Origin of the sequence: Pseudoalteromonas sp. Z1A8 (genome assembly GCF_011378855.1) — a bacterium.
In the GTDB taxonomy this organism is placed as follows: domain Bacteria; phylum Pseudomonadota; class Gammaproteobacteria; order Enterobacterales; family Alteromonadaceae; genus Pseudoalteromonas.
Genome location: NZ_WTLB01000011.1, coordinates 1 through 99,984, shown reverse-complemented (window position 1 = coordinate 99,984; position 99,984 = coordinate 1). Strand labels below are relative to the sequence as shown.

The window sequence follows — 99,984 nt, the reverse complement described above, 5'->3', positions numbered from 1 at the left end:
CCCAAAAGTAGGACCGTTCGAATTTCAAAAACTCGGTACACCATTAAGTCAAAACATGCTTAACTGAATGGTGTTAGCTATTTAGCGGCTTTAAAAGATGTTTTCAACATTTTGTCTTAGGTCAAAACGGGATATCGTCGTCAAAATCAATGGTTGGTTCCATTGGGTTTGATGCGCCACCTTGCGGAGCATTTTGTGGTTTAGGAGCGAAACCACCTTGCTGCTGCGGTGCACTGTTTTGCTGTGGTGCAAAGCCGCTTTGCGGTTGTTGGTATTGATTATTTTGCTGTGGCGCAGGCGCTGATTGAGGCTGCGCTGCAGGTGCTGCTTGCTGCTGTGGAGTATAACCACCTTGCTGTTGGTTATTTTGGCCTTGATTATTTTGACCGTAACCACCACTTTGCTGGCCACCTTGTGATTGATTATTTTGATAACCACCACTTTGTTGTCCACCTTGTGATTGATTACCTTGGTAACCACCACTTTGTTGATCGCCACCACGTGCGCCTAACATTTGCATTTGACCTGTAAAGCCATCTACAACTATTTCTGTAGTGTATTTTTCTTGGCCTTGTTGATCTGTCCACTTACGTGTTTGAAGTTTACCTTCAACATAAATTTGTGAACCTTTACGACAATATTCACCAACAATTTCAGCTAATTTGCCAAAAAACACAACACGGTGCCACTCAGTTTTATCAACCATTTGGCCAGTGTTTTTATCTTTATAGCTATCCGAAGTTGCTAAGGTAATATTTGCTACACCATTGCCGTTAGGCATGTAACGAACTTCAGGATCTTGCCCTAAATTACCAACCAAAATTACTTTGTTCACACCGCGTGCCATGGAACCATCTCCTATAAATGTTAGATTAAACCAGCTACTTTACGTGCTTGGTCTAGGTCAAATTCTTTATCATTAATCTTTAAATAGCTGCGACTTTCATCGCGAACCACTGTTGCTTCTATTACGCCTGGTAAAGCAACTAACTGAGAAGCAAGCACTTGAGCATGCTCTTCAGAATCTAATTTGGTCATTAAACTAATAACTTTACTTTTGGGTGGGACTTGCATTTTCCACGCAATAATAAGCCATATTAACCCAACAAGTGCTGCTGCCGCAAACACAGCTTGTGTCGTTGTTGTTTGTGCTACATAGCCACCTAACATACCGCCTAAAAAGGCGCCTAAAAACTGGCTAGATGAGTAGCCGCCCATTGCTGAACCTTTTTGACTTGCTGGTGCTATACGCGATACAAGTGCTGGCATTGTGGCTTCTAAAAAGTTAAATGCCACAAAATAAAGCAGCATACACACAGCAATACCAACTACGCTATTAACCCATAACGACATCGCTAACATACTAATAGTTAACAGAGCTACAGAGCCAATAAACGCTTGTTTTTCTTTCTCTTTTTTAATGGCCACAATCATTATTGGTACCATTAATAAAAATGCTAAAAATAGCACTGGAATATATAAATACCAGTGATGGTCGGCAACTAAGCCATCTTTAATTAGCTGGCTCGGCAGTACAACAAAAATAGTGGTTAGCGTTAAATGAAGTAACAATACACCGGCATTTAATCGCGCTAACTGCGGATGCTTAATTAGTTTTTTAATGTCGCTAAAGCTTGCTAATGTATCGCCTTTAGGCGCTTTATTAACTGCTTTAGGAACCAATAACGTAACAATAAATATGCCTACAACAGCTAAAACAGCCGTTAACCAAAATACGCCTGCAATACCCCATGAGGCTGCAACAATTGGCCCAAGTAACATAGCAAAGGCAAAGCTCATTCCTATACTCATGCCAATAACGGCCATTACTTTTGGTCGCTGTTCATCACGACTTAAATCTGAAGCAAACGCTAACAATGCGCTGGCTATTGCGCCCATACCTTGTAGAGCACGCCCTACAGTAACCATTTGAATAGAGTCAGCTAATGCAGCCACTACAGAGCCAATGGCAAATACAACTAAGCCACCCACAATAACTTTTTTACGACCAATTTTATCTGATAATCGGCCCATAGGTATTTGCAGTACTGCTTGCGTTAAACCATACGCACCAATGGCAAAACCAATCCAAATAGGCGAAAAACCTTCAAGCGATTGTCCATAAATAGCCAATACAGGCATCAGCATAAACAAGCCGAGCATTCTAAATGCAAACACACTCGCCAGCGATACTGCGGCGCGTTTTTCTCGTGAATTAAGTGAAGATGCAGTCATTATCTATGTGATCTTACAGTATGAAAAATTGAGGTTGGGATTCTACCATAAGCTTAGCAATAATTAATCGCCTATAAGTAAGGATTTTTCATTGATCAAGGATTAATATTGCTTCGTATTATGCGATACTGAGTAAATAATTTTGGTAATAAACGAGATAGCATGGAAAACATTGAAGTCCGAGGCGCCCGCACGCACAATTTAAAAGACATCAGCCTAACCATTCCACGTGATAAATTAATAGTTATTACTGGTCTATCTGGTTCGGGGAAGTCATCACTTGCATTTGATACACTTTATGCAGAAGGGCAACGCCGGTATGTTGAATCACTCTCTGCGTATGCAAGACAATTTTTATCGCTCATGGAAAAGCCTGATGTAGATCACATCGAAGGCCTCTCTCCTGCCATTTCGATTGAGCAAAAATCAACGTCTCATAACCCACGATCAACTGTGGGTACTATTACCGAAATTTACGATTATTTACGACTTATGTTTGCCCGCGTTGGCGAACCACGATGTCCTACACATGATTTACCACTTGCTGCGCAAACAGTGAGCCAAATGGTAGACACCGTTTTAGCACTGCCTGAAGGCAGTAAGTTAATGCTGCTTGCGCCAATAGTAAAAGAGCGTAAAGGTGAGCATGTTAAGTTATTAGAGCAGCTATCGAGCCAAGGTTATATTCGAGCCCGTATAGACGGTGAAGTATGTGACTTGTCTGATCCACCAACGCTTGAGCTTCATAAAAAACATACAATAGAAGTTGTTGTAGACCGCTTTAAAGTAAAAGATGGCTTACAACAACGCTTAGCAGAGTCGTTCGAAACCGCACTTGAAATGTCTAATGGCGTTGCACATGTTGCATATATGGACGATAGCAGCGCTGAAGAAATTCTCTTCTCAGCAAACTTTGCCTGCCCTACTTGTGGCTATGCAATGACTGAACTTGAGCCGCGTTTGTTTTCGTTTAATAACCCTGCGGGTGCGTGTCAAACGTGTGATGGATTAGGCATACGCCAATATTTTGATCCTAACCGTGTGGTGCATAATCCTGAGTTAAGCCTTGCCGGCGGTGCAATTAAGGGCTGGGATAAACGCAGCTTTTATTACTATCAAATGCTACAAGCCGTTGCTGAGCATTATAGTTTTGATTTAAATGTGCCTTATCAAGATTTAGACAACGACTCGAAAAAAATTATTTTAGATGGCTCTGGTAGCACTAAAATTGCGTTTAATTACCGCAACGACCGTGGCGATTTAATTACACGTAATCATGAGTTTGAAGGCGTGTTAAACAACATGAATCGCCGCTACCGCGAAACTGAGTCAAACTCAGTACGTGAAGAGCTTGCTAAATACCAAACAAGCCAAGCATGTCCTAGCTGTAATGGCTCACGTTTGCGTGAAGAATCTCGAAATGTATTTATAGGCAAAACCAACTTACCTGCAATCACGTGCATGAGTATTGGTGAAGCTATGGAGTTTTTTGAAGGGTTAACGCTCACCGGACAAAAAGGCCAAATAGCTGAAAAAATACTAAAAGAAATTCGCGACCGTTTATCGTTTTTAATTAACGTTGGCCTAAATTACTTATCACTTGAGCGCAGCGCCGACACACTATCAGGTGGTGAAGCTCAGCGTATTCGCTTAGCGAGCCAAATTGGTGCAGGCCTTGTAGGTGTAATGTACGTACTAGATGAGCCATCTATTGGATTACATCAACGCGATAACGACCGCTTACTACAAACACTTGTCCATTTGCGCGACTTAGGTAACACCGTTATTGTGGTTGAGCATGACGAAGATGCTATTCGTGCCGCTGACCATATTATTGATATTGGCCCTGGTGCAGGTGTTCATGGTGGGCATATTATTGCTCAAGGTACGCGCGACGATATTTTAGCAAGCAAAGAGTCGGTTACAGGCCAGTTTTTATCAGGTGTGCGTAGAATAGAAATACCAAAAGAACGTCACCCAACTAACGACAAATGGCTAGAGCTATTTGGCGCAACGGGTAATAACCTTAAAAATGTGGATTTAAAAATTCCATTTGGCTTAATGACCTGTGTGACAGGTGTATCGGGCTCAGGTAAATCAACGTTAATAAACGACACATTATTTAAACTTGCTCATACAGAGCTAAATGGCGCAACAACTGCCGAAGCAGCACCGTATAAATCAATTAGCGGTTTAGATCATTTCGATAAAGTAATCGATATTGATCAAAGCCCGATTGGTCGTACTCCGCGTTCAAATCCGGCAACCTACACAGGAATATTTACCGGTATTCGTGAGTTATTTGCAGGCACCCAAGAAGCGCGCTCTCGTGGCTACAAAGTGGGTCGCTTTAGCTTTAACGTTAAAGGCGGACGCTGTGAGGCGTGCCAAGGTGACGGCTTAATTAAAGTTGAAATGCACTTTTTACCAGACGTTTATGTACCGTGTGATGTATGTAAGAGCAAACGCTATAACCGCGAAACGCTCGAAGTGCAATACAAAGGTAAAAACATACACCAAGTGCTCGAAATGACCGTTGAAGACGCTCATGATTACTTTGATAAAATACCAGCTATTGCCCGTAAGCTTAAAACATTGATGGATGTTGGTTTATCGTATGTGCGTTTAGGTCAAGCGGCTACTACTCTCTCTGGTGGTGAGGCGCAACGTGTAAAACTAGCGCGCGAGCTGTCAAAGCGCGATACAGGTAAAACACTTTACATATTAGATGAGCCAACAACAGGCTTACACTTTGCTGATATTGAACAGCTGCTTGTAGTGCTTCATCGTTTGCGCGATCACGGCAATACTATTGTTGTTATTGAGCATAACCTCGATGTGATTAAAACAGCAGACTGGGTTATCGATTTAGGTCCTGAAGGCGGGGCTGGCGGTGGTGAAATACTGATTGCTGGTACGCCAGAAGAAGTTGCTGAATGTGAGCGTTCACATACTGGGCATTACCTAAAACCTCTATTAAGTAAATAGAGGTCTAGCTATAGCAAATCAATCGGCATTAAAGTTATTTAACTGCCGAGATTACATTTGATTAAAAATAGCGAGAAGAATCACTTCTCGCTATTTTTTGTTCTAACTTTTCTTTTATCAACATAACAATCGAAAATGCTATTAGAGAAAAACAACGTAAACTTAATCTAAAAAGATAGACACGCCCTAGTCGTTCCAACTTATCTGTATTATTTGCATATCTTTATATTTTGATTCTGTAAAGAAAATCTGATTGTTATCACTAATAAAAAATGCGATGGGTTTAAAATCTACATGTACATCTTGTACTGTTTTATCTTCTAAATTAAGCCGAGCAACTCTTGAAATAGCATCTGAGTAATAAAGGTAATTACCATTAATGGCAAAAAGTTGTGCTTGTCGCGCGTCTTTAGGCAATTCCCAATTCTGTTTATTTGATAATTTAATTAACTGATTATTAGTAATTGCATAATTAGTACCGTCAGCGCCTGAAATTAATTTGTTGGCTTTAATATCCTCTAATATAGTTGTGTCTCGCGTTAATAAATTAAACTGAGCAAATAGATTTTCTGAACCACTTCGCTCTAAATAAATTATACTTTCATTATTTTTAGACCATACATAGTTTAGTATTTTTCGCCCTTTAAACTCAGCTATGGTATAGAGCTTGCTCGACAGAACGTCAAAAAATGCAATATCACTATTAACTCTTAATAAAACACGATCTTGCTTACTCGATACTCTTAGCCCGCCAATAGCAAAGTTAGATTTCCCTTCATAAGTAAAGTTACTAAGTTGCTTTGTAAGCCCGTTTTGAGATAACCACAACTGACTGCTGCCAGAGCGCTCGGATACAAAAATATGCGCTGGCCCTTTCTCATTAATGACTTCTACAATGTTGTAGTCGTCTTCATCACTTTTGTAGAGTGCTTCATACTCAGGAACATCGCTAAAAAGATTAATCGCTTTAATTAACGAAAATGCTTGTGTTTTATTTGCTGAGTAAAAAAGGCTATTAGCAGATTGAACTGCAATATAATAAGGTGAAATTGCTGGGGTAACCGTTAGTGTGCGTTTAATGATATTATTTTCATCGAACACAATGGTTGAAAGCTCAGAGTCTTCAAAAACAATCACGCCTTTATCGTCTGCAAGCCAGTCAAACGCGAAGCTAATTATGCTTTTCTTTGCTTTAAATAATCGCTTGGTTTCATGGGTCTCAAAATTGTAGCTAAATACAGAAAAAGGCTTACCCTTTTGACTAAGTACATATGCTATTTTACTACCAGAATGAGATAAACGAGGCATGATTACGCCATACATGACGCCTGGTGGTGGAATCACTATGAATTCTTTCTTAAGTTCTAAATCATATTTATATAAACCTGAACCCTCATGCTCATTTTTATATTCGGTGTAATAAATATGCTCACCACTTTCGTCTACTTGCGCATAACCAGTGTATCTAAGGTCACACTTTTTAATTAAAGTAGCCTCTCCTATAACAGGAAACTGGCTTAAATCAACGAGTACCATTTCACACTTTTGCTGCTTTAAGTTGGTAGCTTGTAACAACACAGAGCGCTGATTTAACTGCCACGATAAAATGGATACTTGAAAGCCAGGATAGGTAATTTCAACTTCCCTTTGATCAGATAGTCGCTTTACAAATGCATGCATTACGTCATTTTCAGGTTCAACATTTGTATAAGCTAAATATTGTTTATCTGAGGACATCTCAGGGTGAACCTCACTGCCTATATTCCACGTGCTTGCTACCTTATTAACCGTGATCTGTTTAATCTTTTCACTAGAAGGTGTATTAATAAAAAACAACCCAAACCATACTAAAAAGCAGAGGCAGATAATGACGAGTAAAGAATAAATCAAAAACTTTTTACTATTCTTTTTTTGAACTGGTTTCGAAATAGTTGCACTAGCTATTTCTTCATTTTTGGCAGAAATACCCGGTGAGTCAGGCAAAATATTTGCAGGCTCTTTCGAAACGTTTGCTTGCGTTAAACGCTCAGGTATTACTGTTAGGCTATATCCTTTACGGTAATGCGTTTTTAAAAGCGGCGCTTTTTCAATTGGGTGGGCAAGCTGCTTTCTTAACTCTGAGATTGCACGGTTAATCGCATTATCATCAACAAAGCTCTGTTGCCACACACTCTCAATAAGCTCTTGGCGGGAAACGATTTGTTGAGGCTTATCTATAAAGTGGAGTAATAACTTTACTAAAAGAGGATCTAATTCCCTTTCTAAATGGTTTGAAGTAATCACACAGCGATTACTAATAAATTGCCAAGGTCCGATTTGATAATTCATAGTCTTTAATTATTTTTCATTTTAACTAACCCTATCACAGGTACATTTTTTTGTGTAGTAACTGCAACCACAAACCTTATATCATCAAATAAGGTTTTAAACTAAATTACTAATTTCAAACAATTAAAGTTATTAAAAACCTTACTTATTAATTGCTCATAACTAGATAAGCGACTCAATGCAAATTCAGCGATATTCTTTAAACCGTCATCAACAAGCAGCTTAGTAAAAATCATTTGTCATTCTAAATTGGCTGCATTTAAAAAATATAAAAGGTTTAATTATGAACAACACAATGAAAAAAGTACTACCAGCTTTACTACTAGCAACGGCTTTTAATACTACTTCAGTTATTGCAGCTGACGCTAAACAAGACACCGTTCAAAATAATTTTGAGAAATGCATGATTAGTGAAAGCATAGAGGCAATTAACCCTGTTAATCAAGAGCTACAAAACACAATCAAAATACACGCTTCTAAGCCTTTAAAAAGTAATGTTGATAAGCAAACATTACTCTCTTCAATAGATGAAAAAATATCAGCTGAGCTTGACTCTTCAATGAGCAAAATAAACTCGCAAATTGATAAAAATCTTTCAAAGGTAACATCGTCAATAACTGCATATTTCATCAATATGTTATCGAACTAAAAAATCAAATTAAAAGCTATATTAAGGAATGATCATGAAAAAATTCACAAAAAAATTAGTGTCTGCTAGCGTATTACTTAGTTGTAGCCTTTTAGCAAATACAGCACAGGCTCAAAGCTCTGTATGGCAAGTAAGTAATGGCAATGACTCACTATTTATTGGCGGTACAGTTCACATACTACCTAAAGCTGAAATGCCACTACCCGCCGAGTTTAACCATGCTTATGAACAAGCAGATACAATTATTTTAGAAGCACCGTTACCTGACCCAGCCGACACCAATGCACAAATGCAAATGTTAGGTGCGCTATCGTATACAAATAACGAAACGTTGAGTCAAAAGCTAGAACCCCAGGTTAAAGCTTCACTTGAAAATAAGCTTAGCGAGTTTGGCGCTAACCTAGCTAAGTTAGATGGTTTTCGCCCTGCTATGGTTAGTATTGTTTTAATGTCGATGGAACTTCAAAAGCAAAACTTAATGGGTGAAGGGGTTGATGCTTACTTTACTAAAAAAGCGACTGAAGATAACAAAACAAAAAATTACTTAGAAACAATGGAATTTCAGTTAGAGCTTTATAAAACAATGGGTCAAGGCAACGAAAACGATTTCATTAAACGTAACTTAGCTGAGCTTCACAACTATGGCGATATGTTTAAAGGACTTTTAGCTGCCTGGCGCAAAGGTGATACAGGCACACTGAATAAAGTGGCACTTGAAGGTATGCAGAAAAATGATCCGAATAGCTATAAACAACTCATTACAGATAGAAATAATGATTGGTTACCAAAAGTAGAAGCCATGTTTAACAACGACAAAAATGAGTTTGTACTTGTTGGAGTTGGCCACCTTGCAGGACAAGATAGTTTACTTACCTTACTTGAAAACAAGGGCTATAAAGTTTCTCTAGTTGATGTTGAAGAGAGCGTTAAAATAACAACTAAAGACGCTGAATAATGGACAAGACAGACAAACAAGCAATGTCGTTATTATTTATATTTGGTTTTTTAATGTTAATTAGTATTATATAAAAAATGCCGCTTATTTGAAGTAAGCGGCATTTTTACATAAGTGGTAAAGCTACCTTATGGACGTGGAATAAATCCAACCGCATCATAAGCCGCTTTTAATGTAACCTCAGCTCGAGCACTCGCTTTTTCAGCGCCCTTTTTCATAATGTTGTTAAGAAGCGTTTGATCTTCTCTAATCTCTTTAAAGCGAGCCTGAATAGGTTCAATCATACTTACAACAGCATCAGCGGTATCTTTCTTCAAATGGCCATACATTTTATCTTCGTATTCTGGCACTAGCTCTTCAATTGAGCGCTTAGTTGCAACGCTTAATAAAGTAAGCAAGTTTGATACACCCGGCTTTTCTTTGCGATCAAAGTAGATACGCGCTTGTTCGTCTGAGTCTGTTACTGCTTTTTTAAGTTTTTTCTCAATCTTTTTAGGCTCGTCTAGCATCATGATAAAACCATTTGGGTTTTCATCTGACTTTGACATCTTTTTAAGTGGATCTTGTAGGCTCATTACGCGAGCACCAAATTCAGGAATATACGGTTCTGGTAGCGTAAAAATATCGCCATATACATTATTAAATCGTGTAGCAATATCGCGAGTCAGCTCTAAATGCTGCTTTTGATCATCTCCTACAGGTACTTTATCTGCTTGATACAATAAAATATCCGCCGCTTGCAGAGCTGGATAAGCAAATAAACCCACGTTAATATTATTAGCGTGCGTTGCTGACTTATCTTTAAACTGCGTCATACGATTTAATTCACCCATTTGTGCATAACAGTTTAAAACCCAACCTAGTTGTGCATGTTCAGGCACTTGAGATTGTACAAATAGCGCTGCTTTTTCTGGATTAATACCACATGCTGTATATAGTGCAACTCCATCCAATACGCGAGCGCGAAGTAATTCTGGGTCTTGGCGTACCGTAATCGCATGCAAATCTGCAAGCATAAAGTAGCTATCATATTCTTCCTGTAGCTTAACCCACTGGTTAATAGCGCCAACATAGTTGCCTATTGTCATACCACCGGTTGGCTGCATGCCACTTAATACTACTGGTTTACTCATGATTTTCCTTTATTTAGCTTAATTAATAATATTTAACGCTGCGTTAGAACAGGTATTATATCTAAGAAGTTATCGCATAGGTACTGCGGATTATAATCTGCAAGGTTTTCACCTTGGTTATAGCCGTAATTAAGTGCAATTACGTCTATGTTAGCGGCTTTAGCTGCAAGTATATCGCTTTTAGAATCACCTATCATTATTCCTTTATTCGGTTCAACATTTAGCTTTTTACAGGCAAATAGCAATGGCTCTGGAGATGGTTTTTTTGCCATATCGTCACCACATACAATCACATCAAAATGGCTCGCTAGTGCTAGTTTATCAAGCAACTTCTCTGTAAACACACGAGACTTATTAGTGACTAATGCTTTGGGCATACCGCGAAGTGCTGCAAGCCCAGTTTCTACATGTTGGTACAACACACTATATTCACCCACATGTTGCTCATAATGTTTATAAAACTGCGTAATAGCTTTGCTGCTGAGTGATTCATCTAAATGTTCACTCACTTGCATATCGCCACTCAAGGCGCGTTTAACGAGGACTTCAACACCATTACCTACCCAGCTTTCAACCAAACGCTGACTTACTATCGGAAATGCTAAGTCAGTTAATGTGAGATTTATGGCTATGTATAAATCGTAAACGCTATCAACCAAGGTACCATCTAAATCAAATAAGGCGATATCGTACTTCATTATTTTACACTTCCAAGCTGCTCACGCATTTGATCAATCACAACTTTGTAATCTGGTTGGTTAAAAATAGCAGAACCTGCAACAAACATATCTGCACCCGCTTGAGCTGCTGCTGCAATGTTATCGACTTTAATACCACCATCAACCTCTAAGCGAATATCTCGACCTGATTCAATAATACGCTGTTTTGTTTGGCGTAATTTTTCAAGCGTATGAGGGATAAAACTTTGCCCGCCAAAACCTGGGTTTACCGACATAAGTAAAATGGTATCGAGCTTATCAATAACATGATCTAAATAACTTAGACTTGTTGCAGGGTTAAACACTAAGCCTGCTTTACAGCCGTGATCTTTAATCAGCTGTATTGTACGATCAACGTGCTCGCTAGCTTCTGGATGAAAAGTAATAATTGATGCACCTGCCTCTGCAAACAGTGGAATAAGGCTATCTACAGGCTTAACCATTAAATGCACGTCGATAGGCGCTGTTACGCCGTAATCTCTAAGTGCTTTACACACCATTGGGCCAATTGTTAGATTAGGTACATAGTGATTATCCATTACATCAAAATGAACCACATCTGCACCTGCAGCGAGTACTTTATCAACATCTTCGCCTAGCTTTGCAAAGTCAGCAGACAAAATAGAAGGGGCAATTAAATATTTTTGCTCTGGGTTAAACATGATTAACTCCATCAATAAATAGTGTATTGCGTTAATGTAACTTAATTGAAGATGTTACCCAAGTAATATGGCGTAATAGCCCCTTTATCAGGTAACTTTAAGTTTGATATTTAATCAATATTTGCTATGATTAAAAAAGTAACAAATTATTGGATTTTACCATGCGTGCATTTAAAACTGGGATATTAATTGCGTCGGCATTACTGCTTATCGGGGCGTTTAGCTTTGGTTCAAGCTCTGAGCAAGAATTAAGCTCGGTTAATAATTGCCATAATACACAAACTGTAAGTGCTAACAGCACATTATCTACGTGTATTAAAATTGAAGAAGAGTCATCGTGGTTTTCGTGGTTAACTGGCGATAGCCGTAGTGCTCAGTTTCATTACCTCGATTTGCTAGAACTACTTACTAGTTCTGATGATTCTAAAAATACTCCTTCTTTAAAACCCTTATTTTAAATAATGCTGCAATTTATTAGTGCGTTGCAAAGTGTGCTAGCAGCATTTTTTGGTGTTCAGTCTGAAAATAAACGCCAAGCTGATTTTAAACAACACTCTCCTACGTCTATTATTTTAATTGCGATTACACTATTTATTGCTTTTGTTATCGCAATTTATGCAGTGGTTGCTTGGGTGCTAAATACATAGCCATTAACTCGTCTACTTTATTACGAGAGCCACCTTTGGGGCTGATAGTGCGCTTTACTTGTATTTGATCAAGTGACGCTTGGCTATAAATTTTTCGAGTCCATACAGTATCGTGATTAGATATAAGCACTGGCGTGTTGTTTTCAAACGCCGCCTTCTCAGCCAAATTAGCCAGATTAGCCTGATCATCTAAATTAAACCCGCCCTTAGCGTAAGAGGTAAACGAAGCCGTTTTACTTAATGGTACATAAGGTGGGTCGCAATAAATAACAGCATTGTTAGGTACTAACTTAAAAACGTCATCGTAATCTAAACAGGTGAACGTCGCTTTTTGTGCTTTTTCAGCAAAAAAATACATTTCTTTTTCAGGAAAGTAAGGCTTTTTATACTTACCAAAAGGCACGTTAAAAATGCCTTTTAAATTATACCTACAGAGTCCATTGTAGCCATGACGGTTCATGTATAAAAACAATATTGAACGTTCATATACATCACGACTTTGATTAAACTGCACACGATATTCGTAATAAGCATCTGCATGATTATTCAGATCAACAAATAGTTTTTTAGCGTCACTAATCAGCTCATCTGGAGAGCTTTTAAGCTCTTTGTATAAGTTAATTAAGTCTGCATTTATATCGTTAAGAATATAGTGTTTAAAGTCACTATTTAAAAACACAGAACCTGCACCAACAAAAGGTTCAACCAACGTATCTGCATGCTTGCTAGCTTGGTTTAATCGCGCATTAATGTTCTCAACTAGGCTGTATTTTCCGCCGGCCCATTTAAGGAAGGCTCTACTCTTTTGCTGCATTGGCTCTTTACTTCAATCTGGTGTTGCGCGATTTTACACTAAAGCAGTGTGTTTTACTGATCAACGAGTGCTATTTCTTGCTTTATTTTACTAATTTTTTTATAGAAAGGTTTATTTTTTCTAACCCCAGCAGATAAAGTATCCATTGCTGATTTTGCTTCTTTTATACTTTCAAAACTGCCAAATGTGACAACCCACCACATTTTATTATTTCGTTTGGTTCGATACGTATGAGTTTGCTGCTGTAGATTAAATTGAGCAATAAAATTATCACTCACTTCCTGCTGAGTTACAGCTAATAATTGAATAACGCTATTTGTATCTGGCTGCTGCATATACCATATATTATCCTGATTAACCTGAGTTTGCTCTGCGGTATCTACTTTCTTTATTTTAAGAATTTTAGATTTAACGTCACTTACTATACTGCTTTTGTTTTTAGCACTGTCATCAACATCATGGTCTAATACATTAACAGTGTTGGTAGGCTCAGTAAGGCTTTGCATTATAGCGGGCACATCATTGGTATGTACACGTTCTGACTTAATAGGTGACTCAACTACCTTTGATTCATTTAAGCTAACTATTGAGTCATTTTTCTTTATAACCGGCTCACTTACTTGCTCTATTGGTATTGCTGTATTAATTACCTGCGTCTCTTCTTGCTGATAGTACTGTTGCCACCACTGTGTCATATCAGATTTATAAAGTAGCCCAATAATTAATAGCATAATCAGCAACATCAAAATCAATAAATGCAACCGCCAAGACACTTTGTCTTTAACGATAATATCGGCTATGTGCTCACTAGGTTGCCAAGCAAGCAATAAACTAGGATTGCCGTGAGCCTCAGCTAAAAAAGTACTGAATACAGGGTCTTCATCATAAGGTAAATCAGTAAAATACCACTGCAATAACATCTTGCTTTCTTGAAGCGTTAGCCGTTCTAAGTAAATTTCAACAGCATTATTTAAAGCTAATTTGGACTGTGAAGCTATTATGATATATAGCGTATTTGGACTATTTTTTGAAAGTAACTCAAGTTCAATCAACATCTCTTCAGATAACTGTCTACCGCCATCAAGTACCCATAAACATGGCCCACATGGTTGCTGCTGCAGTAATTGGTAATAGTTTTCAGGTAAACTTAAGTTATGATCAATCAGGGGGGAGTTAAAGCTTTGCTCTAATAGCTCACTCATTAGCTGAGCGTCAGTCATTTGTGCGCTTACTTGCACAAAGGCTTTATTAAAGTCGTTATATTTATCTGTAATGAAGGTTTCGAGCATATAGCTTTTACCTAGCCCAGAAGTGCCAAGTAAAACAATTAAATTTTGCCCGTACTCAAATTGCAGTGCGATTCTATCCACCAAAGCCGCACGGCTTGGTAAAATTTGTGACTGCATTTACTGCTCGATTAAGTCTCTAACTTGATCATCAGATACATTATCAACTAATGCACACTGGCCAAATTGGGTAGGTAGAATAAAGCGGATAGTGCCTTTTTTATTCTTTTTGTCTTTACGCATATGCGTTAAAAACTGCTCGCTAGTCATTTGCTTTGGAATTTCTGTTGGTAAATTATATAGCTCAAGCAGCTTAATAATTCGCTCAACTTCATCTGCGCTTAAATCTTGGCGTGTCTGCGCAAGTTTAGCTGCCAATACCATTCCCGTTGCAACAGCTTCACCATGTAACCAAACGCCATAACCCATTTCTGCCTCAATTGCATGGGCAAATGTATGACCTAAGTTTAACAAAGCTCGCAGGCCATGTTCTTTTTCATCTTGAGCAACTATAAGTGCTTTTATTTCACAACATCTAAAAATAATATGCTGTAAACATGCTTCATCGAGTTGCTGTAAATTAGCTACATTTTTCTCTAAATAAGCAAATAGTTCGGTATCGTAAATCAGACCATACTTAATTACTTCAGCCATACCTGCTGCAAACTCTCGTTCAGGTAAGGTGTGTAATGTCTGCGTATCAATAAATACAGCTTGAGGTTGATAAAATGCCCCTATCATATTTTTACCCAAAGGATGATTTACTGCCGTTTTACCACCTACCGATGAATCAACCTGTGAAAGCACTGTCGTTGGTATTTGAATAAACGGTACGCCGCGCTGATAACAAGCCGCAACAAAACCAGTTAGATCACCTACAACACCGCCACCTAATGCAATTAAGCATGTATCTCGGCCACAGTTATTTTGTAGTAAAAATGCTGACATTTTTTCAAACCATTCAAGTGATTTATATTGCTCACCGTCAGGAATAATAAAAGATAGCGGATTTAGATCAGCTAATGAATCAAGTAACCTTTGTAAATATAAAGGCGCTATTGTGTCATTAGTAATGATGATAGGCCGACAATCACCAATGTGGTGAACCAGGCGGCCATTATCTTGAAGTGCAGATTCCCCAATATAAATAGGATAACTTCGCTCGTCCAAATTAACAGTTAATTTAAGCATGCTTGGTTATTCCCTTATTATTGGTTTTTAAAAATCTAATTTCTCGATGATTTGGTTAGCAACAACTTTAGCGCTTTGCTCATCGGTACGTACAACAAAATCAGCAACTTCTTTGTATAGTGGCTCGCGTTCTTCTGCTAAGCGCTCTAATACGTTACGAGGTGCTTCTTCAGATTGCAGTAATGGACGACGCTTGTCGCGTTGCGTGCGTGCAACTTGCTTTTCTATAGGTGTCTCTAGGTATACAACGATACCTCGAGCCGAAAGCTTGTTTCGAACTTCTTTGCTCATTACTGAACCACCACCGGTAGCAAGTACAATACCTTGCATCTCGGTTAAATCGCCAATAACAGACTCTTCTCGAAGTCTAAAGCCTTCTTCACCTTCAAGATCGAATACCCATGCAATATCTGCACCTGTGCGGCGTTCGATTTCTTGATCAGAATCAACAAATTCAAGGTGTAATTGGTCAGCGATGTGACGACCAATCGTGCTTTTGCCAGCCCCCATGGGGCCAACTAGAAATATATTACGTTTCTCAGCCATATCTTTTAGTACAAACAAACTCTAAAATTTGAAATAAAACCCCGCCTAACGACCTGGCCCCAAAATTAAGGAGGGGATTATCTCAGTAATTGCAGGGGTATTTCAAGTCAATTAGGATAAAAAGCCATATAACGAGCAATTAATCTAAATAATCACCCGTTGGTTAACATAAAACCACTGTATTTTAATCAATTTGTATTTTTGGTGTCACGAAAATAAGCAATTCACGCTTTTCATTAAACTCACTTGTGCTTTTAAATAGTCTTCCTACATAAGGAATATCACCTAAAATTGGTACTTTACTTGTAGTATTAATGATTTGCTGCTGGAAAATACCACCGAGTACGACGGTTTGGCCATTTTCAACTAATACTTGTGTTTGGATCTCTTGGGTATCAATAGACACAGCTTCACCTGTACCCGTTTGTACGGTATCACCACGTGTATCTTGAGTAATCACTAAGTCTAGTATTACTTTATTATCCGGGGTTATATGAGGCGTTACTTCTAAACTCAGTACCGCTTTTTTAAAGCTTACGGTAGTAGCACCACTTGAAGCTGACTCAGTGTAAGGAATTTCAGTACCTTGCTCTATTCGCGCTTTTTGCTGGTTTGCTGCAATAATGCGCGGGCTTGCAATGATCTCACCTTTGTTCTCTTTTTCAAGCGCACTTAGCTCTAAATCAATTAACGTACCATTAGCCAGTTTTGCTATGTGTAAGCCAATACTTGCTGCAGGGTTTGATGTAGGTAAATTTACATTTAATCGATCTGAAATACTTGGCGCATTTGAAGTTGATGTCGCGTTATAAATGCCTTCTGCGCCTTCAAGTGAGCCTGAAATACCAACACTACTACCTTGGTCACTAAAGCCCCAGCGTACGCCTAAGTCCTCAGTAACATTATCACGCACAGTTACCATACGAGATTCTATTACAACCTGCTGTACTGGAATATCGAGTGTTTCAATCATGCGGCGGATATTTTCTATACTCTTTACCGTATCTTTTACTAATAAGGTATTTGTACGCTGATCAACCGATACACTACCACGGGCTGTTATAATGCTGTTTCTATCTGTTTTTAATAAATCAGCAAAATCTTCGGCCTTAGCATAGTTTAATCGAATGTATTCACTGTACAGAGGCTCTAAGTCTTCAACTTGCTGTTTAGCTTTTAAATCTTTAGCTTCACGTGCAGCTAGTTCTTCTGCAGGTGCTACCATTAAAATAGAGCCATCCATGCGCTTATCTAGCCCTTTAATACGCAGTACTACATCAAGCGCTTGATCCCACGGTACGCCATCTAAGCGTAGTGTTATATTGCCCGTGACTGAATCACTAGTTACTAAGTTAAAGTCGTTGTAGCCCGCAATAATTTGTAGTGCTGCGCGTACAGAAATATCTTGAAAATTTAAGGTCATAGGTCGACCTTGATACTCCACACCACCATCTAAATAGGCATTTTGCGTTTCATCTTTTTCTACTGTCAGCGTTAAAATATTATCTATTTGCTGGTACGTAAACGTGAACTGAGCGTTTGGCTCAATAACGACACGACTTAATCCATCTTCTTTAAATGTCTCGATATTACTTACAACAGTACCAAAATCTAATACATCTAATTCATAAAGTAGGTCATCTAAAATATCGGTATGGTGAAAGTCTGCATAAATTTTCCCGCCACTTTCGTGCACTTCAATTGCAGCTTGAGTATCTTGTAAGAATACGAGTACTTTAGCTTCGCCCTTTTCACCACGTCTAAAATCAATTGACTGAATACGATTAATATAATTTCCGCTTACATCACCTGAATCCATCACTACATCTTCGTTTTCAGATTCTGTAAGTGGATTGTCAGATACGCGTATTGATACTAAATTATTATTAACCTCAGTTTCATAAATTTTTAATCTATCTAGGTTTACCGTTACTTTTAAACCATTATCAGTTAAAACATTGGTGACACTGCTAATCCCAGCTTGGTTAACTGCAACATCATTTAAACCAACCTCTAACTCTGCAGTATCAAAAAACATTTCGATTCGAGCCGGTCTATTAAACACCTGAACTTTTGGCTCAAACGTTAACTCTTCATCAAAAACAAGCTGTAACTCAGTTTCGCCTTTAAGTAATGGGTTATAGCGAACATCATAAAGTAATGGCCCTGCAATGGCTGTATTTACAGTGACTAAAGCAACAGCAGCCAGTAATGTTCGTGAAATACGATGAAGCCAAAGTACATCCTTATGCATGCTATTTTTACCTTTTTTATTATTAATTTGCGCCATCTGTTGCCGCCTCTAACATTTCTAATTTAGTCAAGCGCTCTTTCCAACAGCCAGACCCATCAGGGATTAATTCCACTAACTCTATATAGTCGTTACTTACTGTTTTTACTTTTCCATCATAACTACCAAGGTAATTCCCTACTGTTACGCGGTGTAAAGTGTCATCTGCTGCTGTTATTAATGCCCATATTTGTTCACTAGAACCAATTGTGCCTTTCATTGCTAAGTTATCTAGTGGATATTTTTCTAACGGTTCACGGCGACGCTCTTGATCAGGGTGCAAACAGTTTTTTACTTGCGTTAATTTGTTTTGAATTATTTCAGGTTGAGGCGCTACAAATGGACTACGTAGCTGGCCTGCACTGTATTCAAATATTTCAAACTTTGTCAGTTCAGGGATTGACTCAACCCTTGGCGTTGTACTTGCTTTTACCTGATCAATGAATTCTTTTTGCTCAGAAGTGTCATCATTACAACCAGCTAAAACAAAGGCTATCGCTAAAGGTACTACGCGAAGGAGTTTCATTTTTTAACCCCTTCTTCATAACGATATGTTTTTGCAACAACACTGAATGTTAACTGTTTATCGCCCGATGATAAAATAGAAAAGTCATGCAAGCTCACAATTCGTGGTAACTGGGCCACTTTACCTACAAACTCACCAAACTCATGATAGGTGCCTATCACTTCAATTTTAATCGGCAGCTCGGTATAAAATTCTTTTTCAACCTCTGGCAACCAACCTATTTTTAAAAAAGTCAGGCCACTCGTTGTCCCAACATACGACAAATCATCGAGTAAGCCAGGAGTTTCGTTCGAAGTAGGTAGACGTTTTAATAGCTGTGAAAATTTACCTTCCATGTCAATCATTTGCTGACGATAAACATCGATCCGACTCGCTACTGCATATTTAGTACGATAAGTAGTACGTAATTCAACTTCTTTAGCAACCGCACTATGGTAGCTATCAATTTCATCAGAAACTAATAGGCTGTAACTAAAAAACAATACAAGCCCAGCAACAAACGCACAACAAATTGCTTTAACGGCAATAGGCCAATCGCCAATGTTATCAAGCTCTATTTCATTCCAATCAATTTCACTCAGTGCTTTAAAATCAAGGTTCATCGCTAACCTCACCAATTTTATCAAATGGTTTTACATAAAATTCCATATTAAAATCACTTAGTAAACGCGACGATTGATCGCCTGCAACAATGCCCTGCATTGAAGGATTCTCTAGTAAATATGAACTTTGTACTTCGCGCAGCATTGTCGATAAACGGTTATTAGACTCACTACGTCCTAACACATGTATTTGGCTGCCTCTGCGCTCTAGTTTTGTTAAATAAACGCCACCGGGCACTATTTTGGCAACTTCATCCATTATTTGCGTACCCAGGTTACGACTACTTTGTAATTCTTCAATAAGCCTCATACGCTGCTGTAAGTTTTCTTTTCTTTTATCTAAGCTTCTTATTTCACTTATTTTTTTATCTAACATGCTAATTTCTGAGCTTAAATAGTTATTCTTTAAGTTTTGCCCATCTTTTAAAGCACCATAAAAAGAGCTCAATAAATACATACTCGCAAAACAAATTATAACGACACCAACAAGTATAGTTACAAATTTCTTTTTCGATTCTTCGCGTTGTAATTCGCGCCAAGGCAGTAGATTTATATATGGCATGTTGAAAAACTCCTTAATGCCAACCCAGTCGCAATTGCAAACTGTGTTTTGTGACGCTGCATCACATTACGATCTACTTTAGGGGAAATTTCCATATTCTCAAAAGGCTTAGCAACGACAGAGTGAATACCGAGTTCTTCAATAAGTAATCGGTCAATTCCTTTTATCATCGATGTGCCACCCGTCAAGACAATATAATCTATTTGATCTTTGCCACTGGTTGTTAAAAACATTTGAACTGCACGTCGCACTTGTTGAAGTAATGAGGTTTGAAAAGGGGCTAGTACTTCAAAGGTATAGTTTGGCGGTAAATCACCTGATGTTTTACCAATTTCAGCTTCATCAAAGCCTTTATTATAATAAGCCACAATACTATTTGTATATTGATCGCCACCAAAAACCTGGTCTCGGGTATAAATTGTCTCACCTGCTTGAACAACGCTCACAAGCATTAAAACTGCACCAATATCAACCACAGCCACACATTTATTAAATGCGTCGCTAGGTAGCTGTTGGTAGTAAACATCCATTGCACGACTTAACGCATAGCTTTCTACATCAACTATTTTGGCTTCTAAGTTTGCCGCTTCTAAAGCGCCAACACGCGCTTCTACACTTTCAGTACGAGCTGCAGAAAGCAAAACATTCATTTTACTAGGATCTGCCTCATTCGTTGAAAGCTTCTCAAAATCGAGACTCACTTCATCAAGAGGATATGGAATTAAGCTATCGGCTTCAATTTCAATTTGCGATTCAAGTTCAGCATCAGTTAACGATACATCCATGAAGATCACTTTTGTGATGACTGTTTGGCCTGAAACAGCTACTGCTGCAGATTTTAATGATTTTGGTAATTTTTTTCTTAATTTTGAAATTACGTTACCAATCGCTTCGATATCTTGAATTGTGCGCTCACTCATTGCACCTTTTGGCATTGGCTCAATTGCAAGTGCTTCTAGTCGAAATCCCGTTTCAATTTCACGTAAAAGCACAGCCTTAATAGAGTGTGATCCAATATCAATTCCTACCATCATCGGGGACGGTTTTTGAAATAGTTGACTTAGCATGTTTCAACTTGGCCTTTGTTTTAATAATAAACAAGTTATAATTTTTATATGAAAAAATATTATTCATTTTTTAATCAATATATACTAGCAGTCAAAACTCGCAATTGGGAGTCCATTTAGGGAAATATAAGTGATTTTATTAAAACGAACTTTACAATTTTTTATCATTTGTGTGTTAATTGGTCTGATCACTTTGGTCAGCCTTTATTACTACGTTAAACCTGATATCCCCAGTGTGCAAGTTTTAAAAGACGTGCAATTACAAACCCCTATGCAAGTTTTCACTAAAGATGGGCTTTTAATCAATCAATTTGGTGAAAAACGTCGTATTCCAGTGACTATTGATGAAATTCCTCAAACGTTAATTAATGCGTTCTTAGCAACAGAAGATAATCGATTTTACGATCATATTGGCATAGATCCTATAGGTATTGTACGCTCAGCCCTTGTTCTTATATCTACCGGCGAGAAAAAACAAGGCGCAAGTACTATTACCATGCAGCTTGCTCGTAATTTCTTTTTGACACGCGAAAAAGCCTATATTCGTAAAGTTAAAGAAATATTTATAGCACTGCATATCGAAGATGTATTAACAAAAGACGAAATATTAGAGCTTTATCTTAATAAAATAGAATTAGGTAATCGTGCTTTTGGTATTGGTGCGGCAGCGCAAGTATATTACGGCAAAGAGTTAAAAGATTTAACACTTGCCCAAATGGCGATGATTGCTGGTTTGCCTAAGGCACCTTCTGCCTTAAATCCAATTCGTAACCCGACTCGTGCAAAAGCACGCCGAAATGTTGTTTTAGGCCGCTTACTAACCGAAGACTACATAACACAAGAACAATATAACGAAGCAACAAGCCAACCTATAACCGCTTATTTTCATGGTGCAGAAATAAACTTATACGCACCGTATATTTCTGAAATGGTACGCGCCGAAATGGTCTCTCGTTATGGAATTGATAAAGCATATAACTCAGGTTTTAAAATATTCACCTCTGTCGAATCAAAAGTTCAAAAGGCAGCGCAAAATGCACTTGTAAATAACTTACATAATTATGATATGCGCCACGGTTTTAGAGGGCCTACTGATGTTTTATGGAATCCTGAAACACAACCGGCTTTAACTAAGCAGCAAATACTCAATAAATTACAGAGCATAAATGAGTTAGGCACTTTAAAAGCAGCTGCTGTGCTTAGCGTTAATGATAAAACAGCAACGGTACTGCTTAAAAACGGTGAGCAAACAACGCTGACTTGGGATAGCTTAAAATGGGCGCGTAAATATATTACTCGCTACCGCCAAAGCTTTGCTCCAAAAGCTGCGGCTGATATTTTAACGCCAGGAATGCAAATATGGGTGCGTAAAAATGAAGATGACAGCTACTTACTAAGCCAAATACCAGAAGCATCAAGTGCCATTGTTTCACTCGATCCACAAGACGGTAGAATTAAAGCCATAGTAGGTGGTTACAGCTTTGAGCAAAGCCAATACAACCGCGCGGTACAAGCTAAGCGTCAAGTTGGTTCTAATATAAAACCGTTTATATACTCAGCAGCGCTTGAAAAAGGTTATACGCTTGCGTCTATATTAAACGATGCACCTATAAACCAATGGGATAAAAGCCAAGGCGTAGCATGGCGCCCTAAAAACAGCCCTGCTGTATACAATGGACCTATTCGAATTCGCCGTGCTTTAGCGCAGTCTAAAAATGTTATTTCGGTGCGTTTGCTACGCGGTGTAGGATTACAACGTACAGCCGATCACTTACTGAAATTTGGCTTTAAAAACGCTGACATTAATCGCAGTGAATCACTAGCGCTTGGTAGTGCTTCTATCACCCCTCTTGAACTTGCCAGGGGTATGAGTACATTTGCCAATGGTGGTCACTTAATTGAACCTTACTTTATTTCAGAGATTCAAGATGCCTACGGCAATGTATTATTTGAAGCAAACCCTGCTCTTGCCTGTGACGAAGAGTCTTTACCAACATACAATGAACTCTCAATACACAATAGTAACGTTGAAGTGGATCAACCAAAAAAGTGTGCACCGAGAATTATATCTAAGCAGAATGCATTTTTAATAGCTGATGCAATGCACAGTGGTATTTGGGGCGGCGGAAGCTGGGCTCATAAAACAGGTTGGAGTGGTACAGGTTGGCGCGCGCAAGCCTTGGAACGTCGCGACCTTTCGGGGAAAACAGGCACAACAAACGATTCTGTAGATACTTGGTTTAGTGGTTTTAACAGTAAAGTGATGACTTCTGTATGGGTTGGGTTTGATAACCCTGGCAACTCTCTTGGTCGCTCAACTTACAATAACAACCTTGATAGTAGCCAAATATCAGGCGCTGAATCGGGTGCTAAAACAGCACAACCTGCATGGATTGAGTTTATGAAAGCCGCACTTGAGGGAACACCTGAAGCGCCAATTGAACCGCCTGAAGGGCTTGTTTCAATCCGCATTGATTTAGCTACTGGCCTGTTGAGTCATAAAAACGACTACACAAGTCGCTTTGAATATTTTGAAAAAGGCACCGCCCCTACAAAGTATGTGCTATCTCAGCCTAACGATATATTTGAAGAAGACACAAAAACTGAAGAAGAACTATTTTAATAATATGTATGTAATACAAAAACGGCCGCTTATTTAAGCGGCCGTTTTATTTCGTGTAAATATAAAATCTATTTTAAGTTTTGAACAAGCCAATATAAATCTGAATGAATACCTGCTGCGGTTACTTCCCTGCCTGCCCCAGGTCCTTGAATCACTAATGCGTTGTCATTGTACCACTTACTATTAATTACAAAAATATTATCGCCCGGTGTTAAATTCACTAACGCATTACCATTTGGCACATACGCGATTCCCACTTTAGCAATTACTTTATCGTTTGTAATTTCTAATAACCCGGTGTACCTAAGTACTGAATTTTTAGCTTTTGCTGCGGCTGCATGCTCTTCTATGAACGCATCTAGCTGTGCTTTTTTATTTAAAAAGTCATCCCAATTTCCCAGCGTAAGTTCATCTGGCATCAATGCCGACAAGCTAATATCATCAAGTTCAAGCTCTACACCTAGCTCTCGAGCTAAAATAAGTAGCTTACGCTGCATATCACGCCCAGATAAATCTTCGCGAGGGTCTGGCTCTGTGAATCCCATTTCCTGTGCTTCTAGTACCAACTCAGAAAATGCGGTAGAACCATCATATTTACTACATAACCACGAAAGCGTACCTGAAAATACGCCTTCTATACGTGTTATTTTATCGCCACTATTTTGCAAATCTGCCAAGGCAAAGTTAATAGGCAAACCAGCGCCGACACTTGTATTATATCGCCAATGTAAGTTGCGCTCTGCCAAATTATTTCTAAGGGTTTGATACCAAAGTGTAGGCGCTGTGCCCGCATATTTATTTGCACTAATTAAATGACAACCGCTTTGGACAAAACCAGTATAAAGCTGGCTAAATTGCTCGCTAGCAGTAATATCAATGACTACTTTATGCTCGTAATCAAGCTCGTTAATTGCATTTAATAAATCATTACTTTGGTATTTTATTGCCTCAAGCTGCCATTGTTTTTTCCATGTTTGAGGGTTAACTCCACTTAGATTAAACAGCATCTCTTGAGATCGAACCAAAGCAACTAATTTAATACTAAAGTCACCACTTAGCCGCTCAAATTGATCCGCCAGTTGGTGTATAAATACTTCACCTACATTACCTAACCCTGCAACTATAATCGCAATTTCTTGGCCTTTGTTAACTAGCTTATCGTGCAACGTGCTTTGCACATCGCTATCAATAAATTGGTCAGTTAGTAATAAAACATAACCATTATCTTGATGCACAAAACGCGGTTTTATAGTTTGCTCAGCTAATACTTCTAAAGCTTGCAGTTTAAGTGTGCTGATGTTTTGCTCTGGGGCAACAACTGCACAGCCGTTTAAATTCGACTCACTAATATTAGCTCTACCAGCAAAGTAATTAATAACTTGATATGTTTGTGCAGCCGGTACGACTAAAAACACTTCGCCATTATGGTTAAAGTGATGAAGGCTATGTTGAATAAGCTGGCTAACACTTGCAACCTCACCTTCACTCAAGCCTTCTACTGTTAATAAATCAACATTTTGTAGCGTCGTTATAAAGCGTTTTTTCTTAGCCAGGCCTTCTTTAACAATATGAGTTGGACTTGCTTGAACGTCAAAACTACTGCGTACAGCTAGCTTTATATTAGTGTTTTTTAAAGGCGATAGCGTTTTAGCATGTAAAACAGGATTACCTAAACGAGCCAGTAAATTAGCTTGTCCACGGCAAATTTTGCCGTATTTAATCGCTTTTTGCACTTTACGTGGATCAGTACTAAACACTCCTTGCGTATCAGTCCAAATACATACTTGCTTAGCATTACAATAATTTGCAAGCAGTGTTGCACTGTAATCACTACCATTACGTCCAAGCGTTACTGTCTCGCCTTTAATATCAGCGGCAATAAACCCAGTAACAACATTTATTTTATTAGGTAAAATTAACTGCCCACATTGCTGCACATTTTTTGCATGCATTAATTCGCCATCACTTAAGGTAAAAAGAGTGCGAGCATCTTGAGCACATGCCTCAATATTTAGCTGCTGCAAATAAGTGGCTAGTAAACGTGCTGACCACAGTTCGCCATGTGCAAGTAACGCAGCCTCTTTTAGCTGCTCAGCCTGAGCAAGTTCTGCAATATAGCTAAGCTCGATACTTAGTGTTTTAAGTGCAATTCGCTTTAAATCGGCTTCTAATAGCTGCTCTATTAAATCACTTTGATGGTTATTTAACTGCAATAAAATATCGGCTACTGCTTGAGTATCTTCTTTTTGATAGCTTTGCCAAAGTAATACTAGCGTATCGGTTGTCTTACCCGCAGCCGATACCACGACACAGTCACCCGGTTGAGTATGCGTAATTATTATTTTTGCTACACTTTGATAGCGATCGCTCGAGCTTAAACTCGAACCACCAAATTTATGTATACAATTAACCATATTTATACCAATTCGCTTAATTAAGTGGTCTATTTTGAGGTAAGAAAACCGTGCCGATAACAAGGCAAAAATTTCGTTATTTAGTTGTTATCACTAATTGCTCCTGCATTGCTCTACCTCCTGCATCCATGCAGTCGTATATCAGAAATTTTTAACGACGTTAGCGTGCGGTTTAATCCCTCAAATTGATTAGGTATTATTGTGGATTGGTATTACTTACCAAAGCGCCGGACGGGCTGCACTTAATTTAACGTTACCACCAGAAGTACCTGCACCTTTGCCAACACGGCCAACATTTTTATTTTGCCCTGGTTTTACAAGTTCAAACACGCGCTCAAAATCAGCGACTAAATCGTGTATATCTTCAATACCTACCGAAATACGAATAAGCGTATCGCCAACACCCGCCTCTAAACGTGCTGTTGCATCCATGCCTGCGTGCGTCATGGTTGCAGGATGACAAATTAAACTCTCTACGCCACCTAATGACTCAGCTAAACTAAACGTTTTAAGGCTAGTTAAAAATGCCGCAGCGTCGTTTATATCGCCTTTAATATCAAAACTCACCATGCCACCAAAACCAAGCTGCTGTGCTTTAGCTAGTTCATGTTGAGGATGTGACTTAAGACCTGGGTAATAAACTTGGCTTACAAATTCAGAGCTTTCAAGGTATTTAGCTATTGCCAGTGCATTTTCTTGATGCTGCCTTAGGCGCACATTTAAAGTACGTAAACCACGTAGCGTTAAATAGCTATCAAAAGGTGCGCCCGTAATACCAATGTTATTAGCCCACCAAGCAAGCTCATCGCCTAACTCTTGTGTTGCGGCAATAACAGCGCCACCCACAACATCTGAGTGTCCGTTAATGTATTTAGTCGTTGAATGCACCACAATATCGACACCAAACTTAATAGGATTTTGTAAGACCGGTGACAAAAACGTGTTATCTGCAGCCACCAATGCACCGCATTTTTTTGCAACATCGGTAACCGCTTTAATGTCTGTTAAACGAAGTACTGGGTTACTTGGCGTTTCTATCCATATGAGTTTAGGTTTAATTGCTAAAATTTGTTGCAGGCTTTCTGGTTTTGTTAAATCTAGTATTTCGAGCTTTAGTAAGCCGCGTTTTTGCAGCGATGTAAATAAACGATAACTACCACCATAACAATCATGTGGAATTACTAGCGTATCGTCACTGTTAAGTAACTGAGTAGCTAAATGTACGGCAGCCATGCCTGTGGCAGTAATTATGCCGCGAGCACCACCTTCAAGCTTAGCAAGCGTTTCAGCTAAAATATCCCGATTAGGATTGCCGCTACGACCATAGTCATACTCGCGTTTAGTATCAAAGTCGGCAAACGAATACGTAGTCGATAAATAGATTGGCGGTACTACCGCTCCATGATGTTTATCAGCATCAACGCCGTTACGCACAGCAATGGTTGCTTTATTTTCTTCGCTCATATTCGTTACCTGATTAATTTGGATGTTTAGACGTCTAAAAGAGTAAGTTATCCATTTTGATAAGTCAAAGTATTTTAAAGCTCTAGATGGCTAAAAATAAAGATAGCCATAACTAACGGCACAATTAAGTTTGTTAAAGTGCGCCTATATTTACATTCACAATAGGCTTATTAAGGTAGATCTGTATCTATTATTTGACTATCTTTTTTAAATCGATAGAATTTCACGCATATTTACACGCTTTTTATGCCGTGTGAGAAATTAATAATCTGAGGCAACGATACATCTTATGGCTAAATGGAATGGTGAATATATTCACCCATACGCAGAACACGGGAAAAAATCAGAGCAAGTTAAAAAGATCACCGTTTCGATCCCGCTAAATGTATTAAAGGTATTAACTGACGAACGTACACGTCGTCAAATCAACAACCTTCGCCATGCTACAAATAGTGAATTGCTATGCGAAGCGTTTTTGCATGCTTTTACAGGCCAACCTTTACCAAATGATGACGACCTACGTAAAGATAACGCAGAAAAAGTACCTGAAGAAGTTAAAAAAATAATGCAAGAAATGGGTCTAGAAGTACCCGTTTTAAACGAAGAATAAATATTACAAAGACAAAAAAACCTCAGTAATTACTGAGGTTTTTTTATATCTAAATTTTATTGCATAGCTCTACTGTATAGATTTATACCAATTCGCTTAATGAAGTGATCTATTTTGAGGGAAGAAAATCGTGTCGATAACAAGGCAAAAATTTCGTTATTTAGTTGTTCTCGGCAATTGCTCCTGCATTGCTCTACCTCCTGCATCCATGCAGTCGTATATCAGAAATTTTTAACGTAGTTAACGTCAGATTTAACTCCTCAAATTGATTAAGTATTATTGCGGATTGGTATTACTGCATATAGTTTTCAGGTAGCTCAATTTGTGCAACACCTGACTCAATAGCAGCAAGTGCAACAGCTCTTGCTATACGCGGCAGTAAACGTGGATCCATTGGTTTTGGAATAATATACTGCGCACCAAATTCTAGTTTATCTACACCAGCGGCTTTTAAAACTTCTGCAGGTACTGGCTCTTTGGCAATACTTCGAATAGCATCTACTGCAGCAATTTTCATTTCATCGTTAATAGCACTTGCACGTACATCAAGTGCACCACGGAAAATAAACGGGAAACATAAAACATTATTAACTTGGTTAGGGTAATCAGAGCGCCCTGTTGCCATAATTAAATCGTTGCGTGCGCCGTGCGCAAGTGCAGGATCAATCTCAGGATCTGGATTTGAACACGCAAACACAACCGGTTTTGCTGCCATTAGTTTTAAATCTTCAGCCGCTAATAAGTTAGGGCCAGAAACGCCTACAAATACATCCGCATCTGCAATTACATCTTGCAGCGTACGTTTATCGGTATTGTTAGCAAACAGTTGTTTGTATTCGTTTAAGTCATCGCGACGAGTATGAATAACACCTTTACGGTCCAGCATGTAAATGTGCTCACGCAGTGCACCACACTTAATTAACAGCTCCATACACGCAACTGCTGCAGCGCCAGCCCCTAAACATACAATAATTGCATCTTCAATTGATTTACCTTGTACCTCTAACGCGTTGAGCATACCAGCAGCCGTTACAATTGCAGTACCGTGTTGATCATCATGAAAAACCGGAATACTACAACGTTCAATCAATGCCTTTTCAATTTCGAAACACTCTGGGGCTTTAATATCTTCAAGGTTGATACCGCCGAAGGTGTCGGCAATGTTGGCAACCGTATTAATAAAGTCTTCTGTTGTTTTGTGCTTAACTTCAATATCAATAGAATCAAGCCCTGCAAAACGTTTAAACAATAACGCTTTACCTTCCATCACAGGTTTAGACGCTAAAGGACCTAAATTACCAAGTCCTAAAATTGCAGTACCGTTAGTGATAACCGCAACCATATTACCTTTACCGGTATATTTATATGCATTTGCAGGATCTGCAGCAATTTCACGTACAGGTTCGGCAACACCTGGGCTATACGCAAGTGCGAGATCATGAACCGTTTCAGCGGGCTTTGTTAGCTCAATGCTAATTTTACCAGGTACGGGATGTGAGTGATAATGTAGTGCTTGTTCACGAAAGTCAGACATAACGCGATGGTATCCTGCAATTTAAGTTAAAGTGAGAGGTGGAGTCTTGGGGTACGATACCCTTATTATTTTTAAATTCCAAGCAATATCAGGTCTATCCTGTTATATGCTATATCCTTTGATTTTAAGAGATTTTTTAGTAACTTTGCAGGATTATATCAACATTTCATAAATAAAAATTCACCTAAAAAGTAAGTTTTGAGGTGCTTTTATACTTATTAAAATATTAATAAAATGTATGTATAAAGTATCAGCATAAACTTAAAATAACAGCCTACTACTCTACTTTAAAAACAGATAAGCCCACGTTAGCTACTTTTATCAACCTAGTTAAAAATTATACTATTTAAAATATAGAGAATATCTATCGATTTGTCTGTAAAGGTTTATGCATACTCAGAATAAAAATAGGAAATAGTTATGCAAAAGGGGGTATAGCTAAAATCAACGAAACGAAATAAAATAATAAATAACAAATTTTAGGCACAAAAAAAGCACCCTAAAGTGCTTTTTTTAACTAAACAGCAATAATTATTTCTTGCTGGCAAGTGCACCGAAGCGTTTGTTGAAACGATCAACACGTCCGCCAGTGTCTAAAACTTTTTGCTTACCAGTGTAAAACGGGTGACACGCAGAACATACGTCTAAGTGAATGTCTTTACAAAGAGTTGAGCTAGTTTCGAATTGGTTTCCGCATGAACATGTTGCAGAAATTACTTCGTACTTAGGGTGAATACCTTCTTTCATAGGAACCTCTAGTTAAGGCCGCATCGCTCTCCAAACCCGGAGTTTGGCACCATACGTCGTTAAAACAAATTTGTTGGTGGCGGATTTTATCCAACAACCTCCCCCTACACAAGTATTTATTTATGTTTTTGCCAAAAAAGTGAACAATCTGGCTCTCAAGTACTATTGCTAGTAGGTTTTTAACGGTATTTTTAGTACATTACAGCATTAATTTTACGGGTTGAGTTGTTATGAGTTTTGTTGAAGTTGCTATTAAAGTCCCGCTTCCACGCACCTTTGATTATAAAATAGAAGAACAGCTCAGTGGCTTATCAACTCATTTACTACCTGGCATGCGGGTTTTGGTACCTTTTGGTAATCAAAAAAAAGTAGCTGTTGTTCTCGGTATTAAGAGCAGTACCGACGTCCCAGAAAATAAAATAAAAAGCATCATAGAAGTCATCGACGACACCCCCATTTTAAGTGCCCAGCACTTAGAGCTCCTTAGCTTTACTGCCCGCTATTATTGTTATCCCTTAGGCGAAACTATTCATATAGCGCTACCTGCTGTACTTCGCCAAGGTGAATCGCCTGATAAAACCAGTATTAATATGGTTGCTCTGACAGAAAAAGGTGCAAAAGTACCGTCATTAAAAGCTAAAACACAGCTCAACCTATTAAAGCAGTTATCGCAATCAGGTAAGTCATCATTAACTGAGTTAAAAGCATTGGGCTTTAGTAAAAAAACAATAGATAGCCTAATAGATAAAGAACTCATAACACAAACTATTGAGCACGATAATCAATGGCAAAGTGTTGCGCCAACCGTCGGTAGTAAACCAGTGCTTAATAAAGAACAAGCGGTTGCCTGCACAGCTATCAATCAAAGTACTGGCTTTAGCAGCTTTTTATTAGAAGGCGTAACGGGCAGTGGTAAAACCGAAGTGTATTTACAGTGCCTAGAAGAAGTACTCAAACGTGGCGAGCAAGCCCTCGTACTCGTGCCCGAAATAGGCTTAACCCCACAAACAGTGAATCGTTTTCGCCGCCGCTTTCCTGATACACCTATTATGCTTTGGCACTCTGCACTTACCGACAACGAACGTTTACAAACATGGCGCTTTTGCGAAAAAGGCAGTTGCGCGATAGTTATTGGCACACGTTCGAGTATTTTCCTGCCATTCTTAAAACTCGGAATGATTGTTGTTGATGAAGAACACGATTCGTCATTTAAACAACAAGATACTCTTCGCTATCATGCCCGTGATTTAGCCGCTTACAGAGCTTTTCAGCATAAAATTCCGCTTATATTAGGCAGCGCCACACCCGCGCTTGAAACACTTCACAAAGCAATTAATAACAAATATCAGCTATTAAGTTTAACCGAGCGTGCACAAACAGCGACCGACAATCAATTTAAGTTACTCGATATGAAAGGTCAGCCCGACCAAGCAGGTATTGCGCACGCAAGCCTTGCTACTATGCGCCAGCATTTAAATCGCGGTAAACAGGTTATGGTATTTTTAAATCGTCGAGGTTTCTCACCCACCCTTATTTGCCATGAGTGCGGTTGGTTGAGCGAGTGTAAACGCTGTAGTACCAGCGCTACATTTCATAAAGCGATTGGGCAAATGATCTGTCATCACTGTGGCGATCAATACCCTGTCCCTCACCAATGCCCTGATTGCGGAAGTACACAAATATTTCCTAACGGTAAAGGCACAGAGCAAATTGAAGAGTTTTTATCAAGTGAATTCCCTGATACACCCGTTACTCGCATAGACCGCGATTCAACCCGTCGTAAAGGTAGCCTTGAAAAAGCACTTGATGAAATAAACCTAGGTGGCGCACGTATTTTAGTGGGTACACAAATGCTTGCAAAAGGTCATCATTTTGCAGATGTAAGCCTTGTTATAATTTTAGACGTTGATAGCGGCTTATACTCGTGCGATTTCAGAGCGACAGAGCACTTAGCGCAATTAGTTACCCAAGTAGCGGGTCGTGCTGGGCGTTCAGGAGAGCCTGGCCAAGTGTTATTACAAACGCACTTTCCAGAACACCCTCTTTTACAAGACTTAGTTAATAATGGTTACCAAGATTTTGCCCGTTTTGCCCTTAGTGAGCGCGATGATGCAGACTTGCCGCCTATTACAAATATGGCCATTGTCCGTGCACAAGGACATAGTATTAAGCTAGTCGTCGATTTTTTGACGGATTTGGTTCCTGTGAATGGGGTATCTGGTATACAATTGCTTGGTCCGATCCCTGCTCCACTTGAAAGAGTCGCAGGTATGTATCGTTTTCAATTGCATATTCAAGCGCAAGATCGTCGCATATTACATCAGTACCTTGCGCAAATGGTTGATTATTTAAGTACCAGTAAACTTGCACAAAAAGTACGCTGGAGCTTAGACGTAGACCCTATAGACATGATTTAGGTTAAGGCCAAAATAACACCATGGCACAGCACGATTATATTAATAAAAAGCCTGCAGGCAGAAACAGTAAAAAAAACGCACCCGCTAAAAAACCATTTCCTATTCTTTTAGCCGTTATAGCCATCTTACTCGTAGGTGGTTTTGCCTACACACTATGGTTTATAAAAAGTAATGCCGATCCAAAACTTGTCGAAAAACAAGCTAACCCAACAGCACCCGCAAAAGTAGAAGTTGTTATTCCACGTACACCGGAATTTATTAAAGAAATCAGAAACCACGAAATTCAAGTTGAAGTAAAAGAACTTGAGCAAAAAGGTCCTTATGTTATGCAGTGCGGTTCGTTCAGAACTCATGCACAAGCTGAATCGTTAAAAGCTAAAATCGCATTTGCAGGGCTAATTTCTGAAATAAAACAGGCTGAAGGCAGCAATGGTACTTGGTATAAAGTACGTTTAGGCCCTTATAAAACCAAACGCCAAGCCGAAAGCGATAAAAACAAACTTAAACGTGTAAAAATAGTCGGCTGCGGAATTTGGGGCTGGACTTGAAAATAAACCATTCACCCATATAACCTCATCATAATCGTTTTTTACGAGTTGCCTCTGCAGCTCGATGATGAGGAATAACATGACTACTATCGTAAGTGTTCGCCGCGGCGACAAAGTTGTAATTGGCGGCGATGGCCAAGTTTCGCTTGGTAACACCGTAATGAAGGGCAACGCCCGTAAAGTTCGACGTCTTTATAATGGCAAAGTAATCGCTGGTTTTGCCGGCGGTACTGCTGATGCCTTCACTCTTTTCGAACGTTTTGAAAGCAAATTAGAAATGCACCAAGGTAACCTAACTAAAGCCGCAGTAGAAATGGCTAAAGATTGGCGAAGTGACCGTGCACTTCGAAAACTCGAAGCGTTACTCGCTGTTGCAGACGAAACCGCTTCTTTAATTATTACCGGTAATGGTGATGTAGTTCAGCCAGAAAACGACCTAATTGCAATTGGCAGTGGTGGCAACTTTGCGCAATCAGCTGCAACCGCCCTTTTAGAAAATACAGATTTAAGCGCTCGTGAAATAGTAGAGAAAAGCTTAACTATTGCAGGCAACATCTGCGTATTTACTAATAACTTCCAAACAATCGAAGAATTATAATAGGAACCGTTATGTCTGATATGACTCCAAGAGAAATTGTTCACGAACTAGATCAGCATATTATTGGTCAAGCTAAGGCTAAAAAAGCAGTCGCTATTGCGCTTCGTAATCGCTGGCGCCGCATGCAATTAAATGAAGATTTGCGTAGCGAAGTAACACCAAAAAATATTTTAATGATTGGTCCAACCGGTGTAGGTAAAACAGAAATTGCCCGCCGTTTAGCAAAACTTGCTAACGCACCATTCATTAAAGTAGAAGCGACTAAATTTACTGAAGTTGGTTATGTTGGTAAAGAAGTAGATACGATCATACGTGACCTCGTTGATGTTTCTATTAAAATGACACGTGAGCAACAAACTAAAAAGTTTAAACATCGCGCCGAGGAAGCAGCAGAAGAGCGTATTTTAGATGCACTTTTACCACCTGTTAAAGATCAATATGGCGAAAGCCAACGCGACGATACTTCATCTACTCGCCAAACATTCCGTAAAAAATTACGTGAAGGTCAATTAGACGATAAAGAAATCGAAATAGACTTAGCACAAGCTCAACCAAACGTAGAAATTATGGCCCCTCCTGGTATGGAAGATATGACCAACCAGTTACAAAGCATGTTTCAAAACATGGGCGGCGATAAACGTACTAAACGTAAGTTAAAAATTAAAGAAGCCTTCAGACTATTAACGGAAGAAGAAGCCGCTAAATTAGTAAACCCTGAAGAGCTAAAAGAACAGGCTATTTTTGCAGTAGAACAAAACGGTATTGTGTTTATTGATGAAATAGACAAAATTTGTAAACGCGGTGACAGCTCAGGTCCAGATGTGAGCCGCGAAGGCGTTCAACGCGATTTACTACCGCTAATTGAAGGCTCAACGGTAAATACTAAACATGGCATGGTTAAAACTGACCACATGTTATTTATTGCCTCAGGTGCGTTCCAAATGTCTAAACCATCAGACATGATACCTGAGCTACAAGGTCGCTTACCGATTCGAGTAGAACTTGAAGCACTGACTGCAGATGACTTTAAACGCATCCTTACAGAGCCGCATGCATCGCTTACTGAGCAACAACGAGAGCTCCTTAAAACTGAGCAAGTAACTATTGAGTTTAGTGATGATGCTATTGAGCGTATTGCTAAAGCTGCGTGGCAAGTAAACGAGAAGACCGAAAACATTGGTGCCCGCCGCTTGCACACAGTGATGGAAAGATTGATGGAAGAAATTTCATACGATGCTTCTGAAAAAGCAGGTTCGTCACTTGTCATTGACGCCGCTTATGTTGAAAAGCATCTAGGTGCACTTGTTGAAGATGAAGACTTAAGTCGCTTCATTCTTTAATTGATACCCTTTATACTAAAAGCCTCCGTACGGGGGCTTTTTTATGGGACATATTAAATGAAACACGTTACAAAAGTGCATTATCACAGCGTGAGTAAAAACTTAGACGTTTTTTTTGACGACGACAGCCAAGCCACTTTTAGTTGTGAATTTTTACGCGTTCACTCCCCTTCTGCCGAAGTGCAAGGTCATGGCTCTGGCCCTATGAAACTGGTTTTAAATAAGCAGTCAGTTAGTATTAAAAACATAGTACCTGTTGGGCACTATGCACTGCGTTTAGATTTTGATGATGCGCATAACAGCGGGTTATTTAGTTGGCAGTATTTTACAAAACTCCAAGAGCAGCAAAATAGATTGTGGGATGAGTATTTAGCGCGTGTGGCTGAGCACGAACAAAGTAAAAACAGCGTACCAATAAAGTTTATTCCTTAAACTTATTGGTAATTTTCAGCGAGCCTACTAAGCTGAAAAATCATTAATAATGCCAGACCTTTAATTTTTCACGCTTTTCCATAAGCCTTTGTGTAACGACTCTGTATTATTCCATTGTTTTTTAACCAACCAATTAATTAATGGTGCAGGATCGCTTGGGTAATTTATTTGCTTATTTTGCGGAGCACTATTCCAGTCATCAAGAGCTTGCGGGTTTAAATAGTTCATAACATGCGCCATACCCATGGCAAACAATGTTTGTGCATTTGCTGCTTGCTCAAACTGTCCATACAAGGGCTTTAATAGTAACTTTTTACCTAATTTAAGCGCTTCACTGGCAAGCTCAAATCCTGCATTACCAATAACACCACTGGTATTTGCTAAGTCATTTAAAAAGTCAGAACGTGAGGGGGTTCGCAAATGTATATGCCCAAAAGATTGATTACTGGCATGTGGGTGATAACAATAAAACTCTTTTTCGGGAAAGTCTTTTAAATAATCAACAACGCTATCTAAGTTTTCAAAAGGTAAATACACCAATACCTTATTCATTACTGCAACAGGGTTTTCATGATTATGATGAGCAATAAAAGGCGGTATTATGTTATTTGCAAATGGTTGCCAGTGTACACCTAAGTAAGTAGATGCTGGTGCGTAATGTTTAATGAGCGATTTTCTGAATATACCACGACCAAACATAGGTACATTATCTGACAAAAATGCAGCTTGATGACTAATGCCAATAACGGGTACGTCTGCTCTTTTTGCAGCCCATGCAGTAATGGGCTCAAAGTCATTAAGTACAAAGTCGTACTGTTTTACATCAAGCGATTTTATATCACTCACCAGCTTACAAACTCGTACATTTTTAAGTGTTTTTAAATTTTTGACTTGCCCACTTTCAGTACTAAACGATAAACCACGAAACGCTTTATAATCTGAAAATTCATGCATATCAAAGTAATCTTTATTTGCACGCCCTGAAAAAACATAATCAACCTCAATACCGAGTTTAGTAAAGCAACTTGCCATAACGCGAGCGCGCGTTATATGTCCATTACCAGTGCCTTGTACTCCGTACAGTATTTTCATGCAGGCACCACGAGCGCTAACGCAAATAGGCCACAACAACTACCAATAGTTGCACCTAAAATAATATCTGCAGGAAAGTGCACGCCTAATACCACACGAGAAATAGCCACACCGGCTGCCCAACTAAGTAGTAGCCATGCATATTCTGGAAAAAAATGGCTTAATATAATAGCGACTAAAAAGGCAGCTGCACTGTGACCTGATGGCAAACTAAACTTATCACTGGGAACTATATAGGCGTTTGTTACCAAACAGTCGCATGGACGAATTCGAGCAAATCTATTTTTGGCCAGTAAGTAAATAGGTCTCTCTATAACAAAACCAATTAATATCGTTGCTGGCAATAATTGATGTTGCTCATTATTACTAAGCCACCATACAGCTAAGCAGATCAATACATACAATCCACCATCACCACTTTTAGATAATCCAAACGCCATTGTTTTAAACCATCTAGGTGAATTGCAATTAAACAAAGTTAAAAATAATTGCTCATCTATCTGAGTTACCTTTTTAAGCATATTATTATCCATCATCTACCCTTGTTGCATAATATATGAACACCGATTTAGCTTATGTGTTGTAAATAACAATTGAGTGACGCTTTTAATACACTATTATTGCGATTGATGATCTAACGCTTGTTTTGACCAAATTTACTGCGATTAAGTCGTTGTTATTGCTTATAAGGAGGGTATACTGAGTTATAAATTAATGTACCTTTTGAGGATAAAATAATGGATTACAGCACTTCTGATTTATGCGACCACTTTGCTGACGTGGTTGACGTGCTAGAACCAATGTTCATCAACTTTGGTGGTCGACACAGCTTTGGTGGCCGCATTAAAACGGTTAAATGTTTTGAAAATAATGAACTGATCCGCGAATTACTTTCTCAAGATGGTACAGGATTAGTACTTCTTATTGATGGTGGTGGCTCAACTCGTCGCGCACTAATCGATATTGAACTGGCCGAATTAGCCCTTGAAAACAACTGGAATGGTATTGTTGTTTACGGCGCAGTACGCCATGTTGATGAACTTGAAGAACTTGATTTAGGCATTCAGGCAATTGCTTCTATTCCTGTTGCAGCCGACAGCGAAGGTGCTGGCGAAGATGCTATAGGTGTTAACTTTGCAGGCGTATCATTTTTTGATGACGACTTTATTTATGCCGACAGCACAGGCATTGTTTTATCTGCAGAAGAATTAGAGTTGGAAGTTGTAGAAGTATAACGTGACCTCCCACTTAAAAGTATATGATGAAAGCGCGGTTAGAGCACTTTGTTCTACCCGCGCAAATGAGAAAAAAGCATGGCAAGCAATGGCCTTGCTCGACACTCAAGTAAACCTGCAACAAGCACTCATTGACGCTGCTCAATTTGGTATTCGCTACGTACTCCTCGGTATTTGCGAAGATATTGGTCCAAAAGCAAATTTAGGAAATGGCGGTGCAAACGAAGCATGGCCGGCTTTTTTAAAACGCTTTTTAAACCAACCTCACAATCAATTTATTGCCACTCAAAAAGTACTTTTATTGGGTGAAGTAGATACTGATGATTTAATGGCCCAAAGTAGCCAACTCGATAATCAACAAGCCCAACAGTTAACTCAACTACGAGATTTATGCCAACAACTTGATGAACGCGTAGAGTCAGTATTAAGCCTTATTTTTAAAGCGGGGCTTGAGCCAATAGTTATTGGCGGGGGTCATAATAATTGCTTGGGAATTATTCGTGCGCTAAGTAAGTCAAAAAACACGCCTATAAATGCCATTAACTTTGACCCTCATGCAGACTTTAGAGAATGTGAAGGTCGTCATAGTGGTAATGGGTTTCGCTACGCATATAACGAGCAACATCTAAGTAATTACCATGTTATTGGCTTGCATGAATTAAAAAACAATCAAGCAATTATAGATGCAATGAGTGAAGCTGACTTTAAGTTTGATAGCTATCAATCAATACACGTTAAGCGAAAAGTAACGCTTACGCAGGCAATTGAAAACGCACTGAATAATTTCAACGATTTACCACTGGGTATTGAAGTTGATTTAGACAGCATTACTTACATGCCTGTTAGTGCGTACACATGCTGTGGATTTAGTGTAAGCGATACCGAGCACTTTGTACATTTAGCTGCAAGTAACCGCCACGCTAAGTATTTACACTTGTGTGAAGCCGCTCCCAGCCAGCATCCTAATGGAGTAGAAACGGGTATTACGCATGTAGGGCAAGTAATCAGTGCGCTTGTAAATAGTTACCTACAAGCCAAAGAAAACACCTAACGCTGCTGCGCTTGTCGCCACTCTTTTAGCCAGCTCATCAAACCAATGCTACTTAGCGGGTGACCAAAATAATAACCCTGGGCTGCATAACCTTTTAAGCTTTTTACAAACTTAAGTTGCTCAAGCGTTTCTACCCCTTCAAAAATCACTTTTGTTTTTTGTTGGTTATGCATTTCGACCATTCCGCCAACTAAACTACGTATATTATTTTGATTACTAAAATCAGCCGTAAGTGAAGGTGAAACCTTAATATATTCAACCGCTAAACTAGGCAGTTTAGAGAGCAATACGGGATTATCGCCCAGTCCATCAACACACACTTTCAAGCCAATATTATTAAGCCTTGCGATCATGCCTCTGCCTTTGTCATCTAAACCAGCAAAAATATGCAAAGGACATTCAACAATTAAGTCGCCTGCTTCTAAATGGTGCTCGCTTATAACAACATCAACAAATTCAACAAACTCTTCATTTAGCATTTCAGGGCCAAATACATTAATGCTAAGCGGTATAGAAATACCTTCTACTCTAAGCGCCATTGCAAGCTCAGCGGCTCGCTCTATTACAAATTTAGCAAGCGGATAACCAAGCCCTGCAATTCTAATATCATCAATAAAACGATTAGCCGATAAAATCCCTTGTTTAGGATGTTGCCAACGCAGAAGTAATTCTAAAAACTCAATTTGACCGCTTTCATTACAGATAATAGGTTGAAAATAAAGCTCTAATTCGCTAGCAAAATCAATGTTAGCAAGCTCTTTTAAGCGTGCTTGTTGCTCTCGCAGTTCAATCATCATCTGTTGATGGTAAGGCACAACTCTACGATCTGGATGGCTATCGAGTGCTAAGTATGCGTACGATATTAAATTATCAAAGTTATTATCTTGCTCATTACAATCAACATAACTCGCCCTAGCCTTAACCTCTACAGTGCAATTAGCAACATTAAACGGCTTAAGTGTCGCGCTAAGTATTTGATCTATAACCAGCTCATGTAAGTGCTTTTGATTTGCAAAGCTACAAATAAATGCAAAGTTGAGTCCCCCTAAGTGGGCTAGCTTTTCTTGCCCTACTAAAGTCACTATTTCGTCGCTAGAAAGCAGCTCTTTTATTCTGTTAGCCGATTGCGCTAAAAGTATATCGCCAAAGTCGCGTCCAATATGCTGGTTAACTTGCTCAAATCCTTCAAGACGAATAACGACTAATGCGGCGCTTACTTGTTTGTTATTGCACCATGCGTAGTAACCTTGGCGTAACTGTTTTCTATCTGCAAAAACCGAAAGCGGAGATTCTTCAATAAATGCGTCATCTGCAGGTTCTGCCTCTATAACAACTTGTGCATCGGCGCTTTCATCATTTAAAAAGCCAACAATAGCCAATAATAATATTGCCAATACAACCCAAAATAACGGAACTTCTAATAATAAATGAGCTGAAAATAACACAACAAATAAAAGCCCAGCTGTAGAGCTAGTAATTATCATACTCCAATTATTGCGCTCAAATGCTTGCCATAAATGAAAACAAAATCCAAAGGCAAGTAAAATGGCCAGCCAAGCTGCGCCGCTACTTAAAATAGCTAAACCAACAGCTGCAGTGCATAAATAACTAAATTTAATACTGGCATTTTTAACGGCAAATAAAGTGGCAATCATTGCCATTAATAGTGCACCACTAAAAAATATTGGGAAGTTACTGTCGGTTAGTATGTTCAAATTAACGGCATCCGTATTCGCTAAAAAAGTTAAAAATAGGTTATATTTGGGTGAAAATAATACAAACTAATTAATTCTACCCAAAATCCATAAATTTAACAGTTTATTTACGCCAAATTGGTAACTTAATTGTGATGGATGACTTATTTGCCAATGTGCAATATCGGCTCTTGCACCGAGCTTTAAAACACCACGATCTTCTAGCCCAAGAGCTTTAGCTGCATTAACGGTAACACCTGCTAATGCTTGTTCAGGCGTTAATCTAAATAATGTGCACGCCATGTTCATCATCAAGTGCACTGAGCACAGCGGTGAAGTACCAGGATTAAAGTCACTCGCGATAGCTATAGGTACTTTATACTGATTAAGTAGCTCAATAGGTGGGAACTTTGTTTCTCGTAAAAAGTAAAACGCACCGGGTAATAACACTGCAACAGTACCTGCTTGTGCCATCGCTTTTACACCGTCCTCATCAAGATACTCAATGTGGTCAGCCGATAAACCATTAAACTGCGCCACCAGCTCAGCACCATGTTGATTAGATAACTGCTCAGCATGGCATTTTACTGGGAGGTTATGCTTTTTAGCCGCCTCAAAAACACGTTTGGTTTGCGAATAACTAAACCCTACATTTTCACAAAATACATCGACTGCATCAGCTAGGTTATTAGCGACAACTTGATCAAGCATGTCTGTACACACTAAATCAATATATTCATCAGCACGGTCTTTGTATTCAGCCGGCAATGCATGAGCACCTAAAAATGTCGTTTTGATATCAATAGGATGGTGTTCACCTAATAAACGAGCAACTTCTAATATTTTCACTTCGTTTTCAGTATCTAATCCATAGCCTGACTTTATTTCAACGGTGGTTACACCTTCTTTTAATAAAGTATTTAAACGGTCTTTTGCATCAACAAACAATTGTTCACGGTCGGCTGATCTAGTCGCTTTAACGGTACTGGCTATGCCACCGCCTTGTGCTGCTATTTCCTCATAACTTACACCCTGCAAGCGCTGCTCAAACTCTTGAGATCTTGAGCCTGCAAATACTAAGTGCGTATGACAATCTATTAGACCTGGTGTTAACCATTGTCCTTTTACACTTAATGTCGGCGTTGCAAACACATCAAAGCTTGGCAATGTTGATTGCTCTCCAATCCACGCAATTTTGCCATTTTTGATTGCTATAGCAGCATTTTCGATCGCACCATAAGGCGCATTTATATTGCTATCCATAGTGGCAATGTTGGCGTCGGTTAAAAGTAAATCGATTTCTTCTAACTCATAACTTTGTATATTACTTTGCATGTGCAGCCCTTTTGCGCCGTGTAGTGATTGAAATATAGTCTAACAACACACCTTGTATATACAAGGTAATTATGTCATCTTATTTATATCGTTTATTTTTATATTTAGCCGTTAATTTAATGACAACACCCAAATTTGCGCAAATAAAACAATTCATTGTTGATAAGATTCGCAGTGGTACATGGCAAGAAAACCAACGTGTTCCCTCTGAAAACGAGCTAAGTAGCCAATTTAGTGTAAGTAGGATGACAGCCCGTCGTGCGCTCAGTGAATTAACTGAGGCAGGTATTTTAACCCGCAGCCAAGGGCTAGGTACATTTGTAGCTACATTTAAGTCGCAGTCATCGTTACTCGAAATAAAAAATATTGCTGATGAAGTAAAAGAACGTAACGGCAACTACACCTGTAGTGTACTCATACTTGAATCAATAAATGCAGTCGCACCTATTGCCATTGCGCTTGGTGTTGAGATTGACAGTGTTGTATATCGAAGTGTACTCGTTCATAACGAAAACGACAGCCCCTTGCAGTTAGAGGAGCGTTTTGTAAACCCTGCGCTTGCCGCTGGTTACTTACAACAAGATTTTAGCACGCTTACACCTCATGAGTATTTATCTAGTGTTGCACCACTTACTCAAGCAAGGCATACCGTAGAGGCCATAATGCCAAACAGCGAAATGTGCCAATGGCTAAACTTATATAACGAAGAGCCATGCTTGCAAGTTATTCGACGCACATGGTCTGTTAATGGCATTGTAAGCTTTGCCCGCCTAGTATCACCAGGCAGTAAATATCGCTTAGGTGGTCACTTAACATTTAAAAAATAACAAACAATAGCGCTTACTGCGCTTTTTTTATAACAAATCACCTTGTATATACAACAGGAGCAAAACATGAACAACCGACTCGATACAAGTCGCGTAATACGTGCACCTCATGGCGATAAAATAAGCGCTAAAAGCTGGCAAACTGAAGCCGCTAAGCGCATGCTAATGAATAATTTAGATCCTGAAGTTGCAGAGCATCCTCATGCTCTTGTTGTATATGGTGGTATTGGCCGAGCAGCCCGCGATTGGCCAAGTTATGACAAAATTATAGAAACCCTCGACAGACTCGAAAATGACGAAACCCTACTTGTACAATCAGGAAAGCCAGTAGGTGTATTTAAAACTCACAGTAATGCACCGCGTGTACTTATTGCCAACTCAAACCTAGTTCCACACTGGGCAAATTGGGAACATTTTAACGAGCTAGATAAAAAAGGCTTGATGATGTACGGCCAAATGACGGCAGGCTCTTGGATTTATATTGGCTCGCAAGGCATAGTACAAGGAACTTACGAGACCTTTATAGCTATGGCAAAACAGCACTTTTCGGGCAGTGCTAAAGGCAAATGGGTATTAACAGGTGGCCTTGGTGGTATGGGCGGCGCACAACCGCTTGCCGCTACAATGGCAGGGTTTAGTGCACTTGTTGTTGAATGTGATGAAAGCCGTATCGATTTTCGTATAAAAACAGGCTACGTTGATGTAAAAGCAACAGATCTTGAACATGCATTGCAATTAATAACCAATGCATGCATAAAAGGTGAGGCCCTCTCAGTGGGTTTACTTGGTAACGCTGCCGATGTATTTAGCACACTCGTTAAAACAGGTATTACCCCAGATGTAGTTACAGATCAAACATCAGCTCACGATCCTCTCAATGGATACTTGCCACAAGGTTGGACCATGGAGCACGCAGCAAAAATGCGTGAGCAAGATCCAACAGCTGTAGTAAAAGCGGCTAAACAATCAATGGCAGTTCAAGTTAAAGCAATGTTGGCGCTGCAAAAAGCGGGGGCAGCAACAACAGACTATGGCAATAATATTCGCCAAATGGCGTTTGACGAAGGCGTTACCAACGCGTTTGATTTTCCTGGGTTTGTACCCGCCTATATTCGCCCTTTATTTTGTGAAGGTATTGGCCCATTTAGATGGGTTGCTTTATCGGGCGATCCAGAAGATATTTATAAAACCGATGCAAAAGTAAAAGAGCTCATTCCTGATGACGCACATTTACATAATTGGCTTGATATGGCGCGTGAACGTATTCAATTTCAAGGCCTGCCAGCACGTATTTGCTGGGTTGGACTAAAGGATAGAGCACGCCTAGCACTAGCTTTTAACGAAATGGTTAAAAATGGCGAACTTAAAGCTCCTATCGTTATTGGTCGTGATCACCTCGACTCTGGCTCCGTTGCCAGCCCTAACCGTGAAACCGAAAGCATGAAAGATGGCTCAGATGCGGTATCTGATTGGCCATTACTCAATGCACTCCTTAACACGGCAAGTGGCGCTACTTGGGTGTCACTTCATCATGGCGGCGGTGTAGGTATGGGCTTTAGCCAACACTCTGGTGTGGTTATTGTTGCAGACGGAACAGATGAAGCTAAAGAGCGTATTGCTCGCGTACTGTGGAACGACCCTGCAACGGGCGTAATGCGCCATGCTGATGCTGGATACGACACAGCAAAAAACTGCGCTAAAGAGCAAAATTTAGACTTACCAATGTTAGACAAGGAATGATTATGTTCGAACTTACTCTCACGCCAGGCTCACTTGATTTAAACACACTGAGAAAAATTAATAATTCACCGGTAAAGTTAAGCCTTGTAAAGCATGCCGAGTCACAAATAGCAGCAAGTGCACAAACCGTTCAAAATGTAATAAATGAGCATCGTACCGTATACGGGATTAACACCGGCTTTGGGTTACTAGCCAATACCAAAATAGCCGACGACGAACTTGAATTATTACAGCGCTCCATTGTGCTTTCACACGCTGCAGGCATTGGCGAATACATGGATGACAGCACAGTAAGGTTAATGATCACCTTAAAAGCTAACTCGCTTTCGCGTGGCTACTCGGGTATTCGCCTGCAAGTAATCCAATTTTTTATGCAGCTGCTTAGTAGCGAAGTATATCCATGCGTGCCTAAAAAGGGCTCTGTGGGAGCATCGGGCGATTTAGCCCCCCTTGCACATATGTGTCTACCTTTATTAGCTGAAGGCCAAATGCGACATAAAGGAAAAATAATTAGCGCAGCACAAGGGCTAAAAATAGCAGGGCTTGAGCCCCTTACCCTTGCAGCAAAAGAAGGCTTAGCTTTATTAAACGGCACACAAGCGTCTACGGCGTTTGCATTACAAGGGCTATTTAGAGCGGAAGATTTATATGCACAAAGCTGTGTTATTGGCTCTATAAGCATAGAAGCCGCAATGGGCAGTCGTGCTCCGTTTGATGCACGCATTCATGAAATTCGTGGCCAACGCGGGCAAATAGATACAGCCAAAGTGTTTAGAGAGCTGCTCGATACGCACTCCCAAATTAGTGACTCCCATGTTAATTGCGAAAAAGTACAAGACCCTTACTGCTTGCGCTGCCAACCTCAAGTATTAGGTGCTTGCCTTACGCAAATACGCCAAGCCGCAGAAGTATTGTTATGCGAGTCAAACGGCGTAACCGATAATCCTCTAGTGTTTGCTGATGTAGGCGATATTATATCGGGCGGAAATTTTCATGCAGAGCCAGTGGCAATGGCAGCTGACAACCTCGCTATTGCTATTGCCGAAATTGGTGCGTTAGCAGAGAGGCGAATTGCATTACTTATCGATTCAAACCTGTCTAAACTACCGCCATTTTTAGTTGAAAACGGCGGCGTAAACTCAGGATTTATGATTGCTCAAGTTACCGCTGCTGCGCTTGCTTCAGAAAACAAATCATTAGCACACCCCGCGTCAGTCGATAGCTTGCCAACATCAGCAAACCAAGAAGATCATGTCTCTATGGCCACCTTTGCAGCAAGGCGCTTGGGTGAAATGGCCAATAACACCCAAGGTGTTTTAGCTATTGAATGGTTAGCATCGGTTCAAGGGCTAGAATTTAGAAAGCCGCTTGAACCATCCGATAAAGTGCAAAACGCCAAAGCATTATTACGCGAACATGTTAGTTATTACGATAAAGACCGCTACTTTGCACCTGATATAGAAGCTGCCAATACATTACTAAGTGAGGGTAAGTTATGCGACTTTATTAAGTGCAGTCCCCTACCTTCAGCATATTAAATACCATACTGGTAAGTAAAACCTAACGCCTCAATAGCTGAGCCAATAACTTTGCGCTCAGCTTTATCATTACTGGTAAAGCGTGGTAAATCGCCACCATGTTCTGAACACTTTAATGCGTAATATTCAGCTTTTTTTGGATGCGCAGGGTTAACTACATTATAAATACTTTGCCCTGTATTCCAGTGTTCAATAACCGCAAAAATGGCATTAATTACATCTTGTTGATGCACCATATTTACCACTTGCTCACTTGATGTATTGAGCTCTTTTCCCGCAACAAAACGACCTGGTTCTCTATTTGGACCTAATAGCCCAGCTAAGCGCAGTACTTTTCCATCTTGTTCAAGTACCTGCTCTTCTGCTTCATAAAGCTTTATTTGTCGCTCGTTAGTACACGAAATATCACTGCTTTCGCTGTATACACCAGGTTCTTGATCGTACACCCCAGTAGATGAGCACAATAAAAAGCCTTTTGCGTTTAACTCTTTTGAAAGCTTAAGCGCTGCGGTGAGTGTTTCAGGGTAGTTACTTTCACTGTACCTGCTGCGTGGTGGAATAGCACAAACCCAATAAGCATCTTGTAAATCAACTTGATGCACTAATTGTCCATTTTCAAGTGCAAATTGACGCTCAAAGTTGAACTCATGTACATCCGTTCTATGTGTACCTTGTACTTGCCAAGCCACTTTTTGTGCACTTACGCATAAAGCATGCCCTAACCAACCTGCACCTAATACTACTAATTTATTAGCTTTAATTTCCATTTTTTGCATAACCCTTCATTTTAAACGCATAATTAGTGCTTTTTATCTAACTTTATAGAGATTTTCAGTAATATATGATTAGATATAATTTCATAAATAATAAAAATACGTGCACTCATGCTAAATAATTTATCATTACGGAAGAAAATATTATTATTGATTGGTGGAACAATTACCGTTTTACTAATTATCGCATCAACATTTTTTGTTAAACATATTGCCAATCTCTCCCGAGAAAATATAGAGAACGAAGCGCAAAGTTATCTACAGACCGAGCAACTTTCAATGCAAAGCTACTTTGCAATGTACGGTAAAATGGTATCAACCTTTGTTAATAACCCGCATTTAATCAACTTTTTTGAAAATTGGGATACTCGCGATCAAGCACTTGAAAGTGCGCCTGGTTACAACGAAGTAAACCAAGATTTTGTGCGTTTAAGTTCAAACGATGAGAATATCCTATCTGCCTTTTTTGCTTCAGCAACCACTGGTGAATACTTTAAAGAAAATGAACGCACAAGTCATTATAACGGCCAGCCTTATTACGCCTACAAACGTGGTTGGTGGCAAGAAGCCATACAGGTTAATAAGCTTTATGTAGGCCCTATTTCGGTTGACTTAACCACAGGCGTAGCATCTGCTGTAGTACAACAACCTGTTTATAATATACAGCGTAAACTCATTGGTATGGGCGGTGTTGATTTACAATTAAACAAAATTAACGACATGGTCGAAAATATTCGCTTTAACGGCCAAGGTTATGGCTTTTTACTAGATGGTAATCAAAAAGTGGTGCACTTTTCAAAAGCCACTGGCCATAAGCTTTCAATCACAGATGAAGGCGCAAACGGTAAAGAAGGGCTCGATGCGCTTGAACAACAATTTACAGATACCGCAGGCTTTAAAGAGTTAAACACACAAATGCGAAATAACCTTAAAGGCAGCCAAATGGTTACTTTTAAAGGCGAGCAATTTTATGTGGTTTACCATCGTTTACAACTAGAGCAGCCTTATATAGATTGGTATGTAGGCTTACTTATTCCAACTAGTATGATTGAAGCGCCCGTAAATGCCGCAGTAACTGCAACAACAACTGCAGTAATTATTATCTTAATTATTATATTAGCCATGATTTTATGGGCTACCCATATGATTTCAAAACCCATTACAACGCTTACACACATTATGCGTGATATAGCATCGGGCGAAGGCGATCTTACTCAAAAAATTGATATTGATAGCCAAGATGAAGTCGGCCAACTGGCCAATCACATGAATACGTTTATTGATAAGTTACGCGCCATGATGCTCGAAACCGCAGCCCAAGCAGAGCAACTAAGCAACGCAGCAGCTCAACTGAGACGAGTTTCTGAGCAAACTAATTCTGAAATTCAGCAAGAAAAGCAGCAAGTTGATAGTGTAAGTGCAGCAGTGACTGAAATGGCAACTACCGTACTTGAAATATCACGTAATGCACAACATACAAATAACGCAGCTGAAGAAGTACAAGCAATCACTGCAGAAGGTGCTAGCCGCTCTACGCAAGCACAAAAAGTAATGACTGAACTTGCACTACATATTGGTGAAGCATCTAAAGTAGTTGCGGGCCTTGAACAGGAAAGTAATAACATTGGAGCATTAGTCGATGTAATTAACTCAATTGCCGATCAAACCAATTTACTTGCACTTAATGCCGCTATTGAAGCAGCACGAGCTGGCGAACACGGTCGAGGCTTTGCCGTTGTTGCGGATGAAGTACGCTCACTAGCAAGTCGCACACAAGAATCAACAGACGATATTCGCAATATGATTTCGCGCTTGCAGCAAATAGCACAGCAAGCCTCAGTGATGATGCAACAAGGGCAAGACCAAACCGAGAGTTCAGTGCTTCAAACTAAAGAAGTACTTAGCTCTTTGCACAACATTGCGCAGTCGGTTACTAAAGTACAAGACCAAAGTCATCAAATAGCCACCTCCACTGAGGAGCAAACAGTCGTTGCTGAGGATGTTAATACGAGCCTTTCGGCAATTAACAACTTAGTGAACAGTACCGCTGACCATGCGCATACGCTCGCTGACGAAGCTCGCGATTTAAGTGATTTAGCTGCGGCGCTTAACAAAACGGTTAATCAATTTAAATTATAAAAACACTCATTTTATAGCTGTGCTTAAGTGCAAAATTTAAGCTCAACTATAACCCTTGTTTTAAATTTATTTAGCACCATATCTTTACAGTTCGCTGCTATTTTTATTGTAATTGAGTAATACAAAGTTATTTTTACGAACCAGATCAAATTTTTCGATTTTATACACAGATCTTTTTATTGAGATAGTTTGTTGTTTGCCAGAGTCTGGTATAGTAGCGCACGTAATAAACAGTTCTTTTTGAACGGTTTAATACAAAATTGCTAATTAATATGTTCTAAGTGTTACTTAAAAGCACATATTAATTACCAATTGTTAAAAATGGGTTAGCCGATACTCGGCTGACAAAGAATACATTGTAACGGTTTTATCATGATATCTAATTTATTTACCAAGCTTTTTGGTAGTCGCAATGACCGCACTATTAAAAACTTAAGAAAGACGGTCGCGCTAGTAAACGCGCTAGAAGCGCAACTTGAAGCGCTTTCTGATGAAGATTTAAGAGCTAAAACAGCTGAGTTTAGAGAACGTTACGATAACGGACAAAGCCTTGACGACATTCTACCTGAAGCTTTTGCTGTGGTACGTGAAGCGTCAAAGCGTGTAAATGGCATGCGTCATTTCGACGTACAGCTATTAGGTGGTATGGTTTTACATCAAGGTCGCATTGCAGAAATGCGTACCGGTGAAGGTAAAACACTAACAGCTACCCTACCCGCTTATTTAAACGGCTTAACAGGCAAAGGTGTTCACGTAATTACCGTGAATGACTACCTTGCTAAACGTGATGCTGAAACCAATCGTGCGTTATTTGAATTTTTAGGCCTTACTGTAGGCTGTAACGTACCGGGTATGATGCCACAGCAGAAGAAGCTAGCTTATACTGCGGACATTACGTACGGTACAAATAACGAATTTGGTTTTGACTACCTTCGCGATAATATGGCTTTTAGCATTGATGAACGTGTTCAGCGTCCATTATTTTATGCTGTAGTCGATGAAGTGGATTCAATCTTAATTGATGAAGCACGTACGCCACTTATTATTTCAGGCCCAGCTGAGGACAGCTCTGAGCTATATACTGAAATAAACACCATCGTTCCTTTACTTGAGCTTCAAGAAAAAGAAGACGAAGAAGGTGTTGAAGGCGACGGCGATTACACTATTGATGAAAAGTCTAAGCAAGTTCATTTAACAGAACGTGGGCAAATTAAAGTAGAAGAGTTACTTACCGAGCGCGGCTTAATTGAAGAAGGCGATTCGCTTTATTCAGCAGCTAGCATTACGCTACTAAGCCATGTTTATGCTGCTCTTCGTGCTCACAAGCTATACCAAAAAGATGTTGATTACGTTGTAAAAGAAAACGAAGTAATCATTATCGATGAGCATACTGGTCGTTCAATGGAAGGTCGTCGTTGGTCAGAAGGTTTACACCAAGCTGTTGAAGCTAAAGAAGGTGTAAAAATTCAGAACGAAAACCAAACACTTGCCTCTATTACATTCCAAAACTACTTCCGTTTATACGAAACGCTAGCAGGTATGACAGGTACTGCCGATACTGAAGCTTTTGAGTTTCAATCTATCTATGGCCTAGATACGGTTGTTATGCCAACTAATAAGCCGATGGTTCGTGATGATCGCGCTGACTTAGTTTACCTAACGCAAGAAGAAAAATACGAAGCTATTTTAATTGATATTAAAGACTGTCAGGACCGCGGACAACCCGTACTTGTAGGTACTATTTCGATTGAAAGCTCTGAGTATTTATCGCAGTATTTACGCAAAGAAAAAATTAAGCACAACGTGCTTAATGCTAAGTTTCATGCGCAAGAAGCTGATATCGTTTCAGACGCTGGCCTACCAGGTACTGTAACAATTGCAACTAACATGGCCGGTCGTGGTACTGATATCGTGCTAGGTGGTAACTGGAACAGTGAAGTTGAAAAACTTGAAAACCCAACTGATGAACAAATAGCTGAAATTAAAGCTGCTTGGAAAATTCGCCATGATGCTGTAATTGATGCTGGCGGTTTACATATCATTGGTACTGAACGCCATGAATCTCGTCGTATAGATAACCAATTACGTGGTCGTTCTGGTCGTCAAGGTGATGCTGGCTCTAGCCGTTTCTACCTATCGATGGATGATGCACTAATGCGTATCTTCGCTGGTGAGCGCATGACTAACATGATGCGTAAACTAGGTATGCAACGCGGTGAAGCAATTGAACATCCATGGGTAAACCGTGCGATTGAAAATGCACAGCGTAAAGTAGAAGCACGTAACTTTGATGTTCGTAAGCAGTTACTTGAGTACGATGATGTAGCAAACGATCAACGTCGTGTTGTTTACTCTCAACGCAACGAGCTACTTGAAGAAGGCGATATTTCAGAAACTATTACTGCAATCCGTGGTGATGTTCTTGCTAGTGTTATTGACCAGTACATTGCACCGCAAAGCCTTGCTGAAATGTGGGATATTCCTGGACTTGAAGAGCGTTTAAAACAAGACTTCTTAATTGAGCTACCAATCACTCAGTGGTTAGCTGATGACAATAAGCTATACGAAGAAAAACTTCGTGAGCGTATCGAAGAAGCTGTTGAGCAGTCATACAAGCAAAAAGAAGAGCAAGTTGGCGATTCTGTTTTACGTCAATTCGAAAAAGCGATTATGCTACAAAGCCTTGATCAGCATTGGAAAGATCATCTTGCTGCTATGGATCACTTACGCCAAGGTATTCATTTACGTGGTTACGCGCAAAAGAATCCTAAGCAAGAGTATAAGCGTGAATCGTTTGAGCTGTTTTCTGAAATGCTTGAAAACTTAAAAGTAGATGTTGTAAGCATCCTAAGTAAAGTACAAGTACGTGCTGAAGAAGATGTTGAAAAAGTAGAAGAGCAACACCGTAAAAGTGAAAATGCTCCTCGCGAATACCAACATGAAGAAGCTGAGCAAGTAGGTGGCGAAGCGCCAGAGCCAGAGACAGCTACTGTAATGGCTCGTACAGAACCAAAAGTAGGTCGTAATGACCCTTGTCCTTGTAAATCAGGTCAAAAATTCAAACAATGTTGCGGTAAATTAAAATAGCCCAATATTGTCATTAGCTTATTAAAAAGCGGCGCTAGCGTCGCTTTTTTTATGGAGTTTTAAAGTAATGACTATAGAAATTGTACATGTAGCTGTTGGTGTTATTAAGAAAAATAACGCTATATTCATTTGTAAACGCGCAGCTGAACAACATCAAGGCGGTTTATGGGAATTTCCTGGTGGTAAAGTAGAAGCAGGCGAGAGTGTTTTTGTTGCGCTTAAGCGCGAGCTTATTGAAGAAGTTGGACTAACAATTCACAGCTCTAGTCAACTTATGGTTATTGAACATGACTACGGCGATAAATGCGTTAAGCTAGACGTACATGTAGTTAGTAACTTTAGCGGCGAAGCACATGGCGCTGAAGGGCAACCTAGTGAATGGGTAGCCATTAGTGAATTAGAAAATTATGACTTTCCTGAAGCGAATGCTGAAATTATCGAAAAGATAGTTGCCCGATACGCATAATTAAGTGAGTCACAATGCACACGTCTGTACAGTATAAATTAAGTGAGCTACTCGCTTTAAATCCTGAGTTTACTCAACTTAGTGTGATTGGTAGCGGCCATATAAATAGCACATGGCTACTTAAAAATACTGATGAGCAGTTCATTGTGCAAAAACTTAATACCGAAGTATTTAAACACCCTGCTCAGCTAGTTAGTAATGCACAACTAATTGAGCAGCATTTAAATACTAAACAACTACAAAACAATTATCCTCTTGAAGTAATCAAGCATATAGCCACGTACAACCGCGAATACTTAATAGAAATAGATAACGAACACTATCGTGTACTAAATTATATAAGTAACAGCTACAGCGAAGACGTTATTAAAAATGCGCAACAGAGTGAGCAAGCAGCTTACGCTTTTGGCGTATTTGCTAATGCTTTACAAGATTTTGATGCACAACAACTGCATACTGTCATTCCTGATTTTCATAACTTAGCTATGCGCTTTGAGCAACTAAATACCGCAATCACTAACAATATAATTAATAGAGTAAAGCACTGCGCTGACGAAATAAAATATTGCTTATCGCAGCAGCATTTAATTACCGAACTTAATAACATTACCCAGCACATACCGCTTAGGGTTTGCCATAACGATACAAAAATAAATAATATGTTGTTTTGTAGTACAACCCATAAAGCAAAAGCGGTTATTGATTTAGATACCTGTATGGCTGGGTTTTGGCTTTATGATTTTGGTGACATGGTACGTACATTTTGCTCCCCCGAAGCTGAGGATTCAACAAACTTACACAACGTTGTTATTCGAAAAGATATATTTTCAGCCATTGTTAAAGGCTATGTAGCACCATTAAAAAGTAGCATGAGTACACTAGAGCGAGAAAGCTTATTATTAGGCGCTAAAATAATGCCGCTCATGCTCAGTGTGCGCTTTTTGACTGATTACTTAAATAACGATGTTTATTTTAAAGTGGCTCATGCAGATCATAATTTAGAGCGAGCACAAAACCAACTCGCACTTTATAAAAACATACTCAGTAACGAGCAGTGGATGCATGAGCGCTTGATGAGCTAAAGCTTATTTAACCTGGACTCTGGTTAAGAGATTTATTAACGTATTGAATCATGGTGATATTTAAATTTATTTTCTCTAGCCAGATATTTTTAGTGAAAACAAGGCGAATTTACGCGTCAATAGCTGGCCTATTGCAAGTAAATTCAACGCAGTTAGCGCTGAAAATAGCTGCTTGAGATAGATTTATTATCCATAGTTCAGGTTATTTACAAATTCAAGATACAAAAAAACCAGTAAGCTAAAGACTTACTGGTTTTTGTTATTTATAAAATGTAATTACCAGATTTTTACACGGTCTTCTGGTTTGATATACATTTTGTCGCCTTCTTTTACGTCAAACGCTTCGTAAAATTCAGGCATATTCGACAAGATACCGATTACACGGTAGTGGCTTGGTGAATGAGGGTCTGTTAATAAACGATTACGTAACTCTTCATCGCGATAGTTACGACGCCAAATTTGTGACCAACCCATAAAGAAGCGTTGATCGCCTGTGTAACCATCAATCACTGGTGATTTTTTATCACCTAAAGACAGCATATATGCTTTATGCGCAACGGTTAAGCCACCTAAGTCACCAATGTTTTCGCCAAGCGTTAGCTCGCCATTAACACTTGCATCTTCAAAAGGTTTATATTCATTATACTGTGCAACTAAAGCCGCTGTACGCTCTTCAAATTGCTTAAGGTCAGTCTCACTCCACCAGTTACGTAAGTTACCGTCACCGTCGTATTTAGCGCCTTGGTCGTCAAAACCATGACCAAGCTCATGCCCAATTACTGCGCCAATTGCACCGTAGTTTACTGCATCATCCGCTTCTAAATTAAAGAATGGCGGTTGTAAAATTGCGGCTGGAAATACAATTTCATTGTTTACTGGGTTGTAATACGCATTTACTGTTTGCGGAGTCATGTGCCACTCAGAACGATCAACTGGTTTGCCCAATTTTGCGATCATGTCTGCGTATGCCCATTCGCTATAACGGATGTAATTACCTACTAACTCATCTGAGCTAATCTCTAGCTCAGAGTAGTCTTTCCACGTATCTGGGTAACCAATTTTAGGTGTGAATTTGTCTAGTTTTTCTTTCGCTGCAAGCTTTGTTTCAGGGCTCATCCACTCAAGGTTTTCAATAGCAACACCGTAACCTTTAATTACGTTATCAACCAACTCTTCCATGCGTGCTTTAGCTTCTGGCGGGAAGTTATCTTTAACGTATACCTTACCTAAAATTTCACCAAGTACACTGTTAGATGCATCAACCGCTTGCTTCCAAAGAGGTGCTTGTTCTTCTACGCCACGAAGTGTTGTGCTGTAAAAGTCAAAATTAAGATTAACTAAATCTTCGCTAAGTAGCTCTGCATAACCACTTACAAAATGGAATTTTAAGTAGTTTTTCCACGTTGCTAAATCAGTGTCTTTGTAAATAGTAGCAAGCGCTTCTAAATAGCTAGGTTGGCGTACAATAATGTCACTTGCACTCACACCAGCATCTTTAAAGAATGCAGCTAAATCAAGGTCCCCCATCAACTTGCTTGCATCTGCTACTGTCATCTTGTTATAAGACTTAGTTGCATCACGGCTTTGCACGCGGCTCCACTGTGCATCAGCTAGTGTTTTTTCAAATGCAAGTACGCTCTTAGCAGCTTCTGCTGCATTTTTAACGCCTGACTTTGCTAAAACATCAGTAATATATTGCTCGTAAGAAGCTCGAATTTTAGTGAATTTTTCGTCATCTTTTAAGTAATAATCACGATCTGGTAAACCAAGGCCAGACTGAGATAAGTACAGTGCATACTCGCTTGAGTTTTTAGCATCATTATTTACAAACCAACCAAACGGTAAAGTACCGCCTTGTTTTTGAATTTTAGCCATTAACCCCACTAAATCAGCTTTAGATTTAACGCTATCAATTGTATCTAATGACGGTTGTAATGGCGTAATACCTAGCTCATTACGAGCAGCTTGATTCATGTAGCTTTTATAAAATGCACCGATTTTGTACTCATCGCTGCCTTTTGCAGCGGCTTTGTTAGCGGCTGCACTTTCAAGGGCTATTTTCATCGCTTTTTGCGACTCATCATATAACTGCGAGAAAGAACCGTAGTTAGATTTATCACCCGGTATTTCAGTTTTTGCTAGCCACTCACCGTTTACATGGTAGTAAAAATCGTCTTGTGCACGTACTGAACTATCCATATTGGCTAATTCAATACCAAGCTCTAGTGGTTTTTCAGCAGGTGCTGTTACTACTGGAGCGTCGGTTACTTTAGCTTCTTGTTGTTTTTCACCACAACCTACTAAACCAAGTGCAAGCGCAATGCTCGCAGCGGCCATTGTTACTTTATTCATAATGATTCCGTTTGTTAGTTAGAACTTAATACCAACTCCATTAAATTCTTGAATATAGCAGGAATAAAAATAGCACTGCCTACACGCTTTTACTTAATGGAATGGGTATCAAAGAGCTTCAATCAATATAAAGCCTACGCAGTATCATAAACCTCATTAGGCCAACAATAAAATGGAATATGTAACAAAGTATTTTGAATGCGGTGAGCTGCAAAAATAGCCCTACCAATGACAAAATGGTGGGTAGTTAAGGCTAACTTTTATTTTTTCCGTGAAGCGCTAAACGCTCTAGTTTTTCTTTTAAAGAAGGAGGGGCCGAAGATGCTATCGCGTTTAAGTAATCAGCTGTTTGCTCACTCATTTTACGAGAGTTGGTAACTGCAGGACTGCCCGACTTATTCGCAGTACTTAATCGTTGAGTTGCTTGCGGATTTGCTGTGATTTTTATTTGCCCGAGCTCTGCCATTCCGGCAGCTCTAAAATGTGAAAGCATATCCATTTTTAAATAATTAAGCCTAAGCGCGATAGGTGCAGACACCGCCTCTATCATTAGCGTACCGTCTCGGTAATTACTTACTCGGCATTTATCGCCTAACTTAGGACCTAAAAAATCTTTAAGTAGTGTTTGCTGTGTATCAAGTGCTTGGCTTTTGCCTGCATAAGCCGATAAACGATTATTTAACCCCGCCATAATATCGGTTAGCGGTTTTGGTGCATATCTATCTTTTGCCATTTTACACCTCGTAAATTTAAATAAAGCATACTTAAGCCAAGCGCTTTAATGCTTGGCTTAAAAAGTCGCTTTTATATTAAGCGCCGGCTATTTGCATTTGCTCTATTAATACTGAGCCGGTTTGAATACCACCACGGCGCTCTATGTCACCACCAATAGCAGATATGCCTTTAAACATATCTTTTAAATTACCAGCAATGGTAATTTCGCTTACAGGATATTGAATTTCACCATTTTCGACCCAAAAACCAGCAGCGCCACGAGAGTAATCACCCGTTACTGTATTTACACCCTGCCCCATTAGCTCGGTCACTAACAAGCCAGTGCCCATCGTTTTTAATAGCGCTGTTAAATCGTTATGAGTTTGCTCAACTAACCAGTTATGTATACCGCCGGCATGCCCTGTAGGGGTCATATTCATTTTACGCGCAGCATAACTTGCTAATAAATACGTTTGTAGCTCGCCGCCTTGAATAATTTCTCTATCGAATGTTTTAACACCTTCGCTATCAAACGGTGATGATGCCAACCCTTTTAAAATATGTGGGCGCTCGGCAATATTCACACAATTACTAAATACTTGTGTGCCTAAGCTATCAAGTAAAAAACTTGATTTACGATAAAGTGCGCCACCACCAATTGCCGATACTAAGTGCCCAAATAATGAATTTGCAATATCGGCTCTAAAAATAACAGGTACTTTCATTGTGCCTAGCTTTTGACTATTTAATTTAGCGAGCGTTTCAGCTGCGGCTTCAAGCCCAACTGCCGCTGCGTCATTTAAACCCGCTTGGTCGCGCGCAACAGTATAAGCAGAGTCGCGTTGCATCTGCTCGCCATCTTGACCTATTACCATTGTACTAATGCTATGACGAGTACGCGGAAAGCCCGTTATCAAACCATGGCTGTTACCATAAACACGTAGCCCCTGATGCGATGAAAAGCTTGCGCCATCTGAGTTAACAATACGCTCATCAGCATTTAGTGCAGCTTGCTCAGCAGCATGACAAAGCTCAATGCCTTCCTCAGGACTTACATCCCAAGGATGATATAAATCTAAATCTTTAGGATTAAATTCCAGTAATTCTTTATCAGCAACGCCGTTAAATGGATCATCCGATGTAAATTTGGCTATATCAATCGCTTTTTCTACTACCATGCGCAATGTTTTTGGATTTAAATCAGCGGTTGATGCCGAACCTTTATTATTACCAACGTATACACTAATGCCTAAGCCGCCGTCTTGGTTAAACTCAATGGTTTCTACTTCACCCATTCGTGTACTAACCGATAACCCAGACGTGCTAGACATGGCTGCTTCTGCAGCTGTAGCGCCTAATTTTTTAGCATGTTCGAGTACTTCTGCTACCGCATCTTTAACTTGCGATATTTGAGAATAAATTGGATCGTTTTGTTGGCTTTTCATAAATTAAGTCCTGAGCCTTAGAGGCATAATGCACGCATTTCTTATATTTAAATGCTAACACACTCAATGCATCACATCAGCTAATATTCCTAAGTATCATATTCATGTATAATGGCAAAAGTTATTTTTATTTAAGAGCACCCCATGGCAAAGAAAAAAGGCAAGCCTGCTGAAATTGAAGAAGAAATTGAATATGTATCAAGAACAGAGCTTAAGCGCGAAGCGCAAGAGTTTCATCAGTTAGGTACTGAAATTGCCAAAATGGGTAAAAAACAGCGCGAACGCCTGCCATTAAATGACGATTTAAAAGCCGCAATGGTGGTTGCTGATAAAATAAGTAATAAAAGTGACGCGTACCGCCGTCACTTAAACTACATCGCTAAAACGTTGCGTACTGTAGAAAACATTGACGCTATTAGAGCGATTATCGATGTAATGCTTAATAAAAATAACCAAGCTGAAGTATTGGTCAAAAAAATTGAGCAACTACGTTCAGACCTAATTGAACAAGGCGATGACCTTATCAATGAGACCATTGAGCAGTTCCCGTCTCTTGATCGTCAGCAAATGCGTCAATTGGTTCGTAATGCGGCAAAAGAAGCGAAAGCTGAAAAGCCGGGTAAAGGTTATAAAGAGTTATTTCAATATCTCAAAGATGCCCATACCATTACGTATTAATTAGACCGCATTAATTGATATTTTATTAAAAAAGGTGCTTCGGCACCTTTTTTGTTATAGATCAAACCGCCTTACTGCGTACTTTTTTATAATCACCCCCTAAATAAATACTTAGGTGCGCGTGATGATTAAACTTCCACAATGGGATCAAACCCTAATAAACAAATATAATGTGTCTGGCCCGCGTTATACCTCGTATCCCACAGCTCTATCACTGCGTGATGGATATCAACAACAAGACCTATTAAGCGCTGTAGAATCATCAACGAGTCGCTCACTTTCGTTATATATTCATATTCCGTTTTGTAGCCAACTTTGCTACTACTGTGGTTGCAATAAAATAATTACCCGCCATCAATCTAAAGCAGATACGTATCTCGACTTTTTAGCAAAAGAAATTACTGCCCAAGCACACTTATTTAAAAGCTACACGGTTGAGCAATTACATTTAGGTGGAGGTACTCCCACTTTTTTAACCGCAAAACAAATGACTCGTCTAATTAAGCTTTTAGAGCAGCACTTTAATTTTACAAGCACCACAGAGCGCGGCATTGAAATAGACCCACGTTCACTTGCCGATAATATGCTTGTTGATTTAAGAATGCTTGGTTTTAACCGTGTCTCGTTTGGGATTCAAGACTTTAACGACGACGTACAACTTGCTGTTAATCGCCCTCAAAATGCAGATACGGTTAAGCAATTAATTACACAAGCTCGCGATCTGGGATTTCAATCTATTAATGCAGATATGATTTACGGTCTGCCTCTACAAACGCCAGAGAGCTTTAAGCAAACTATAGAGCAACTTATTGAGTTAAGCCCTGATCGTGTATCAGTGTTTAACTATGCGCATTTACCAGAGCGCTTTGCCGCACAACGTAAAATTAAAGATGCCGATTTACCCAGTGCGCATAATAAGCTCACCATGTTTAAAAATACGCTGGAGCAGATGACGCAAGCAGGCTATCAATTTATTGGTATGGACCACTTTGCAAAAACCGATAACGAACTAGCTGTTGCCCAAAATGAAGGTAAGCTACATCGTAATTTCCAGGGTTATACAACCCATGGTAATTGTGATTTATTAGGTTTGGGAGTTTCATCAATTTCGCAAATTGGCACCGCCATTTTACAAAATCAAAAAGAGTTAAAACATTATTATCATAACGTAGAAACACAAAGCGGCTGTGCTCTTAATAAAGGTATGCACTTAACACATGATGATGTTATTCGTGCTGATGCAATTAAACAGCTCATTTGCCAATTTGAGTTAGATATACAAGACTTTAGCGAAAAGCATGCGCTTATATTTAATGACTACTTTGAGGATGCGTTATTAGCGCTTGTACCACTTATTAAAGATGAGTTAGTAACTATTACTAATAATAAAATTAGTGTAACACCGCGAGGCAACTTATTTATCCGCATTATATGTATGTGCTTTGACGCTCATTTACAAAAACAAATAAATGCGACGCGTTTTTCACGAGTGATTTAGCTAAAATTTGTTCGGCATAAAAAAAGCAGACCAAGGTCTGCTTTTTCTTAGTACTCGAAAAATTAAAGCTAGTTAAAAACTACTTTATCGCTGCCAGGGGCTGCTTTAAATTCGATGATAATTTTAGCGCAATCGGCTTTAACTTCATCTTTAAGTGTTTCTTCAGCTTGCCAGCGAGCTGTATCAAGCTTAAAAATCTCTTTTTTAGCGTATTTTTTTCGTGCATCGTGTGTCGGCATTTCTTTAACTACCTGGTACATTTTATAAATGCCAGGATATTGCGTCGTTAAATCACGCTCACTCTCAAAGCCATATTGAGACATAAGTACCCAAATACGTAAACAGCCTTCAGAAAACTCACACTGCTCTTCATTCATTGCACGCGCAATTAAATGAATACTATCGGCTAGTTTAGCATTTCGCTTTAAACGCGACTTTTCAAGCTTTTGCTTTTGTTCAGCCTGCGTTTTAGCAATTAACTTTTTTTGCGCATTTAACTTATACAGCAACTGACCCGCATAAAATGCCAAACCAACTATTATAGCAGCACCTAAAAGTAAGGCTAAAATTACCGCAGTACTCATTATTGGCCCTTACTATTTGTCGTCTTCATCTAGCCATTCGTTAGCTAAATCGTCAGATAAGTATTGATCGAAATCAGAGCTGCCCTTGCTTTCAATATCATCTTCAAGGTCATCTTCAAACTCGTCTTCATCTTCATCTTCAATACCAAGAATTTCACATAACGCCTGATGGCGAGCAATTCGGCTATTAAAGTACTTCGCATCTTTACCTGTTAGCATTTCACCTTCTTCATGACGCTCTACTAATTTAAGTAGACGTTCGTCATTTTCAAGCGCTTCTAGCTCTTGTTCAGGTGTAAACTGTGGCTCAATTACTTTTTTAAGCTCAATAGTTGGCTTTAAGTTGCGTTTCATTTCAACTTTAGGTTCTGGCGCAGTTGCAATCAATGGCACTGGCTTTTTACTGCCCACACGCTTATCTTTAGGCGCGTGACCAGCATTATGGCTTTCGCTATCTAGTAAATCTGGCGCGTTACGAGAACCCGGCTTAGCGCCTTTGGTTTTTTTAACTCGCTGCTCTTTTAATGCGCGCATTTCTTTAAGCTTATCTTGGCTTAAACGAACAGGTCCATTTGCTGGGCTTTTGCGTGACTTTTTAGTTCTACTCATATCTTGATCATCTCACTTAAGAGGTTTTGAGCGAAGCGCAAATTAATGGGCATCGCAGTGCTGGCCTAGCCAGAAGAATTCAGTTTGCGCTATAGAGGTTGGGTTTCCCATTTAAAAGCGCCTTAGCTAATTAATCGCTAATTTTAAACGGTGGGTATTGTAACAGGACAAATAAAAAGGCGGTAGAGAAAACATCTCTACCGCCTGCTAATCTGAGCGCCATTATCTGGACACTTCTCCCTTCGACTTTTTTTAGTCTTTATTATTTTTATTATTATCAGTCCGTATTGTTATTATTTTTACGTTCCTTGTTACATTCCATTTTGTTTTTATTATTAAACTTCCATGAGTTTTTTATTATTTTCGGTCATCCTGACACTTTTTTATTATTTCCTTTAGTAGCACCAATCTTGTGCTATGTAGTCATGCCGCGCTACTTTCCTTATAGCTGTTTCCGTTTTGTTATTGTTTTTGCGACAGGGGTTAATTTACTCGTTAATAATTTTGTTACAACTGATTTATATAACTTTTATTATAATTATTACATTGGAAAAACACATAAACAATAAATTACAATAACTTAGCTTATCATTTAAAAATAAAAGAAGACTTTTCTCACAGCGGAGCATAGTCAATGTCTTACATACAAAAGGGTGATATCGTTAATTACAGGCACAAAAAAAGCAGCCTAAGCTGCTTTTTGTAACACATTGTAGTGTATTTATTATCAACTGCTAAATAAATACGACTTTAGTGTAGACCACCTAAGTACTGAGAAAGTACTTCAATGTCTTTATCTGTTAATTTCTTTGCAATGTCGCCCATCATGCCATTTAAGTCATTGTGGCGAGTGCCATCACGGAACTTTTCAAGTTGAGACTTGATGTATCCAGGATGCTGAAAAGAAATCTTTGGAAATTTAGCCAGTGACGAGCCATTACCACGTGGGCCATGACATGCTGCACATGATGGAATTCCACGCTCTGCGTCGCCTGCTTTAAAAAGCATTTCGCCTACTTCAACAACATCTTTAGGTGTAGCACCTTCAGACATGTTCATTGAAGAAAAATAAGCAGCTAGATCTTTCATGTCTTGCTCGCTTAGTGGCATAGCCATAGCGCTCATTACTGGATCCATACGCCCTTCTTTGCCGCCTGACGTCATACCTAATTTTAAATCCTGAAGTTGCTTAAGGATATAATCTGGATGTTGACCTGCAATTTTAGGGTAAATATTAACCGGCGCATTACCGTCTGGGCCGTGACAAGCCGCACACGTTGCTGATTTTTCTTTACCTGCGTTTACATCGCCATCAAATGCTGTTGCGTTGCTTGCTGACAACGCACCAAGCAATATTGTTAAAGATAGTGCTATTTTTTTCATGGTGAATTCTCTGTTTCCGACCCTGTATCATCTACAATCGTGATGCTGTAATACATATATTCTACACGATAATAAATTCTCTGGCACGTTTTCTACACATATTAAGCTTATAATTTACAGGGTTTTGACTTAGATTAAGCTTTAACATGTTTTAAATGTACCATAGGTGCTGTTTTTAGGTGGTTAAATACGCTTTTTAATACATCCTTTATAGTATAAAATACGCGCCCTGAGTGAATTTGGTTTACTCAACGTTATTTTTTTAAGTTTTAGGAGAGCCTGTGCTCAAATCTCGTATCAAATATAATACTGCGTCTTTCGTAACAAGCGCTCCCGACATTACTAAATTACCTGCTGATACGGGAATTGAAGTTGCGTTTGCCGGTCGCTCCAACGCAGGTAAGTCGAGTGCATTAAATGCATTAACCGATCAAAAACTAGCACGCACAAGTAAAACACCTGGACGTACTCAGCTAATTAATACATTTGATTTAGCTGATGTTGACGATATGCGCCTTATCGATTTACCAGGCTATGGTTTTGCTAAAGTGCCAATCGAAATGAAAAAGAAATGGCAGAAGTCGCTAGGAGAATATCTGCAAAAGCGTCAAAGCTTAAAAGGTATTGTTATTTTAATGGATATTCGTCATCCGTTAAAAGATTTAGACCGCGATTTAATTAATTGGGCTATTGGTAGTGAAATTCCAGTATTAGCACTATTAACTAAGGCCGACAAATTAAAGCAAGGTCCTCGTAAATCACAAGTGCTGCAAGTTCGTCGTGAATTAAGCACGCTTGATGGTGATATTACAGTTCATGCGTTTTCATCATTAAAAGGCACGGGCTTACCAGAAGTTGCTAAAAAGCTAGATGAATGGTTTTTAGGGCCAGTTATTGCTGTACCACCTACTGATGAAGTAGTCACAGACGAAACTAACCCAGAAGCTTAAGCTTCTGGTGTTACGATAAATAAAACTGCTTTCCTGCAGATTTAATAAAATAGCCGAGCTTATCAGACTCGGCTTTTTCAGCCCACTGATAAAACACACTTCGCGCAACACGCGCACTACAGCCATAAGGTAACTTTAAATAAGGTACTTTTGACCCTTTATAGTCTTTTATAACTAAAGGCTGCTGGGCGCTCACCAACCACTGTCTAGCTAAATTATCAATACAACACAACACCTGCCCTTGCGCTGTATTTTCAAAACGCCAATCAACAATAATAAACGGCGCATCATCAACCGTTATTGTTATTTTTTCGACAGGTGTTTTTAAATAAAATTGCTCACCTTCTTTACATAGAACAGAAGCAAACAGCTTCACCATGGCTGGGCGTGTTATTTCGCTGCCATCGTAAAACCATTTACCGTCATGATTGATGACAATCGGCAGTTCCCCACAATGGTTAGGCTGCCAACTATCAAAAGGTTTGCTTGGCTCGCTTAATTGCTTGCTAAGCTCACTTAAAGAAATCACTGCTTTTTAAGTGTAATTGCAAACGTAACAGGCACCGCTGTTGCGATTGAAGGTAGGCCTGCTAATTTTTGCAGCTGTTTAACACCTTCCGTTACACCAAAATCAGCACTATTAATAATAATAGGTGTAAATGATGACACAGTTAAATCGCCACTTTGTGTGCTATTAACAAGTACATCAATAGCCAGTGGTTTTTTATTACCATGAAAATCAAGCTCAGCTTTAATGCCTTTCAATACATATTGACCAGGCTTTTTAATATTATTCAGCTCTTTAGCTAAATTGGCAGTTAAAACAGCATTGGGGAATTTAGCCGCTTCAAACAACAATGCCGTTAAACGCTCATTTCGAATAGGAATTAGGGTTTCAGCTGATGTTAAATCAACATTAACGCTAAACTCGCCTTTATCAGAAAGCATACCTTCAAGATTGGTAAAGTGGTGAGCTTCGGCAACAGAGTCCTTTTTTATAGAGACAAAGCTTAATTGGCTTTTATCATTCACTAACTGCCAATTAGCCTGGGCAACATTAGAGATAACTAAACTTGATAAAGAAAAACCTGCAATAGCTAATGCTTTAAACATAACGCACTCCTTAGTGATAAATTGAAAAATAATAAAAATGAAAAATAATAGCGCTTTGATGGTATCACCTGCAATGTACCCAAACCACCACAAAGTGACGAATGAATAGCACAACAAAAAGCATCAATATAGTAGAATTTTCAAAGATAGAATAAAAAACGGCCCACCAAACAAGTTGGTAGGCCGGTATAGCAAACTGGGGAGAAGCTATCAATTTGTTGCACCCTTTCAGATGCATCATCAACAGGATGTCCTACAGGATAGGACAGGCGGGACTTTAACAAAAGCACGCATTAAAATACAATCATATTCCTGTAAAACAGCTCGAATTGACGAACATATAACTATTTAATACAAATAGTTGCTTAAATTAACCTTATTTTAACTAAAGCTTGCATGTAGCAAATTAAATAGCTGTTATTCGCCATTTTTATTAAACATAAAAAAAGCGCCAAAAGGCGCTTTTATTAAAATGCTCAAATTGCATTAATGGGCTTGTTCCCAGTTGTCGCCTTCATCGGCTTCAACTATAAGTGGTACATCAAGCGCAGCAGCTTGCGACATCAGCTCACAAATATGTTTTGTGTATTGCTCTGCGCAGTCTGTTTTAATTTCAAATACTAATTCATCGTGTACTTGCATAAGTAACTTAATCGTATTTGGTGCTTGTTCGTGTACCCAGCGATTGACGCTCAGCATTGCCTTTTTAATAATATCAGCGGCAGTACCTTGCATTGGCGCGTTAATAGCAGCACGTTCGGCTCCTTTTCTGCGCGCACCATTACGTGCGTTTATTTCTGGCAAATGCAAACGACGTCCAAAAATAGTTTCAACGTAGCCATTTTCAGCTGCTTTTTCGCGTGTTGTTTCCATGTACTCTAGTACACCTGGAAAACGCTCAAAATATTTATCTATATAATGCTGCGCTTCATGGCGTGGCACATCTAGTTGACGTGCTAAACCAAATGCCGACATACCGTAAATTAAGCCAAAGTTTACTGCTTTCGCTTTACGGCGCATGTCGGTGGTTACATCATCAAGCTCTACACCAAATACTTCAGCAGCAGTTGCACTATGCACATCTAAGCCGTTAGCAAAGGCATTTAATAGGCCTTTATCTTGTGAAAGATGCGCCATAATACGCAGCTCGATTTGGCTATAATCGGCAGCGACAATTTTGTAACCATCTGCGGCTATAAATGCTTCACGAATACGACGCCCTTCTTCTGAGCGAATAGGAATATTTTGTAAGTTAGGATCGGTTGAGCTTAAGCGCCCTGTTGCTGTAATTGCCTGATGGTAAGAGGTATGCACGCGCTGTGTTTTCTCGTTCACCATTAATGGTAACTTATCGGTATACGTTGATTTAAGCTTTGATAAACCACGATGCTCTATAATTACTTTAGGTAGCGGATAATCATGCGCAAGCTCTTGCAGTACTTCTTCTGCGGTAGAAGGTGCACCTTTTGGCGTTTTTTTGATAATTGGCAGCCCAAGCTTTTCAAACAACAATACCTGTAGTTGTTTTGGAGAACTTAAATTAAATGGTTCGCCTGCTATTTCAAACGCTTCTTTTTCAAGCTCAATTAAACGCTCACCTAAGCGTTGGCTATGCGCTGCAAGCATATTGCTATCTATTGCAACACCGGTGCGTTCAATATCAGAAATCACACTAATAAGTGGCATTTCTATATCTAAAAACACCGATTTTAGTTTTTCATCCGCTGCTATTTTTGGCCAAAGTACTTCGTGTAAACGCAACGTAATATCGGCGTCTTCTGCGGCGTAAGGCGCTGCTTTTTCAAGTTCAATTTGGTTAAAGGTAAGTTGCTTTTTACCTTTGCCAGCAATATCTTCAAAGCTAATATTTTTATGACCTAGGTATTTAAGTGCTAGCGAGTCCATATCGTGACGTGTGCCCACACTATTAAATACGTACGACTCAAGCATGGTGTCAAACTTAATACCATTTAACGCAAAGCCTGCATTCGCTAATACGCTTTTATCATATTTAAGGTTTTGCCCTACTTTAGCTTTGTTTTCATCTGCCAAAATTGGACCCAGCTTTTGCATTACAAATTCAAGGCTTAATTGATCAGGCGCACCGGGGTAGTCATGCGCTACCGGTAAATACGCAGCTTCACCCGTTTTGACAGCAAAGCTCATACCCACTAATTGCGCTTTCATGTAATCAAGGCTGGTTGTTTCTGTATCAAATGCAAATAGATCAGCACTGTTTAATTGATTGATCAGCGTATCAAATTGCGCCTCAGTTAAAATAGTTTCGTAATGAGTGTCTTCTACTTTTGGTAATTCTGTCGCTTCGGTAGGTACCGCTAGGTGTGTTTCTGCATCTTTAGGGTTATCAAGTAACTCAGCTAACCAACGACGGAATTCGCACTCACCATATAATGCAATTAATTCGTCTTTGTTAGGCTCTTGTAGTTTGAATGTATCAAGATCAGATTCGACTTCAACATCACACTTAATTGTCGCAAGTTCGTAGCTCAAAGGCAGATGATCGAGCGCAATTGCTAACTTTTCACCTATTTTACCTTTAATCTCACTGGCATGATCCATTACACCTTGAAGCGAGCCATACTTTTCTAACCATTTAACTGCAGTTTTAGGGCCACAGCCTTCTACACCCGGGATGTTATCAACCTTGTCGCCCATGAGCGCAAGGTAATCAATAATAAGCTCTGGGCCTACACCAAACTTTTCAACCACAGTAAGGGGATCTGAAATACTGTCGGTCATCGTGTTTATTAACGTAACGTGTTCATTAACAAGCTGCGCCATATCTTTATCGCCGGTAGAGACGAGTACATGTCGCTTTTGTTCTGACGCTATACGTGCAAATGTACCAATAACATCATCAGCTTCAACGCCTTCGATACTAATTAGCGGAAAGCCCATCGCTTTGATAATACTGTGAATTGGTGCTATTTGAGTGCGCAAGTCATCCGGCATTGGCGGACGATTTGCCTTATATTCGCTATACATATCGTTACGGAACGTTTTGCCTTTAGCATCAAATATAACCACCATATGTGAGGGATCGTATTGTCTGATCAAGCTTTTAAGCATGTTGATCACGCCATAAATAGCGCCCGTAGCCTCACCTTTAGAATTAGTTAAATGCGGCGGAGAATGATAAGCACGAAATAAATATGACGAGCCATCAACTAAAATAAGTGGGTTTTCGGGGATCTGAGCCATGGTGAATTTGGATCCTAAATACAAAAAATTAAGGTAATTATAAGCATGCCATAAGGTAGTTCATAAAACGACAGTGAATTACTGCTTATCGTGTTATTAAAACTAGAGCAAGCTGTGGATAAGTGTGTAGATAACAGCCACGAGCTATTCTTCCAAAGCATTTTAAAATGCCTAGAAAATACTTTAACTGTATGTTTTAATTTAAAAAAGATAATACGAGGTTCTTTTTTTATTATTTTAAACCAATGTGGAAAAAGGTTTTCTAACGACTGCTTGTGTTGTTATTCACTTTGATTATTCGCGTCCATTTAAATAACCGGAGGAGTATTCTAGCACAATGGATCGAAGATCATAGCGATCCTTTATAATTTTTTTATAGGCAAAGTGATCGCAAATGGCATAAACCGCAATACAACTTGCACAGCGAATGATTCGTGTACTGTAAATTTATTTTCGCGAGAAATTTTGAGCATGTTAAACTTCATCCGATAGACTTATAAAAAAGACTTTAGGGGCACAAAAGCATGAAAAACGTAGCGGTAATATTAGCAGGTTGTGGTGTATACGATGGTAGTGAAATAAATGAAGTAATTTTAACTTTATTACACATAGCCAAAAATGACGCGACTTATCAGTGTTTTGCACCGAATATTGAACAACTTCATACCATTAACCATTTAACAGGCGAAGTAATGCCTGATAAACGCAATGTATTAACCGAAGCGGCTCGTATTGCACGAGGTGACATTAAATCCTTAATTGAACTAGACGTAACTCAGTTTGACGCATTAATTGTACCTGGCGGTTTTGGTGCGGCAAAAAACTTATGCGACTTTGCAATTAAAGGCGCACAAGCAAATATTAATGAAGATGTACTCAATGCTTGTAAGTCATTCGCAAAAGCAAATAAGCCTGCTGGTTATATGTGTATTGCACCCGCTTTGATCCCGTTTATTTATGATAACGCCGTACTTACTATTGGCAACGATGCAGATACAGCACAAGCACTTAACGCATTAGGCGCTAAACATATAAACTGCGCAGTAAATGATATAGTTATTGATGAAGCAAATAAGCTAGTTACCACACCAGCTTACATGTTGGCAGAATCGATTCTTGATGCGGATGCGGGGATCGCAAAGCTCGTTAGTAGCGTATTATCAATACACTGATTATAGTTTTAAGCTCCAAAAAGTTAATTATCTAACTGATTGCGCTTATTAAATTGCTTAACAAAAGTCAGTAAATAATTAATTTTTATTGCGTTAACGCAAAAAGTAGTCAGTTTTATTAATAAAAACGCCTCTTAGCATTTTATAAATTGGCTCAGAGAGTTATAATCGGTTTAATTTCCGTCATCTTTAATCGTGATTGATCACGTTCAAATCGAAGTGAGCAAGGCAAAATGAAAAAATTAACAGCTGCAGCATTATTAATGCTAGCAACCACCGCATACGCACAGCCATATGATAACTCTATGACTGAAGATGCAATTAAAGCACGTCTCGCGCCGGTTGGTGCTGTATACCTTGAAGGCGATAAAGCTGCTGTTGCAGCGGCGCCTACAGGCCCTCGTTCTGGTGAGCAAGTGTATCAAGGTGCATGTTTTGCATGTCACGGTACTGGTGCACTAGGCGCGCCTAAATCGGCTGACGATTGGGCTCCGCGCATTGCAAAAGGTAAAGACACTTTACTTGAGCATGCACTAAATGGCTTTAATGCCATGCCTCCAAAAGGTACTTGTATGGATTGTTCTGACGATGAAATTAGCGCTGCTATCGATTTCATGACATCTAAATAAGTACAATTGAAATACACAAAAAAGGTTTACTTCGGTAAGCCTTTTTTAATGCATAGAATAGTGCTTATGGCCGCTATTTTAGTAGGAATATCAACTTGACGATAAGCACTAAAAGTGAAATTATAAGGCTAATAACTATACAATAAAAATAGCCGGTTAGATCATTGGAAGATAAACACCCCGTATCGAGTAAATTAGCGTATCAAAATAAACGTCTTAAAACGCTACTCGAAAAATACAAACAATCACATCATTTGCAAAATGCCCTGATCCAATTATCAGAGCAAGCTAGTACTGTTGCCGAGCTAACCCTATTATATCCTGCCATCCACGATATTTTACAAAAGTATGTACCGAGTAAAAGCTTTTACGTGGTGCTGTTAAATCAACATAGTCAATCGTTAGAGCTTTCTTACTTTTCAGATGAGAAAGACGGTATTGCTGTTGCTCTTAATCAATCAAATAGCTTTGATGAAGGCGCCACTGGTTATGTATTTAAGCAAGGTAAAACAACATGCTTTACCAAAAAACAAATGCAAAATGCTGCAGCAGAAGGCTTATTTAAAGCATTAGGCACTCCAGCAGAGCATTGGGTAGGTGTACCAGTTTACCAAGAACATAACATTATTGGTGTATTAGCAGCGCAAAGTTACGATACAAAACAAAGCTATAGCTCACAACAAATACAATTACTTGAGTTTATGTCGCTTTACTTAGCGACTGCAATAGAGCGTGTAAAAAAACGAGAGCTCCTTGAGTCAGAAGTTAAAATTCGTACCCGAGCACTCACTCAAAGTAACGACGCGTTAAATCTTGAAATAGAGCAGCGTAAACGTGCGCTTCAACGCCAGCAGATTCTGTTTAAAATATCTGAAATAGCAACGCAAGCTAAAAACCTTGAAGATGCTTACTTTAAGATACATCAAATAATAAAAACAATTACCTACGCAGAAAACTTATATATTGCACTTTATGATAAAGAATCTGGTTGGATTAGCTTCCCCTATTGCGTTGATGAATTTAAAGAAAACACACAACCCAGGCGCTTTGCTAAAGGCTATAGTGAGCTGGTAATAAGCACAGAAGAAACACAGCTTATACACCCGTATAGAGCAAAAGAATTGATAGAAAATGGTGTAGTACAGCGCTCAGCCCCTGTGCCTAAAGAGCAAATGGCCACTAGTTGGCTAGGCGCTCCACTTAAAACAGCTCAAGGTGTTATAGGCCTTCTTGTTTGCCAAGCTTACGATAACAAACATATTTTTAGCCAAGATGATTGCGAATTAATGACCTTTGTATCGCATCAAATTGCAGCTGTATTACAAACCAAACTCGCTAATCAAGCGATTGCAAAAAGCCATCAAGAACTTGAATTTAGAGTAAACGAAAAAACCAAAGAGTTGCGTCAAACTAATCTGCATTTACAAATGCAAATAGATGAGCGTAAAAAAATAGAGCAGCAGCTTTATCATGATGCACATCATGACTCTCTTACTAGCTTACCTAATCGCAGCCTATTTTTAACTCAGCTTGAAAAAACGCTACAACATTATCAGCGTTTTCCTGAACATCACTTTGCTGTTTTGTTTATCGATTTAGATAAATTTAAAGATATTAATGACCAGCTTGGTCACCATGCTGGCGATCAGTTTTTGATTAACGTGAGTGAATTATTTGCCCAGTGTATACGCGAGCATGATTTACTGGCACGCCTAGGTGGCGATGAGTTTGTAATTTTATTAACGCATTTAACTGAGCCTCAACAAGCAGAAGATGTTGCTAATCGTATTATCGACTTAATGGAAAAGCCTTTTTGCCTTAAAGGGGAGTATTTACAAAGTGGTGCAAGTATAGGGATAACCTATTCAAAGAAAGGCTATATGCATACGGATGAAATTATTCGTGATGCTGATGCCGCAATGTATCACGCTAAAAATTCAGGAAAAAATCGCTACGAGCTATTTCATCCGCTACTAACACAATCAATACCTGCGCAGGCTCTAAAAGCACAACATCATCTTGATATACTCCCTATGAGTTTTAGAAGCTCAGAAATAATTACGCTTGATGAGCAACATCAGTCTGAATCTTTATTTGAAGCATTTGGTGAGCACCCAATACTTGGCTTTACTAGCTTTGATATTTTGAAAAAGTTTGCATCAGATAAAGAGCAGCACCTGCAAGTGGAGTTACAACTATTACAACGCGCTTATGCACAAGCAATTACTGCAAATGTAACTATGGCGCTGGTTCCTTGCTCTGGTTTGCTACTCGAAGAGCACGAATTTGTTTTATTTACAGATACGCTAAATAAACAACAAGGACAAAGCCAGCTCTGTTTACTATTTGATGAACAAGAAATTCGCCATGCAAGTGCAACACAAATAGAAAACCTCAAAAAGCTACCGCAACTAGGCTATTCAATTGGTTTAAATAATTTTGCTAAAGACAGATGCGAGCTGAATTTACTAACCGATATTAACTTTGATTATCTGCTACTTAGCTCGACCTTTAGTAAACGTATTTTACAACAAGAAAGTTACGATTTTCAGCTACAAGGTGTACTAGCCATTACAAAACTTAAAGCAATGAAAGTCATTGCTAAAGGCCCATCAATACTTAATTTTAGGGCTTTGCTAGACAAGCATGGCTTGGCTTTTTTTGTGGGGAAACAACACGCTTTAGTGTGCGCTGAGTTACCTGAAATACAAGCAACTCAGTCTTTATAAAATCAGCCTGAGGTATTACTCAGGCTTTTTAAACATAGCGCGAAGATTAGCGACTCGTGCTTGGCCTTTTTCCATTCGCTCTGCTTGCGTATTTGGCGCTTTTTTGTTTTCAAACGCGAGATCGTCCTGCGGTAACTCTTGTACAAATCGGCTTAGCTCTGTTTGTGAAGTTTCACCAAATTGACGACGTATTTTTGCATAAGTAAGTGTTAACTCCTGCTGTGCACGAGTAATACCAACATAAGCTAAGCGGCGTTCTTCATCTACATTATCTTCATCAATACTTACCTGATGCGGAAGTAAGCCCTCCTCCATACCTACCATAAATACGTATGGGTACTCTAAGCCCTTTGATGCATGCAGTGTTGATAAGTGCACCGCATCGGTTTCATCCTCTTCTTCGTTACGCTCAAGCATATCGCGAAGGGTTAGTTTGCTAACAACCTCAGCCAATGTCATTGGTTCGTTGTCGGCATCACCGGTCAACATATCGGTGATCCAGCGATACAATTCAGAAACGTTTTTCATACGCATTTCAGCGGCTTTAGCACTCGGTGACGACTCGTACAAATATGCCTCGTAATTAATATTACGCACTAAGTCTTTAACAGCTTCAAGCGTATCACCGCGTACTGCGTTATCAGATAGCTCAACAACCCAGCGTGCAAACCCAGCAAGCGCATTAAAGCCACGCCCTTTTAGTCTGTAGCCTAAATCGTTATCAAAACAGGTCGCAAACAAGCTCGCGTGTTTTTCGTTAGCCAGCGTACCCAGCTTTTCAAGTGTAACCGTGCCTATTTCGCGGCGTGGTGTATTTACGATACGTAAAAATGCATTGTCATCGTCTTGATTAACTAACAAGCGCAAATACGCCATAATATCTTTAATTTCTGAGCGAGCAAAAAATGACATACCGCCACTAATTTTATAGGGGATACGGTTACTCATTAGTGATTTTTCAAAGCCACGAGCTTGGTGATTACCACGATATAAAATAGCGTAGTCTTTATAGCTAGTTCGCTTCATAAACTTATGGGAAATTATCTCGGCAACTACGCGCTCAGATTCATGTTCTTCGTCGCGGCACCCTATTACTTTAATTGGCTCACCGTAACCAAGTTCACTGAATAGCTTTTTCTCAATATCATGCGGGTTATTTGCTATCAAAATATTAGCGGCTTTTAGTATTCGCCCTGCACTTCGGTAGTTTTGCTCAAGCTTTATTAGCCTAAGCCCTGGGTAGTCTTTACCTAACAACACTAAGTTTTGTGGGCGAGCACCACGCCAAGAATAAATTGATTGGTCGTCATCACCTACCACAGTAAAACGGGCACGCTCACCAACGAGTAATTTAACAAGTTGATATTGACTGGTGTTGGTATCTTGATACTCATCCACCAGCAAATATTTAAAGCGCTGCTGCCAGCGCTCACGCGACGTTGCGTTATTAGTAAGTAGCAAAGTAGGGATCATAATTAAATCATCAAAATCCAATGCGTTATAAGCGCGCAGCTGATTTTGATAACGAGCATAAAGCTGTGCAAACAACGCCTTTTGCGCATCGCGGGCTTCGCGTATTGCTTGCTCTGGCAGTACTAATTCGTTTTTCCAACTACCAATTTCCATTTTAAGTAGTTTGAGTAAGTCTTTGTCTTTTTTTAGTTCATCTTCGGTCAGCTCACTAAGAAGCTGATTGGTATCTTGATCATCAAATAACGAAAAGCCGGGTTTAAATCCTAATGTGCTTAACTCTTTTTTTATTATTTCTAAACCGAGTGTATGAAACGTTGATACCCATAACCCTTTAGCGTCTTGTTTACCAAGTGTTTGCAGTACTCGTTCACGCATTTCTTTAGCAGCTTTATTGGTGAAGGTAACGGCAGCTATATTTCGCGCTTTGTACTCACATTTTTTTACCAAATAAGCGATTTTATTAGTAATAACACGGGTTTTACCAGAGCCTGCGCCAGCGAGTACTAAGCATGGACCACTAATATATTTTACGGCTTCATCTTGTTTAGGATTGAGTTTCATAACGACCAAAGAAATTTAAAAGACGCGTAATTTTAACGTAACCATTACAGCGAGCATAGCAATTGCCTTAATTAATTAAGGTAAAGATGATCATGTGTTAAATACCATAGGTATAAGGTAATATTAGTTATTATTATTTTAGGCCGCATCGAAGGGACAAATATGATCAACCCAGCAAAACTTGAAGAAATTGCTAAGCAAATTACTAGCAATATGCCACAAGGTGTAAAAAACCTAGCAGACACACTCGAAGGTAAAACAAAGCAAGTTTTACAAAACAAGCTTGCTGAGATGGACTTTGTGAGCCGTGAAGAATTTGATGTGCAAAGCCAAGTACTTATTCGTACTCGTGAAAAACTGACTGACCTTGAAGCTAAAGTTGCATTGCTTGAGCAACAACTCAGCGCTAAAACTGACACTGAATAATTATACCAATTGCATTAAATTAGTGTTCTATTATAGCGATAAGAAAATAGCTCAATAACAAGGCTAAAATTATGGTACATAGTTGTTCTATATAAATAATTTTTAACGTAGTTAGTGAGTTATTTAATACGCTAGAATGATTATTTTTTTAATAAAATTGGTATTAATTTAGTGTACAAAAAAGGCAGCTTAAGCTGCCTTTTTACTATGTAATTTTGAGCTGGATTTATTCAAATAACTCATCTAGTACATAATAAGATAACTTAGCCTGTTGCTCTGCGCTCACACTCAGCATTTTTTGTGCAACTTGCTCGCCAGTTATTGGTTTGTAACGCTTTAAAAACGCAAATCGTGTAATAACTGGAAAAATAATACTGCCTATCTTTTCTGCCACTCTAAATTGCTCACGATCACCTAATAATAAAGACGGTTGTAAAATACTTATTTTACCAAAAGGGAGTGCTTTAATATGTTGCTCAAGCTCACCCTTCATTTTTAAATAAGCACTATTACTGTGCGTGTTCGCCCCGCTTGATGACACTAAGCAGTAATGCGTAACACCATTACATGCCGCTAACTGCGCTGCTATAAACTGATAATCAAAATCTACTTTACGCTGAGCTTGTGTAGAGCCCGCGCGTTTACGGGTTGTGCCCAAACACGAAAACAATACGTCGCCTTTAAAAAGCTCAACGTATTGAGTTAATTTTTCAAAATCAATAACGTGATTAACTAGCTTTGCGTGTGTAATAGACAAAGCCCGACGACTTAACGTAACCACTTTGGTATAACGATCGCTATTAAGTAGCTTATGTAGCAACTCGTTACCAACCAAACCTGTAACACCTATTAATATCGCCGTTTTAGTCATAAATTTATTTATTTTCGCCCACTTTTTTAAGTACGTGCTGCACTGCTTTTTTGTAGCTTTGCGTTTCTTCACTCGCGCACGTTACTACAGATTCTAAATCATGAAGATGGCCGTTCTCTAAACCATAAACCCAACCATGAACGCTTAACTCTTGGCCGCGTTCCCACGCATCTTGCACAATGTTAGTACGGCATACATTACGTACTTGCTCAATTACATTTAGCTCAATAAGGCGGCTTAAACGTTCGCTTTCTGGCATTGCATCAAGTTGCTCAAGGTGCTTTTCTTTTACATCACCTACATGGCGTAGCCAGTTATCAATAAAGCCAAATTTTGCATTGTTTAAAACAGCTTGTACGCCACCACAACCATAGTGACCAACTACCATGATATGCTTTACTTTTAAAACCTCTACAGCGTACTGCATAACCGACAAACAGTTATGGTCAGTGTGTACAACCACGTTAGCAACGTTACGATGTACAAATAATTCGCCTGGTAATAAATCAACTATTTGATTAGCAGGTACACGAGAGTCTGAACAACCTATCCATAAATACTCTGGATTTTGTTGCATAGATAAAATTCTAAAAAACTCAGGATCAGCTTCACTTGTGCGAGCAGCCCAACGTTTATTGTTATCGAATAAATTTTTTAACTTTCTCATTGCATCTCTTATTAAGTCGAGGACGGAAATTTAATGGATATTAGCGAGAATCAATATATTACGAGGCGTTAACTGCTTTTCACAAAACGTTTTAACGCTTACTTGATAGCCTTGCTGTTGCAAATATAAAGCACGATCGAGCACAAGCCAAACTTCAATTGCTCTTCTGAACACATGTCGAACCAGTTCAACTCTGTCAGTTATTTTTTTTCGAGCAACCCCAACCTCTAAATATTTATTATAATCAGTATCTTGAGGTAGGTTTATTGCCTTTTTGTCCGCAGCCCATGCACAAAATGATTTAAACGAATCTGAGAATATAGCTTTGTTAACCGAAGGTACGCTTACATAATATTGCTCGCCAGTAATCGATTTTCTAAGTGCATCAAAACCAAGTCGCCATTCAAGTTCTGTTTTACGTACTTTTTCCAGACGAGAAGGCGCTGTAACGGTTTCTTGCAAGGCGAGCTTTAAATCGCGATGCGTTAGGTTAAGCTCACTTTGGTTTGCAACCTCACTCATTGCAAGGTACTTATTAGTCGTAAATAAGTGATAGCAACAAGGTGAAAAGCTAATTTGTTGTACTTTTGCCAAACTTGCTTGGCGCATAAATGTTTGATGTAAACCGCCACATGCGTGGAGCGCTACAGCATGCATATCAGTATTAAAAAATTGAGTAATATCATCCTTTAATACATCTGCTTGGCTAAAGTGCATTGCCAAGCCTTGTTGCTGTACACTTTTTTGTCCTTGCTCGCATAAGCTTTGTTGCAGTTCAATACTATGCACATCACTTGCGCCATTAAAAGCAAGCATTCGCCCTAAGTGCCCTTTACCCGCACACCACTCTAAAACCGGTTGCTTAGTAGTAGGTAGTGCAGATACAAAATCTTGTAACTGATCAAACTTACGACCTTTAATGCCGTTACTTATCCAAAACGGATAATCAGCTCGAGAGTGTGCAGAGCTAGGTAATTCACATAGCTTAGCAAGTTCATCAAGCTGGTTTATGTGTTGGCTAAAAAATTGGTATAGCTGATTTTGATCGTTATCAAGAACGCTTACCTGATCATCAGTTAGTTCGCTAAGTATGCCTTGCAGCTCTGGCCAAGGAATAGTGTCAAAATCAAATGCGGTGCACTGCCAATACTGACGATGGCGCATCAAAAGTGAATCAAGTGCAAAAAATTGCTCGGCTAAAGTCATAACAGCTTAAAAAATAAAAAGACAATTAATTATATCAGCTCAGTGAGCTCTCATTAAGCAGTTATTTTTGGCTAAAAATCAGCCGTAAATACAAAGGTATTGAAATAATACTCACCAAAATAGCGGCTATAAGCATCCATGATAATTGCATCTTTTCTGGCTCTTGGTATTTATAAATAAAGTGAGATTTCACTTCGTCAAATTCGTTTTGCTGTATGCCATATAAGTCAGCAATTAAACGCCACTTTGCTATCGACATATGCCCTAAACTGGTAGTGGGTGGGGTTATATAACTTTTTAGTACTTCAGCCTCAAAGGCGAGCTGATGAAAGCTCTTACTCGGTGCATAGTTTTGCTGGGTGACTGCAATGGCTTCATCCATATTCATCATTGCATAGCGCCAACCTTTTAGGCTCGCTTGGTAGAATTTTTCGACCGTTTGTGGATTTTGCTTAAGCATGTTTTCGCTGGTAAATAAAATGTCGCTATATACATCCATACCATAACGCTGTGGGCAAACAAGCCGATGAGCTACGCCTTGTTGAGTCATATAATAAGGCTCTGTAGTAACATATACTTGCATTGCATCTAGCTTGTTTTCAATCCAAGCTTGGCCTGGATTTTCGCCGTTGTAAACTTTAAGATTATCCACTTCTACACCGCTGCGTTTAAGCATAACAAGTAACTCGGTACCATCACTTTTGCTCACAGCAGTGATACGTTTATTGACAAAATCTCGTGGATGAAAAATATCAGACGTATCTTTTACCATCCAGCAATAAGGAGAAAACTGCAGTAAAGCTGCCATTGCAACAAAGGGCTGACCATCAATACGTTGCTGTAAAATACCAGAATGTCCTACGCCAAATTGCGCCTCGCCACGAGCGACAGGACCAAAGGTGTCAGGTTTCATTGGATTAGCTTGTTTAATGGTTACATCGAGTCCTACTTCATTATAAAAGCCTTTTTGCTTTGCCATATAGTAACCGGCAAACTGAAACTGATGTGTCCATTTTAGCTGTAATGTGACTGATTCTTGCGCCATTATATGGCTACAAAAAAAGCACAATCCAATGACTAATCCTTTTAATAGCAACTAGGTGACCTCAAAAAGTGTGACGATTACCTGTAACTATATGTAAAACGTGTGATAAAGCAAGCACCCTAGTTAGGTGCCTGCCTTTAAAGAAAGGTTATACTGAGGCGAGTTTTTCGGTTTTTTCTGCTTGCGGTTTTGATGTTAAAAATTGGCTAAAACACGGGTTTTGTGTTTCATCCTGTACACTGTAACCTAAGCGATTTAAATGCTCGTTAAACATTTCATACTGACTAGGCTCAATAGCAAAACCTGCCAGTACATTCCCCATCGAACCACCGTGATTACGATAATGAAATAAGGTAATGTTCCAATTGCTGCCTAAAGTATCTAAGAAGCGTGCAAGCGCACCCGGATACTCAGGAAATTCAAAACGCAATAAACGTTCATGTAATTGCTCTGGTGCTTTTCCGCCAACCATATAACGCACATGTAATTTAGCGAGTTCGTTATCCGACAAATCGCAAAATTGATAATCGTTATTTGTTAAGTCTTGCTTTAACTCATTAAGCTCTTGCTCGCCTTGGCGCAGAGCAATGCCTACAAATATTTGTGCTTCACCAGGCCCTGCATAACGGTAGTTAAATTCAGTAATAGCACGGCCACCTAAAGAAGCACAAAACTGTTTAAAACTGCCTTTTTCTTCTTTAATAGTAACCGCTAATAGCGCTTCGTTTTTCTCACCCAGCGCAGTGCGCTCTGCTACATAACGCAGGCGATCAAAGTTTAAATTAGCACCCGATAAAACAGCCGCTAAGTGCAACCCTTTTAACCCCGACTGCTGACTCCACTTTTTAAGCCCTGCCGTTGCAAGTGCACCAGATGGCTCTGCAATTGCGCGCGTAGATACAAAAATATCCTGCATGGCTGCACATATTTCATCGCTAGTTACTGTAACAACTTCATCGCAAAACTTTTGCGCTAAACGAAAGGTTTCGGTGCCAATAATTTTAACCGCTACGCCATCGGCAAAACTGCCAACGCGATCAAGCTCTACCGGTTTACCTGCTTTAAGCGCTGCTTGTAAACATGCACTTTCGTCGGCTTCTACACCAATTACTTTTATATCAGGGCGCAGAGATTTAATATAAACCGCCATACCCGCCAGTAAGCCGCCGCCGCCAACAGGAATAAACACAGCATCAAGCTCGTTTAATTGCTGCATTAGCTCGCGTGCTACAGTGCCTTGACCAACAATTACGTCAGGGTCATCAAACGGTGGAACAAATATGCCTTTTCGTTGCTCTGTAAGCTCAAGTGCATGTGCTTTTGCAGCATCAAAGTGATGCCCATGTAATACCACCTCTCCGCCAAGTGCACGCACTGCGCTGACTTTTATTTCAGGCGTTGTAACTGGCATTACAATAGTAGCTTGGTGCCCTAAGTGAGATGCACTTAATGCAACCCCTTGAGCATGATTACCGGCAGAAGCCGTAATAACCACCGAGCCTTTAGGTAATTTATTTAATTTGTTATACGCACCGCGTAATTTAAACGAGTACACGGGCTGTTGGTCTTCACGCTTTAACCAAACATGGTTACCTAGCTTTTTACTGAGTTCAGCCATTTCGCTGACCTCAGTAACTTTAGCCAAAGGCTCCATGTTTGCTTGAATGATAGCGCGAAAATAATCGAGCTCTTGAGAGACCATAATTAACTAAGCGCCTCCAATTTAGCTAAATCGCGCACTGCGCCTTTATCAGCACTCGTTGCAAGTAATGCATAAGCTTTTAAAGCAGACGACACATAGCGCTCACGATCAACTGGCTTGTACGCCATTTTTCCGCGTGCTAATTGCTTTTGCTTACGTGCCTCAAGTTCTTCATCGCTTAGCGCTAATGTGATTTCACGTGTTGCGATATCAATAATAATTTTATCGCCATTTTCAACATAAGCAATTGCGCCACCACTTGCTGCCTCTGGTGACACGTGGCCAATTGATAAACCCGAAGTACCACCCGAAAAGCGACCATCAGTAATAAGCGCACATTGTTCAGCTAGGCCTTTTGATTTTAAATAACTTGTTGGATAAAGCATCTCTTGCATACCTGGGCCGCCTCTAGGGCCTTCATAACGAATAACAACAACATCGCCGGCTTTTACTTCGTTATTTAAAATCCCTTCTACTGAATCATCTTGTGATTCGTATACAATGGCGGTGCCTTCAAAATGTAGCATTTCGTCAACTACGCCAGCACTTTTAACAACGCAACCATCAACGGCTAAGTTACCCGAAAGTACAGCTAAGCCACCGTCTTGGCGAAAAGCATGTTCAACGCTTCGAATACAACCATTGACGCGGTCATTATCGCCTTCATCCCAACGACACTCTTGGCTCATGGCTTTAGTAGTACGAATACCCGCAGGACCCGCACGATAAAACTTGCGCGCTACTTCGTTAGTCGGGTCTGTTGCATCCCATTTTTTAACAAGCTCAGCCATTGTTGATCCAGCGACGTGATTCACTGACATATCAACCAAGCCCGCTTTACCAAGCTCGCGTACAACTGCCATCATGCCACCAGCACGGTGTACATCTTCAATATGGTACTCTGGTGTTGCCGGCGCCACTTTACATAAAAACGGTGTTTTACGAGAAAGCGCATCAATGTGCGACATATCAAAATCAACGCCTGCCTCTTGGGCTGCTGCAAGTAAATGTAATACGGTATTTGATGAGCCGCCCATTGCAATATCAACAACCATTGCATTCATAAAGGCTGTTTTGTTAGCAATAGCGCGTGGTAATACTTCTTGATTATCTTTTTGATAATACTCACGACATAAATCAACAATACGAGCACCCGCTTCAACATAAAGCTGTTTACGGTCTTTATGAGTGGCAAGCGTTGTGCCGTTACCCGGCAGTGCTAAACCTATTGCCTCTAACAAACAATTCATTGAGTTTGCCGTAAACATACCTGAGCACGAACCACATGTAGGACACGCAGATCGCTCTACTTGCTCTGAATCTGCATCACTTACCGATTCATCTGCGCCTTTAACCATGGCATCAACTAAATCAAGTTTAATGTCGATGTTAGCAAGTTTAGTTTTACCCGCTTCCATTGGACCGCCCGATACAAATATTACCGGTATGTTTAAACGTAGCGCTGCAAGCATCATCCCTGGGGTGATTTTGTCGCAGTTTGAAATACAGATCATCGCATCAGCACAATGGCCATTTACCATGTACTCAACCGAGTCAGCAATTAAATCGCGCGAAGGCAATGAATAAAGCATGCCGCCGTGACCCATTGCAATCCCATCATCAATCGCAATGGTATTAAATTCTTTAGGAACGCCACCAGCCTGTTTAATAGTCTCACCCATAAGCTCACTAAGCTGGTTAAGGTGTACATGCCCAGGTACAAATTGTGTAAACGAGTTAACTACGGCAATAATCGGTTTACCAAAATCAGAGTCTGTCATACCTGTTGCGCGCCATAATGCTCTTGCGCCTGCGCGTTTACGTCCTTCAGTTGTTGTTGCACTTCTTAATTTAGCCATAGTTACCTCAGTGTTTGCCGCAATATAAGCGGGCATTCCTCATTCTAAAATTGGTGAATAACCGAGTGACTCAGTTACTCGTAAATTATTTTTTTATTCGTAATTACACAGCCTGTTGGTGCTGTAAATTTTGTAAAGTGACTTCTTTAACATCCACCAGCTTATTTAGCTGACTAGTTAATAGGTGAATAGGTTTATCACTATCTACCGTCATGGCTACGTTATATAAACCATCATCTATATTGAGCTGAAAATGCGTTAGGTTAAAACCACGATGACGCACCACTCGTAAAAAGCGCTCTACCGCTATACTTTGGCTTTTTAATGCAATAGTTAGGCTATGTTTCATTTTGCTTTCTCCGTCATCATTTCGTCGTTAGCAGCCCCAGGTGGTACAAGTGGCCAAACATTTTCTTTATCATCAATACAGGCATGTACTATGTACGGACCTTTGCTGTTAACTAATGCTGTAATAGCATCATCAACTTGGTTAGCGTGGGTAATTGTTTGCCCAGGAATACCAAACACTGCAGCTAGTTGAACAAAGTCAGGGTTATCTGAAAGGTTAGTTTCAGAGTAGCGCCCTTCAAAAAACAGCTCTTGCCATTGGCGAACCATACCTAAACGCTGGTTATCTAATATTAGTATTTTTACTGGTAAATTGTTACGGCGAATAGTGGCAAGCTCTTGAATATTCATCATGATTGAGCCATCACCCGACACGGTAATTACAAAGTCATCTGGGCGTGCTACTTGTGCGCCAATAGCAGCCGGTAAACCAAAGCCCATTGTGCCTGCGCCACCACTACTTAAATGATTACTCGGATGGCTAAATTTCATATGCTGCGCGACCCACATTTGGTGCTGGCCAACATCACAGCACACAACGCCAGTTTTTGGCATACGCTCACTAAGCTGACTAAGTAAATAAGGTGCATAAACCTTCTCACCTGGGTAGTCGTAACGCCACGCGTGCTTAATATTCATTTCTTTATTTGTGTCACACCAGGCTTTTGGTGTTACAAAGCACTCAAGCGCTGGTAAAGAGGTTTTTAAATCAGCAATTAATGAGGCTTTAGCAGGTTTTCGCTTACCGACTTCAGCGGCATCTATATCTAAATGGATTACTTTGGCTTTAGCTGCAAATTTAGCTAAGTTACCCGTTACGCGGTCATCAAAGCGCGCCCCTATACATACAAGCACATCACATTCTTGCACAGCAATATTAGCCGCTTGAGTACCATGCATACCTAGCATACCTAAGTAGTGTTCGTAATCTGGTAGTACACTACCCAATGCTTTAAGTGTTGATACAGCCGGCATTTGCGTTTTATTTAAAAACTGCATTAGCTCGTCTTGCGCATCAGCGGCTTGTACACCACCGCCTACGTACGCTACAGGCTGTTTTGCTTCACTAAGTAATTGATTAGCAATAGCAACTTGATTTAAATCTAATTGTGGTAAGTATTCATCAGCTGCAAGCCAAGGTTTAAAAGGTACTTGCGCCATTTGAATATCTTTTGGGATATCGACAAGTACAGGACCCGGTCGGCCACTTTGCGCTAAATGAATCGCTTCTTGTAATATCTCTGCTAAGTCTTCAGCTCGTTCAACCATGTAGCTGTGCTTAGTACACGAAAGCGACATACCTAGTACATCTATTTCTTGGAAAGCATCTGAACCAATGGCTGCAGTAGGCACTTGGCCGGTGATCGCCAATAATGGCACTGAGTCCATCATCGCATCAGCAAGGGCAGTGATTAAGTTAGTTGCACCTGGACCCGATGTTGCAAAACACACACCTAATTTACGCGTGCTGCGAGCATAACCAACAGCTGCAAACCCTGCACCTTGCTCATGACGAGTAAGGTAGTGTTTGACTGGCGCGCCATACAGCGCATCGTAAATTGGCATAATAGCTCCGCCTGGGTAGCCAAATACTTCATTTACGCCGTGTTTGGCCAATAAGTCGATTGTTAGTTCTGCGCCTGTCATTAATAAAACCCTCATTCCTCAGTGACAACCCAATTACATTTTTACGCTTAGAACTTTAGGCTTAAAACTAAAAAGCCCTCCGAACGGTTAGGTGCGGAGGGCTTTTTTAATGCTTAAGTTTTTAAAGCACTACGAAGCCCTCGCGGGAATAATCACCACGATAATAATCAGGACTAGGTTAAGTGCATTTGTAAGCATGTAATTAATACCAAATTTTGTTCAATTATCGCGAAGGTTATTCCTTCGCTCTCTTTTTATATTAGTACCGCGCTAGGCCCTTTAAGTCAACACCAAAGTTAATCTAACAAAAAGACTAAAAGGCAATTTATCAGGTTTTAAAATTCATTATACAAGCTGGTAGTGGTTTTTTTATGCTCTAATTTTATTCTCAGAAATTCACTATTCTTATATACCTTATTTAAGGTTTGATTAATTTTTAAGAATATTTTGATAAATAAAATTATTTATCACCTTCAGGTAATGCGTAGGTTCTCTTAAGCGACTCTTAAGTGTTGTTACATAGCATGGCGTTGTTATTTTAAACGAGCCTAAATATGAACGTAACTAGCCAAACACCAACACAAAAAAAGCCAAATCGTAGTAAACGGTTTTACATTCACTGTAGTGCAAACGCCTTTGTAGTGATGATTGCCTGTTATTACTGCTTAGTTATAAACATTCCTTTTATTCAAGGTTCGTTTAGTGCCATCACCTCCCTTGCTTCTTTTTCGTGGCTGTTTTTACTTTCAGTGCCTCTGCTTTTGCTATGCCTTTTAATTATTTTCTTTTCGATAGTGTCGGTTAGGTGGTTACTAAAGCCACTTAATTACCTTTTACTGATAATTTCGAGTGCCGTGCTTTACGGCTCATTAAATTACGGCGTCGTGTTTGACTATTCAATGATTCAAAACACATTCGAAACGGATTCAAGCGAAGCGCTGAGCTATTTAAATCCACAGCTCATAGGCTTTTTACTGCTATTTTGTGCGCTACCTGTTTTTATATTAAGCAAAGTAAAAATACACTTTACTCGCCCCCATCAAGAAGCGATTAGTCGTATAAAACTTATTGTAGCGTGCTGCTCACTAATTGCTTTAGTGGTCGTAAACTTTTACGCCGACTATGCAGCTACTGGCCGTAATAACCGCATTTTGAAAAAAGAAATTATCCCATTTCAGTATCTCTCCAGCGGTTATAAATATATGCGCGATCAACTGCTGTACACCAATATAAAGTTTAAAAATATAGATACAACACCCACTTTAATTGCGCCTAACATCACCAGCGTAACCGTTATGGTTGTTGGCGAAACCGCACGAGCAGAAAACTTTGCTTATCAAGGTTATAAGCGCAACACCAATCCTTATACACAAAAGCATAATGTGACGTATTTTAATAATGTGGCGTCTTGTGGCACCGCTACTGCAGTGTCTGTGCCGTGTATGTTTTCACTGCAAACACAAGATAACTTTGATCGATTAGCAGCCGACAATCAACAAAACCTGGTTGACTTAGCACAACAAGCTGGCAGCGACGTACTGTGGGTTGATAACAACAGCGGCTGTAAAAACGTATGCACCCGTGTTGTTAACATTGATATTTCAACCGCTGCATCAGCGCTTTGCGATGGGAAATATTGTTTTGATGAAGCACTTATTGCTCCACTTAAACGCAAACTCGCTAATTTAAGCCAAGCTAATACCGTTATCGTCCTACATATGATGGGCTCACACGGACCAACCTACTTTAAGCGCTACCCAGAAAAGTTTAAGCAATTTACGCCCACGTGCGACAGAAGCGACATTCAAAACTGCTCTCTCGATGAATTAGTTAATACCTACGACAATACAATTGCGTACAGCGACTTTGTTAACGCCCAAGTAATTGATCAATTAAAAATGCTGCCAAACAACATAGATAAGCAATTTTTATATGTCTCCGATCATGGTGAATCACTTGGCGAAGCCGGTGCGTATTTACATGGTTTTCCGTATAGCTTTGCACCTAGCACACAAACACACGTCCCCCTTTATATGTGGGCTGATGAGCATAATCAGCGTATTACCAATACCTGCTTAGCTAATTTAGACACCACTGCTGCACGCTCACACAACAATATTTTTCACACCCTTTTAAATTTAATTGGCATTAAAAGCAAAACGTATCAGGCATCGCTCGATTTACTTGCTAGCTGCCAAACAACACCAAGCGAAATACAACTATGAGTAATAAAACCGTTATAAAACGCCAAGGCTTAATGCGCCTTATTTTTACCTTAAGTCATTCTTTTAACGGCTTAAAATGGATGAGCCGATTTGAAGCCGCGTTTCAACAAGAGCTAGTACTATTTTCGTTACTAGGTGTGTTTGTGTGGCTACAAAAAATTGTATTAAGCGACAAGTTATTACTGATAGCCAGCCTGCTTTTTGTTTTGTTTGCTGAATTGGTAAATACAGCCGTTGAGGTTGTAGTTGATAGAATTGGCAGCGAATACCATGAGCTTTCGGGTCTCGCTAAAGATATTGCCTCAGCCAGTGTGTTTATAGCCATGCTAATTACTGCTCTTATTTGGTGGGCTGTATTATGGGCTTAACACTTAAAAGTAATAATTTTACAGTCAAGCAAGCACTTGGCCCTGTATGGATTTTTGTTGTATTTACTATTTTGGCACTGAGTTTTTTAACACTTGCCCGCTTTGGTTTGAGTGTTTGGCAAGGTGAGCGTGTATTTGGATCGCATGCGTGGTTGTCTATATTTATAGGCGGCTTAAGGGTAGATATAGCCACTTTAAGCTACATTATTATGCCCGCATTACTACTGACTTTAGTTATGCAAAGCATAGGGTGGCAAAATAAAGTACGCGGCCTAATTAAAATTTACTTAGTGGCTATGTCGGCTTTACTTGTTTTTTTTGAAGTGATTACACCTACATTTATAAACGAATACGATTTACGCCCTAACCGCTTATTTATAGAGTATTTAATTTACCCTAAAGAAGTCTCAAAAATGATTTTTTCGGGCTATAAGTTAGAGGTACTTATTGCTTTTATAGCACTTATTTTAAGCTGTAAATTTGCAAGTAAAGTATTTAGCAATCAATGGCAAAGCAAGTCATCACTAACGAGACTAAACCAATCAATTTTAGCGCTTGTTTTAGTGTGCTTAACTATTTTAGGCGCGCGTAATTCATTAGGGCACAGGCCGCTAAACCCCGCTATGGTCTCGTTCTCTACTGATCACTTACTTAACGATTTAACCCTTAACTCACTTTATAGCGTCGCGTTTGCGGTAAAACAACTCTCTAACGAGCAATCAAGCCAAGAGTATTATGGCAAAATGCCTACCGATGAATTGCTTAGTATTGTACGCAGTAACATGCAAAATACGCAGGCCAAATTTAGCGACTCAGCTGCCCCAACAAATACGTTCCATGAAGCAAGCAATACAGGTAAGCCAAAAAACCTAGTCATTATTTTACAAGAAAGTTTAGGCGCTCGTTACGTAGGCACACTGGGCGGTTTACCGCTTACACCTAATATCGACGCCCTTTATAAACAAGGCTGGGGATTTGATAATTTATATGCAACAGGCACACGCTCGGTACGTGGAATTGAGGCGGTAATTACAGGATTTACACCCACACCATCGCGTGCGGTTGTTAAGCTTGATAAATCACAACGTGACTTTTTTACTATTGCTGACTTTTTAGCGAAGAAAAATTACAACACACAATTTATTTATGGTGGCGAAAGCCACTTTGATAACATGCGCAGCTTCTTTTTAGGTAATGGCTTTAAAGATATTGTAGATACTAATAACTTTAATAAAATAGATTTTAATGGCTCGTGGGGCGCATCAGACGAAGACTTATACGACCAAGCAGATCTCGAACTCACTAAACTTAAACAACAGAATAAACCATTTTTGAGCCTTATATTTTCAAGCTCTAATCACAGCCCATATGACTTTCCTGACGATAAAATAACGCTGTACGACAAGCAAAAGCAAACCCGAAATAATGCTGCAAAGTATGCCGATTACGCACTAGGTAAGTTTATCGAAAAAGCTAAAAAATCGAGCTACTGGGACGACACTGTATTTATAGTTATTGCAGATCACGATTCACGCGTATCGGGCTCGAGCTTAGTTCCTGTTGATCACTTTAAAATCCCGGCCGTTATTTTTGGTAAAGGCATTCCCCATAAACGCGATGACCAGCTAGCCAGCCAACTCGATATTCCCGTGACTTTACTGTCTTTAATTGGTGCAAGTGGCAAGCACCCTATGATAGGCCATGATTTATCAAAGCCAATTAGCAACAATAAACAACGCGCCATGATGCAATACGACAAAAACTTTGCCTATATGCACGGTAATAAAGTGGTGGTGTTGCAACCACAAAAACCAGCAACCACCTATACGTATAGTAATAATCAGCTTGTACCATGTGAAAACGATGAGCAACTGATTAAAAAAGCTCTCGCCCACGCGAACTTAGGTAACTTAGCTTATACAAACGGTTGGTATCATTAACCAAGTGACTTGATAATAAAGCCTTGTTAAAGTAACAAGGCTATTTTTATAAACCGAGTAAACATGAAAATCCTCGTTATTGAAGACTCCGAAGCACTAAGACGCAGCTTGCAAGTTGGCCTTAGCAACCTTGGCTTTACCGTAGATGAAACCGGTGATGGCTCAGAAGGTTTAAGCATGGCACTGACTGGAAACTACGACCTCCTGGTACTTGATTTAATGCTGCCGAGTGTTGATGGCATGAGTATTTTACAAGCACTACGTAGCAGTAATAGCCAAAGCCGTGTGCTTATTTTATCTGCACGAAGTGAACCTCAAGATAAAATTAACGGCCTTATGAAAGGCGCTGACGACTATTTAACTAAGCCATTTTCGTTTGAAGAACTCCATGCTCGAGTCCTTGCATTGCTTCGCCGTGGTTCACTGCAAAACCAACAAAATACACTGACCGTAGGCGACTGCGTATTAGATCTCTCGCTTAAAACGCTTCATTACAAGCAACATGCCATTGAGCTCACGCGTAATGAATATAAAATAATAGAATGCTTATTTAATACTCCTGAGCGGGTGTTAGGACTAGAGTTTATAAGTGAAGCAGTAGTAGGTCAGTTCGATATGCTCTCTAAAAATGCGCTTGAAGCACACATATCTACTATACGAAAAAAAGTAAGACAGTTTGATGGCGAGCTCCCTATAAAAAACAAACGTGGATTTGGTTATGTCGCAACAACAAAATAAAAGTCACTCAATAAAACGTAAACTGGTTAATAATATTAGCGCGGTACTTTCGGTGATTTTATTCACCATATTTTTAACCGTTGATTTAAGTGTGGATACTTGGGTGGAAGATCAGTTCAATCAGTCTTTAACTAACAAAGCTAACTACTTAAAAACCTTAGTTGAAGATGACAACAACGTGGTTGAATTTGATTTTGCTGGTGAGTTTATGTCGGAGTATGAAGCAGCCGATGCCACGGAGTTTTACCAGTTATGGCATGGCCGTGATGTGTTTGAGCGCTCAGACTCATTAGAACTTTATAAAAATGCTAACCTGCCTTTTTTAGAAATGCCGATAAACGAATCTAAAATTATAGATTACGAGCTTCCTAACGGGCGTGATGGCCGCGCACTTATAAGTCACTTTGTAGCCCAAAAAGATGATAAAAATCCCACTCATTCTGCTGTTTTTAATACCATGACTCTTGCGATTGCTGCGCCGACAGCGGAACTTAATAAAGTACTTATTATTATTGATGTGGTCTTTATTTTAACCTGTGTACTTGGTGTGTTTGGTATGCGCTATTTAGTGACGCGTATTGTAAATAAAGGCCTGCACCCGCTACACAATTTAAACGACCAAATTAAGTTACTCGATATTACCGGTGTTGCGCAAACAATAGAAAGCGACTTTAAAGTAGAAGAAATAGAACCCATACGTAATGAACTAAATAAGTTTATTACCGTTAATCAGCAACTCTATAGTAATGAAAAACGCCTAACAAGCGACATTGCACATGAGCTAAAAACCCCAATAGCTGAACTAATAAGCCTTTCAGAAGTGGCTATTCGCTACCCAGACGATAAACGTATTAGCGACACCTATACCAGTGATGTACTTAATATTTCACAGCGCATGAAAACAATTGTTAGCAACCTATTATTATTGCAGCGCTCAAATAGCAGTACAATGCAATTAAATGCACAAAATATCATTCTAAATAACTTAGTAAATCAAATTGTTGATGAGTTGACCTTTAAGCACCCAAGTATTAAAGCGCGTTTAAATAATGTGATAAGTGACGAACTTACACTTAATGCTGACGAATTTAGTTTAAATACCATTTTGTGTAACTTAATCGATAACGCACTATTTTATGGACTCCCTGAGGCGCCAATTAAATTAACTGCGGTAAATAACAACACAAACATGACCATTTCTGTTAGCAACAAAGTAAATCAACCATTAAGTAATGAACAGCTAACCGCTATTTTTGACCCGCTCTATCAGCTAGATTCATCTAGAACTAATAACCAGCGCCACGGTTTAGGGTTATCTATTGTGCAGAGCTTATGCAACTTAAATGGCTTTACTATTACGGCCAGTAATACCGAGAACAATACGCTAACATTTATATTAACGTTACCTCTGAAGTAAATTTAGGTTAGTATTTACATTACTAATTTTGAGATTTAAGGACAAACCATGAATGCTCTTATCCGTGTTAGCCACTTTTTTATTTTGGCGTTACTTATAACATTTAGCCTTAACAGCTATGCAGCTCCTGCCTTATATAAAATAGAAAAAAATGGCGTCAGCTCTTACTTATTCGGCACTGTACACGTTGGTGATGCCAGCATGAAAGGCTTACCTAAAAATGTAACCGAAGCAATTAGCGCAAGCAAAGAAGTGATTGTTGAGGTTGATATAAGTAAACTCACACCCCTTGAAATGCAGCAGCGTTCAATGCCATTTATGATGCTAGGCAACGGTAAAACATTGCAAACTGAGCTTTCAAAGCAAAACTATACCAAGCTAAAAGACTACTTTGCTAAAAAGTCGATTGATATTGCTATGTTTAATGGCTTAAAACCATGGGCTGTTATGGTGACTATGATGCAAATTGAATTTCAAAATGCAGGTTATTCAGATAAAACAGGCATAGATAAGCAAGTACTTGCTTACGCTAAAGAGCATAAAATAAAAATAGGTGAGCTTGAAACACTAGAGCAACAACTACAGATGTTTGATGGCATGGCGCTACTGAGCAATGAAATGATTGAAGAAACATTTGAGCAGCTAAGCGATATTAATACTTACTTCATCAAACTAGTTAATGCCTGGAAAAACGGTGATATGGATACACTAACCGATTACTACAACATGAGTTTTGATGACAGTAATTACGGTGAAATTAGCGAGCAAGTAATGCTAACTAACCGCAATAATAATTGGGTTAAACAACTCACACCGCGTTTAGCAAACGAGCAACTATTTATTGCTGTAGGAGCCCTGCATTTACCTGAAAAACACGGGTTACTTAAACAGCTACGAGATAAAGGTTTTAGCGTTACTCGTCTTTAAAATAAAGAACGTTTGAGCGAAGTATCGCTCAAACATTCTCATCGCTTTTAATTAAAGTCTTCCATTTTTAAGTAGTTCTCTATTCCTTTAATTTTGTCTGCCGCATGATGATTTACATAAATCACAGTACTTGTATTGGCAGCACAAATTTTCTCGATTAGTAGTAGTACACGTTGCCTGTTTGCTTCATCTAAGCCTAAGCAAGGTTCATCTAAAATAAGTAACGTTGGATGCTTTACCATAGCCCGTACAATTAACAGCATACGTTGATCGCCGTACGAAAGTTGGGTGAATGAGGCGTTTTGTTTATCACTTAAACCAATAAATACCAGCCACTGCTGAGCAATATTAGTTTGTGCGTCACTCGGTTTTTGATATAAGCCTATGCTGTCGTAAAAGCCCGAAATAACGGTATTTAAAGCCGATATACTTACGCGGTAATCCATATGTAGCGCGTTAGATATAAAACCAATATGCTGTTTTATATCCCAAATACTCTCTCCGCTTCCACGTTTAAAACCAAATACTTCAATGTCGTTGTCATAACACTGCGGGTTATCACCTGTTATTAAATTTAATAGGCAGGTTTTACCTGAACCGTTCGTCCCACTAAGCTGCCAATGCTGATGCTTTTTTATAGTCCAATTAAGATTTTTGAATATGCTTACGCCACTATAACTAACTTTAGCATTACTTAGTTTAACTAAAGTATTACCAGTGAATGCCTTTTGCTTTTGATCGGCGTCAGGAGATGGCACATCTAATGAAGTATGTTCTAAATGGAGTAGTTTTAGTAAGTCACTTAATTGCTCACTACTTGGCTTTGCTAAAGTATGTAACAAGCTGCCTTGGTTTACATAACCGTAGTGAGTAATGAATGAAGGGATTTCGTCTAGGCGGTTTAGTACAAAAACAAAAGTAACCGTGTGGCTAAGCGCTATCAGTATTTTATTAAGCTGCTGGCAAGATTGTACGTCGAGTCCATCAAATGGCTCATCAAGCACGACTAACTCGCTATGGGAGCTGAGTGCTTTAATAAGTAGGAGTTTACGAGTTTCACCGGTTGAAAGATCTCTAAAATGCCTATTTAGTAATAAGCTAAATTTAAATAATTCTATTAGCTGCGCTAATAACTCACCACTATTACTATGCTTTGTAAATATAAGATCTTTAACGAGGCTATGCTTTTCACGCTCTAATTCTTGGGCCAGTAACTGTTTATGCGAATCAGAAGACACGAGCATAAGTTTATTTATACTACTTGTACGCTTACCACTTTCGCACTTAGCTTCGCCGACTAACGCAGCTGTTAATGCAGATTTACCTGTTCCATTAGCACCTAGAAGCAACCAATGTTCTCCTAGATTCACTTGCCAATCTAGGTTGCATATATCATAACGACTTTTGCCTTGCCCTTGTAAGTAACCATTAAATTGCTCAAGCGTAATTGACTGCACTAACTTTCCCTAATAGACCTTAAAACAGTAAATTAACGCATATTAAAAGTGCTTAGCAAGCTTGTTATCTGCAAAATTAATTAATTTCATTCACAACGCTAATACTATTTAATGCGTCTTTAATTGCTTGCTGACTTATTGGTTTATGAATATGAAGGTTAGCGCCGTATTTATAAACTCGCTCCATATCATTTTGTGAGGTGTTTGCTGTTATAACAATAATTGGCATTACTTTATTAAGCTCTGATCGTATTTTTTTTATAGCCTCAAACCCATCCATTACTGGCATATTTAAGTCCATAAAAATAATATCATATTGATTTTCACTCACCATATCGCACGCGACTTTGCCGTTTTCAGCGCAGTCATAGTTTAATTTTAGCAAGCCAAGTATACGGGTTAATAACATGGTGTTTAATGGATTATCTTCAACGACTAAACACGTTAGCTTGTCGTTTACTTTAAGAGGTGTTGGGAGGGCTTTACTTATTGTCACTGGTAAATACAAAGACACCAAAGCACCATGAGTTTTATTATTTGTAAAAGTAATTTCACCATGCAGTGCTTTTACAACGTATTGAACCCGGGTTATGCCTGTTCTTAACCCTTGAAAGTGATTGGTTTGTTTAAATGAGTCAAATTCCAGGTCAGTAATTTTCTTCGAAAAGCCACTGCCAGTGTCACTCACCGTTAAATGAAATTCATCATTAAAAAGCTTTGCAGAGACAGTAATTTCACCTTCTGTCGTAAACTTAATAGCGTTACTAATTAATTCTGTAAGTGTGTTCTGCAAACGTTGGTGATCTAATTTACATACACAATTTAACGATTCATCTAAACAACTAACTAGTTTTAGACCTTTTTGCTGACACGCATACTCGTAAGCTATTACTACTTTGTTACACGACTCTAAAAGGTTTTCATCTTTTAAATGCGGTATCCATTTACCTGCGCTTAAAGCCTGTAAGTCCTGTAGCTCATCTAATATAGCTATTAACCTAAGCGCACAATAATTAGCTTGGGTTTTAACGCTTTGCTGAGTATCAGAAACCTCCAGATCCTCAATAGACGTAATAAGCCCTTGCAAAGGTGTCCTAAATTCGTGACTTGCTCTAGCAATAAAGTGCTCTTTATTTTGGCTTGTTTGATGAACAAAATCTTTTTGTTTTTGTAGTTTTATAAGCGTATCTGAAATCTCTTTTTCCATTGGCATAAAAACAAATCTTAGCTCAACAAGTAGCAGCACCATTGCCAATAACCAGCATAATATCTCTAGGTTGGCGACTCTGTTAATTTTTTTAACAGCTTGGGACTCAAATAAGCTAACCGCTTTATCAAGCGTAGCTAATAGCGTTTCAACATGCCCTATTGAAAAAAGAGACTGGTTTACCTCACCTTCTTGATACAAAAGCCTCTCAGTTTGCTCCACATATTCTAATACTGTCTTATCCAAGCCAGTAGTTGCACCAAAATATAAATCCACTAATGCTGAATCTAAATAAATGTATTCATCATCAGAATTTTTTGTTAATAGTGTTTGGTGGGATTTTTTAAATGTATTGAGAGATTTCTCAAGCGATTCTGTATGAAGTGGTGAATAATTACTAATGCTGAGTATGGCATTGCTATGCCACGCTATTTTTTGCGACAGCATTCTTTGCTTACCAGCAATATTAATAACTTTTGCATCATATTTTTGAACGGAAAAACCATATTGTAACAATAGAGCAGAACCACTGATTAAAAGAGCAATAGTCAATAACGCCCATCGATATCGCTTTCTAACACTTTTAATAATATCGAACATGCAAAAGCCTGTTTTTTATTTAAGTGTAGACTAATTTTATAAAACAAAAAATCAGTCAGAGTAATTATGTTTTTAAGTTAATAAGCAATAAAAAGCCCAGCAAAAGCTGGGCATATATAAAGGTAAGCGTTAACGATTCTCTAATCGATTATAGTCAAACATTCCATATTCTATTCCTCGATATTTTTTAGCCGTTTCGTGCAATATATCGCTGTATTGCCAAAACTGTGGGTGAGTACGACGAATACCATATTTACTTTTTAAAGCGCGGTAATCAGCTTCAATTTGCATCATTGGTAATTGCTCAGCAAAAGCATTTACTTGTTGCTCATTATTTAAATACCAAATAGCAGCTGGATAATCACCGATAAAGCCAGGAACGATTGTTGCTGTATCTTCATCATAAGCACGCTGACCATCTTCGTTTAATAAACTAGATATATTATAGTGCGCATTATGATGAATAATAGTGTAGCCCTTATGGCTATTATCTTCTTGCTTTACAAGTATAAAAGAAAGCTGAGGTAGCAAGTTAACCGTTTTTGCTGGCATGTTGCTTATTACATTTAACGGCTTTGGCACTTCAGTGTAGTTGTATCGTTCACTTAGAACTGGCGCTAAGGCTTCTTTCATTAAAGTATATAGCTCATGTTGTGGATCATCAGTTTTATAATTGATACCACTTGGCTGACTAAACTCTCGATTATTTTTAAAGAATTTAGATAAGTCTGGTGGTGAATTACGATACCACTGCTTTTTAATTTGATTACGCTTTTCTTCTGGAAGTAACGATAAAAAGTTTTGCTCCCCTTCTAAACGTAAAAAATCCATGTATAGCCGTGTAACCATTTGATGGCCAATATTGCCATACACATCAAAGCCTGCCACGAGCAAATAGTGAATACGTTCAAATAACGCATAATCAAGTATCCACGTGGTTTTAGGCTCTTGACCAATAAAGCCTTTAACAACGGTTGCACTATCAAAGTGGCGGAAGATAGTCAGTGCCGCATTTTTATTATGCCCATCACCTTTCCAAAGTAAGTCGGTTGTAAGATGCTCACCACCTTTAAACATTTCGTTAGCAAGTTCAACTTTTGCCTGTAAATATTTTTTCTCACGGACTGAATACTTAACCCAGCTAGAAATAGGTAACGCATTACTTTCCTCTGCGGCAGGAAGTTCTAAAGCTTCTTCATGCTGCATTAGCATTTCGCCTACAGCAGGCGTAGCAACTTTACCTGGATCAGCAAATGCCACCCAAAAATTATCATTAATTACATTTAATGCAATTTGACCACGACAAACAGGTCCTTTAATAAAGCCCATAATAATCAATTCAGCTTCATCTAGCATAAATTGGTATTTTGAATTAATGGGAATAACTTCAAAAGTTTTAAATGGGTTAGATGCCGATTCTGGTTTATAACTTGGCATTTGCGTAACTGTATAATCTGGTGCAATAAACTGCTCGTATAAGCGCAGTAACTTAGCTTCATTAAGCTCAAGCGGTAAATGCGTTTTAGAAAGTATTGTTGTACGCTCTTGCATAAAGCGATAATAAACACGACTAACTTTAGGATCGTCATATGGACGACGCGTATTTATTAATTTTATTGTTTCACCAGGAGGCGTACTCGAGCGAACAAGTTTAAAAAAGCTTTGTGGGTTTTCTGACGTAAAATAAATATGTGCTAAAAACCAATGTTCATAAATATAACGTGCTGATAACTGATACTTTAAATCGTCTTGATTTAAAAATGCTTCCCAACCCGTTATTTTATTCTGATCAAATTTACTTGGCGGCTTAATGTGTGACATTTTACCGCCATTTTTAAGCCAGTCCTGTAAGTGATTAAACTCTTCACGCGAAACACCTGGTAAACCATAAGGCATGCCGCCATGAGGCTGATCATCTGCTAATCTATCAAACTCCCCCATTGTTGCACAGGTTTGTGAACGCCCTAACGAAAAATCAAATTCATCATCTAAAACTTCATTAACTGGTAATTCATAGCTTTGCTTTAATACCAAGCTGTTAAACAACACACTGCCCGCTAAGTTAGCCTCTTCACTTTGCATGCGTTCATTAAGCACTGGGGTAAAGTTTTTTTCTCGCCATTGCTTAGTATTTGTTGCATCAAACAATAAACGGCTTGGGGTTGTTGCCAATAAACGAGTTCCATCGTAAACAAGTTCTTTACTCAAGCCACGGTCAATACCTTCAGGGGATGAGAGCTTAAGCTGACAAGGTGCGTCGTAACAACCGTGGCAAACAACACAGCGGGTATCGAGCACAGGTTTTACATTTTGTAAAAAATCAGCGCCTGCACCTGTAGTATGAGGAACCATTCGCTCTTGTGCTTGTTCAGGTCCAAAAACGTCATCGTAATGAGCATTTCCTAAATATGCACAACCACTTAAAATAATGAGAACTACAGCGCTTATTAATATTTTTCTCATTCGTCGTCCTCATCACCTAAATCAAAGGTAGGCATCATATCCATTTGTGGCGAAACAAACGTTTGCAGCTCTGAGGTGTTAAGCACCACGCTTAAAAGTGGCCCATGAGTTAACGTTATTTGTGCATCATGCTCTTGCTCTAATACATTTGAGAATATAGAGTCAGAGATTAACAGCTGATAGTTACTTAAAGTAATAGCAATACTGCTATCTTCACTAGGGTTTTGGCAAATTTGGGCCAGCAACTCATCATTTAGAGAAATAGAAATTTCAAAATCAGGTTGCTCTAAATCTCTTTCATTTAATGTTTCATCAAGGAGAAATAAAGGGAGTGTTAAATTACTATCTTGTTCGATTTCCATTGTGCTCACAGTGCGACTAACTATTTAATTGTAATATTATAGCAAGAAAAATTGAACATTAATTCATAATGAACAGTCTAAGGACACTGGTTGAACCAATGCAGACTTTAAATTATTTTTATCTAAGCCTTTCCTTATTTACAATCTATAGGTGTATCATTCATCGTTGATTGAAGTACCGAAAATACAGCACCTTGTGGATCGCATATAACACTAAAGCGGCCAACATCGGGGATATCTGTGGCAGGGACACATATTTGCCCACCTAAACTAATTGCTTTACTTATTGCTGTATCGCAACTCTCTACTGCAAAATAAATCATCCAATGAGCAGGAATATCTTCAGGCCAGTCGCTTGTCATTTCAAGCATACCAGCAATAGGCTGCCCATCGACTAAAAATAAAGTGTAATCCATACCATCCATAGGCTTTATTTCACTTTCCCACCCTAGTAAAGCACAGTAAAAGTCCCGACTTACTTTGCTATCTCTGGTTGCTAATTCATGCCAATAAGGCGTATTTAACTCCCCGAAGTGCTTACAACCTTTATGCTCATTTCCTTGCCATAGTGCAACAGTTGCACCTACAGGATCTTTTAGCATCAACATTCGTCCTGCATTCATAACATCATGCGGACCTGCAATAATTTCAGCACCCAGTTCTTTCGCTTTTACAGCACAGTCATCTATATTATCGACTGCAATATAGGCCAACCAATTACTTGGTATCTCTGCACTAATTTGCTCTTCAGGCATTTCGTACATAGCGGCTATATCATCATCTTGCTTTTGTAGCATAGTGTAATATATATCCTCCCCAATAGGCTGATCGTCATATCCCCAATCAAATAATGAGGTATAAAACGCCTTACCCTCTTTCCAATTGTGCGTACAAAGTTCCGACCAACAAAAAATCCCATGTGGATGATTTTCAATTTTACTCATTATTAAGCCCTTATTATTCTAATTTTATTTAAACGAGCTCTGTCACATTTTATAAACTATATAATTGAACAGATCATAAATTGAGATTAGAGCAATAACTAATCAGAGTCGATAAATAAAGGTATTATTCTAAAGTTAGAAAAACGTATTTTAAAAAAGGGATATTGAGAATATGTTTTTATACCAACCTGCATAAATCTTTGATCAATTTAACGAATTAAATTTCACTATAACGTCGTTAAAAATTTTTTATTTAGAACAACTAGATACAAAAATTTTTGCCTAGTTCTAGCGTAATTTTCTTAACGTTAAATAGACCCCATATATAAGCAGATTGGTATTATTATTTTATAGAGCTGAAATATTGAGGGGTTTTATTGTGATTTTATACCAATCTGCCAAATTATGTGATCTAATTAGCATACTGATACTTATCTACTTTTACTAAATTGAACTTAGAAAAATCC

General features: G+C 39.2%; 81 protein-coding genes. 34 read left to right on the top strand and 47 right to left on the bottom strand.

Annotation, left to right across the window (positions count from 1 at the left end; all coding sequences use genetic code 11):
* Positions 1–121: 121 nt before the first annotated feature.
* Together ssb and GQR55_RS06535 are read right to left on the bottom strand one after the other, a co-directional pair.
* Positions 122–847 carry a single-stranded DNA-binding protein gene (ssb, locus tag GQR55_RS06540; protein ID WP_166419942.1) on the bottom strand — a complete coding sequence of 242 codons (726 nt, stop codon included), beginning with the start codon at positions 845–847 and terminating at the stop codon, positions 122–124.
* 20 nt (positions 848–867) lie between these two features.
* On the bottom strand, positions 868–2,235 hold the full coding sequence (locus tag GQR55_RS06535) for an MFS transporter (RefSeq protein ID WP_166419941.1): 1,368 nt from the start codon (positions 2,233–2,235) through the stop codon (positions 868–870).
* A gap of 162 nt (positions 2,236–2,397) precedes the next feature.
* On the opposite strand from GQR55_RS06535, the gene uvrA reads away from it, so the two are divergent.
* Positions 2,398–5,223: an excinuclease ABC subunit UvrA gene (uvrA, locus tag GQR55_RS06530; protein ID WP_166419940.1), complete on the top strand. Its 2,826-nt coding sequence runs from the start codon at positions 2,398–2,400 to the stop codon at positions 5,221–5,223.
* Positions 5,224–5,409: 186 nt separating this feature from the next.
* Here uvrA and GQR55_RS06525 read toward each other — a convergent pair whose 3' ends face one another.
* Positions 5,410–7,551, bottom strand: a complete 2,142-nt coding sequence (locus GQR55_RS06525) for a winged helix family transcriptional regulator (protein ID WP_166419939.1) — start codon at positions 7,549–7,551, stop codon at positions 5,410–5,412.
* Positions 7,552–7,834: 283 nt separating this feature from the next.
* Between GQR55_RS06525 and GQR55_RS06520 the strand changes: the two genes are divergently transcribed.
* Both GQR55_RS06520 and GQR55_RS06515 read left to right on the top strand, forming a co-directional pair.
* On the top strand, positions 7,835–8,200 hold the full coding sequence (locus GQR55_RS06520) for a hypothetical protein (RefSeq protein WP_166419938.1): 366 nt from the start codon (positions 7,835–7,837) through the stop codon (positions 8,198–8,200).
* Between the two features lie 34 nt (positions 8,201–8,234).
* On the top strand, positions 8,235–9,155 hold the full coding sequence (locus GQR55_RS06515) for a TraB/GumN family protein (RefSeq protein ID WP_166419937.1): 921 nt from the start codon (positions 8,235–8,237) through the stop codon (positions 9,153–9,155).
* Positions 9,156–9,283: 128 nt separating this feature from the next.
* On the opposite strand, the gene trpS is transcribed toward GQR55_RS06515, so the two are convergent.
* Genes trpS through rpe form a run of 3 tightly spaced genes read right to left on the bottom strand, consistent with a single transcriptional unit; the run spans position 9,284 to position 11,669 of the window.
* Positions 9,284–10,288: a tryptophan--tRNA ligase gene (gene trpS / locus GQR55_RS06510; RefSeq protein ID WP_166419936.1), complete on the bottom strand. Its 1,005-nt coding sequence runs from the start codon at positions 10,286–10,288 to the stop codon at positions 9,284–9,286.
* A 32-nt stretch (positions 10,289–10,320) separates the two neighbouring features.
* Positions 10,321–10,986 (bottom strand): phosphoglycolate phosphatase, encoded by a 666-nt coding sequence (locus GQR55_RS06505; RefSeq protein WP_166419935.1) that lies wholly within the window; start codon positions 10,984–10,986, stop codon positions 10,321–10,323.
* Positions 10,986–11,669, bottom strand: a complete 684-nt coding sequence (gene rpe / locus GQR55_RS06500; RefSeq protein WP_166419934.1) for a ribulose-phosphate 3-epimerase — start codon at positions 11,667–11,669, stop codon at positions 10,986–10,988. The genes GQR55_RS06505 and rpe overlap by 1 nt, the downstream gene beginning before the upstream one ends.
* A 161-nt stretch (positions 11,670–11,830) precedes the next feature.
* Between rpe and GQR55_RS06495 the strand changes: the two genes are divergently transcribed.
* Both GQR55_RS06495 and GQR55_RS06490 read left to right on the top strand, forming a co-directional pair.
* Positions 11,831–12,127 (top strand): hypothetical protein, encoded by a 297-nt coding sequence (locus GQR55_RS06495; protein ID WP_165740605.1) that lies wholly within the window; start codon positions 11,831–11,833, stop codon positions 12,125–12,127.
* 3 nt (positions 12,128–12,130) lie between these two features.
* A complete protein-coding gene (locus GQR55_RS06490; protein WP_165740604.1) occupies positions 12,131–12,316 on the top strand; it encodes a DUF2970 domain-containing protein in 186 nt (61 codons plus the stop codon).
* Here GQR55_RS06490 and GQR55_RS06485 read toward each other — a convergent pair.
* From GQR55_RS06485 to GQR55_RS06445, 9 genes are all read right to left on the bottom strand, one after another.
* On the bottom strand, positions 12,273–13,130 hold the full coding sequence (locus GQR55_RS06485; protein ID WP_165740603.1) for a Dam family site-specific DNA-(adenine-N6)-methyltransferase: 858 nt from the start codon (positions 13,128–13,130) through the stop codon (positions 12,273–12,275). The two genes, GQR55_RS06490 and GQR55_RS06485, sit on opposite strands and share 44 nt — an antisense overlap.
* 53 nt (positions 13,131–13,183) lie before the next feature.
* Positions 13,184–14,536 (bottom strand): AAA family ATPase, encoded by a 1,353-nt coding sequence (locus GQR55_RS06480; protein WP_166419933.1) that lies wholly within the window; start codon positions 14,534–14,536, stop codon positions 13,184–13,186.
* The gene (gene aroB / locus GQR55_RS06475) at positions 14,537–15,607 is read right to left on the bottom strand and encodes a 3-dehydroquinate synthase (RefSeq protein WP_166419932.1); all 1,071 of its coding nucleotides are present in this window, start codon (positions 15,605–15,607) and stop codon (positions 14,537–14,539) included. It abuts the gene before it with no gap.
* Between the two features lie 27 nt (positions 15,608–15,634).
* Positions 15,635–16,153 carry a shikimate kinase AroK gene (gene aroK / locus GQR55_RS06470; protein ID WP_166419931.1) on the bottom strand — a complete coding sequence of 173 codons (519 nt, stop codon included), beginning with the start codon at positions 16,151–16,153 and terminating at the stop codon, positions 15,635–15,637.
* 184 nt (positions 16,154–16,337) lie between these two features.
* On the bottom strand, positions 16,338–18,443 hold the full coding sequence (locus GQR55_RS06465; protein WP_166419930.1) for a type IV pilus secretin PilQ family protein: 2,106 nt from the start codon (positions 18,441–18,443) through the stop codon (positions 16,338–16,340).
* Positions 18,430–18,969: a pilus assembly protein PilP gene (locus tag GQR55_RS06460; protein ID WP_166419929.1), complete on the bottom strand. Its 540-nt coding sequence runs from the start codon at positions 18,967–18,969 to the stop codon at positions 18,430–18,432. Before GQR55_RS06460 ends, GQR55_RS06465 begins: the two co-directional genes overlap by 14 nt.
* The gene (locus GQR55_RS06455; protein WP_166419928.1) at positions 18,966–19,571 is read right to left on the bottom strand and encodes a type 4a pilus biogenesis protein PilO; all 606 of its coding nucleotides are present in this window, start codon (positions 19,569–19,571) and stop codon (positions 18,966–18,968) included. The genes GQR55_RS06460 and GQR55_RS06455 overlap by 4 nt, the downstream gene beginning before the upstream one ends.
* Positions 19,561–20,133 (bottom strand): PilN domain-containing protein, encoded by a 573-nt coding sequence (locus tag GQR55_RS06450; RefSeq protein ID WP_166419927.1) that lies wholly within the window; start codon positions 20,131–20,133, stop codon positions 19,561–19,563. The genes GQR55_RS06455 and GQR55_RS06450 overlap by 11 nt, the downstream gene beginning before the upstream one ends.
* The gene (locus tag GQR55_RS06445) at positions 20,121–21,200 is read right to left on the bottom strand and encodes a pilus assembly protein PilM (RefSeq protein WP_166419926.1); all 1,080 of its coding nucleotides are present in this window, start codon (positions 21,198–21,200) and stop codon (positions 20,121–20,123) included. Before GQR55_RS06445 ends, GQR55_RS06450 begins: the two co-directional genes overlap by 13 nt.
* Positions 21,201–21,330: 130 nt before the next feature.
* Here GQR55_RS06445 and GQR55_RS06440 point away from each other — a divergent pair, with 130 nt between their 5' ends.
* Positions 21,331–23,823, top strand: a complete 2,493-nt coding sequence (locus GQR55_RS06440; protein ID WP_166419925.1) for a PBP1A family penicillin-binding protein — start codon at positions 21,331–21,333, stop codon at positions 23,821–23,823.
* Between the two features lie 68 nt (positions 23,824–23,891).
* On the opposite strand, the gene metL is transcribed toward GQR55_RS06440, so the two are convergent.
* Positions 23,892–26,237 carry a bifunctional aspartate kinase/homoserine dehydrogenase II gene (metL, locus tag GQR55_RS06435; RefSeq protein ID WP_166419924.1) on the bottom strand — a complete coding sequence of 782 codons (2,346 nt, stop codon included), beginning with the start codon at positions 26,235–26,237 and terminating at the stop codon, positions 23,892–23,894.
* 216 nt (positions 26,238–26,453) lie between these two features.
* A complete protein-coding gene (gene metB, locus GQR55_RS06430; protein WP_166419923.1) occupies positions 26,454–27,701 on the bottom strand; it encodes a cystathionine gamma-synthase in 1,248 nt (415 codons plus the stop codon).
* Between the two features lie 289 nt (positions 27,702–27,990).
* On the opposite strand from metB, the gene metJ reads away from it, so the two are divergent.
* On the top strand, positions 27,991–28,311 hold the full coding sequence (metJ, locus tag GQR55_RS06425) for a met regulon transcriptional regulator MetJ (RefSeq protein ID WP_007586263.1): 321 nt from the start codon (positions 27,991–27,993) through the stop codon (positions 28,309–28,311).
* A gap of 292 nt (positions 28,312–28,603) precedes the next feature.
* On the opposite strand, the gene GQR55_RS06420 is transcribed toward metJ, so the two are convergent.
* Together GQR55_RS06420 and rpmE are read right to left on the bottom strand one after the other, a co-directional pair.
* Positions 28,604–29,845, bottom strand: a complete 1,242-nt coding sequence (locus GQR55_RS06420) for a malic enzyme-like NAD(P)-binding protein (protein ID WP_166419922.1) — start codon at positions 29,843–29,845, stop codon at positions 28,604–28,606.
* Positions 29,846–30,376: 531 nt separating this feature from the next.
* On the bottom strand, positions 30,377–30,592 hold the full coding sequence (rpmE, locus tag GQR55_RS06415) for a 50S ribosomal protein L31 (protein ID WP_076925367.1): 216 nt from the start codon (positions 30,590–30,592) through the stop codon (positions 30,377–30,379).
* 230 nt (positions 30,593–30,822) lie between these two features.
* Between rpmE and priA the strand changes: the two genes are divergently transcribed.
* From priA to GQR55_RS06390, 5 genes are all read left to right on the top strand, one after another.
* On the top strand, positions 30,823–33,009 hold the full coding sequence (gene priA / locus GQR55_RS06410) for a primosomal protein N' (protein WP_166419921.1): 2,187 nt from the start codon (positions 30,823–30,825) through the stop codon (positions 33,007–33,009).
* 20 nt (positions 33,010–33,029) lie between these two features.
* On the top strand, positions 33,030–33,557 hold the full coding sequence (locus tag GQR55_RS06405) for an SPOR domain-containing protein (RefSeq protein ID WP_007582031.1): 528 nt from the start codon (positions 33,030–33,032) through the stop codon (positions 33,555–33,557).
* Positions 33,558–33,636: 79 nt separating this feature from the next.
* The gene (hslV, locus tag GQR55_RS06400; protein WP_002958366.1) at positions 33,637–34,155 is read left to right on the top strand and encodes an ATP-dependent protease subunit HslV; all 519 of its coding nucleotides are present in this window, start codon (positions 33,637–33,639) and stop codon (positions 34,153–34,155) included.
* 11 nt (positions 34,156–34,166) lie between these two features.
* Complete coding sequence (gene hslU, locus GQR55_RS06395; protein WP_166419920.1) at positions 34,167–35,495, top strand: HslU--HslV peptidase ATPase subunit; 1,329 nt, start codon at positions 34,167–34,169, stop codon at positions 35,493–35,495.
* Positions 35,496–35,552: 57 nt separating this feature from the next.
* Positions 35,553–35,927: a gamma-butyrobetaine hydroxylase-like domain-containing protein gene (locus GQR55_RS06390; RefSeq protein WP_166419919.1), complete on the top strand. Its 375-nt coding sequence runs from the start codon at positions 35,553–35,555 to the stop codon at positions 35,925–35,927.
* Positions 35,928–35,987: 60 nt separating this feature from the next.
* On the opposite strand, the gene GQR55_RS06385 is transcribed toward GQR55_RS06390, so the two are convergent.
* Both GQR55_RS06385 and GQR55_RS06380 read right to left on the bottom strand, forming a co-directional pair.
* A complete protein-coding gene (locus GQR55_RS06385) occupies positions 35,988–37,019 on the bottom strand; it encodes an MJ1255/VC2487 family glycosyltransferase (RefSeq protein WP_166419918.1) in 1,032 nt (343 codons plus the stop codon).
* Positions 37,016–37,555 (bottom strand): phosphatase PAP2 family protein, encoded by a 540-nt coding sequence (locus GQR55_RS06380; RefSeq protein WP_166419917.1) that lies wholly within the window; start codon positions 37,553–37,555, stop codon positions 37,016–37,018. The genes GQR55_RS06385 and GQR55_RS06380 overlap by 4 nt, the downstream gene beginning before the upstream one ends.
* 201 nt (positions 37,556–37,756) lie before the next feature.
* On the opposite strand from GQR55_RS06380, the gene rraA reads away from it, so the two are divergent.
* A complete protein-coding gene (gene rraA, locus GQR55_RS06375) occupies positions 37,757–38,254 on the top strand; it encodes a ribonuclease E activity regulator RraA (RefSeq protein ID WP_008169908.1) in 498 nt (165 codons plus the stop codon).
* Position 38,255: 1 nt separating this feature from the next.
* Complete coding sequence (locus GQR55_RS06370) at positions 38,256–39,305, top strand: formimidoylglutamase (protein ID WP_166419916.1); 1,050 nt, start codon at positions 38,256–38,258, stop codon at positions 39,303–39,305.
* On the opposite strand, the gene GQR55_RS06365 is transcribed toward GQR55_RS06370, so the two are convergent.
* Together GQR55_RS06365 and hutI are read right to left on the bottom strand one after the other, a co-directional pair.
* Positions 39,302–40,966 (bottom strand): GGDEF domain-containing phosphodiesterase, encoded by a 1,665-nt coding sequence (locus GQR55_RS06365; protein WP_166419944.1) that lies wholly within the window; start codon positions 40,964–40,966, stop codon positions 39,302–39,304. The genes GQR55_RS06370 and GQR55_RS06365 overlap by 4 nt on opposite strands.
* Positions 40,967–41,086: 120 nt before the next feature.
* Entirely contained in the window at positions 41,087–42,334 is a 1,248-nt protein-coding gene (hutI, locus tag GQR55_RS06360) for an imidazolonepropionase (protein WP_166419915.1), read from the bottom strand.
* Positions 42,335–42,453: 119 nt separating this feature from the next.
* Here hutI and hutC point away from each other — a divergent pair, with 119 nt between their 5' ends.
* The 3 genes from hutC (at position 42,454) to hutH (ending at position 46,439) form a co-directional block, all read left to right on the top strand.
* A complete protein-coding gene (gene hutC / locus GQR55_RS06355) occupies positions 42,454–43,161 on the top strand; it encodes a histidine utilization repressor (protein ID WP_024600420.1) in 708 nt (235 codons plus the stop codon).
* A gap of 66 nt (positions 43,162–43,227) precedes the next feature.
* Entirely contained in the window at positions 43,228–44,901 is a 1,674-nt protein-coding gene (hutU, locus tag GQR55_RS06350; protein ID WP_166419914.1) for a urocanate hydratase, read from the top strand.
* A gap of 2 nt (positions 44,902–44,903) precedes the next feature.
* Positions 44,904–46,439 carry a histidine ammonia-lyase gene (hutH, locus tag GQR55_RS06345; RefSeq protein WP_166419913.1) on the top strand — a complete coding sequence of 512 codons (1,536 nt, stop codon included), beginning with the start codon at positions 44,904–44,906 and terminating at the stop codon, positions 46,437–46,439.
* Here the strand turns inward: hutH and GQR55_RS06340 are convergent.
* Entirely contained in the window at positions 46,436–47,206 is a 771-nt protein-coding gene (locus GQR55_RS06340; protein WP_166419943.1) for an NADP-binding protein, read from the bottom strand. The genes hutH and GQR55_RS06340 overlap by 4 nt on opposite strands.
* 117 nt (positions 47,207–47,323) lie before the next feature.
* Between GQR55_RS06340 and GQR55_RS06335 the strand changes: the two genes are divergently transcribed.
* The 4 genes from GQR55_RS06335 to GQR55_RS06320 all read left to right on the top strand — a co-directional run bounded on the left by GQR55_RS06335 (position 47,324) and on the right by GQR55_RS06320 (position 53,986).
* Positions 47,324–49,351: a methyl-accepting chemotaxis protein gene (locus GQR55_RS06335; RefSeq protein WP_166419912.1), complete on the top strand. Its 2,028-nt coding sequence runs from the start codon at positions 47,324–47,326 to the stop codon at positions 49,349–49,351.
* Positions 49,352–49,723: 372 nt separating this feature from the next.
* The gene (gene secA / locus GQR55_RS06330) at positions 49,724–52,438 is read left to right on the top strand and encodes a preprotein translocase subunit SecA (RefSeq protein WP_166419911.1); all 2,715 of its coding nucleotides are present in this window, start codon (positions 49,724–49,726) and stop codon (positions 52,436–52,438) included.
* Positions 52,439–52,505: 67 nt separating this feature from the next.
* On the top strand, positions 52,506–52,904 hold the full coding sequence (gene mutT, locus GQR55_RS06325) for an 8-oxo-dGTP diphosphatase MutT (RefSeq protein WP_166419910.1): 399 nt from the start codon (positions 52,506–52,508) through the stop codon (positions 52,902–52,904).
* 14 nt (positions 52,905–52,918) lie between these two features.
* Positions 52,919–53,986, top strand: a complete 1,068-nt coding sequence (locus tag GQR55_RS06320) for a phosphotransferase (RefSeq protein ID WP_166419909.1) — start codon at positions 52,919–52,921, stop codon at positions 53,984–53,986.
* 276 nt (positions 53,987–54,262) lie between these two features.
* Here GQR55_RS06320 and GQR55_RS06315 read toward each other — a convergent pair whose 3' ends face one another.
* The 3 genes from GQR55_RS06315 to pmbA form a co-directional block, all read right to left on the bottom strand.
* A complete protein-coding gene (locus tag GQR55_RS06315) occupies positions 54,263–56,338 on the bottom strand; it encodes a M13 family metallopeptidase (RefSeq protein ID WP_166419908.1) in 2,076 nt (691 codons plus the stop codon).
* 253 nt (positions 56,339–56,591) lie between these two features.
* Positions 56,592–57,071: a DUF721 domain-containing protein gene (locus tag GQR55_RS06310; RefSeq protein WP_166419907.1), complete on the bottom strand. Its 480-nt coding sequence runs from the start codon at positions 57,069–57,071 to the stop codon at positions 56,592–56,594.
* 76 nt (positions 57,072–57,147) lie between these two features.
* On the bottom strand, positions 57,148–58,497 hold the full coding sequence (gene pmbA / locus GQR55_RS06305; RefSeq protein ID WP_007582066.1) for a metalloprotease PmbA: 1,350 nt from the start codon (positions 58,495–58,497) through the stop codon (positions 57,148–57,150).
* Positions 58,498–58,641: 144 nt separating this feature from the next.
* On the opposite strand from pmbA, the gene yjgA reads away from it, so the two are divergent.
* Both yjgA and hemN read left to right on the top strand, forming a co-directional pair.
* Complete coding sequence (yjgA, locus tag GQR55_RS06300; RefSeq protein WP_166419906.1) at positions 58,642–59,175, top strand: ribosome biogenesis factor YjgA; 534 nt, start codon at positions 58,642–58,644, stop codon at positions 59,173–59,175.
* 124 nt (positions 59,176–59,299) lie between these two features.
* Positions 59,300–60,673: an oxygen-independent coproporphyrinogen III oxidase gene (hemN, locus tag GQR55_RS06295; protein ID WP_166419905.1), complete on the top strand. Its 1,374-nt coding sequence runs from the start codon at positions 59,300–59,302 to the stop codon at positions 60,671–60,673.
* Between the two features lie 68 nt (positions 60,674–60,741).
* On the opposite strand, the gene GQR55_RS06290 is transcribed toward hemN, so the two are convergent.
* From GQR55_RS06290 to GQR55_RS06280, 3 genes are all read right to left on the bottom strand, one after another.
* Positions 60,742–61,257, bottom strand: coding sequence for a DUF2489 domain-containing protein (locus tag GQR55_RS06290; protein ID WP_166419904.1), 516 nt, complete (start codon positions 61,255–61,257; stop codon positions 60,742–60,744).
* Positions 61,258–61,269: 12 nt separating this feature from the next.
* Positions 61,270–61,866 (bottom strand): Der GTPase-activating protein YihI, encoded by a 597-nt coding sequence (gene yihI / locus GQR55_RS06285; RefSeq protein ID WP_166419903.1) that lies wholly within the window; start codon positions 61,864–61,866, stop codon positions 61,270–61,272.
* A gap of 750 nt (positions 61,867–62,616) precedes the next feature.
* Positions 62,617–63,249, bottom strand: coding sequence for a c-type cytochrome (locus tag GQR55_RS06280; RefSeq protein ID WP_024600405.1), 633 nt, complete (start codon positions 63,247–63,249; stop codon positions 62,617–62,619).
* A gap of 281 nt (positions 63,250–63,530) precedes the next feature.
* On the opposite strand from GQR55_RS06280, the gene yihA reads away from it, so the two are divergent.
* Positions 63,531–64,199, top strand: coding sequence for a ribosome biogenesis GTP-binding protein YihA/YsxC (gene yihA / locus GQR55_RS06275; RefSeq protein WP_008165591.1), 669 nt, complete (start codon positions 63,531–63,533; stop codon positions 64,197–64,199).
* 10 nt (positions 64,200–64,209) lie between these two features.
* Here yihA and GQR55_RS06270 read toward each other — a convergent pair whose 3' ends face one another.
* The 3 genes from GQR55_RS06270 to polA all read right to left on the bottom strand — a co-directional run bounded on the left by GQR55_RS06270 (position 64,210) and on the right by polA (position 68,534).
* Positions 64,210–64,728: a DUF1285 domain-containing protein gene (locus GQR55_RS06270; RefSeq protein WP_166419902.1), complete on the bottom strand. Its 519-nt coding sequence runs from the start codon at positions 64,726–64,728 to the stop codon at positions 64,210–64,212.
* Positions 64,725–65,312 carry a YceI family protein gene (locus GQR55_RS06265; RefSeq protein WP_166419901.1) on the bottom strand — a complete coding sequence of 196 codons (588 nt, stop codon included), beginning with the start codon at positions 65,310–65,312 and terminating at the stop codon, positions 64,725–64,727. The genes GQR55_RS06270 and GQR55_RS06265 overlap by 4 nt, the downstream gene beginning before the upstream one ends.
* Before the next feature lie 486 nt (positions 65,313–65,798).
* Positions 65,799–68,534: a DNA polymerase I gene (gene polA, locus GQR55_RS06260; RefSeq protein WP_166419900.1), complete on the bottom strand. Its 2,736-nt coding sequence runs from the start codon at positions 68,532–68,534 to the stop codon at positions 65,799–65,801.
* Between the two features lie 524 nt (positions 68,535–69,058).
* On the opposite strand from polA, the gene elbB reads away from it, so the two are divergent.
* The 3 genes from elbB to GQR55_RS06245 all read left to right on the top strand — a co-directional run bounded on the left by elbB (position 69,059) and on the right by GQR55_RS06245 (position 73,064).
* Positions 69,059–69,706 carry an isoprenoid biosynthesis glyoxalase ElbB gene (gene elbB / locus GQR55_RS06255; RefSeq protein WP_166419899.1) on the top strand — a complete coding sequence of 216 codons (648 nt, stop codon included), beginning with the start codon at positions 69,059–69,061 and terminating at the stop codon, positions 69,704–69,706.
* A gap of 233 nt (positions 69,707–69,939) precedes the next feature.
* Positions 69,940–70,335 (top strand): cytochrome c5 family protein, encoded by a 396-nt coding sequence (locus GQR55_RS06250; RefSeq protein ID WP_149593319.1) that lies wholly within the window; start codon positions 69,940–69,942, stop codon positions 70,333–70,335.
* A 164-nt stretch (positions 70,336–70,499) separates the two neighbouring features.
* On the top strand, positions 70,500–73,064 hold the full coding sequence (locus GQR55_RS06245) for a diguanylate cyclase (RefSeq protein ID WP_166419898.1): 2,565 nt from the start codon (positions 70,500–70,502) through the stop codon (positions 73,062–73,064).
* A 15-nt stretch (positions 73,065–73,079) separates the two neighbouring features.
* Here the strand turns inward: GQR55_RS06245 and rep are convergent, their stop codons facing one another.
* Complete coding sequence (gene rep / locus GQR55_RS06240) at positions 73,080–75,098, bottom strand: DNA helicase Rep (protein ID WP_024605304.1); 2,019 nt, start codon at positions 75,096–75,098, stop codon at positions 73,080–73,082.
* 162 nt (positions 75,099–75,260) lie between these two features.
* On the opposite strand from rep, the gene GQR55_RS06235 reads away from it, so the two are divergent.
* Complete coding sequence (locus GQR55_RS06235) at positions 75,261–75,524, top strand: accessory factor UbiK family protein (protein WP_166419897.1); 264 nt, start codon at positions 75,261–75,263, stop codon at positions 75,522–75,524.
* A 226-nt stretch (positions 75,525–75,750) separates the two neighbouring features.
* Here GQR55_RS06235 and GQR55_RS06230 read toward each other — a convergent pair whose 3' ends face one another.
* The 8 genes from GQR55_RS06230 to ilvG form a co-directional block, all read right to left on the bottom strand.
* Positions 75,751–76,395: an NAD(P)H-binding protein gene (locus tag GQR55_RS06230; RefSeq protein WP_166419896.1), complete on the bottom strand. Its 645-nt coding sequence runs from the start codon at positions 76,393–76,395 to the stop codon at positions 75,751–75,753.
* Between the two features lie 4 nt (positions 76,396–76,399).
* Positions 76,400–77,062 (bottom strand): carbonate dehydratase, encoded by a 663-nt coding sequence (gene can / locus GQR55_RS06225; protein ID WP_166419895.1) that lies wholly within the window; start codon positions 77,060–77,062, stop codon positions 76,400–76,402.
* A 30-nt stretch (positions 77,063–77,092) separates the two neighbouring features.
* Positions 77,093–78,268 (bottom strand): methyltransferase, encoded by a 1,176-nt coding sequence (locus GQR55_RS06220; RefSeq protein WP_166419894.1) that lies wholly within the window; start codon positions 78,266–78,268, stop codon positions 77,093–77,095.
* Positions 78,269–78,329: 61 nt separating this feature from the next.
* Positions 78,330–79,313 carry an ABC transporter substrate-binding protein gene (locus GQR55_RS06215; RefSeq protein ID WP_166419893.1) on the bottom strand — a complete coding sequence of 328 codons (984 nt, stop codon included), beginning with the start codon at positions 79,311–79,313 and terminating at the stop codon, positions 78,330–78,332.
* 148 nt (positions 79,314–79,461) lie between these two features.
* On the bottom strand, positions 79,462–81,015 hold the full coding sequence (ilvA, locus tag GQR55_RS06210; protein WP_166419892.1) for a threonine ammonia-lyase, biosynthetic: 1,554 nt from the start codon (positions 81,013–81,015) through the stop codon (positions 79,462–79,464).
* 2 nt (positions 81,016–81,017) lie between these two features.
* Positions 81,018–82,874: a dihydroxy-acid dehydratase gene (gene ilvD, locus GQR55_RS06205; RefSeq protein WP_166419891.1), complete on the bottom strand. Its 1,857-nt coding sequence runs from the start codon at positions 82,872–82,874 to the stop codon at positions 81,018–81,020.
* 103 nt (positions 82,875–82,977) lie between these two features.
* Complete coding sequence (gene ilvM / locus GQR55_RS06200; protein ID WP_165728087.1) at positions 82,978–83,223, bottom strand: acetolactate synthase 2 small subunit; 246 nt, start codon at positions 83,221–83,223, stop codon at positions 82,978–82,980.
* Positions 83,220–84,869 (bottom strand): acetolactate synthase 2 catalytic subunit, encoded by a 1,650-nt coding sequence (gene ilvG, locus GQR55_RS06195; RefSeq protein WP_165728086.1) that lies wholly within the window; start codon positions 84,867–84,869, stop codon positions 83,220–83,222. The genes ilvM and ilvG overlap by 4 nt, the downstream gene beginning before the upstream one ends.
* 554 nt (positions 84,870–85,423) lie before the next feature.
* On the opposite strand from ilvG, the gene GQR55_RS06190 reads away from it, so the two are divergent.
* From GQR55_RS06190 to GQR55_RS06165, 6 genes are all read left to right on the top strand, one after another.
* Complete coding sequence (locus GQR55_RS06190) at positions 85,424–87,094, top strand: phosphoethanolamine--lipid A transferase (RefSeq protein WP_166419890.1); 1,671 nt, start codon at positions 85,424–85,426, stop codon at positions 87,092–87,094.
* A complete protein-coding gene (locus tag GQR55_RS06185; RefSeq protein ID WP_165741080.1) occupies positions 87,091–87,462 on the top strand; it encodes a diacylglycerol kinase in 372 nt (123 codons plus the stop codon). Before GQR55_RS06190 ends, GQR55_RS06185 begins: the two co-directional genes overlap by 4 nt.
* The gene (locus GQR55_RS06180) at positions 87,453–89,402 is read left to right on the top strand and encodes an LTA synthase family protein (RefSeq protein WP_166419889.1); all 1,950 of its coding nucleotides are present in this window, start codon (positions 87,453–87,455) and stop codon (positions 89,400–89,402) included. The genes GQR55_RS06185 and GQR55_RS06180 overlap by 10 nt, the downstream gene beginning before the upstream one ends.
* 63 nt (positions 89,403–89,465) lie before the next feature.
* Positions 89,466–90,140, top strand: a complete 675-nt coding sequence (locus GQR55_RS06175; protein WP_165728082.1) for a response regulator transcription factor — start codon at positions 89,466–89,468, stop codon at positions 90,138–90,140.
* Entirely contained in the window at positions 90,121–91,557 is a 1,437-nt protein-coding gene (locus GQR55_RS06170; RefSeq protein WP_166419888.1) for a HAMP domain-containing sensor histidine kinase, read from the top strand. Before GQR55_RS06175 ends, GQR55_RS06170 begins: the two co-directional genes overlap by 20 nt.
* 48 nt (positions 91,558–91,605) lie before the next feature.
* The gene (locus GQR55_RS06165) at positions 91,606–92,484 is read left to right on the top strand and encodes a TraB/GumN family protein (RefSeq protein WP_166419887.1); all 879 of its coding nucleotides are present in this window, start codon (positions 91,606–91,608) and stop codon (positions 92,482–92,484) included.
* Positions 92,485–92,531: 47 nt separating this feature from the next.
* Here GQR55_RS06165 and GQR55_RS06160 read toward each other — a convergent pair whose 3' ends face one another.
* The 5 genes from GQR55_RS06160 to GQR55_RS06140 all read right to left on the bottom strand — a co-directional run bounded on the left by GQR55_RS06160 (position 92,532) and on the right by GQR55_RS06140 (position 99,517).
* Complete coding sequence (locus GQR55_RS06160) at positions 92,532–93,941, bottom strand: ATP-binding cassette domain-containing protein (RefSeq protein ID WP_166419886.1); 1,410 nt, start codon at positions 93,939–93,941, stop codon at positions 92,532–92,534.
* Positions 93,942–94,017: 76 nt separating this feature from the next.
* Positions 94,018–95,748: a response regulator gene (locus tag GQR55_RS06155; protein ID WP_166419885.1), complete on the bottom strand. Its 1,731-nt coding sequence runs from the start codon at positions 95,746–95,748 to the stop codon at positions 94,018–94,020.
* Between the two features lie 129 nt (positions 95,749–95,877).
* A complete protein-coding gene (locus GQR55_RS06150) occupies positions 95,878–98,211 on the bottom strand; it encodes a fatty acid cis/trans isomerase (RefSeq protein WP_166419884.1) in 2,334 nt (777 codons plus the stop codon).
* A complete protein-coding gene (locus GQR55_RS06145) occupies positions 98,208–98,573 on the bottom strand; it encodes a hypothetical protein (protein ID WP_166419883.1) in 366 nt (121 codons plus the stop codon). The genes GQR55_RS06150 and GQR55_RS06145 overlap by 4 nt, the downstream gene beginning before the upstream one ends.
* Positions 98,574–98,707: 134 nt before the next feature.
* Positions 98,708–99,517: a VOC family protein gene (locus GQR55_RS06140; RefSeq protein ID WP_166419882.1), complete on the bottom strand. Its 810-nt coding sequence runs from the start codon at positions 99,515–99,517 to the stop codon at positions 98,708–98,710.
* Positions 99,518–99,984 lie beyond the last annotated feature (467 nt).

What these genes read in the sequence shown, in the direction of transcription:
- GQR55_RS06365 (WP_166419944.1), bottom strand. Translation starts at nt 40,966, where the DNA reads ATGGCAATGATTGCCACTTTATTTGCCGTTAAAAATGCCAGTATTAAA.
- rraA (WP_008169908.1), top strand. Translation starts at nt 37,757, where the DNA reads ATGGATTACAGCACTTCTGATTTATGCGACCACTTTGCTGACGTGGTT.
- GQR55_RS06455 (WP_166419928.1), bottom strand. Translation starts at nt 19,571, where the DNA reads ATGAACCTTGATTTTAAAGCACTGAGTGAAATTGATTGGAATGAAATA.
- mutT (WP_166419910.1), top strand. Translation starts at nt 52,506, where the DNA reads ATGACTATAGAAATTGTACATGTAGCTGTTGGTGTTATTAAGAAAAAT.
- GQR55_RS06465 (WP_166419930.1), bottom strand. Translation starts at nt 18,443, where the DNA reads ATGGCGCAAATTAATAATAAAAAAGGTAAAAATAGCATGCATAAGGAT.
- ssb (WP_166419942.1), bottom strand. Translation starts at nt 847, where the DNA reads ATGGCACGCGGTGTGAACAAAGTAATTTTGGTTGGTAATTTAGGGCAA.
- GQR55_RS06445 (WP_166419926.1), bottom strand. Translation starts at nt 21,200, where the DNA reads ATGCTAAGTCAACTATTTCAAAAACCGTCCCCGATGATGGTAGGAATT.
- hutI (WP_166419915.1), bottom strand. Translation starts at nt 42,334, where the DNA reads ATGCAAAGTAATATACAAAGTTATGAGTTAGAAGAAATCGATTTACTT.
- GQR55_RS06280 (WP_024600405.1), bottom strand. Translation starts at nt 63,249, where the DNA reads ATGAAAAAAATAGCACTATCTTTAACAATATTGCTTGGTGCGTTGTCA.
- GQR55_RS06250 (WP_149593319.1), top strand. Translation starts at nt 69,940, where the DNA reads ATGAAAAAATTAACAGCTGCAGCATTATTAATGCTAGCAACCACCGCA.
- GQR55_RS06490 (WP_165740604.1), top strand. Translation starts at nt 12,131, where the DNA reads ATGCTGCAATTTATTAGTGCGTTGCAAAGTGTGCTAGCAGCATTTTTT.
- GQR55_RS06520 (WP_166419938.1), top strand. Translation starts at nt 7,835, where the DNA reads ATGAACAACACAATGAAAAAAGTACTACCAGCTTTACTACTAGCAACG.
- ilvG (WP_165728086.1), bottom strand. Translation starts at nt 84,869, where the DNA reads ATGACAGGCGCAGAACTAACAATCGACTTATTGGCCAAACACGGCGTA.
- GQR55_RS06290 (WP_166419904.1), bottom strand. Translation starts at nt 61,257, where the DNA reads ATGAGTACTGCGGTAATTTTAGCCTTACTTTTAGGTGCTGCTATAATA.
- yjgA (WP_166419906.1), top strand. Translation starts at nt 58,642, where the DNA reads ATGGCAAAGAAAAAAGGCAAGCCTGCTGAAATTGAAGAAGAAATTGAA.
- metB (WP_166419923.1), bottom strand. Translation starts at nt 27,701, where the DNA reads ATGAGCGAAGAAAATAAAGCAACCATTGCTGTGCGTAACGGCGTTGAT.
- polA (WP_166419900.1), bottom strand. Translation starts at nt 68,534, where the DNA reads ATGGCTCAGATCCCCGAAAACCCACTTATTTTAGTTGATGGCTCGTCA.
- GQR55_RS06180 (WP_166419889.1), top strand. Translation starts at nt 87,453, where the DNA reads ATGGGCTTAACACTTAAAAGTAATAATTTTACAGTCAAGCAAGCACTT.
- GQR55_RS06460 (WP_166419929.1), bottom strand. Translation starts at nt 18,969, where the DNA reads ATGAAACTCCTTCGCGTAGTACCTTTAGCGATAGCCTTTGTTTTAGCT.
- pmbA (WP_007582066.1), bottom strand. Translation starts at nt 58,497, where the DNA reads ATGAAAAGCCAACAAAACGATCCAATTTATTCTCAAATATCGCAAGTT.
- hslV (WP_002958366.1), top strand. Translation starts at nt 33,637, where the DNA reads ATGACTACTATCGTAAGTGTTCGCCGCGGCGACAAAGTTGTAATTGGC.
- GQR55_RS06190 (WP_166419890.1), top strand. Translation starts at nt 85,424, where the DNA reads ATGAACGTAACTAGCCAAACACCAACACAAAAAAAGCCAAATCGTAGT.
- priA (WP_166419921.1), top strand. Translation starts at nt 30,823, where the DNA reads ATGAGTTTTGTTGAAGTTGCTATTAAAGTCCCGCTTCCACGCACCTTT.
- metL (WP_166419924.1), bottom strand. Translation starts at nt 26,237, where the DNA reads ATGGTTAATTGTATACATAAATTTGGTGGTTCGAGTTTAAGCTCGAGC.
- hslU (WP_166419920.1), top strand. Translation starts at nt 34,167, where the DNA reads ATGTCTGATATGACTCCAAGAGAAATTGTTCACGAACTAGATCAGCAT.
- metJ (WP_007586263.1), top strand. Translation starts at nt 27,991, where the DNA reads ATGGCTAAATGGAATGGTGAATATATTCACCCATACGCAGAACACGGG.
- GQR55_RS06485 (WP_165740603.1), bottom strand. Translation starts at nt 13,130, where the DNA reads ATGCAGCAAAAGAGTAGAGCCTTCCTTAAATGGGCCGGCGGAAAATAC.
- secA (WP_166419911.1), top strand. Translation starts at nt 49,724, where the DNA reads ATGATATCTAATTTATTTACCAAGCTTTTTGGTAGTCGCAATGACCGC.
- GQR55_RS06340 (WP_166419943.1), bottom strand. Translation starts at nt 47,206, where the DNA reads ATGGAAATTAAAGCTAATAAATTAGTAGTATTAGGTGCAGGTTGGTTA.
- hutC (WP_024600420.1), top strand. Translation starts at nt 42,454, where the DNA reads ATGACAACACCCAAATTTGCGCAAATAAAACAATTCATTGTTGATAAG.
- rpmE (WP_076925367.1), bottom strand. Translation starts at nt 30,592, where the DNA reads ATGAAAGAAGGTATTCACCCTAAGTACGAAGTAATTTCTGCAACATGT.
- GQR55_RS06405 (WP_007582031.1), top strand. Translation starts at nt 33,030, where the DNA reads ATGGCACAGCACGATTATATTAATAAAAAGCCTGCAGGCAGAAACAGT.
- aroK (WP_166419931.1), bottom strand. Translation starts at nt 16,153, where the DNA reads ATGGCTGAGAAACGTAATATATTTCTAGTTGGCCCCATGGGGGCTGGC.
- GQR55_RS06310 (WP_166419907.1), bottom strand. Translation starts at nt 57,071, where the DNA reads ATGGCAAAAGATAGATATGCACCAAAACCGCTAACCGATATTATGGCG.
- GQR55_RS06230 (WP_166419896.1), bottom strand. Translation starts at nt 76,395, where the DNA reads ATGACTAAAACGGCGATATTAATAGGTGTTACAGGTTTGGTTGGTAAC.
- GQR55_RS06155 (WP_166419885.1), bottom strand. Translation starts at nt 95,748, where the DNA reads ATGTTCGATATTATTAAAAGTGTTAGAAAGCGATATCGATGGGCGTTA.
- uvrA (WP_166419940.1), top strand. Translation starts at nt 2,398, where the DNA reads ATGGAAAACATTGAAGTCCGAGGCGCCCGCACGCACAATTTAAAAGAC.
- GQR55_RS06165 (WP_166419887.1), top strand. Translation starts at nt 91,606, where the DNA reads ATGAATGCTCTTATCCGTGTTAGCCACTTTTTTATTTTGGCGTTACTT.
- GQR55_RS06175 (WP_165728082.1), top strand. Translation starts at nt 89,466, where the DNA reads ATGAAAATCCTCGTTATTGAAGACTCCGAAGCACTAAGACGCAGCTTG.
- GQR55_RS06420 (WP_166419922.1), bottom strand. Translation starts at nt 29,845, where the DNA reads ATGTCTGACTTTCGTGAACAAGCACTACATTATCACTCACATCCCGTA.
- GQR55_RS06315 (WP_166419908.1), bottom strand. Translation starts at nt 56,338, where the DNA reads ATGAATAAAGTAACAATGGCCGCTGCGAGCATTGCGCTTGCACTTGGT.
- hutU (WP_166419914.1), top strand. Translation starts at nt 43,228, where the DNA reads ATGAACAACCGACTCGATACAAGTCGCGTAATACGTGCACCTCATGGC.
- GQR55_RS06320 (WP_166419909.1), top strand. Translation starts at nt 52,919, where the DNA reads ATGCACACGTCTGTACAGTATAAATTAAGTGAGCTACTCGCTTTAAAT.
- ilvM (WP_165728087.1), bottom strand. Translation starts at nt 83,223, where the DNA reads ATGAAACATAGCCTAACTATTGCATTAAAAAGCCAAAGTATAGCGGTA.
- GQR55_RS06140 (WP_166419882.1), bottom strand. Translation starts at nt 99,517, where the DNA reads ATGAGTAAAATTGAAAATCATCCACATGGGATTTTTTGTTGGTCGGAA.
- GQR55_RS06215 (WP_166419893.1), bottom strand. Translation starts at nt 79,313, where the DNA reads ATGGCGCAAGAATCAGTCACATTACAGCTAAAATGGACACATCAGTTT.
- GQR55_RS06390 (WP_166419919.1), top strand. Translation starts at nt 35,553, where the DNA reads ATGAAACACGTTACAAAAGTGCATTATCACAGCGTGAGTAAAAACTTA.
- ilvA (WP_166419892.1), bottom strand. Translation starts at nt 81,015, where the DNA reads ATGGTCTCTCAAGAGCTCGATTATTTTCGCGCTATCATTCAAGCAAAC.
- GQR55_RS06515 (WP_166419937.1), top strand. Translation starts at nt 8,235, where the DNA reads ATGAAAAAATTCACAAAAAAATTAGTGTCTGCTAGCGTATTACTTAGT.
- GQR55_RS06505 (WP_166419935.1), bottom strand. Translation starts at nt 10,986, where the DNA reads ATGAAGTACGATATCGCCTTATTTGATTTAGATGGTACCTTGGTTGAT.
- GQR55_RS06535 (WP_166419941.1), bottom strand. Translation starts at nt 2,235, where the DNA reads ATGACTGCATCTTCACTTAATTCACGAGAAAAACGCGCCGCAGTATCG.
- aroB (WP_166419932.1), bottom strand. Translation starts at nt 15,607, where the DNA reads ATGCTTAAATTAACTGTTAATTTGGACGAGCGAAGTTATCCTATTTAT.
- GQR55_RS06265 (WP_166419901.1), bottom strand. Translation starts at nt 65,312, where the DNA reads ATGTTTAAAGCATTAGCTATTGCAGGTTTTTCTTTATCAAGTTTAGTT.
- yihI (WP_166419903.1), bottom strand. Translation starts at nt 61,866, where the DNA reads ATGAGTAGAACTAAAAAGTCACGCAAAAGCCCAGCAAATGGACCTGTT.
- trpS (WP_166419936.1), bottom strand. Translation starts at nt 10,288, where the DNA reads ATGAGTAAACCAGTAGTATTAAGTGGCATGCAGCCAACCGGTGGTATG.
- GQR55_RS06450 (WP_166419927.1), bottom strand. Translation starts at nt 20,133, where the DNA reads ATGCCATATATAAATCTACTGCCTTGGCGCGAATTACAACGCGAAGAA.
- elbB (WP_166419899.1), top strand. Translation starts at nt 69,059, where the DNA reads ATGAAAAACGTAGCGGTAATATTAGCAGGTTGTGGTGTATACGATGGT.
- GQR55_RS06145 (WP_166419883.1), bottom strand. Translation starts at nt 98,573, where the DNA reads ATGGAAATCGAACAAGATAGTAATTTAACACTCCCTTTATTTCTCCTT.
- hemN (WP_166419905.1), top strand. Translation starts at nt 59,300, where the DNA reads ATGATTAAACTTCCACAATGGGATCAAACCCTAATAAACAAATATAAT.
- GQR55_RS06335 (WP_166419912.1), top strand. Translation starts at nt 47,324, where the DNA reads ATGCTAAATAATTTATCATTACGGAAGAAAATATTATTATTGATTGGT.
- GQR55_RS06235 (WP_166419897.1), top strand. Translation starts at nt 75,261, where the DNA reads ATGATCAACCCAGCAAAACTTGAAGAAATTGCTAAGCAAATTACTAGC.
- GQR55_RS06495 (WP_165740605.1), top strand. Translation starts at nt 11,831, where the DNA reads ATGCGTGCATTTAAAACTGGGATATTAATTGCGTCGGCATTACTGCTT.
- GQR55_RS06220 (WP_166419894.1), bottom strand. Translation starts at nt 78,268, where the DNA reads ATGACTTTAGCCGAGCAATTTTTTGCACTTGATTCACTTTTGATGCGC.
- GQR55_RS06150 (WP_166419884.1), bottom strand. Translation starts at nt 98,211, where the DNA reads ATGAGAAAAATATTAATAAGCGCTGTAGTTCTCATTATTTTAAGTGGT.
- GQR55_RS06185 (WP_165741080.1), top strand. Translation starts at nt 87,091, where the DNA reads ATGAGTAATAAAACCGTTATAAAACGCCAAGGCTTAATGCGCCTTATT.
- rep (WP_024605304.1), bottom strand. Translation starts at nt 75,098, where the DNA reads ATGAAACTCAATCCTAAACAAGATGAAGCCGTAAAATATATTAGTGGT.
- rpe (WP_166419934.1), bottom strand. Translation starts at nt 11,669, where the DNA reads ATGTTTAACCCAGAGCAAAAATATTTAATTGCCCCTTCTATTTTGTCT.
- GQR55_RS06380 (WP_166419917.1), bottom strand. Translation starts at nt 37,555, where the DNA reads ATGATGGATAATAATATGCTTAAAAAGGTAACTCAGATAGATGAGCAA.
- GQR55_RS06170 (WP_166419888.1), top strand. Translation starts at nt 90,121, where the DNA reads ATGTCGCAACAACAAAATAAAAGTCACTCAATAAAACGTAAACTGGTT.
- GQR55_RS06525 (WP_166419939.1), bottom strand. Translation starts at nt 7,551, where the DNA reads ATGAATTATCAAATCGGACCTTGGCAATTTATTAGTAATCGCTGTGTG.
- GQR55_RS06385 (WP_166419918.1), bottom strand. Translation starts at nt 37,019, where the DNA reads ATGAAAATACTGTACGGAGTACAAGGCACTGGTAATGGACATATAACG.
- ilvD (WP_166419891.1), bottom strand. Translation starts at nt 82,874, where the DNA reads ATGGCTAAATTAAGAAGTGCAACAACAACTGAAGGACGTAAACGCGCA.
- can (WP_166419895.1), bottom strand. Translation starts at nt 77,062, where the DNA reads ATGAGAAAGTTAAAAAATTTATTCGATAACAATAAACGTTGGGCTGCT.
- hutH (WP_166419913.1), top strand. Translation starts at nt 44,904, where the DNA reads ATGTTCGAACTTACTCTCACGCCAGGCTCACTTGATTTAAACACACTG.
- GQR55_RS06480 (WP_166419933.1), bottom strand. Translation starts at nt 14,536, where the DNA reads ATGCAGTCACAAATTTTACCAAGCCGTGCGGCTTTGGTGGATAGAATC.